Annotated in this window: 100 protein-coding genes (1 of these 100 cut by a window edge); 75 read left to right on the forward strand and 25 right to left on the reverse strand. The window is 68.1% G+C overall.

Annotated features, from left to right (window positions below):
- The 3 genes in view from AB4Y72_RS03925 to AB4Y72_RS03935 are tightly spaced (each overlapping or abutting the next) and all read left to right on the forward strand, a layout consistent with a single transcriptional unit that may run on beyond the window.
- Positions 1-215: the final stretch of a class I adenylate-forming enzyme family protein gene (locus AB4Y72_RS03925; RefSeq protein WP_441424848.1), read on the forward strand. Its footprint begins 1,456 nt before the window's first position; the window shows 215 of its 1,671 coding nt (coding positions 1,457-1,671); its start codon lies off the left edge, out of view; its stop codon occupies positions 213-215.
- On the forward strand, positions 212-901 hold the full coding sequence (locus tag AB4Y72_RS03930) for a TetR/AcrR family transcriptional regulator (RefSeq protein ID WP_441424849.1): 690 nt from the start codon (positions 212-214) through the stop codon (positions 899-901). The genes AB4Y72_RS03925 and AB4Y72_RS03930 overlap by 4 nt, the downstream gene beginning before the upstream one ends.
- On the forward strand, positions 898-1,800 hold the full coding sequence (locus AB4Y72_RS03935) for an alpha/beta hydrolase (RefSeq protein WP_441424850.1): 903 nt from the start codon (positions 898-900) through the stop codon (positions 1,798-1,800). Before AB4Y72_RS03930 ends, AB4Y72_RS03935 begins: the two co-directional genes overlap by 4 nt.
- Here the strand turns inward: AB4Y72_RS03935 and AB4Y72_RS03940 are convergent.
- Together AB4Y72_RS03940 and moaA are read right to left on the reverse strand one after the other, a co-directional pair.
- The gene (locus AB4Y72_RS03940; RefSeq protein WP_441424851.1) at positions 1,797-2,063 is read right to left on the reverse strand and encodes a MoaD/ThiS family protein; all 267 of its coding nucleotides are present in this window, start codon (positions 2,061-2,063) and stop codon (positions 1,797-1,799) included. The genes AB4Y72_RS03935 and AB4Y72_RS03940 overlap by 4 nt on opposite strands.
- Positions 2,064-2,070: 7 nt before the next feature.
- Positions 2,071-3,210 carry a GTP 3',8-cyclase MoaA gene (moaA, locus tag AB4Y72_RS03945; RefSeq protein ID WP_441424964.1) on the reverse strand — a complete coding sequence of 380 codons (1,140 nt, stop codon included), beginning with the start codon at positions 3,208-3,210 and terminating at the stop codon, positions 2,071-2,073.
- A 150-nt stretch (positions 3,211-3,360) separates the two neighbouring features.
- On the opposite strand from moaA, the gene AB4Y72_RS03950 reads away from it, so the two are divergent.
- From AB4Y72_RS03950 to AB4Y72_RS03990, 9 genes are all read left to right on the forward strand, one after another.
- Entirely contained in the window at positions 3,361-4,104 is a 744-nt protein-coding gene (locus AB4Y72_RS03950) for a response regulator transcription factor (RefSeq protein WP_441424852.1), read from the forward strand.
- Positions 4,091-5,395: a sensor histidine kinase gene (locus tag AB4Y72_RS03955; RefSeq protein ID WP_441424853.1), complete on the forward strand. Its 1,305-nt coding sequence runs from the start codon at positions 4,091-4,093 to the stop codon at positions 5,393-5,395. Before AB4Y72_RS03950 ends, AB4Y72_RS03955 begins: the two co-directional genes overlap by 14 nt.
- Positions 5,396-5,430: 35 nt before the next feature.
- Positions 5,431-7,101, forward strand: coding sequence for a molybdopterin-dependent oxidoreductase (locus tag AB4Y72_RS03960; protein WP_441424854.1), 1,671 nt, complete (start codon positions 5,431-5,433; stop codon positions 7,099-7,101).
- Positions 7,102-7,128: 27 nt separating this feature from the next.
- Positions 7,129-8,352: a molybdopterin molybdotransferase MoeA gene (locus tag AB4Y72_RS03965; RefSeq protein WP_441424855.1), complete on the forward strand. Its 1,224-nt coding sequence runs from the start codon at positions 7,129-7,131 to the stop codon at positions 8,350-8,352.
- The gene (gene moaC / locus AB4Y72_RS03970; RefSeq protein WP_441424856.1) at positions 8,340-8,846 is read left to right on the forward strand and encodes a cyclic pyranopterin monophosphate synthase MoaC; all 507 of its coding nucleotides are present in this window, start codon (positions 8,340-8,342) and stop codon (positions 8,844-8,846) included. Before AB4Y72_RS03965 ends, moaC begins: the two co-directional genes overlap by 13 nt.
- Positions 8,843-9,355 carry a MogA/MoaB family molybdenum cofactor biosynthesis protein gene (locus tag AB4Y72_RS03975; RefSeq protein ID WP_441424857.1) on the forward strand — a complete coding sequence of 171 codons (513 nt, stop codon included), beginning with the start codon at positions 8,843-8,845 and terminating at the stop codon, positions 9,353-9,355. Before moaC ends, AB4Y72_RS03975 begins: the two co-directional genes overlap by 4 nt.
- On the forward strand, positions 9,345-9,815 hold the full coding sequence (locus AB4Y72_RS03980; protein WP_441424858.1) for a molybdenum cofactor biosynthesis protein MoaE: 471 nt from the start codon (positions 9,345-9,347) through the stop codon (positions 9,813-9,815). The genes AB4Y72_RS03975 and AB4Y72_RS03980 overlap by 11 nt, the downstream gene beginning before the upstream one ends.
- Before the next feature lie 87 nt (positions 9,816-9,902).
- Positions 9,903-10,661, forward strand: coding sequence for a 4-hydroxy-tetrahydrodipicolinate reductase (gene dapB / locus AB4Y72_RS03985; protein ID WP_441424859.1), 759 nt, complete (start codon positions 9,903-9,905; stop codon positions 10,659-10,661).
- Between the two features lie 17 nt (positions 10,662-10,678).
- Positions 10,679-11,149: a hypothetical protein gene (locus AB4Y72_RS03990; RefSeq protein ID WP_441424860.1), complete on the forward strand. Its 471-nt coding sequence runs from the start codon at positions 10,679-10,681 to the stop codon at positions 11,147-11,149.
- Positions 11,150-11,155: 6 nt separating this feature from the next.
- Here AB4Y72_RS03990 and AB4Y72_RS03995 read toward each other — a convergent pair whose 3' ends face one another.
- On the reverse strand, positions 11,156-12,409 hold the full coding sequence (locus AB4Y72_RS03995; RefSeq protein WP_441424861.1) for a heparan-alpha-glucosaminide N-acetyltransferase domain-containing protein: 1,254 nt from the start codon (positions 12,407-12,409) through the stop codon (positions 11,156-11,158).
- 92 nt (positions 12,410-12,501) lie between these two features.
- Here AB4Y72_RS03995 and AB4Y72_RS04000 point away from each other — a divergent pair, with 92 nt between their 5' ends.
- The 7 genes from AB4Y72_RS04000 to AB4Y72_RS04030 all read left to right on the forward strand — a co-directional run bounded on the left by AB4Y72_RS04000 (position 12,502) and on the right by AB4Y72_RS04030 (position 20,814).
- Positions 12,502-12,882: a hypothetical protein gene (locus tag AB4Y72_RS04000; protein WP_441424862.1), complete on the forward strand. Its 381-nt coding sequence runs from the start codon at positions 12,502-12,504 to the stop codon at positions 12,880-12,882.
- Between the two features lie 232 nt (positions 12,883-13,114).
- Positions 13,115-14,023, forward strand: coding sequence for a 4-hydroxy-tetrahydrodipicolinate synthase (gene dapA / locus AB4Y72_RS04005; RefSeq protein WP_441424863.1), 909 nt, complete (start codon positions 13,115-13,117; stop codon positions 14,021-14,023).
- A gap of 59 nt (positions 14,024-14,082) precedes the next feature.
- Complete coding sequence (locus AB4Y72_RS04010) at positions 14,083-15,774, forward strand: ribonuclease J (protein WP_441424864.1); 1,692 nt, start codon at positions 14,083-14,085, stop codon at positions 15,772-15,774.
- Between the two features lie 271 nt (positions 15,775-16,045).
- On the forward strand, positions 16,046-19,006 hold the full coding sequence (locus AB4Y72_RS04015) for a DNA translocase FtsK (protein WP_441424865.1): 2,961 nt from the start codon (positions 16,046-16,048) through the stop codon (positions 19,004-19,006).
- Between the two features lie 92 nt (positions 19,007-19,098).
- Complete coding sequence (gene pgsA, locus AB4Y72_RS04020; protein WP_441424965.1) at positions 19,099-19,671, forward strand: CDP-diacylglycerol--glycerol-3-phosphate 3-phosphatidyltransferase; 573 nt, start codon at positions 19,099-19,101, stop codon at positions 19,669-19,671.
- On the forward strand, positions 19,668-20,222 hold the full coding sequence (locus AB4Y72_RS04025; protein WP_441424866.1) for a CinA family protein: 555 nt from the start codon (positions 19,668-19,670) through the stop codon (positions 20,220-20,222). Before pgsA ends, AB4Y72_RS04025 begins: the two co-directional genes overlap by 4 nt.
- Before the next feature lie 139 nt (positions 20,223-20,361).
- On the forward strand, positions 20,362-20,814 hold the full coding sequence (locus tag AB4Y72_RS04030; protein WP_441424867.1) for a helix-turn-helix domain-containing protein: 453 nt from the start codon (positions 20,362-20,364) through the stop codon (positions 20,812-20,814).
- Positions 20,815-20,891: 77 nt separating this feature from the next.
- Here the strand turns inward: AB4Y72_RS04030 and AB4Y72_RS04035 are convergent, their stop codons facing one another.
- A complete protein-coding gene (locus AB4Y72_RS04035) occupies positions 20,892-21,431 on the reverse strand; it encodes a MarR family winged helix-turn-helix transcriptional regulator (protein ID WP_441424868.1) in 540 nt (179 codons plus the stop codon).
- Between the two features lie 41 nt (positions 21,432-21,472).
- Here AB4Y72_RS04035 and AB4Y72_RS04040 point away from each other — a divergent pair, with 41 nt between their 5' ends.
- The 6 genes from AB4Y72_RS04040 (at position 21,473) to dapF (ending at position 27,285) form a co-directional block, all read left to right on the forward strand.
- Positions 21,473-21,709 (forward strand): DUF3046 domain-containing protein, encoded by a 237-nt coding sequence (locus tag AB4Y72_RS04040; RefSeq protein ID WP_441424869.1) that lies wholly within the window; start codon positions 21,473-21,475, stop codon positions 21,707-21,709.
- A 222-nt stretch (positions 21,710-21,931) separates the two neighbouring features.
- Entirely contained in the window at positions 21,932-22,984 is a 1,053-nt protein-coding gene (gene recA, locus AB4Y72_RS04045; protein ID WP_441424870.1) for a recombinase RecA, read from the forward strand.
- A gap of 199 nt (positions 22,985-23,183) precedes the next feature.
- The gene (locus AB4Y72_RS04050) at positions 23,184-23,669 is read left to right on the forward strand and encodes a regulatory protein RecX (RefSeq protein ID WP_441424871.1); all 486 of its coding nucleotides are present in this window, start codon (positions 23,184-23,186) and stop codon (positions 23,667-23,669) included.
- A gap of 45 nt (positions 23,670-23,714) precedes the next feature.
- A complete protein-coding gene (miaB, locus tag AB4Y72_RS04055; protein WP_441424872.1) occupies positions 23,715-25,325 on the forward strand; it encodes a tRNA (N6-isopentenyl adenosine(37)-C2)-methylthiotransferase MiaB in 1,611 nt (536 codons plus the stop codon).
- A 4-nt stretch (positions 25,326-25,329) separates the two neighbouring features.
- On the forward strand, positions 25,330-26,280 hold the full coding sequence (gene miaA / locus AB4Y72_RS04060; RefSeq protein ID WP_441424873.1) for a tRNA (adenosine(37)-N6)-dimethylallyltransferase MiaA: 951 nt from the start codon (positions 25,330-25,332) through the stop codon (positions 26,278-26,280).
- A gap of 51 nt (positions 26,281-26,331) precedes the next feature.
- A complete protein-coding gene (dapF, locus tag AB4Y72_RS04065) occupies positions 26,332-27,285 on the forward strand; it encodes a diaminopimelate epimerase (protein ID WP_441424874.1) in 954 nt (317 codons plus the stop codon).
- On the opposite strand, the gene AB4Y72_RS04070 is transcribed toward dapF, so the two are convergent.
- Positions 27,266-27,880, reverse strand: a complete 615-nt coding sequence (locus tag AB4Y72_RS04070; RefSeq protein ID WP_441424875.1) for a class I SAM-dependent methyltransferase — start codon at positions 27,878-27,880, stop codon at positions 27,266-27,268. The genes dapF and AB4Y72_RS04070 overlap by 20 nt on opposite strands.
- Positions 27,881-28,411: 531 nt before the next feature.
- On the opposite strand from AB4Y72_RS04070, the gene hflX reads away from it, so the two are divergent.
- Together hflX and AB4Y72_RS04080 are read left to right on the forward strand one after the other, a co-directional pair.
- On the forward strand, positions 28,412-30,016 hold the full coding sequence (gene hflX / locus AB4Y72_RS04075) for a GTPase HflX (protein ID WP_441424876.1): 1,605 nt from the start codon (positions 28,412-28,414) through the stop codon (positions 30,014-30,016).
- On the forward strand, positions 30,009-32,153 hold the full coding sequence (locus tag AB4Y72_RS04080; RefSeq protein WP_441424877.1) for an ATP-dependent DNA helicase: 2,145 nt from the start codon (positions 30,009-30,011) through the stop codon (positions 32,151-32,153). The genes hflX and AB4Y72_RS04080 overlap by 8 nt, the downstream gene beginning before the upstream one ends.
- Before the next feature lie 72 nt (positions 32,154-32,225).
- On the opposite strand, the gene lexA is transcribed toward AB4Y72_RS04080, so the two are convergent.
- Positions 32,226-32,975, reverse strand: coding sequence for a transcriptional repressor LexA (lexA, locus tag AB4Y72_RS04085; protein WP_441424878.1), 750 nt, complete (start codon positions 32,973-32,975; stop codon positions 32,226-32,228).
- 363 nt (positions 32,976-33,338) lie between these two features.
- Here lexA and AB4Y72_RS04090 point away from each other — a divergent pair, with 363 nt between their 5' ends.
- The 8 genes from AB4Y72_RS04090 to AB4Y72_RS04125 all read left to right on the forward strand — a co-directional run bounded on the left by AB4Y72_RS04090 (position 33,339) and on the right by AB4Y72_RS04125 (position 39,705).
- Positions 33,339-33,716: a LysM peptidoglycan-binding domain-containing protein gene (locus tag AB4Y72_RS04090; RefSeq protein ID WP_441424879.1), complete on the forward strand. Its 378-nt coding sequence runs from the start codon at positions 33,339-33,341 to the stop codon at positions 33,714-33,716.
- Positions 33,717-33,795: 79 nt separating this feature from the next.
- On the forward strand, positions 33,796-34,914 hold the full coding sequence (locus tag AB4Y72_RS04095; RefSeq protein WP_441424880.1) for a histidinol-phosphate transaminase: 1,119 nt from the start codon (positions 33,796-33,798) through the stop codon (positions 34,912-34,914).
- 71 nt (positions 34,915-34,985) lie between these two features.
- Positions 34,986-35,612: an imidazoleglycerol-phosphate dehydratase HisB gene (gene hisB, locus AB4Y72_RS04100; protein ID WP_091557762.1), complete on the forward strand. Its 627-nt coding sequence runs from the start codon at positions 34,986-34,988 to the stop codon at positions 35,610-35,612.
- Complete coding sequence (gene hisH / locus AB4Y72_RS04105) at positions 35,609-36,394, forward strand: imidazole glycerol phosphate synthase subunit HisH (protein WP_441424881.1); 786 nt, start codon at positions 35,609-35,611, stop codon at positions 36,392-36,394. The genes hisB and hisH overlap by 4 nt, the downstream gene beginning before the upstream one ends.
- Positions 36,395-36,553: a hypothetical protein gene (locus AB4Y72_RS04110; RefSeq protein WP_441424882.1), complete on the forward strand. Its 159-nt coding sequence runs from the start codon at positions 36,395-36,397 to the stop codon at positions 36,551-36,553.
- A gap of 48 nt (positions 36,554-36,601) precedes the next feature.
- Positions 36,602-37,348, forward strand: coding sequence for a bifunctional 1-(5-phosphoribosyl)-5-((5-phosphoribosylamino)methylideneamino)imidazole-4-carboxamide isomerase/phosphoribosylanthranilate isomerase PriA (gene priA / locus AB4Y72_RS04115; protein WP_441424883.1), 747 nt, complete (start codon positions 36,602-36,604; stop codon positions 37,346-37,348).
- Positions 37,349-37,361: 13 nt separating this feature from the next.
- Complete coding sequence (locus tag AB4Y72_RS04120) at positions 37,362-38,315, forward strand: SseB family protein (protein WP_441424884.1); 954 nt, start codon at positions 37,362-37,364, stop codon at positions 38,313-38,315.
- A gap of 61 nt (positions 38,316-38,376) precedes the next feature.
- Entirely contained in the window at positions 38,377-39,705 is a 1,329-nt protein-coding gene (locus tag AB4Y72_RS04125; protein ID WP_441424885.1) for an MFS transporter, read from the forward strand.
- Between the two features lie 144 nt (positions 39,706-39,849).
- On the opposite strand, the gene AB4Y72_RS04130 is transcribed toward AB4Y72_RS04125, so the two are convergent.
- Entirely contained in the window at positions 39,850-40,236 is a 387-nt protein-coding gene (locus tag AB4Y72_RS04130; RefSeq protein ID WP_120953982.1) for a DUF1844 domain-containing protein, read from the reverse strand.
- A 356-nt stretch (positions 40,237-40,592) separates the two neighbouring features.
- On the opposite strand from AB4Y72_RS04130, the gene infC reads away from it, so the two are divergent.
- From infC to AB4Y72_RS04150, 4 genes are all read left to right on the forward strand, one after another.
- Positions 40,593-41,795 carry a translation initiation factor IF-3 gene (infC, locus tag AB4Y72_RS04135; protein WP_441424886.1) on the forward strand — a complete coding sequence of 401 codons (1,203 nt, stop codon included), beginning with the start codon at positions 40,593-40,595 and terminating at the stop codon, positions 41,793-41,795.
- A 115-nt stretch (positions 41,796-41,910) separates the two neighbouring features.
- Positions 41,911-42,105, forward strand: coding sequence for a 50S ribosomal protein L35 (gene rpmI / locus AB4Y72_RS04140; protein ID WP_009358635.1), 195 nt, complete (start codon positions 41,911-41,913; stop codon positions 42,103-42,105).
- Between the two features lie 118 nt (positions 42,106-42,223).
- Positions 42,224-42,694, forward strand: a complete 471-nt coding sequence (gene rplT, locus AB4Y72_RS04145; RefSeq protein WP_441424887.1) for a 50S ribosomal protein L20 — start codon at positions 42,224-42,226, stop codon at positions 42,692-42,694.
- A gap of 65 nt (positions 42,695-42,759) precedes the next feature.
- Entirely contained in the window at positions 42,760-43,656 is an 897-nt protein-coding gene (locus AB4Y72_RS04150) for a TrmH family RNA methyltransferase (protein WP_441424888.1), read from the forward strand.
- A gap of 141 nt (positions 43,657-43,797) precedes the next feature.
- Here the strand turns inward: AB4Y72_RS04150 and AB4Y72_RS04155 are convergent, their stop codons facing one another.
- A complete protein-coding gene (locus AB4Y72_RS04155) occupies positions 43,798-44,067 on the reverse strand; it encodes a GlsB/YeaQ/YmgE family stress response membrane protein (protein WP_120953990.1) in 270 nt (89 codons plus the stop codon).
- A 228-nt stretch (positions 44,068-44,295) separates the two neighbouring features.
- Between AB4Y72_RS04155 and AB4Y72_RS04160 the strand changes: the two genes are divergently transcribed.
- Positions 44,296-45,216 (forward strand): cation diffusion facilitator family transporter, encoded by a 921-nt coding sequence (locus AB4Y72_RS04160; RefSeq protein WP_441424889.1) that lies wholly within the window; start codon positions 44,296-44,298, stop codon positions 45,214-45,216.
- A gap of 131 nt (positions 45,217-45,347) precedes the next feature.
- Here AB4Y72_RS04160 and AB4Y72_RS04165 read toward each other — a convergent pair whose 3' ends face one another.
- Positions 45,348-46,556, reverse strand: a complete 1,209-nt coding sequence (locus AB4Y72_RS04165) for an MFS transporter (RefSeq protein ID WP_441424890.1) — start codon at positions 46,554-46,556, stop codon at positions 45,348-45,350.
- 237 nt (positions 46,557-46,793) lie between these two features.
- Here AB4Y72_RS04165 and AB4Y72_RS04170 point away from each other — a divergent pair, with 237 nt between their 5' ends.
- The 4 genes from AB4Y72_RS04170 (at position 46,794) to AB4Y72_RS04185 (ending at position 50,244) form a co-directional block, all read left to right on the forward strand.
- A complete protein-coding gene (locus AB4Y72_RS04170; protein WP_441424891.1) occupies positions 46,794-47,258 on the forward strand; it encodes a (deoxy)nucleoside triphosphate pyrophosphohydrolase in 465 nt (154 codons plus the stop codon).
- A gap of 87 nt (positions 47,259-47,345) precedes the next feature.
- On the forward strand, positions 47,346-48,488 hold the full coding sequence (locus AB4Y72_RS04175) for a Re/Si-specific NAD(P)(+) transhydrogenase subunit alpha (protein ID WP_441424892.1): 1,143 nt from the start codon (positions 47,346-47,348) through the stop codon (positions 48,486-48,488).
- Positions 48,488-48,874 carry an NAD(P) transhydrogenase subunit alpha gene (locus tag AB4Y72_RS04180; protein WP_441424893.1) on the forward strand — a complete coding sequence of 129 codons (387 nt, stop codon included), beginning with the start codon at positions 48,488-48,490 and terminating at the stop codon, positions 48,872-48,874. Before AB4Y72_RS04175 ends, AB4Y72_RS04180 begins: the two co-directional genes overlap by 1 nt.
- Positions 48,871-50,244 carry an NAD(P)(+) transhydrogenase (Re/Si-specific) subunit beta gene (locus tag AB4Y72_RS04185; RefSeq protein ID WP_441424894.1) on the forward strand — a complete coding sequence of 458 codons (1,374 nt, stop codon included), beginning with the start codon at positions 48,871-48,873 and terminating at the stop codon, positions 50,242-50,244. The genes AB4Y72_RS04180 and AB4Y72_RS04185 overlap by 4 nt, the downstream gene beginning before the upstream one ends.
- 44 nt (positions 50,245-50,288) lie before the next feature.
- Here the strand turns inward: AB4Y72_RS04185 and AB4Y72_RS04190 are convergent, their stop codons facing one another.
- On the reverse strand, positions 50,289-51,518 hold the full coding sequence (locus tag AB4Y72_RS04190; RefSeq protein ID WP_441424895.1) for an Rv2578c family radical SAM protein: 1,230 nt from the start codon (positions 51,516-51,518) through the stop codon (positions 50,289-50,291).
- A gap of 168 nt (positions 51,519-51,686) precedes the next feature.
- On the opposite strand from AB4Y72_RS04190, the gene AB4Y72_RS04195 reads away from it, so the two are divergent.
- Entirely contained in the window at positions 51,687-52,079 is a 393-nt protein-coding gene (locus AB4Y72_RS04195; RefSeq protein WP_441424896.1) for a GntR family transcriptional regulator, read from the forward strand.
- Entirely contained in the window at positions 52,076-53,158 is a 1,083-nt protein-coding gene (locus AB4Y72_RS04200) for a DUF1648 domain-containing protein (protein WP_441424897.1), read from the forward strand. Before AB4Y72_RS04195 ends, AB4Y72_RS04200 begins: the two co-directional genes overlap by 4 nt.
- 69 nt (positions 53,159-53,227) lie before the next feature.
- On the opposite strand, the gene AB4Y72_RS04205 is transcribed toward AB4Y72_RS04200, so the two are convergent.
- Positions 53,228-53,608, reverse strand: a complete 381-nt coding sequence (locus AB4Y72_RS04205; RefSeq protein WP_441424898.1) for a MarR family transcriptional regulator — start codon at positions 53,606-53,608, stop codon at positions 53,228-53,230.
- Positions 53,609-53,949: 341 nt separating this feature from the next.
- On the opposite strand from AB4Y72_RS04205, the gene lgt reads away from it, so the two are divergent.
- From lgt to AB4Y72_RS04220, 3 genes are all read left to right on the forward strand, one after another.
- Positions 53,950-54,966 carry a prolipoprotein diacylglyceryl transferase gene (gene lgt / locus AB4Y72_RS04210; protein ID WP_441424899.1) on the forward strand — a complete coding sequence of 339 codons (1,017 nt, stop codon included), beginning with the start codon at positions 53,950-53,952 and terminating at the stop codon, positions 54,964-54,966.
- Positions 54,956-57,064, forward strand: a complete 2,109-nt coding sequence (locus AB4Y72_RS04215; RefSeq protein ID WP_441424900.1) for a transglycosylase domain-containing protein — start codon at positions 54,956-54,958, stop codon at positions 57,062-57,064. The genes lgt and AB4Y72_RS04215 overlap by 11 nt, the downstream gene beginning before the upstream one ends.
- A 111-nt stretch (positions 57,065-57,175) precedes the next feature.
- Positions 57,176-57,562 (forward strand): DsrE family protein, encoded by a 387-nt coding sequence (locus AB4Y72_RS04220; RefSeq protein WP_441424901.1) that lies wholly within the window; start codon positions 57,176-57,178, stop codon positions 57,560-57,562.
- Positions 57,563-57,573: 11 nt separating this feature from the next.
- Here AB4Y72_RS04220 and AB4Y72_RS04225 read toward each other — a convergent pair whose 3' ends face one another.
- The 4 genes from AB4Y72_RS04225 to trxA form a co-directional block, all read right to left on the reverse strand.
- Positions 57,574-58,098, reverse strand: coding sequence for a hypothetical protein (locus tag AB4Y72_RS04225; protein WP_441424902.1), 525 nt, complete (start codon positions 58,096-58,098; stop codon positions 57,574-57,576).
- Between the two features lie 109 nt (positions 58,099-58,207).
- The gene (locus tag AB4Y72_RS04230; RefSeq protein WP_441424903.1) at positions 58,208-58,588 is read right to left on the reverse strand and encodes a hypothetical protein; all 381 of its coding nucleotides are present in this window, start codon (positions 58,586-58,588) and stop codon (positions 58,208-58,210) included.
- A 205-nt stretch (positions 58,589-58,793) separates the two neighbouring features.
- On the reverse strand, positions 58,794-59,285 hold the full coding sequence (locus tag AB4Y72_RS04235) for an OsmC family protein (RefSeq protein WP_441424904.1): 492 nt from the start codon (positions 59,283-59,285) through the stop codon (positions 58,794-58,796).
- A gap of 70 nt (positions 59,286-59,355) precedes the next feature.
- Positions 59,356-59,721: a thioredoxin gene (gene trxA, locus AB4Y72_RS04240; RefSeq protein ID WP_441424905.1), complete on the reverse strand. Its 366-nt coding sequence runs from the start codon at positions 59,719-59,721 to the stop codon at positions 59,356-59,358.
- Between the two features lie 162 nt (positions 59,722-59,883).
- Between trxA and AB4Y72_RS04245 the strand changes: the two genes are divergently transcribed.
- From AB4Y72_RS04245 to AB4Y72_RS04255, 3 genes are all read left to right on the forward strand, one after another.
- Positions 59,884-60,186: a rhodanese-like domain-containing protein gene (locus tag AB4Y72_RS04245; RefSeq protein WP_441424906.1), complete on the forward strand. Its 303-nt coding sequence runs from the start codon at positions 59,884-59,886 to the stop codon at positions 60,184-60,186.
- Between the two features lie 157 nt (positions 60,187-60,343).
- Positions 60,344-60,949: a rhodanese-like domain-containing protein gene (locus AB4Y72_RS04250; protein ID WP_441424907.1), complete on the forward strand. Its 606-nt coding sequence runs from the start codon at positions 60,344-60,346 to the stop codon at positions 60,947-60,949.
- The gene (locus AB4Y72_RS04255) at positions 60,946-61,710 is read left to right on the forward strand and encodes a sulfite exporter TauE/SafE family protein (protein ID WP_441424908.1); all 765 of its coding nucleotides are present in this window, start codon (positions 60,946-60,948) and stop codon (positions 61,708-61,710) included. Before AB4Y72_RS04250 ends, AB4Y72_RS04255 begins: the two co-directional genes overlap by 4 nt.
- Positions 61,711-61,797: 87 nt before the next feature.
- Here AB4Y72_RS04255 and AB4Y72_RS04260 read toward each other — a convergent pair whose 3' ends face one another.
- Positions 61,798-61,965: a hypothetical protein gene (locus tag AB4Y72_RS04260; protein ID WP_441424909.1), complete on the reverse strand. Its 168-nt coding sequence runs from the start codon at positions 61,963-61,965 to the stop codon at positions 61,798-61,800.
- A 156-nt stretch (positions 61,966-62,121) separates the two neighbouring features.
- On the opposite strand from AB4Y72_RS04260, the gene AB4Y72_RS04265 reads away from it, so the two are divergent.
- Together AB4Y72_RS04265 and AB4Y72_RS04270 are read left to right on the forward strand one after the other, a co-directional pair.
- Entirely contained in the window at positions 62,122-62,517 is a 396-nt protein-coding gene (locus AB4Y72_RS04265; protein WP_441424910.1) for a DUF7793 family protein, read from the forward strand.
- 171 nt (positions 62,518-62,688) lie between these two features.
- A complete protein-coding gene (locus AB4Y72_RS04270) occupies positions 62,689-63,123 on the forward strand; it encodes a universal stress protein (RefSeq protein WP_441424911.1) in 435 nt (144 codons plus the stop codon).
- Positions 63,124-63,497: 374 nt separating this feature from the next.
- Here AB4Y72_RS04270 and AB4Y72_RS04275 read toward each other — a convergent pair whose 3' ends face one another.
- Entirely contained in the window at positions 63,498-64,907 is a 1,410-nt protein-coding gene (locus tag AB4Y72_RS04275) for an MBL fold metallo-hydrolase (RefSeq protein ID WP_441424912.1), read from the reverse strand.
- A gap of 194 nt (positions 64,908-65,101) precedes the next feature.
- On the opposite strand from AB4Y72_RS04275, the gene AB4Y72_RS04280 reads away from it, so the two are divergent.
- The 3 genes from AB4Y72_RS04280 to pcp all read left to right on the forward strand — a co-directional run bounded on the left by AB4Y72_RS04280 (position 65,102) and on the right by pcp (position 66,570).
- Positions 65,102-65,359 (forward strand): metal-sensitive transcriptional regulator, encoded by a 258-nt coding sequence (locus AB4Y72_RS04280; protein ID WP_441424913.1) that lies wholly within the window; start codon positions 65,102-65,104, stop codon positions 65,357-65,359.
- Between the two features lie 28 nt (positions 65,360-65,387).
- Entirely contained in the window at positions 65,388-65,813 is a 426-nt protein-coding gene (locus tag AB4Y72_RS04285; RefSeq protein ID WP_441424914.1) for a DUF302 domain-containing protein, read from the forward strand.
- 115 nt (positions 65,814-65,928) lie between these two features.
- A complete protein-coding gene (gene pcp, locus AB4Y72_RS04290) occupies positions 65,929-66,570 on the forward strand; it encodes a pyroglutamyl-peptidase I (RefSeq protein WP_441424915.1) in 642 nt (213 codons plus the stop codon).
- Between the two features lie 10 nt (positions 66,571-66,580).
- Here the strand turns inward: pcp and AB4Y72_RS04295 are convergent, their stop codons facing one another.
- Positions 66,581-67,219, reverse strand: a complete 639-nt coding sequence (locus tag AB4Y72_RS04295; protein WP_441424916.1) for an SIMPL domain-containing protein — start codon at positions 67,217-67,219, stop codon at positions 66,581-66,583.
- A gap of 1 nt (position 67,220) precedes the next feature.
- Positions 67,221-67,691 carry an eCIS core domain-containing protein gene (locus AB4Y72_RS04300; protein ID WP_441424917.1) on the reverse strand — a complete coding sequence of 157 codons (471 nt, stop codon included), beginning with the start codon at positions 67,689-67,691 and terminating at the stop codon, positions 67,221-67,223.
- 243 nt (positions 67,692-67,934) lie between these two features.
- Here AB4Y72_RS04300 and pheS point away from each other — a divergent pair, with 243 nt between their 5' ends.
- Genes pheS through AB4Y72_RS04315 form a run of 3 tightly spaced genes read left to right on the forward strand, consistent with a single transcriptional unit; the run spans position 67,935 to position 72,340 of the window.
- A complete protein-coding gene (gene pheS / locus AB4Y72_RS04305; protein WP_441424918.1) occupies positions 67,935-68,996 on the forward strand; it encodes a phenylalanine--tRNA ligase subunit alpha in 1,062 nt (353 codons plus the stop codon).
- A 2-nt stretch (positions 68,997-68,998) separates the two neighbouring features.
- Positions 68,999-71,542 (forward strand): phenylalanine--tRNA ligase subunit beta, encoded by a 2,544-nt coding sequence (pheT, locus tag AB4Y72_RS04310; RefSeq protein ID WP_441424919.1) that lies wholly within the window; start codon positions 68,999-69,001, stop codon positions 71,540-71,542.
- Positions 71,543-71,587: 45 nt separating this feature from the next.
- A complete protein-coding gene (locus tag AB4Y72_RS04315) occupies positions 71,588-72,340 on the forward strand; it encodes a 4'-phosphopantetheinyl transferase family protein (RefSeq protein WP_441424920.1) in 753 nt (250 codons plus the stop codon).
- A gap of 16 nt (positions 72,341-72,356) precedes the next feature.
- Here AB4Y72_RS04315 and AB4Y72_RS04320 read toward each other — a convergent pair whose 3' ends face one another.
- From AB4Y72_RS04320 to AB4Y72_RS04335, 4 genes are all read right to left on the reverse strand, one after another.
- Positions 72,357-73,751: a M1 family metallopeptidase gene (locus AB4Y72_RS04320; RefSeq protein ID WP_441424921.1), complete on the reverse strand. Its 1,395-nt coding sequence runs from the start codon at positions 73,749-73,751 to the stop codon at positions 72,357-72,359.
- Positions 73,752-73,799: 48 nt separating this feature from the next.
- Positions 73,800-77,732 carry a Pls/PosA family non-ribosomal peptide synthetase gene (locus AB4Y72_RS04325; RefSeq protein ID WP_441424966.1) on the reverse strand — a complete coding sequence of 1,311 codons (3,933 nt, stop codon included), beginning with the start codon at positions 77,730-77,732 and terminating at the stop codon, positions 73,800-73,802.
- Positions 77,733-77,841: 109 nt separating this feature from the next.
- The gene (locus tag AB4Y72_RS04330) at positions 77,842-78,807 is read right to left on the reverse strand and encodes a quinone oxidoreductase family protein (protein ID WP_441424922.1); all 966 of its coding nucleotides are present in this window, start codon (positions 78,805-78,807) and stop codon (positions 77,842-77,844) included.
- Between the two features lie 139 nt (positions 78,808-78,946).
- The gene (locus AB4Y72_RS04335; RefSeq protein ID WP_441424923.1) at positions 78,947-80,050 is read right to left on the reverse strand and encodes a fatty acid desaturase family protein; all 1,104 of its coding nucleotides are present in this window, start codon (positions 80,048-80,050) and stop codon (positions 78,947-78,949) included.
- 209 nt (positions 80,051-80,259) lie between these two features.
- Here AB4Y72_RS04335 and argC point away from each other — a divergent pair, with 209 nt between their 5' ends.
- The 10 genes from argC to AB4Y72_RS04385 all read left to right on the forward strand — a co-directional run bounded on the left by argC (position 80,260) and on the right by AB4Y72_RS04385 (position 90,618).
- On the forward strand, positions 80,260-81,291 hold the full coding sequence (argC, locus tag AB4Y72_RS04340; RefSeq protein ID WP_441424924.1) for an N-acetyl-gamma-glutamyl-phosphate reductase: 1,032 nt from the start codon (positions 80,260-80,262) through the stop codon (positions 81,289-81,291).
- The gene (gene argJ, locus AB4Y72_RS04345) at positions 81,288-82,454 is read left to right on the forward strand and encodes a bifunctional glutamate N-acetyltransferase/amino-acid acetyltransferase ArgJ (protein WP_441424925.1); all 1,167 of its coding nucleotides are present in this window, start codon (positions 81,288-81,290) and stop codon (positions 82,452-82,454) included. Before argC ends, argJ begins: the two co-directional genes overlap by 4 nt.
- Positions 82,455-82,512: 58 nt before the next feature.
- Positions 82,513-83,445, forward strand: coding sequence for an acetylglutamate kinase (gene argB / locus AB4Y72_RS04350; protein WP_441424926.1), 933 nt, complete (start codon positions 82,513-82,515; stop codon positions 83,443-83,445).
- Positions 83,446-83,537: 92 nt separating this feature from the next.
- On the forward strand, positions 83,538-84,779 hold the full coding sequence (locus tag AB4Y72_RS04355; RefSeq protein ID WP_441424967.1) for an acetylornithine transaminase: 1,242 nt from the start codon (positions 83,538-83,540) through the stop codon (positions 84,777-84,779).
- An 8-nt stretch (positions 84,780-84,787) separates the two neighbouring features.
- Positions 84,788-85,831 (forward strand): ornithine carbamoyltransferase, encoded by a 1,044-nt coding sequence (gene argF / locus AB4Y72_RS04360; RefSeq protein WP_441424968.1) that lies wholly within the window; start codon positions 84,788-84,790, stop codon positions 85,829-85,831.
- Complete coding sequence (locus AB4Y72_RS04365; protein ID WP_441424927.1) at positions 85,831-86,361, forward strand: arginine repressor; 531 nt, start codon at positions 85,831-85,833, stop codon at positions 86,359-86,361. Before argF ends, AB4Y72_RS04365 begins: the two co-directional genes overlap by 1 nt.
- Before the next feature lie 97 nt (positions 86,362-86,458).
- Complete coding sequence (locus AB4Y72_RS04370) at positions 86,459-87,664, forward strand: argininosuccinate synthase (RefSeq protein WP_441424928.1); 1,206 nt, start codon at positions 86,459-86,461, stop codon at positions 87,662-87,664.
- Positions 87,665-87,720: 56 nt separating this feature from the next.
- Positions 87,721-89,151 (forward strand): argininosuccinate lyase, encoded by a 1,431-nt coding sequence (argH, locus tag AB4Y72_RS04375; protein ID WP_441424929.1) that lies wholly within the window; start codon positions 87,721-87,723, stop codon positions 89,149-89,151.
- Between the two features lie 138 nt (positions 89,152-89,289).
- Positions 89,290-89,811, forward strand: a complete 522-nt coding sequence (locus AB4Y72_RS04380) for a pyridoxine/pyridoxamine 5'-phosphate oxidase (protein WP_441424930.1) — start codon at positions 89,290-89,292, stop codon at positions 89,809-89,811.
- 69 nt (positions 89,812-89,880) lie between these two features.
- Entirely contained in the window at positions 89,881-90,618 is a 738-nt protein-coding gene (locus tag AB4Y72_RS04385; protein WP_441424931.1) for a maleylpyruvate isomerase family mycothiol-dependent enzyme, read from the forward strand.
- On the opposite strand, the gene AB4Y72_RS04390 is transcribed toward AB4Y72_RS04385, so the two are convergent.
- Positions 90,615-91,130, reverse strand: coding sequence for a methylated-DNA--[protein]-cysteine S-methyltransferase (locus AB4Y72_RS04390; RefSeq protein ID WP_441424932.1), 516 nt, complete (start codon positions 91,128-91,130; stop codon positions 90,615-90,617). The genes AB4Y72_RS04385 and AB4Y72_RS04390 overlap by 4 nt on opposite strands.
- The gene (locus AB4Y72_RS04395; RefSeq protein ID WP_441424933.1) at positions 91,127-92,689 is read right to left on the reverse strand and encodes an AlkA N-terminal domain-containing protein; all 1,563 of its coding nucleotides are present in this window, start codon (positions 92,687-92,689) and stop codon (positions 91,127-91,129) included. The genes AB4Y72_RS04390 and AB4Y72_RS04395 overlap by 4 nt, the downstream gene beginning before the upstream one ends.
- A gap of 201 nt (positions 92,690-92,890) precedes the next feature.
- On the opposite strand from AB4Y72_RS04395, the gene AB4Y72_RS04400 reads away from it, so the two are divergent.
- The 5 genes from AB4Y72_RS04400 to tyrS all read left to right on the forward strand — a co-directional run bounded on the left by AB4Y72_RS04400 (position 92,891) and on the right by tyrS (position 98,703).
- Positions 92,891-93,541 carry a DNA-3-methyladenine glycosylase gene (locus AB4Y72_RS04400; protein WP_441424969.1) on the forward strand — a complete coding sequence of 217 codons (651 nt, stop codon included), beginning with the start codon at positions 92,891-92,893 and terminating at the stop codon, positions 93,539-93,541.
- Between the two features lie 49 nt (positions 93,542-93,590).
- Complete coding sequence (locus AB4Y72_RS04405) at positions 93,591-94,196, forward strand: hypothetical protein (protein ID WP_441424934.1); 606 nt, start codon at positions 93,591-93,593, stop codon at positions 94,194-94,196.
- Positions 94,197-94,322: 126 nt separating this feature from the next.
- Positions 94,323-94,880 (forward strand): adenine phosphoribosyltransferase, encoded by a 558-nt coding sequence (locus AB4Y72_RS04410; protein WP_441424935.1) that lies wholly within the window; start codon positions 94,323-94,325, stop codon positions 94,878-94,880.
- A 160-nt stretch (positions 94,881-95,040) separates the two neighbouring features.
- Positions 95,041-97,269: a HelD family protein gene (locus tag AB4Y72_RS04415; RefSeq protein WP_441424936.1), complete on the forward strand. Its 2,229-nt coding sequence runs from the start codon at positions 95,041-95,043 to the stop codon at positions 97,267-97,269.
- A 120-nt stretch (positions 97,270-97,389) separates the two neighbouring features.
- The gene (tyrS, locus tag AB4Y72_RS04420) at positions 97,390-98,703 is read left to right on the forward strand and encodes a tyrosine--tRNA ligase (RefSeq protein ID WP_441424937.1); all 1,314 of its coding nucleotides are present in this window, start codon (positions 97,390-97,392) and stop codon (positions 98,701-98,703) included.
- Positions 98,704-99,167: the final 464 nt, after the last annotated feature.

Consider the following 99,167-nt stretch of genomic DNA (forward strand, 5'->3'; position numbering starts at 1 on the left):
AGGTCCCCACCCGGATCGAAATGGTGGGCTCGCTGCCCCGGACGGCCCTGAACAAGGTGCTGCGGGCGCGGTTGCGGAGCGAACTGACGGGGGATCAAACGGCGGCGCCTCAACTGCCGGCGCAGCGGCCGGCCGGAACCGCCGCCGGCGCCCGCGCCGGAACCCCCGCCGGCGCCCGCGCCGGATCCACGACAGGGAAGGGAGACCGGGCATGAGTGCCGCGCCGCGCACCGCGAGGGGGACCCGCACCCGGGCCAAACTGCTGCAGGCGGCCGAGACCGTCTTCGCCTCGGTGGGCTACCACGAGGCCTCGATTGTCAAGATCACCGAGGAAGCGGGGGTCGGCCTGGGCACCTTCTATCTTTACTTCGACGGAAAACAGGCCATCTTCGACGAGGTCGTGGAGGACTTGAACCGGCGCGTCCGGCACGCCATGACCGACGCCGCCCGTGCCGCGGGAAGCCGGCTGGAGGCCGAACGGGCCGGCTTCCGGGCGTTCTTCAAGTTCACGGCCGAGCACCCGGCCCTGTACCGGATCATCCGGCAGGCCGAGTTCGTTTCGCCGGGAGCCCTCCGGCTGCACTACACCCGGATCGTCAACGGCTACATCGAAGGGCTCAAGGCGGCCCAGCTCAGCGGCGAGGTCCGGCAGATGGATCCCACCGTAGCGGCCTGGGCGCTCATGGGCATCGGCGAGCTCATCGGCATGCGGTGGGTCCTTTGGGACGAGGAGGGCGCCGAACCCGCCCCCGGCGCCCGGCCGGACGTTCCGGAAGAAGTCTTTGAAGAAATGATGCAGTTCATCGAGCGTGCCCTATCTCCCGCGCCCGGCACAGCCGCCGGCGCCACCGCCACCACCACCGCCAGCCCCACCCCGCCCCAGGAAGGAACAGCCCCATGACCTCAACAGCCAGCAAGGCAAGCTACCGCACCACGGACATCGCCGTCCGCGGCGGCACTCTCCACACCGCCGTGTGGGGACCCGACGACCCCGGGGCGCCGACGATCCTGGCGGTCCACGGTGTGACCGCCTCCCACAGGGCCTGGGCGTACCTCGCGGCAGCGCTTCCGGACGTGCGGATCATCGCCCCGGACTTGCGCGGGCGCGGCCGCAGCAATTCCCTGCCGGCCCCCTACGGCATGCCCGCCCACGCCGAAGACCTGGCGGCCGTGCTGGCGGAACTGACCACGGGCCCGGTGGTCGTGGTGGGGCACTCGATGGGAGCGTTCGCTTCCGTGGTCCTGGCAAACCTGTTCCCGGAACGGGTGCGGTCTCTCGTCCTGGTCGACGGCGGCCTGCCGCTGCAGGTCCCGGCAGGACTGTCGGACCAGGAGATCATCGCCGCGATCCTCGGCCCCGCCGCCGAAAGGCTCAACGCCACGTTCCCCAGCCGTGAGGTCTACCGCGCGTTCTGGCGGCAGCACCCGGCCTTCAGCGCGGACTGGAGTGCGTTCGTGGAGGAGTACGTGGACTACGACCTCACCGGCGAAGAGCCTGAGCTCAGGCCGGCGACGCGTTACCAGGCCATGGCGGACGACAGCGCCGAGCTGCACCGCGGCGCATCGCTGCTCAGGGCCCTGGACGAACTGGCCGTGGCCACCGAGGTGCTCCGGGCGCCGCGGGGCCTCCTCAACGAACCTGCCGGGCTCTATGCGCCGGGCTACCTGGACGCCTGGGCGGAAAAGCTCCCTGCGCTCACCGTTCGTGAGGTACCGGACGTCAATCACTACACGATCGTCATGGGCGAGCCCGGCGCCGCCGCGGTGGCTCAGAGCGTACGGGACGCGCTGGAGGCTTAGCCGCCGGCGAACGGCGGCAGCACGTCGACGACGTCGTCAGCCTTGAGCCCCGCCGCATGGTCACGCACGGCGACCTCGTTGAGCAGGAAACTGGAACGGGACAGGATGCGGGCCAGCGGCGGTGTGCCGGCCGGCGGTTCGGGGCGCTCGACGGCGAGGATCGCCTCCAACAGCGAGGCGAGGGTGTCGCCGTCGGCGAGTTCAAAGCGTTCTTCATCCACGCCGGCGGCAGCGCGCGCGGCAGCGAAGTAGCGTACGTTCACGAAAAAGTCAGCCTCCGATGGCGCTCATGCTGCGGTCCGGCTGGACAAAGTCGGGGGCGTCGAGTCCCACATGGTCCATGCCGTGGGCCTTGGGCTTGATCCACATGGCATCCTGCCAGCGTTCGGCGAGCTGTTCGTCGCTGGCGCCCTCCCGCAGCAGTCCCAGCAGGTCCACCTCCTCGCGGGAGAACAGGCAGCTCATGATCTTGCCCTCGGCCGTGATGCGCGTCCGGCGGCAGTCGGAGCAGAACGGCTCGGTGACCGAGGCGATGATGCCGACCGTGCCGAGCACGGGGCCGGTGGCCTCGCCGGTGCCGGGAACGCGGGCCCGGACTTCGAACCGTTCCGCCGGGGCGCCGTCGCGGTCCCGCGGATCGGAACTGAGCACGTAGTCGGTGGAGAGCAGCTCGCGGATCTCCGCGGCCGTGATCATGTTCCGGCGGGTCCAGCCGTGGTCCGCGTCCAGCGGCATTTGTTCGATGAAGCGCAGCTCGTAGCCGCGATCCAGCGCCCAGGCCAGCAGTGCCGGGGACTCGGCGTCGTTGATCCCGCGCATCAGCACGGCGTTGAGCTTGACCGGGCCCAGGCCTGCAGCCCAGGCGGCGTCGACGCCGGCGAGGACCTTGTTCAGGAAGGGGCGGCGGGTCAACTGGGTAAAGGTTTCTTCGTGCAGGGAATCCAGCGAGACGTTGATCCTGGACAGTCCGGCGGCTTTCAGCCCGGCGGCTTTCTTGTCCAGGCCGACGGCGTTGGTAGTCATCGAGATTGGCAGCTCGGGGTGCGCCTGGCGCAGGGCGGCGATGATATCGAGGAGGTCGGCCCGGACCAGCGGTTCGCCGCCGGTGAGCCGCAGCTCGCGCACACCCAGCATGTCGACGCCGATCCGCACGATCCGGACAATCTCCTCCGCGGACATCACCGCCTGCTTGGACAGCCACTCCAAGCCTTCGGCCGGCATGCAATAGGTGCAGCGCAGATTGCATTTGTCCGTCAGGGAGAGGCGCATGTCCGTGGCGCGGCGGCCGTAGCGATCCACGAGCCCGGCCGGTGTGCCTTCCGGGCGGCCGGACAGTGCGGTCGGACCGGACTGTGCGGCGGAAGAAGACAAGCCCGCTCCTGGACTGCCTGCCTCGCGGGGCTGGGGCATACCCAGTTGAACTGTCATAGAGTCAGGCTACGCCACCTCGCAGCAGACTTCACAGCCGCATGGCGGCAGGGATATTACGTCTTCGGGAACGATCTCCCGCAGGGCTGCCGATGACTGCCCGCGGACGGACCGCGAACCTATGCTGGAAGCGTGAACACGACCCAGCCGGCCCCCGACGCAACGGAGTACCGGCGCATCCTCGTTGTCGAAGACGAGCCGACCATCGCCGAAGTGGTCCGCGACTATCTCGTCCAGGCGGGATTCCAGGTGGTCCTCGCCGCCGACGGGTTCACGGCCCTGCGCCTCGCGGGCGAACAGCGCCCGGATCTGGTCCTGCTGGACCGGATGCTGCCGGGCCTCGACGGCGTGGAAGTGTGCCGCCGGCTCCGGGCGGCACATAGTGTCCCCGTCATCATGCTCACGGCCCTTGGAACCGAAGACGACCGGATCCTGGGACTGGAAGCCGGCGCGGACGACTACGTCACCAAACCCTTCTCGCCCCGGGAACTGGTCCTGCGGGTCCGCTCCGTCCTGCGCCGGAGCATCCCCGAATTCAGCCCCGAGCCCTCCGTCGAGCTGGGCGGCTTCGACCTCAGCCCGGCCGCACGCACGGTCTCCCGGCACGGCCGACCCCTGGCGCTGACGGCCAGGGAGTTCGACCTGCTGGCCTTCATGCTGCGCCGTCCCCGCCAGGTCTTCAGCCGCGAGGAACTCATGAAGGCCGTCTGGGGCTGGGACTACGGGGACCTCTCAACGGTGACGGTCCACGTGCGCAGGCTGCGGGAGAAGATCGAGGACGACCCCACCCGCCCCGCCATCCTGAAAACGGTCTGGGGCGTGGGCTACCGGCTGGACCCCAGTGACGAGGAAGAGCCCGCCGGTGCAGACCTCTGAACTCCTGACCATCATCGGCTGGGCAGTGGCCTGGGGCGCCCTGATCGGAGCCGCATCCCTGCTCGTGTTGAGGCCGCTGCGCAGGGCCTCCTTCACGGCCCAGATCTGCGTAGTGGTGCTCGCCGCCCTGGCAGTCCTGACCGCCGGAATGGTCAGCGCCTTCCACGCCATGTTTATCTCTGCCCGGGATCTCGAGGTCATGTGGTACGTCCTGGCGGTGGCTTCGGCGGTGGCTGTTGCCATCGCCCTGATCCTGGGATCGAGGGTGTCGCGGAACGCGAAGGCGCTGGTCGACGCCGCCCGGAACATCGGCCGCGGCGAGAGCCCGGGGATCCAGTCCCCGGTGATGAGCCACGAACTGGCCGCCCTCGCCGCCGAACTGGAATCCAGCAGCCGGATGCTGGAAGCATCCCGCCAGCGTGAAGCCGCCGTCGAAAGCGCACGCCGCGAACTCGTCAGTTGGATCTCCCACGACCTCCGCACCCCGCTGGCGAGCATGCGGGCCATGACCGAGGCCCTGGAAGACGGCATGGCGGCGGACGTTCCGGGCTATTACCGGAAAATCATCGCCCAGACCGACCTCATGGCGGGCATGGTCAACGACCTCCTGGAACTGTCGAAGATCCACGCCGGAACCCTCCGGCTCAAGGCCGAGCCGTTGGATCTGTACGACCTCGCCAGCGACGCCATCGCCGACCTCGCCGCGGTGGCGCAACGCCACGGCGTCACCCTCGACGGCGGCGGCCAGAGGGAGTGCATGGCCCTCGCCGACGGCCCGTCGATGGGGCGCGCCATCCGGAACGTCGTCCTCAACGCCATTGTCCACAGCCCGCCCGGCTCCCGGGTCACCGTGGAAGTCGGCCGCGAAGGCGACCGGGCAGTCGTCGCGGTCACCGACGGCTGCGGCGGCATCCCCGAAGAGGACCTGCCGCATCTGTTCGAGACCGGCTGGCAAAAAGACCCGGGCCGCCGGGCGGCCGGCCGCCAGCCCGGAGCCGACAACCACGCAGGGAGTCCCGGACCGGACGCAGCGGGAGGCACCCCGCGCTACAGCGGGGCGGGCCTTGGCCTGAGCATCGTCGCCGGAATCGTCAAGGCCCATGAGGGCGCCGTCACCGTGGAGAACGTCGACGGCGGGTGCCGTTTCTCCCTGTTGCTTCCCGGCCAGGAGGCCTCCGCCCGCGGGCACTCCGGGCCGGAGTCCCCGGACGGAGATTCCAGCGACGGAACGCCTGTCCCGGCTCCCGTGAAAGCCGCGGACCACCAACTTCAGGCAGGACCCCAACAGTGAACCGGGGCGCAGGCTCCGACGGGCAGGGAAACGACATGGACAAGGAACTCGGCCAGGAACTCGGCCAGGATCAGCCTCGAGGCGGAACGCAGGTGCAGCAAGGACGGCCCCGGCCGCCGGGAGCCCAGCCCCCGGCGGCCACGCAGGCCAGGCAACGGCGGGTACGGGACCTGTGGGCCGCCGGGGCCGGGCTGGTGGCGGTCGGGACAGCCGTTGTCCTCGGCGAACTCACCGCCAGCCTGGTGAGCCCCACAGTGTCTCCCGTGACGGCCGTGGGCGGGGCCGTGATCGATGCCGTCCCCCCGGGCGTCAAGGAATGGGTCATCTCCGTCTTTGGTACCGCGGACAAGGTGGCACTCCTGGGCGGCATGTCACTGATCATCGCCGCGCTCGCCGCCTTGTCCGGGGTCCTGGAAGTACGGCGCCGGTTCGCCGGGGTCACCATCATCGCGGTGTTCGGCGCGGTGGGCCTGGTGGCCGTCCTGAGCCGGGCCGACCTGACCGCGAACGCCATCCCCGTCCCGGTACTCGTGGCCCTCGTGGGGATCGCCCTGCTGCGCTGGCTCATCCGAAAACTCGAGGCGTGGCTGCCCTCTACGGACGGGGCCACAGAACCACCGGCCGCCGGAACCGGGCCCGCCCGCCGCCGCTTCCTGCTGGCGCTGGGCGGGACCACCGCGGTTGCCGCCATCGCCGGGGTGCTCGCGTCCACGCTCAGGGGAGCGGCCGCCGTCGTCAGTGACGTGCGCAGCAAACTGGCCCTCCCGGCGGCCGCCTCACCGGCGCCACCCATCCCCGCGGGGGCGGAGATCCACCTGGACGGCCTGGGCCCGCTCGTGACGCCCAACAAGGATTTCTACCGGATCGACACCGCCTTGCGCGTCCCGCTGGTGGGCCCGGACACGTGGACCCTGAAGGTCACGGGCCTGGTGGAGCGAGAGGTCGAGATCGACTTCGCCGCCCTCCTGGCCAAGCCCCTGACGGAACGCCACGTGACCATCGCCTGCGTCTCCAACGAGGTGGGCGGCGACCTGATCGGCAACGCCAAGTGGCTCGGCTGGCCGGTCCGGGAACTGCTCGCCATGGCCGGACCCAAGCCCGAAGCGGACATGGTGCTGTCCCGCAGCGAGGACGGCTGGACGGCCGGGACTCCGCTGGAGGCCCTCACCGACGGCCGCGACGCGCTGCTGGCCGTCGGAATGAACGGCGAACCGCTCCCGCTGGAGCACGGCTTCCCGGTCCGGCTGATCGTCCCGGGCCTGTACGGCTACGTCTCGGCCACCAAGTGGGTCACCGAGTTGAAGGTGACCCGCTACGCGGACGACGTCGCCTACTGGACACCCCGCGGCTGGAGCGAGCGCGGGCCCATCAAGACCTCGTCCCGCATCGACGTGCCGCAGGACGGGGCCAACGTGACGGCCGGGACAATCGTGTTCGGCGGCGTCGCGTGGGACCAGCACACGGGCATCGGCAAGGTGGAGCTGCGGGTCAACCGCGGCGACTGGCAGCAGGCCGAGCTGGCCCCGGGCATCTCCAAGGACACGTGGTACCAGTGGAAGCTGCCGCTTGTGCTGACGCCGGGACGCTACGAGGTCCAGGTCCGGGCCACGGCCCTCGACGGCGTGCCCCAGGTGGAGGAGTCAGCCCCCGTCGCGCCCAGCGGGGCCACCGGGTACCACACGGTTAGAGTGGACGTGAAGTCCTAGCGAGCCGAGAAAAGGTCAGGAAAACGCATGCACCGCACCGAGACAAGGCACGTCAGCGTGGCAGCGCATCGGGACAAGGTGCGTGCCCTGTTGGCCCCGCTGCGCACCGGGGCGCGGGCGGAACGGCTCCCGCTGCTCGAGGCGTTGGGCCGGGGGCTGGCCGCCGACATCCTGGCGTCGCTGGATCTTCCCCCTTTTGCCAATTCACAGATGGACGGCTTCGCGGTCCGTAGCGCCGACATCCCCGACGGCGGCACGGAACTGCGCGTCGTCGCGCCCGTCCCGGCCGGCGCCGCACCGGCGGAACTGGCCGCCGGCACGGCCGCCCCGATCATGACCGGTGCGATGATGCCGGCCGGGGCCGACGCCGTCGTCCCCATTGAACACGCGGTGCCCGATTCGTTTCCGCTGCCAGGGGAGCCCGCGACGGTGCGCCTGCCGGCCACGGCTGCCGGGACGTTTGTGCGCGAAACCGGCAGCGACATCCGCTCCGGCGAGCTCGCCCTTGGCACGGGGACGTGCCTCGGCCCCGGGCAGCTGGGGCTCCTGGCGGCACTGGGCTTCACCGAGGTGCCTGTCCGCCCCCGCCTGCGGGTCCTGCTGGTCACCACCGGCGACGAAGTCGTGGAACCGGGCGCCCCGCTGGGACCGGGCAAGATTTTCGACTCCAACGGCACGCTGCTCGAGGCCTCCATGCGCCAGGCCGGACTGCAGGTCACCCGGACAGGCATTTCCACGGACCGGCCGGAGGAGCTTGCCGGGCTGCTGCGCCGGCATGCCCCAACAGTGGACCTCATCGTCACCACGGGCGGAGTCAGCAAGGGGGCCTATGAGGTGGTCCGGCAGGCCATGGCGGGACACGACGTCGAGTTCGGCGCGGTGGCGATGCAACCGGGCGGCCCGCAGGGGATCGGCAGCTTCGACGGCGTCCCCGTGCTGGGGTTTCCCGGCAACCCGGTGAGCTGCCTCGTGTCCTTTGAAATGTTCCTGCGCCCGGTCCTCACCGCGCTCTTCGGCGCTCCGGCGCCCCGCCCCGTCGTCCGGGCGCGGCTGGCCGAGGCGCTGACCTCCCCGCCCGGCAAGCACCAGGTCCGGCGCGGCACGCTGGATTCGGACGGCACGGTCCGGTTGGAGGGCGGCGCCGGCTCGCACCTGGTCCATGCCCTGGCCCTGTCCAATGCCCTGGTCCATGTTCCCGAGGGGACAGCGGCGCTCGCCGCGGGCGATGAAGTGGAAGTATGGATCCTGTGAATGAAGCAGATACCCCCGCAGCGGACAGCAGCCGCCTGACCCACCTCCGCCACGACGGCACGGCCCAGATGGTGGATGTGTCCAACAAAGCCCAGTCCACCCGGGAGGCCACGGCCACCGCGACTGTCCGCAGCACCGCCGAGGTCCTTGCCCTCCTCGGCGGCGGCGAGCTGCCGAAGGGGGACGCCCTGGCCGTGGCCCGGGTCGCCGGGATCATGGCGGCCAAGAAGACACCGGACCTGATCCCGCTGTGCCACCCGCTGCCGATTGCCAAGGTCACCATCGACTTTGAACTCGACGTCGACTCCGTGACGGTGTTCGCCACGGTCAAGACCCGCGGTGTCACCGGTGTCGAGATGGAAGCACTGACCGCAGCGTCGGTCGCGGCCCTGAGTGTGTACGACATGATCAAGGCCGTGGACAAGCACGCGGTCCTGACCGACATCAAAGTGCTCGCCAAAAGCGGCGGCAAGAGCGGGGACTGGACCATATGAGCATGCCTGAACCGCACCGCCACGGCGAAGCCACGGGCCGGAAGGCCGGCGTCGTCATCGCCTCCACCCGCGCGGCCGCCGGTGTCTACGACGACCTCACCGGTCCGGTAATCATCGATTGGCTCACCGAACACGGCTTTGAGCCGTTTCCTGCCCTGGTGGTGCCGGACGGGGCTCCGGTGGGAGCCGCGCTCCGGGCTCTGCTGACCCAGCAGCCGGCCGTCATCATTACCAGCGGCGGCACCGGCCTGAGCCCCACCGACGCGACCCCCGAGCAGACCCTGCCCCTGCTGGACCGGGAGATCCCGGGCATCATGGAGGGCATCAGGAGCGCCGGGGCGGCCAAGACACCCATGGCCATGCTCAGCCGGGGCCACGCCGGCGCGGCCGGCCAGACGTTTATCGTCAACCTGCCCGGATCACCCAAGGGTGTGATGGACGGGCTGAGCGTGCTGGATCCTATCCTTGGACATCTTTGCGACCAGCTGGAAGGCAGCCATGGGCACTGAAACTGGATTTGAAATCGTGCACGCCGTCCTGAGCGCTGAGCCCATTTCGGTCGAGCAGGCCATCGCGGCCGTCGAATCGGACACCGCCGGCGCGGTGGTCAGTTTCAGCGGCGTCGTCCGGAACCACGACGGCGGCAAGCAGGTTTCCCGGCTTAGCTACAGCGCCCACCCAACGGCGCACCAAGTGATGGCCGACGTCGTCGCCGCGCTTGTGGCGGAGCATTCCGTCCCGGCGGGCGGCGCGGACCAGCAGCAGCCGGTGCGGATCTGGGCGGCCCACAGGATCGGCATGCTTGAGATCGGCGACCCCGCCCTGGTCTGCGCGGTCTCCGCCGCCCACCGCGGCCAGGCCTTCGCGGTCTGTGCCGAACTCGTGGACCGGATCAAGGCCCAGGTGCCCATCTGGAAAGAGCAGTTCTTTGCCGACGGCACTGTCGAATGGGTCGGGGCAGGGGAGTAGGCAAGCGGCGGGACTTCGTTGGCCTGCGCCCGTCATCCAAGGCCGCCGGTTCCGGGAGGCGACGGGCCCGGCGGTAGGGTTGATGGCATGACCGAACAACTCTCAGTCGCCGTGCTGGGCGCCAGCGGGCGCATGGGCGCCGAGGCCGTGAAGGCCGTCGAGGCCGCCGCGGACCTGACACTCGTCGCCGCGCTTGGCCGCAATGACTCCCTGGACACGCTCGTCAGCTCCGGCGCGCAGGTCGTGGTGGACCTGACCGTCCCCGAAACCACCGAGGCGAACGTGCGGTTTGCGGTCGAGCACGGCATGCACGCGGTGGTCGGCACCACCGGCTGGAATGCCGACAGGCTCGCCGCCCTGGAGGAGCTCCTCGCCACCCGGCCCGGCGTCGGCGTCCTCATTGCGCCCAACTTCGCCCTCGGCTCGGTCCTGGCCTCAGCCTTCGCCGCCAAGGCCTCCCGGTACTTCGAATCCGTTGAAATCATCGAGCTGCACCACCCCGACAAGGTGGATGCCCCCTCCGGCACGGCCATGCGCACCGCGCAGCTGATCGCGGCGGAGCGCAGCGCCGCAGGGGTGCCGTCCAGTCCGGACGCCACCACCACCGAGCTCGCGGGCGCCCGCGGCAGCGAGGTCGACGGCGTCCGGGTTCACAGTGTCCGGCTCAGCGGCCTCGTCGCGCATCAGGAGGTCCTGCTGGGCGGCCCGGGGGAGCAGCTGACCATCCGCCACGACTCCTTCGACCGGGCCTCTTTCATGCCTGGTGTCCTGCTCGGCGTCCGCAACGTCGCCGCCCACCCCGGTCTCACCGTCGGACTCGACGGCTACCTGGACCTGGGGCTCTGAGCCCGGTGTCCGCTGCCATGACTGCCCTGAAAGCCAACCGCACCAAGATCTGGGTGGGCGCCGTCACCCTGCTGCTCGTGTTCTACCTGGTGGTGTCCCTGCAGCGCTCCCTGCTCCTGATGTCGGACCCCAACCTCGTGGCGAAGGCCATTGGCGTCGCCTATCTGGTGCTGCCGGTCATCGGGGCCTGGGCCCTGGTCCGGGAGCTGCTGTTCGGCGCCCGCACCGAGCGTTTGGCGAAGATCCTCGAAGCCGAGGGGGGCCTGCCGGAGGACACGCTGCCGCGCACGCCCGCCGGCCGGATCGTTCGCGAAGCTGCAGACCTGGAGTTTGAGAAGTACCGCGCCGAGGCCGAGGCTGCGCCCGCGGACTGGCGCTCCTGGTTCCGGCTCAGCTGTGCCTACGACGCCGCCGGCGACCGCAAGCGGGCCCGCGCCTCGATGCGCGACGCCGTGCGGATGTACCGCACCGGGGCGCAGACGCCGTAGCGGAAGTTAGCGGGACCGGGCAGGCTGGCGTCCCCGGGACGGCTGAAGCCTGCCTACCCGGTTGGCGGCGTGGGTCACCCATTCCAGCGGCCCGCGCCAAGCCAGCGCCGCGAAGACGCCGCCGAGCACCAGCATGCCGGCTGCCTGCGCCACGTAAATGCCCTCCACGGTCCAGCCGGGAGCCAAGGGCTGACCGTGCAGGGCCGCCATGATGCACACGTGAGCCGTGTAGAGGCTCAGCGTCATGGCACCGATTCCGCGGAGCGGGAGCAGCAGATCAAGTTCCAGCCAGGTGCCTAGCCGTCCCAGCAAGAGGCACGCGCCGATCACCGCGGCGGCGACCCCCGAGGTATGCAGCAGATCAAGCGTGGTGCCCGAGTGCGGTGAACTGGTGGCCAGCCACCACACCGAGCCGGACTGGTCGACGCCGGCAAGGCTGACCTGCAGCAGGCTCCCCAGCGGGTAGCCGGGCCGGCCGATGTGCGCCTCCAGTGCGCGCCTGCCGCCCCAGTCCTCCATCAGGACCATCCCCAGCCACTTGGCGAAGACAGCCGCCACGGTTCCGGCAGCGAGCAGCAGGAACGGCGCGGCAGTTTTCGCCAGCGCCATCCGGCCGATCGCGAGCCCCACCAGGAGGTACGCGATCCACTGCAGGACAGGGTAGTAGCCCGTGAGGAAGAGGTCGCCGAGGAGCCGCGCCGGCGTGGCCAGGTCATCCCAGCCGGGGTTGTGGCCCAGCTTCAAGGGCGGATCTGTGGACAGCAGCCACGGCCGGAGCAAGTACGCCAGGGCTGGCGCCGCCAACATCCAGGTGGCGGCGAAGACCAGCAGGCGTTTTACCCCGAGCCCGACAAACGGCAGCACGCAGAGGAACAGGAACGCGTAGTGGACCAAAATGATGGCGATGTTGACGTCCAGGCCCCCCAGGCAGAGCCCGACGGCGCCCACCACGAGCGCCCTGAGTCCGATACCCCGGCGGGCCGCCCAGAGTTCGGGGCCCTGAAGCGGCTGCTGCTTCCCGGTGGACAAGGCCAGGCCGACGCCGGCCAGCACGGCGAACAGCGCAGAAGCCCGGCCGGAAAACGCCAGGCCTATCCACGTGGGTGTGAGCTGCGCGTCCGACTCGAAGATCGCCAATACGTGGGTGGCCATCATCGCCAGCAACGCCAGCCCGCGTGCGGCGTCGATGCCGGCGAGCCGGGCCCCGGCGGACGTGCCGGTGACGGTCCGGGAAGCAGTGGTCATTCCGCGCGCGGTCATCGACTGATCGTCTCACGGCAGCCCGGTCCGAGGCTCCGCTGAACCACTGGCAAAGCCTTGTATTCGAATATATGTTCGAATACGATGGGCGCATGAACAACGCCTCAGAGCCAGCATTCCTGAATCCCGAATATCCCGGCCGGGACCGTCGTGAGCCGGGGGCTGGAGTCCTCAAGGCCATGAGCCCGGGTGTTGTCGACTTCCTCTTTCGGCGGCTGGTCGCCGGAGAGCCTGCCGAGGATCTCCAATGGGGCGAGGAAGGTATGGCGCTGGAGGTGCAGCCGCCGGGAGCGGAACTGGCCCGGCGGCTGTCCGAGACGGATCTGGATGCCCTCACGCCCGCCGAGTTGTTCCACTATGTGCGCGCCGCCCAGCGTCTCGCGGCCTGGGCGGAGTCCCTGCGCGAGGCGGCTGTCGGGCGTTACTGCTCGGCTCCGCCGACGCCCCCGGGCGGAGCTGCCGCTCAAGCCTGAGTCCCCGAGCCGGAATTCCCCGCCCTGAGTTCTCGGGCCTGTGTTCTCCGGCCTGAGTGCTCCGCCCTGGCCCACATGGCCGGTGCCGCACCGCGAGCACGCTGCCGGTCCCGATTCGGCGGTTTTGGCGCCGGCCGGGCGGTGGAATCGTGACGTCCGGTGCGGTACGTTTGACGTTCGTCACACTGCCGCCATTGTCCTAACATGCCGGAGACAAGGTAACGTTTTTCATATGGCTGACTCTGATATTCGCTCTTACACGTTCGGGACCCTCGTGACTGCCATGGTCACGCCTTTCACCGCGGACGGTGAGGTCGACTACAGGCTGTCGGCGGAACTGGCGAGCAAGCTCGTCGACGACGGCAACGACGCCCTCGTCATCTCGGGCACCACGGGGGAAACCTCCACTCTCGAGGACGACGAAAAAGAGAAGCTCTTCCGTGTCATCGTCGAGGCCGTGGGCGACCGCGCCAAGGTGATCGCCGGGACCGGCACCAACCACACCTCGCACTCGATCGAGATGGCCAAGCGCGCCGCCAAGGCCGGAGCCCACGGCCAGCTGATCGTGACCCCGTACTACAACAAGCCCAGCCAGGCCGGCATTCAGGCGCACGTTGAGGCCGTCGCCGACGCCGCGGACCTCCCCGTCATGGTCTACGACATCCCCGGCCGTGCCGGCGTGCCCATCCTGCCCGAGACCATGATCCGGCTCTCGGATCACCCCAAGATCGTTGCGCTCAAGGATGCGAAGGCCGATTTTGCCGCCGTCACCCAGGTCCTGGCGAACACCGACCTTGACGTCTACTCCGGCGATGACGGGCTGACGCTGCCGTGGATGGCTGCCGGCGCCGTCGGGCTCGTCAGCGTTACCGCGCACGTCGCGACGCGGCAGTTCCGCGCGCTGATCGATGCCGCACTTGCCGGCGATTTTGCTACCGCCCGCACCCTACATTTCGAACTGGACCCCGTGGTCCGCGCAGTGATGACCCACATTCAGGGTGCTGTCGCTGCCAAGCAGGTTCTTAAGTGGCAGGGAGTCCTGCCCAACTCGGTTGTCCGTTTGCCCCTCGTGGAGCCGGACGAGGCCGAGATCGCAATCATCCGCGAGGATTTGGCGGAAGCTGGCATGGTCTTTTCCTGATCGGGAGCAAATCCTGATCGTTGAATACCAGACCGGCTTCCCCTGGAAAGTAGTGCACTATGACCCAAACCGCCCTTCCCGGCCTTGTCACGCCTCCCCGCCTTCCGAACGACACCCTGCGGATCGTACCGCTCGGCGGAATCGGGGAAATCGGCCGCAACATGACTGTTTTCGAGATCGGGGGCAAGCTCCTCATCGTTGACTGCGGCGTGCTCTTCCCCGAGGAGACCCAGCCCGGCGTCGACCTCATCCTGCCGGATTTCTCCTACATCGAGAACCGTCTCCAGGACATCGTCGCGGTTGTCCTGACCCATGGCCACGAAGACCACATCGGCGCCGTCCCGTACCTGCTGCGCCTGCGCGCCGACATCCCCATCGTTGGTTCCCAGCTCACGCTGGCCCTCATCGAGGCCAAGCTGCAGGAACACCGGATCAAGCCCAACACGAAGACTGTTGTCGAGGGGCAGGTCGAGAAGTACGGGCCCTTCGAGTGCGAGTTCATCGCCGTCAACCACTCCATCCCGGACGCGCTGGCCGTGTTCATCCGCACCGCAGGCGGTACCGTCCTGCACACCGGTGACTTCAAGATGGACCAGCTGCCGCTGGACGGCCGCATCACCGACCTCCGGCACTTCGCCAAGCTGGGCGAAGAAGGCGTGGACCTGTTCATGTCGGATTCCACCAATGCCGACGTTCCCGGCTTCACCACCGCCGAGAAGGAAATCGGACCCACCTTGGACCGTCTGTTCGGCCAGGCCTCAAAGCGCATCATCGTCGCTTCCTTCTCCTCGCACGTGCACCGCGTCCAGCAGGTCCTCGACGCCGCCGCCAACCACAACCGCAAGGTTGCCTTCGTCGGCCGCTCCATGGTCCGGAACATGGCCATCGCCGCGAAGCTTGGCTACCTTGAAGTGCCCGCGGGCATCCTGGTCGACATCAAGAACATCGACAACCTGCCGGACAACCGCGTGGTGCTCATGTCCACCGGATCCCAGGGCGAGCCGATGGCTGCCCTGTCCCGCATGGCGAACGGTGACCACCGCGTCGTCGTCGGCCAGGGCGACACCGTCATCCTCGCCTCGAGCCTGATTCCGGGCAACGAGAACGCGGTGTTCCGCATCATCAACGGCCTGCTCAAGCTGGGCGCGGACGTCATCCACAAGGGCAATGCCAAGGTGCACGTCTCCGGCCACGCCGCCGCCGGCGAGCTCCTGTACTGCTACAACATCCTGGAGCCGCTAAACGCGATGCCGGTACACGGCGAAACCCGCCACCTGATCGCCAACGGCAAGATCGCCCTCGAATCCGGCGTGCCGGAGGAGAGCATCCTGCTCGCGGACAACGGCACGGTGATCGATCTGCGCGATCACCAGGCCGACATCGTCGGCCAGGTCGAGGTTGGATTCGTCTACGTCGACGGCTCCAGCGTGGGCGAAGTCACCGAGGCTGACCTCAAGGACCGCCAGACCCTCGGCGATGAGGGCTTCATCTCCATCATCACCGTCATCCACCGTGCCACCGGCAAGGTGGTCTCCGGCCCGGAAATCCACGCCCGCGGCGTGGCCGAGGACGATTCGGTCTTCGACGAGATCATCCCCAAGATCAACGAGGCCCTCGAGGAAGCCGTGCAGAACCGCACGGACCACACGACGCACCAGCTCCAGCAGGTGGTCCGCCGGGTCGTTGGCACGTGGGTCAACCGCAAGCTGCGCCGCAAGCCCATGATCATCCCGGTGGTTCTTGAGGCGTAAGCCTCAGGTGGTTCACCGGGCGTAAGCCTCAGGTGGTTCACCGGGCGTAAGCCTCAGGTGGTTCACCGGGCGTAAGCCTCAGGTGGTTCACCGGGCGTAAGCCCTCTATCCGCGCGGGCGCTTGCCCGGCAAACGGCCTCCCCGGCCAGCTCGCAGCCTCAGGGCCGCGGCAGGCGGGGGAGGCCGTTTGGCGTTGCGGCCGCGGGCAACATGATGCCGGACGGCCCGGAAATTCGGGGCTTTTGGCCCGGTGTCCGGTACCGTGGCGGGTATGGCGACTCGTACTTCTTCCGCGCCTAGAGGAAACTCAAGCGGCAAATCAGGCAGTTCTCCCGGCCGGGGGTCCAGTCCCGCCGCATCCAAATCCGCCCGGCCGCGGGGAACCAGCGGCGGCACCGCAGGTCGAACCGCAGCCACCGCGCGGACCCGGCAGCTGGCCGCCGTCGAGCCGCACCAGCCCTGGGTTGTGCGGGTGCTGGCCGGCGCCTGGCTCGGCATCGCCCACGTCCTCGGCGCCGGCATCCGCCGGGTCGGCCATGACGTCAGCGACCTTGACCCCGGGGACCGCCGCGACGGCGCCGCGCTGTTCAATCTGGCCTTGGGGGTCTTCGTCGCCACGTTCGCGTGGTGGGGTTTCCACGGCTGGCTTCCCGATCTCGTGTTCGCGATCGTTAACGGCACGTTCGGCTGGATGGCCCTGCTGCTTCCGCTCATGCTGTTCGTCTGTGCCTTCCGCCTGTTCCGCCAGCCCGACGACGGCCGCGGCAACAACCGCATCGGCATCGGCTTCCTCATCATGACCTTCGCCGGTTCCGGACTGGCCCACATCATTGGCGGCCAGCCGACCGTGGCCGACGGCTTCGACGGACTGCGCAGGGCCGGCGGCATGCTCGGGTACCTCGCCGCCGCCCCGCTGGCCGCACTCCACCCGGCAGTTCCCGTCGTGGTCTACGGGCTGCTGGCCTTCACCTCGCTGCTGATCGTCACCGCGACCCCCTTCGGCGCCATCCCCGGACGCCTGCGGGACGGGTACGAGCACCTGATGGGCCTCGACCTGCAGGACGACGACGGCGACCGCCATGACCGCAGCTACCTGTATGAGAACGACGCCCCGGCCGCGCCCAGGAAGAAGCGCAAACGCCTGTTCGGCAAGGACCACGAGGACGACGCCGGACTCGAAGCCTACGTCGGCGACGAAGCCTTCGAGCGCGCACTCATCGCAGATCAAGAGGCAGCCGACCACGACGCTCCGCCTGCCAAGGGCAGGAAGGGCGCCAAGGCGCTCTCTGGCGCCGCGGCCGACGTCGCGCCCGGCGTCCGGCGTCCTACCCAGGCCGAGATCGCCGTCGAAAAAATCAAGGCGGCCCAGGGCCTCGGCGCGGCCGCAACCGCGGGGTCCGTTGGCGAGGACGCCACCGAGGCCATCCCGCTGGTGACTCCAGGGATGGTGGCGGCAGGGTCGCTGAAGCCCGCAGTGGCGGCCCCGAAGGTGCCGGCCAACCCGGTGGCGCCGGCACCCCTGCCTACCCCGATCCCGCAGCGCACCGAACAGCTCTCCCTGGCCGGCGACGTCACCTATACCCTGCCGGCGTCGGACATGCTGACGCCCGGTTCCATCCCCAAGGAACGCACCGAGGCCAACGACGCGATCGTCGCCTCGCTCACCGAGACCCTCAACCAGTTCAACGTCGATGCGCAGGTGACCGGCTTCAGCCGCGGCCCCACCGTGACCCGCTATGAAATCGAACTGTCCCCGGGCACGAAGGTGGAGCGGGTCACGGCCCTGTCCAAGAACATCTCCTATGCGGTCGCCAGCTCGGACGTGCGGATCCTGAGCCCCATCCCGGGCAAGTCCGCCATCGGCATCGAAATCCCCAACACGGACCGTGAAACCGTGTCCCTGGGCGACGTGCTCCGCAGCCAGAACGCCCGCCGCACGGACCACCCGATGGTCATGGGCGTCGGCAAGGACGTCGAGGGCGGCTACGTCGTGGCCAACCTCGCCAAGATGCCGCACCTGCTGGTGGCCGGGGCCACCGGTGCCGGTAAGTCCTCGTTCGTGAACTCGATGATCACCTCGATCCTCATGCGGGCCACCCCGGACGAGGTCCGTATGGTCATGGTGGACCCCAAGCGCGTGGAACTCACGGCGTACGAGGGCGTCCCGCACCTGATCACCCCGATCATCACCAACCCGAAGAAAGCCGCCGAGGCACTGCAGTGGGTGGTCCGGGAAATGGACGCCCGCTACGACGACCTCGCCAACTACGGGTTCAAGCACATCGATGACTTCAACAAGGCCGTCCGGGCCGGCAAGGTCCACCCGCCCGTGGACTCCAAGCGCGTCATCAAGCCCTATCCGTACCTGCTGGTGATCGTGGACGAACTCGCCGACCTCATGATGGTGGCCCCGCGCGACGTCGAAGACTCGATCGTCCGCATCACCCAGCTGGCGCGTGCGGCCGGCATCCACCTGGTCCTGGCCACCCAGCGTCCCTCCGTCGACGTGGTGACCGGCCTGATCAAGGCGAACGTGCCCTCCCGCATGGCCTTCGCCACATCCTCCGTCACCGATTCCCGGGTGGTCCTGGACCAGCCGGGCGCCGAAAAACTCATCGGCCAGGGGGACGCCCTCTTCCTGCCGATGGGTGCGTCCAAGGCGATGCGCGTCCAGGGCGCCTGGGTCACCGAGTCCGAAATCCACAAGGTGGTCGAGCACGTCAAGGGCCAGCTCAAGGCCGTCTACCGCGACGACGTCGCGCCCGAGGCGCAGAAGAAGCAGATCGACGACGACATCGGAGACGACCTCGAGGTCCTGCTCCAGGCCACCGAGCTCGTGGTCACCACGCAGTTCGGCTCCACCTCGATGCTGCAGCGCAAGCTCCGTGTCGGCTTCGCGAAAGCCGGCCGGCTCATGGACCTGCTCGAGTCCAGGGGAGTGGTGGGCCCCTCCGAGGGTTCCAAGGCCCGCGACGTGCTGGTCAAGCCGGATGACCTCGCCGCGGTGCTCGCGGCGATGAAGGGGCTCGAGGCGCCTGCCGCGGCCGATGCCCAGACGGCGGCGCTGAGCGATAACGCCAACGCGAACATCGCCCAAGGCGGTTACGCGGAGGACCTCGTGGCCGCCGACCTGGCCAACCGCACCCAGGCTACCGAGTACTACGACGGCGCCGACGGCGGTTCCGATGACGAGGACGGCTCAGAGGACGCCTGGTCGCTCACCGGACGCTAGCATGCGAAGACGGGTAGCCTAGGAAGGTGAATAGCGCCGAAGCCAATGCCGGATCCGCCTCGCGGATCTGGAACCTGCCGAATATCCTGACGATGCTGCGGATAGTGCTGGTGCCATTCTTCGTCTGGTTCCTCATCCTCGATGCCCCCGGGTGGCAGGCCCAGAACGGCGTCTGGCGCTGGGCGGCCGCAGTCGTTTTTGCCGTCGCCATCTACACGGACAAACTCGACGGCGACATCGCCCGGTCCCGCGGACTCGTCACCGATTTCGGCAAGATCGCCGACCCGATCGCCGACAAGCTCCTGATCGGCTCCGCGCTGGTCATGCTCTCGCTGCTTCAGGAACTGCCCTGGTGGGTCACCATCCTGATCCTTGTCCGGGAATGGGGCATTACCGCGCTGCGGTTCTTCGTCATCCGCTACGGCGTCATACCGGCCTCGCGCGGCGGGAAGCTCAAGACGGTGGTCCAGACCCTGGCGATATTCCTCTACATTCTTCCGCTGACGGCCATCGCCCCGTGGCTTGGCATCGTGGCGTTCGTCGTCATGATGGCCGCCCTGGCGATCACCCTGTGGACCGGCGGTGAGTACGTGGTCGAGGCCCTCAAGCTCCGGGCCTCCGGCATCAGGGCAGAGAAGGAACGGACAAGGGAGAACAAGCCATGAGTGATCCGAACTCCAGTCTTCACGCCGCCCCCCACGCCGCCCCCCACCCCACACTGCACCCCAACCTGCACCGCCTGGCGGAGCAGGCCGTGACCGGTGCCATCGGCCGCGGGATGACCGCCGCCACCGCTGAATCCCTCACCGCCGGAATGGTCGCCGCCGTGCTGGCCGACACGCCCGGCGCCTCCGGCATGCTGCAGGGCGGCGTCATTTCCTACGCCAACTCGGTCAAGGCCGATGTCCTGGGCGTCCCCGGCGAGCTGCTCGCCGCCGCCGGCTCCGTGGACGGGCAGGTCGCCGCCGCCATGGCCGACGGCGCCCGCCGCATCTGCGGTGCCGACATCGGTGTGTCCACCACCGGCGTGGCCGGGCCGGAACCGCATGACGGCAAGGCGGTGGGCACGGTCTTCATCGGCGTCGCCACCGCGGAGGCTTCGACGTCGTACCCGTATTCCTTTGAGGGAAGCCGGGCCGAAATCCGCGCACTCGCGTGCGGCGCGGCCTTGGAGCGCCTGCTCGAGGCCCTATCTTCGGAAGGCTACCCGGCGTAAAGTTGCCGGGAACAAAAGTTGATTCCGAATAGTTGTTACATTGTGTCGCTTCCAAATATGGGAGGCGCCTAGGATGAAATCATCAGCAGAGTCCGCCCCCACCGGCGGAATCGACAGTACGAGGAGCAAGGCGATACAGATGGTAAAGCAGCCCGTATCCATAAACGGCGTTGTCCGCTGGAAGGATGTGGGCCTCGCCGATCAGGCAAAGAGCGAACAGAAGGAGCGCAAGATGGTAGTACTTCGTCACGAAATCGGTGATGTCCTGCGCGATGTCCGCCAGCGCCAAGGCCGTACCCTCCGCGAAGTCTCGCACAGTGCCCGTGTTTCCCTGGGCTACTTGAGCGAAGTGGAGCGCGGTCAGAAGGAAGCCTCCTCGGAGTTGCTGTCCTCGATCTGCTCGGCCCTCGATGTTCCGCTCTCGAGCATGCTCCGCGAAGTCAGCGACCGCGTCGCGGTCGCTGAGGGTGTCGCAGTTCCGGACACGGTCCCGCAGGAGTTCGCGCAGCGCTACGGCCGCGACCTTGACCGAGAGCTCAACACCGACCTTAACGACGAGCTGGCGAAGGGCCTCCTTTCCGGAGCCCGCTAAACGCCGACTCACCACGACTCACGAAAAGGACCCCCGGCCACGGCCGGGGGTCCTTTGACGTGCATGTCGCGGTTGCCTCAGGCGTGCTCGTCCCGGGGAAAACCATCGCGTTCGTAGGTGGCATTGAGCTTCGCCATGTACATGGCCAGGGCCTGCAGATCCTGGGCGGGCCACTCGGCCAGACGTTCGCGGAACACCTCCCGCCGGGCATCCTGGACCTGGTGCATCCGTTCCTCGCCCTCGGGCGTCAGCCGGATGGACTGCGCCCTGCCGTCGAGGGGATCGGCCTCCTTCGCCACCAGGCCGAGGTTCTCGAGGAACGCAACCTGCCGACTCACCGAGGGCTTCCCGACCCCGATGGAAGACGCCAGTTCGGTTAGCCGGATGGGGCCCTGCTTGCGGATCACGCTGAGCAGCCCGTAGGCCGCCGGTTCCATGTCCGGGTGGACCTGGCGTGAGAGCTGGTGGGAAATGGAGCGTCCCCGGCGCCAGAGGAGGCTCAGCTGGACTTCGACGGCGTTAAGGGCCGCGTCGGCATCGGCACCGGTCGTTCCGCGGGCGTCGGCGCCGGCGTCTCCGGGGAGGGAAGCTCCGGCGGGCTCGGTGGGGTTGCTCATGGCAACCATTCTAGAGGCCCGGGCCGTGAGAGACTTGGTTGGTGCGAATGAGTGACTTTTGGCGGCTAATGGACGACGAGTTCGGATCGGGCTACTCGCGCGTCCTGAGCAGTTCGCTGGTCTTGGCAGGGGTTGGCGGACGCACCGCGGACCAGGCCCTCAGCGCCGGCGTCCCCCCCCGCCAGGTCTGGCTGGCCCTGTGCGATGTCCAGGACGTGCCGCAGGAACGCCGCCTCGGCAGGGACGTCAAGCCCCGCGACAACCCCGCAGCCCGCTGACGCTTTGCGCGCGGACGGCGCCGCCGCCGCAGGCCCGCCTGACCTGACACGCCGCCCGATTGTTCGAATATCTGTTCGGATAGGGATATGCTTTTTATGAGCGTTTTCCACATGGGTGGCTCTCCCGGCAACTTTTGTCGGAGGGTGCCGGTAGCGTCAGTGATGACAGACGAAGGGCCTACACGGCCACTCCACAGCGAGAAAGTATTAGAGGTGTGAACCATGGCCGCAGCCCCGGATCGCCAGAAGGCGCTCGACGCAGCGCTTGCCCAGATTGACAAGCAGTTCGGCAAAGGCTCGGTCATGCGCTTGGGCGATGAAGTCCGTGCGCCCATCGAAGTTATCCCGACCGGCTCCATCGCCTTGGACGTCGCCCTGGGAATCGGCGGCCTGCCCCGCGGCCGCGTCGTGGAAATCTACGGGCCTGAATCTTCCGGTAAGACGACGGTCGCCCTGCACGCGGTAGCCAACGCCCAGCGCCAGGGCGGCATCGCCGCATTCATCGACGCCGAGCACGCCCTCGATCCCGAATACGCCGCCAAGCTGGGCGTCGACACGGATGCACTCCTGGTCTCCCAGCCGGACACCGGCGAGCAGGCCCTGGAAATCATGGATATGCTCATCGGCTCCGGCTCCCTTGACGTCATCGTCATCGACTCCGTCGCCGCCCTCGTTCCGCGTGCGGAAATTGAAGGCGACATGGGCGACAGCCACGTGGGCCTGCAGGCCCGATTGATGAGCCAGGCCCTCCGGAAGATCACCGGCCGCCTGAGCCAGACCAAGACCACGGCTATCTTCATCAACCAGTTGCGTGAAAAGATCGGCGTCTTCTTCGGCTCCCCGGAAACCACCACGGGTGGTAAGGCCCTGAAGTTCTACGCCTCGATCCGCATTGACGTCCGCCGCATCCAGACCCTCAAGGAGGGTGCGGACTCGGTCGGCAACCGCACCAAGGCCAAGATCGTCAAGAACAAGATGGCCCCGCCTTTCAAGATCGCCGAGTTCGACATTATTTACGGCCAGGGCATTTCCCGCGAGGGCGGCATTATCGACATGGGTGTCGAGCATGGGCTGATCAAGAAGTCAGGCTCCTGGTTCACCTACGATGGCGACCAGTTGGGCCAGGGCATGGAGAATTCCCGCCGGTTCCTGCGCGACAACCCGGAATTGGCGGCCGAACTCGAACGCCTGATCAAGGAAAAGCTCGGCGTCGGCGTCAAGGCCCCGGCAGAGGCCGAGGAGTCACCGAAGCTGAAGGCCGTTGACGGCTTCTAACGCCGGAGCAGACGCTGGGTCAGGCGCCCGGGCAGGCACCGGGTCAGGGTTCCGTCAGTGGGGCCCTGACCCCGAAGGTGCCGACGCGTATGCCGAGGGCCCGGACCCGCGGGCGGGCGCTTCCGGGCGCGGTTCACGGGGCTCCCGTGGCCGGAAGGGACCGTCCCCGGAACTGGATCCGGACGCGGACCCCGCGGCGGTGGCCCGTGCCATCGTGCTGCGGCAGCTGACGAATTCACCCAAAAGCCGGCTGCAGCTCGCGCGCAAGCTGGCCGAACGCAACATTCCCGAGGACGTGGCCGAGGCAGTACTCGACCGCTTCGAGGAAGTACGGCTGGTTGACGACGCAGAGTTCGCCGACATGTGGGTCCGCAGCAGGTCCCAAACGCGCAAACTCGCCAAAGGGGCCCTCCGGCGTGAACTCGCGGACAAGGGCATCGACCCCGAGACCGCTGCGGGTGCGCTGGACCAACTCAGCGATACCGACGAGGAAGCGGCAGCGCGTGAGCTTGTGGAGCGCAAGCTGCGGGGGTTCACCGGCGGTGAAGACCGGGCGGAGCGCGAGAAGATCACCCGCCGCCTTGCTTCGATGCTCGCCCGCAAGGGATACCAGCCGTCGCTCGCGTTCCGGATTGTGGGCGACGTGCTCGATTCCGTCGCCGGACGGGCCGGGGCCGGGGACTAGCGCTGCCCGCCACTGCGTGCCAGCCTGACCCGTTACCCTTAACACGTGAGTTTTACCATTCCCTCCCCAGCGGCCGGCACCCCTTCTTCAGCTGCGTCTCCGGCTGTGCCGCCAGCAGCCAGCGCAGACGCATCAGCTCCGGAGCGCGATTCCGGGCAGGCCCAGCCCCGCACCTACCAGGTGCGGACCTTCGGCTGCCAGATGAACGTGCATGATTCCGAGCGCATGGCCGGCATGCTGGAGGCCGCAGGCTACGTCCCTTCCGCCGGCGAGCTGGCCGACGTCGTGGTGTTCAACACCTGCGCGGTGCGGGAGAACGCGGACAACAAGCTGTATGGCAACCTCGGCATCCTGGCCCCCGTCAAGGCCGCCAACCCCGGTATGCAGATCGCCGTCGGCGGTTGCCTCGCGCAGAAAGACCGGGAGACCATCCTCAAGAAGGCGCCGTGGGTGGACGCGGTGTTCGGCACCCACAACGTCGGTGCCCTGCCGGCGCTGCTGGACCGGGCCCGCCACAACAACGAGGCCCAGCTGGAAATCCTCGAATCGCTGGATGTCTTCCCCTCGACCCTCCCGACCAAGCGCGACTCCGTCTATTCCGGCTGGGTGTCCATCTCGGTCGGCTGCAACAACACGTGCACGTTCTGCATCGTCCCTGCCTTGCGGGGCAAGGAAAAGGACCGACGCCCCGGGGAAATCCTGGCCGAAATCCAGGCGCTCGTGGACGACGGCGCCATCGAAGTGACGCTGCTGGGGCAGAACGTGAATTCCTATGGCGTGGAGTTCGGCGACCGGCAGGCGTTTTCGAAACTCCTGCGGGCATGCGGGCAGATCCCGGGCCTCGAACGGGTGCGTTTCACCAGCCCCCACCCGGCGGCCTTCACCGACGACGTCATCGACGCGATGGCCGAGACCCCGAACGTCATGCCGCAACTGCACATGCCGCTGCAGTCCGGCTCGGACAAGGTCCTCAAGGACATGAAGCGGTCCTACCGCTCCACCAAGTTCCTCGGCATCCTGGACAAGGTCCGGGAGAAGATCCCGCACGCGGCAATTTCCACCGACATCATTGTCGGGTTCCCCGGCGAGACGGAGGAAGACTTCCAGGCCACGCTCGACGTCGTGGAGAAGTCCCGGTTCGCCACCGCCTTCACCTTCCAGTACTCCAAGCGGCCCGGCACCCCGGCCGCGGAGCTTCCGGAGCAGCTCCCCAAAGCCGTGGTCCAGGAGCGCTTCGAGCGCCTCACGGCCTTGCAGGACCGGATTGCGGCGGAGGAAAACGCCCGCCAGCTCGGCCGCCGCGTCGAGGTCATGGTCACCGCCCATTCGGGCCGCAAGGCAGAGGAAACCCACCGGCTCTCCGGCCGGTCCCAGGACCAGCGGCTGGTACACTTCTCTGTACCCGAGGGCGCCGAGGCACCCCGCCCCGGTGACCTGGTGACCGTCACCATTACGGAGGCGGCCGCGTTCCACCTCATCGCGGACCCCGCAACGGCGGAGGACTACAGCCTGCGCCGGTCCCGGGCCGGTGACGCCTGGGACCGGTCCCAGGCAGATTCCTGCGGCGTCCCCGCCAGCCCTGCGGGCACCGCCGGAGCGCCCGGCAAAAGCGGTGTGTCGCTGGGCATGCCCAGCCTCCCGGTCCGCGGCCGTTAGCGCCGTGGCAGGGGCCCAGGGCAGCGATCCGACGGGGGAGGCGCCGCCGGTGATCGCCGTCGTCGGCCCCACCGGTTCGGGGAAATCCGATCTCGCCGTCTCGCTCGCGCTGGAGCTCGACGGCGAAGTCATCAACGCCGATTCCATGCAGTTCTACCGCGGCATGGACATCGGCACCGCCAAGATCACCGACGCCGAACGCCGGGGGGTGCGGCATCACCTCCTGGACATCCTGGACGTGACAGAGGAAGCGAGCGTCTCGGCCTTCCAGCACCAGGCGCGCGCTGTGGTCGCCGACATCCACAGCAGGGGGAAAAGGGCCATCGTGGCCGGTGGCTCCGGACTGTACGTCCGCGCCGCGCTTGATGTCCTGGAGTTTCCGGGCACCGACCCGGACATCCGCCGCCGGCTGGAGGCCGAACTGGAGGCGGCGGGCCCCGCGCCGCTGCGGGAACGGCTGGAAGCGGCGGACCCCGTATCGGCGGCCAGACTCGGCGATGCCCGCCGGATCATCCGCGCCCTGGAGGTCTTCGAACTCACCGGCCGGCCGTTCAGCTCCTTCATGCCAGAGCGCAAATACTTCCAGCCTGCCGTCCAGATAGGACTCGAGGTCGACCGGGAACTGCTCCGGGAGCGCCTGGCCCAGCGGGTCCACGCGATGGTGGAGCGGGGGCTTCTTGAGGAAGTCCGCCGGCTGGATGCCGCAGGACTCCGCCACGGCAAGACAGCGTCCCGGGCCCTGGGCTACGCCCAGTTCCTCCGGGTGCTCGACGGCGTTTCCAGCGTGGCGCAGGCGACGGACGAAACAATCCTGGCCACCCGGCAGTTCGCACGCCGCCAGCTGACCTGGTTCCGGGCAGACCCCCGGGTCCACTGGCTCGACTGGCGGGATTCTGACCTGATGAACAAGGCCGCGGCACTGTGCGGGACGCCGCCCGATCCGCCCTTGGCGTAGCGGGCCGGTCCCGGTTCCGGAGCGGCGGGGGCGGAACGGTAACCTTGGAGCATGGACCACACCCAATCCGTAGCAGCTGAGCGTACCGCCGGCGACACCGCAGCCCTCAGCGGCCTGAAGTTTTCCAAAGGCCACGGAACGGGCAACGACTTTGTCCTGGTCGCAGACCCGAACGGCGCCCTTTCGCTCAGCCCCGAGCAGGTGGCTGCCCTCTGCGACCGGCACCGCGGTATTGGCGGGGACGGCCTGATCCGCGCTGTGCCCTCCAGGCTCATGGCCGAGGGCCAGGAATTGCTGGCTGCGAACCCCGATGCCGAGTGGTTCATGGACTACCGCAACGGCGACGGGTCACTGTCGGAGATGTGCGGCAACGGCGTCCGCGTATTTGTGCACTTCCTCGTCGCGGAAGGCCTGGTGGACCTTCCGGCCGGCGAGTCCCTCATCATCGGCACCCGCGCCGGGGCCAAAACGATCGTCCGGACAGCTGCCGGCTACGCCGTTGACATGGGTCCGTGGGAGTTCATTTTCCCCGGCGAGGCAACGGCACGGGCGATGGATTCGCTGGTCAGCGCCGAGGGTCTCGAAGTGGCCAGGCCCGCGCTGTCCGTCAGCATGGGCAATCCGCACACGGTCGTGGCCCTGGCCGAAATGGCGGAACTCGAGGCCACCCAGCTGTTCACGGCGCCCAGCGTGGACCCCACCCCGCCGCACGGCACCAACGTTGAATTTGTTGTGCCGGCCGAACCCCTGGTCCACGAAGGCATGGGGACCATGACCATGCGGGTCCACGAACGCGGCGTGGGGGAGACCCAGTCGTGCGGCACCGGCGCGTGCGCCGCCGCCGTCGCCATCCGCCATTGGGCCGGCCAGGGCGCACCGGACGCGTGGAACGTCCATGTTCCCGGCGGTGTTGTCGGTGTGAAATTCTTCGTCGGTCCGGACGGGCACGAACACGTCGAGCTCAGTGGCCCGGCCGTGATCGTCGCTAGTGGGACGCTTTCCTGACCCGAAGGATGCGGAATGACTTCGAGGTGCTCTCCCGGGTCACGGTGAAGCTCGCGTCGAGTTCCGCCGCCAGCCAACGCTGCAGCGAGTCGGAGCCGAGGTTTTTCTGGACCACGAGCCATGCCGATCCGCCCGGCGCCAGCCGGGGAATCCAGAGCCGCAGGAGGGCATGAAGCTCGTCCTTGCCGATCCGGATCGGCGGGTTGGACCAGATGGTGTCAAAACGCAGGTCGGGATCCACGGTGTCCGGCGTGCCGGCAGTGACGTTGTCCAACCCCAACAGCGCGGCGTTTTCGTTGGTCAGCGTCACGCAGCGCTCGTTGACATCCACCGCGTAGACCCGCGCATGCGGTGCCCGCAGCGCCATGGTCAGCGCGATCGGGCCCCAGCCGCAGCCGATATCCAGCAAATTGCCTTGCGGAGCCGGTGCCGGGACATCGGCGAGCAGCACGGCCGTTCCTTTGTCGATCCCGTCCGGGCTGAAGATCCCTGAGGACGTCTGCAGCCGCCGCGTCTCACCGGCAAGGTCCACGGTGAGCCGCTTGCGGGTGAAGGGCCCGGCGGGCTGGGCGCTGAAATAGTGTGCAGACTCCATAATGGGCCAGATTAGTTGGCGCCGCGCCCGAATGGGAAACCAGGGAGGGGAGCATCGGTGTCTGCTAGGCTGAGCGGCATGATCTTGATCTCCAAGTAGCCGGCACGGGTCTTTTCCCGTTCCCGCAGCGACGCAGGTAAAACGCCTTCCGCTCAGTGCGCCATCGCAAGCGTGAGTCCTCTCACCGCCGGCGCCTGCATCACTTGGAACCCAGCCTTTCTTTCGGCACCGTGTGTGCCGGACGGCGCGTGTCCTTAGACCGGTTGTCCTTGACAACGTGTCTCATCGACAGGTCCCGGCCGGGCTTGGCGGACGGCACCTGCCTCACTGCGTTCCCCGCAGCCGGGCGCATTGCGGCGCCCCTCCCCAGTACTCAGCCACCGCTCCACCGGAGCCCACCCTGCCCACGCACCGCTGCCGCGGGCAATCCAGGAGGCCTGCATGACCCCCCGCCGTCAGCCCAGCGCGAATACCGCCCCACAGAGCACCAATCGGCACTATTCTGAAAGAGCCGAACCCCTAAAGGAGACCATGACCACCCAGCCCAACACCGGACCCGATTCAGCCGCCCAGGACATGAGTCCTGAGGAGATTCAGGCTGTTATCGACCGGATTCTCTCCAAGGACACCCCTGCCCCGAGCGCAGGCCGTAACTCCGGAACCAGTGCCAGCGCCGCAGCGGGTGAGGGCACCAGCGGCCCGGCATCGGTGCTCGGCAAGGCACAGGCCATCTCGCGCCTCGATGAGGTGTACACCAACTTCGACGGCGACCAGCAGGATCTCGAGGAGCGCCACGCGCTGCGCCGCAAGGCCGGCCTGTCCACCGAGCTCGAAGACGTCACCGAGGTCGAATACCGGCAGTTGCGCCTTGAGCGCGTCGTGTTGGCCGGACTGTGGAGCGAAGGAACCCTCGCTGACGCCGAGAATTCGCTGCGCGAACTGGCGGCCCTCGCCGAGACAGCCGGCTCCGAGGTCCTGGACGGACTCGTCCAGCGGCGGGCCAAGCCTGATCCCGGAACCTTCCTGGGCTCCGGCAAGGCGCAGGAACTCAAAGCAATTGTGGTGTCCACGGGCGCCGACACCGTGGTGGTCGATGCCGAACTGGCCCCGTCGCAGCGGCGCGGCCTGGAGGACATCGTCAAGGTCAAAGTCATTGACCGCACGGCGCTGATCCTGGACATCTTCGCGCAGCACGCGAAGAGCCGGGAGGGCAAGGCACAGGTTGAACTGGCCCAGCTGGAATACCTGCTTCCCCGCCTGCGCGGCTGGGGCGAGTCGATGTCCCGCCAGGCCGGTGGCCAGGTGGGCGGCGCCGGAGCCGGCATGGGTTCGCGTGGTCCTGGTGAAACGAAAATCGAACTGGACCGTCGCCGGATCCGCACCCGCATGGCCAAACTGCGGCGGGAAATCGCCGCCATGAAGCCGGCCCGGGAAACGAAGCGTGCCAACCGCCGTCGTAATGCGGTGCCGTCGGTGGCGATCGCCGGGTACACCAACGCCGGGAAATCCTCCCTGCTGAACCGCCTGACCGACGCCGGCGTTCTCGTGGAGAACGCGCTGTTCGCCACCCTGGATCCCACCGTCCGCAAGGCCGAAACCGCCGACGGGCTGGGCTACACCCTCGCGGACACCGTGGGATTTGTCCGCTCGCTGCCCACTCAGCTCGTCGAAGCGTTCCGCTCCACCTTGGAAGAGGTTGCCGACTCGGACCTGATCCTGCACGTCGTGGACGCTTCGCACCCTGATCCGGAGGGCCAGATCGCCGCAGTCCGGGCGGTCTTCAGCGACGTCGACGCCCGCAAGGTCCCCGAGATCATTGTCCTGAACAAGGCCGATGCCGCCGACCCGTTCGTGCTCGAACGGCTCAAGCAGCGCGAACCGCGGCACGTGGTGGTCTCGGCCCGCACGGGCGAAGGCATCCCGGAACTGCTCAAGGCCATCAGCGACGGCATTCCGCGGCCGGGCGTGAAGCTTGAACTGCTGATCCCGTACAACCGCGGGGATCTGCTCAACAAGCTCCACGAGACCGACGCCGAGATCCTCAGCCTGGACCACGAGGAAACCGGGACGCGTGCCGTGGTGAAGGTGCGCGAAGGACTCGCCGCTGAACTGGATCCCTTCATCAGCAATGACTGAGGCCGCTCTGAACCAGGCTGACGCCGGATCTGATCGTGACGAACCGGCCGACGCCGCGGCCGCTGATGCTGCCGACTCCGCCGACGCGGCGGGTCGGGGCGCGGCCGGCGAGGAGTTCGTGGTTGAACTGCTCGACCGTGCCGTGTCCGGCATGGGCGGCCAGAGCCGCGACGGCCAGCACGAAATGGCCCGGCAGGTGGCGCGCGCAATCGACAGCGGCGACCACCTGCTGGTCCAGGCCGGCACCGGCACCGGCAAGTCATTGGCGTACCTGATTCCGCTGATCGCCCATTCGCTGACCAGCGACAAGCCCACCCTCGTCTCCACCGCCACCCTGGCCCTGCAGACACAGATCGTCGGCCGGGACCTGCCCAGGCTGCTGAAGACCATCACCCCCGCCTTGGAACGGCCCGTCAAGGTTGCCCTGGTGAAGGGCCGCGCCAATTATGTGTGCCGGCACAAACTCGAGGGCGGGTTCCCGTCCGAGGAGCCGTCCGAGGGGCAGCTGTTTTCCCTTGGCGAGGACACGTCCGTGCCGCACTTCGCTGCCGCCCTGGGCGGCCCGTCCTCCCAGCTCGGCAAGGAAGTGGTCCGCCTGCGTGAGTGGGCCGAGGAGACGGCGACGGGGGACCGCGACGAGCTCATGCCCGGTGTCACCGACCGCGCCTGGCGCCAGGTCTCGGTAACGTCCATGGAGTGCCTCGGCGCCCAGAAATGCCCGCTCGCCGCCGAATGCTTCAGCGAGCTGGCACGGCAAAACGCCGCGGACGCCGACGTCGTCGTCACTAACCACGCCATGCTCGCCGTCAGCGCCTTCGAGGGCCTGGCGGTCCTGCCCGAATACGACGTGGTGGTGGTGGACGAGGCGCACGAACTTCAGGACCGGGTCACGGGCGCGGTGTCCGGTCAGCTCTCGGTGGCAATGGTGCACGCTGCCGCTTCGGGGGCCCGGAAGCACACGGGTATCACCGTGGACGCGCTGAACAATGCCGCGTCCCATCTGGAACTGGCCATCGATGGCGTGCCCAGCGGGTTGATGCCCAACGGCCTGAACAGTGAGCAGCTGGATTGCGTCGACCAGCTGCGGGACGCCTGCCGTGCCGCGCTGTCCGATTCCAAGGGGGACAGCTCGACGCCGGCCGACGGCGGTCGCCAGCTGGCCCGGTCACGCCTGATGGTCATCCTGGAACTCTGCGAACGGCTCCTGGCCGCACGCGAAAACCGCGAAGTCGTCTGGTTTTCCCGCAACAGCAGCTTTGACCCGGCCCAGGGCTACTCCCAGCCGGACGAGAGCGCGCCGGCGTTGATCAATGTTGCCCCGTTGAGCGTTGCGGGGCGTCTGCGTGAGGGACTGTTCGCGGATCACACCGTGATCCTGACCTCGGCCACACTGGCCATCGGGGCAGCGTTCGAGCCGGCCGCCGGAGGCCTCGGCCTCGTGGGCAACGGCGCCCCGAGCTGGACCGGCGTCGACGTCGGGTCACCTTTCGACTATCCGAAACAGGGCATCCTCTACGTCGCCCGGCATCTGCCCAAGCCCGGCCGGGGGACTTCTCCCGAGGCCCTGGACGAACTCGAGAAGCTGATCCGGGCGTCCGGCGGCGGTGCCCTGTGCCTGTTCTCGTCGCGGCGTGCTGCCGAGGAGGCGGCCGAGGCCATGCGGCCCCGGCTGGACGTCAGCATCCTCTGCCAAGGGGAATCGAGTATGACGGCGCTGGTGCGGCAGTTTGCCGATGAGCCGGACACGTGTCTGTTTGGCACCATGTCCCTCTGGCAGGGTGTGGACGTACCGGGCGTGTCCTGCCGGCTGGTGGTCATTGACCGGATTCCGTTCCCGCGGCCGGACGACCCGCTGATGACGGCGCGATCCCGGGCCGTGGCCCAGGCCGGCGGCAACGGCTTCATGTCAGTTTCGGCGACGCACGCCGCGATCCGGCTCGCCCAGGGGGCCGGGCGGCTGATTCGTTCGACCTCGGACAAGGGTGTGGTGGCAGTGCTGGACTCGAGGCTGTCCACGGAGCGCTACGGCGGGTTCCTGCGCGCCGCGCTTCCCCCGTTCTGGCCCACCACCGATCCTTCGATTGCCCTCGCGGCGCTGGAGCGGCTTGCCATGGACCCCGGACAGCCGGCCAAGTAGGCCGCTGGGAGTTTGAGTGCGGGGCCCCGTCCGACTCCGGACGGGGCCCTCACGCGCTGTTGCTGGCGGGAGTCAGAGGGAGCGGAGCACCGACACGACTTTGCCCATGATGACGGCGTGATCGCCGAGGATGGGCTCGTATTGGGTGTTTTGCGGCAGCAGCCAGGTGTGCCCGTCCCGTTGCCGGAACGTCTTGACGGTGGCTTCGTCGTCCAGCAGTGCGGCCACAATGTCGCCATTCACGGCGTCACCCTGGCGACGGACAACCACCCAGTCGCCGTCGCAGATGGCGGCATCAATCATCGAGTCGCCCGCCACTTTGAGCATGAACAGCTCGCCATGGCCCACAAGCTGGCGCGGCAGGGGCATGACGTCTTCGACCACTTGGTCGGCGAGAATCGGGCCGCCAGCCGCGATCCGTCCGACGAACGGCACCATTGCCGTGTCGGTGGCGCTGGCGAGTTCAGTCACGGACAGGCCGCCGACGGCGCGCAGGCCGCTGGACTTCTCGACGCCCGAAATGGGCGTGGTCCCTTCGTCCAAAGTCAGTGGCATGAGCACTTCCATCGCCCGCGGACGTTTCGGGTCCCGCCGCAGGTAACCGAGTTTTTCCAGCTGGGAGAGCTGATGGGTCACGCTGGACAAGCTGGCGAGTCCGACCGTGTCGCCGATCTCCCGCATGGAGGGCGGATAGCCGTTGTCCGTGACGGAGCGCTGGATGGTCTCCAGGATTTTCTTCTGCCGGACGGTGAGGCTCTTGGGGGCCCGTGCGGGCTGGGCGCTCCGTGAGCTGGCCCTGCCGCCGGTGGCTTGTGCTGCCATGTTCGCCAACGCCTTTCCGATCCACCCGGCCGCCGTGGCTGCTGTCACCGGGAACTTCCGGCCTGAATTGTCAGACCCTCCTGATCAACTACCGATGAACGAGTTCACGAGTGGTTGTTCTTTCCCTCAAAAGTAGGCCAGCCGCAGAACTTTTTCAAACATTTGTTCTAGCGAGTCTCGACATCGTTCGTCACTAAGTGCTAAAACAGAACAAGCATTATTCGAATATGTGTTCGATAAGTTGATTCGAGCTTCCAAAGCTTCGAGAACACTGTTCGGTTCTATGTTCGAAGGTTCGGCCGGTTGGCGGCGCGTATGTGGAGCACGCCGGGCGGCACCGTATGGTCCAGGAGGGCTCAATTCATGTCAGCAGCAAGCGCGATTCATGGCACATTCGTTCACAACGCCCCGGACCACCGGCCCAAGCAGGCGCCGCTGCGGCTCACCCGGCGCGGCCGGTTCGTCTTCTTCGGCGTCCCGCTGATCCTGCTGGCCGCGCTGCTTCTCTCGCTCGGCGGATTTCTCAACGCGCCCGCGAAGGCTGCCGATTCCGCCGGACAGCTCTCGGTGACGCCGACCGTTTCCGTGACGGTGCAGCCGGGGGAGTCGCTCTGGGCCATTGCGGGGTCCGTGGCGCCGGAGCGTGATCCCCGTGACGTCGTCGCCGATATCGTCCAGCTGAACAACCTGGACGCTGCACGCGTGATGCCGGGCCAGCGTCTGTTCGTCCCGTCCAAGTAACGCCCCGCCAGTACCGTGTCAGTACCGGCGGTGGCGTCACGGTTTCGGTGCCAGCGGCGCAACCACTTAAACTGGTCACGTGACTGACCAGCTTGAGCGCCTCAACCGACTGCCCCTCCGAACCAATCTGCGCGGCCTGCGTCCGTATGGCGCGCCCCAGTTGGACGTCCCCATCCTGCTCAACGTCAATGAGAACACCCACGGTGTCCCGGCCGACGTACGCGCGGCCATCACCGAAGCCGTGAGCACCGCCGCCGCCGGGCTGAACCGCTACCCGGACCGGGAGTTCACGGAATTGCGTGAGGCCCTCGCCGAATACCTTGGCCACGGCCTCACCGCGGAGCACATCTGGGCCGCGAACGGTTCCAACGAAGTCCTCCAGCAGATTCTCCAGGCGTTCGGCGGCCCCGGCCGGACCGCGCTCGGCTTCCCTCCCACGTATTCGATGTACCCGCTGCTGGCAGCGGGTACCGATACGCAGTACATCGTCGGTGCCCGAGAGGCGGACTACGGCCTCAGCGCGGAATCGGCTGCCCGGCAGGTCCGGGAACTTCAGCCCAACATCGTCTTCCTCTGCTCGCCGAACAATCCCACCGGCACGGGGCTGGGGCTTGATGTGGTCGAGGCGGTTTACGACGCCGGCGAGGCCAGCCAGACCGTCGTGATCGTCGACGAGGCTTACCACGAGTTCGCCCACGACGGCACGCCCAGCGCCCTCACACTCCTGCCCGGCCGGGAGCGGCTCATCGTCTCGCGGACCATGAGCAAGGCGTTCGCCCTCGCCGGGGCGCGTCTGGGCTATATGGCCGCGGCTCCGGAAGTTGCCGATGCCCTCCGCCTGGTCCGCCTCCCGTACCACCTCTCCGCCATCACCCAGGCAACGGCCCTGGCTGCCCTGAGCCACCGGGCGGCGCTCATGGCGGACGTCGAGGACATCAAACGCCAGCGCGACCGGATCGTGGCTGAACTGATCCGGCTCGGACTCAAGCCGGCCGCCTCTGATTCCAACTACGTGTTCTTCGGCGGACTGGAGAATCCGCACGACGTCTGGCAAGGCCTGCTGGACGCCGGTGTTCTCATCCGCGACGTTGGCATCCCGGGGCACCTTCGGGTGACCGCCGGCACTGAGACGGAAACCACAGCCTTCCTTGACAGTCTCGAACGCATCCTGACCAGCCAGGCAAAGCCGCAGGCCTAGACTTGTTGGGGAGCCAGAGCGCCCCGCCAGACTGCCCAGCACGCTGCCTTCTTTCCAAAGGACACACCTAGATGAGCAACACCGGATCCACCGCCGCCGAGGGCCGGACCGCACGCATGGAACGGACCACCAGTGAGTCCTCGGTCCTGGTCGAGATCAACCTGGACGGCACCGGGGTCTCGGACATCAGCACATCGGTCCCCTTCTACGACCACATGCTGACGGCACTGAGCAAGCACTCGCTGATCGACATGACCGTCAAGGCCACCGGAGACACCCACATCGATGTCCACCACACCGTCGAGGACGTGGCCATCACCTTCGGCGAAGTTCTGCGGACCGCCCTTGGCAACAAAGCCGGCATACGCCGCTTTGGCGAGGCGACCGTTCCCCTGGATGAGGCCCTTGCCCAGGCCGTCGTTGACGTCTCGGGCCGGCCCTACCTGGTTCACGCCGGGGAGCCGGCAGGCCAGGAATACCACCTTATCGGCGGCCACTTCACGGGCTCCCTGACCCGGCACGTCTTCGAAGCGATCACGCTGCACGCCGGAATCTGCCTGCACATGAACGTCACCGCCGGACGCGATCCGCATCACATCGTCGAGGCCCAGTTCAAGGCCTTTGCCCGGGCGCTGCGCGCGGCCGTGGAACCGGATCCCCGCGTCGAAGGCATTCCGTCCACCAAGGGCGCCTTGTGACCGGCCCGCTACTCCGCGACGGGGCCATCATCGATCCTGTTGCCGGGACTAAGCCGGCCTCTCCTGAGGGCAAGCCCACGGTGACGGTACTGGACTACGGTTCGGGAAATGTCCGGTCGGCCGTGCGTGCGCTGGAGCGGGCCGGCGCTGAAGTCATCCTCAGCTCCAAACCGGCTGACGTCCTGAACGCCGACGGCCTCGTCGTCCCGGGCGTCGGCGCCTTCGAGACCGTCATGCGCGAACTGAAGGCCGTGGACGCCGTCCGCATGATCGGCCGCCGTGTTGCCGGAGGCCGCCCCGTGCTGGCCATATGCGTGGGGCTCCAGGTGCTCTTCGAGGCCGGCGTCGAACACGGCACAGAAGCCGAGGGCATGGGGGAGTGGCCCGGCAAGGTCGAGCTGCTGCCCGCCGACGTCGTCCCGCACATGGGTTGGAACACCGTCTCCGTTCCGGCTGGGTCCAAACTGTTCGCGGGCGTGGAGGACGAGCGTTTCTACTTTGTGCACTCGTACGGTGTCCAGCACTGGGACTTCGACGTCATCCAGCCCCGGATGGCTGCACCCCTGGTGACGTGGTCCGAGCACGGCGCCCCGTTCATCGCGGCCGTGGAAAACGGTCCCCTGTGCGCCACGCAGTTCCATCCCGAGAAGTCCGGCGATGCAGGCGCCCGGCTGCTGCGCAACTGGGTGGAGGGCCTGCGCCCGGCAGCCCCCGGCGCCGCAACCCCGAGCGCCGCAGGCTCCGCAACCGCAGAGTCCACAATCCCGGAACAGACCGCCTAGATGTGGTCCCTGTTGCTCATGGGCCTCGCCGGTCTGTTGGTTGGCGGTGCGATCTCCTTCCGGCAGCAGAAAAGCCCGCGCTGGCTGCAGATCGTTTTCTACGTCCTGGCGGGCATGTCGCTGCTTGCCGCCTACCTGCTGACCCTGCCGGCCTCCTGACACCGCCGCGGCCTTCCAACCATCCATTCCCAAGCTGAGGACTCCACGATGACCACCGAATCCCCTCTGCCCGTACTCGAGCTGCTGCCCGCCGTCGACGTCGTCAACGGCCAGGCCGTCCGGCTCGTGCAGGGCGAAGCCGGCAGCGAGACGAGTTACGGCACCCCGCTGGAGGCCGCGCTCAACTGGCAGCAGCAGGGGGCTGAGTGGGTGCATCTGGTCGACCTTGACGCCGCCTTCGGACGCGGCTCGAACGCCGAGTTGCTTCGCGAGGTCGTGGGGCGGCTCGACATCAAGGTTGAGCTCTCCGGCGGCCTGCGTGACGACGAATCCCTGGAGAAAGCGCTGGACCTCGGCGTCGCCCGCGTCAACCTGGGCACCGCGGCACTGGAGAACCCGGAGTGGACCCGCCGGGTGATCGAACGCTTCGGCGACAAGATCGCCGTCGGCCTGGATGTCCGCGGCACCACCCTCGCCGGCCGCGGCTGGACGAAGGAGGGCGGGGATCTCTGGGAGGTGCTGGGCCGCCTCGAGGACGCCGGCTGCGCCCGGTACGTCGTCACCGATGTGACCAAGGACGGCACGCTCCAGGGTCCCAACGTCGAACTCCTGCGCCAGATGGTCGAGAAGACCGGCAAGCCCGTCGTCGCCTCCGGCGGCATTTCCAGCCTCGACGACCTCAAAGTCCTGCGGTCCCTGGTGCCGCTGGGCGTCGAGGGCGCCATCATCGGCAAGGCCCTCTACAACGGCAACTTCACGCTGCCGGAGGCCCTCGACGTCGCCGGCCGCCGTTAGCCGGCCGGCGGTCATGTCGCACACCCCCGAACCCGACGACGGTGCGCAGGCCGGCACCGGCCCGGCTCCGGTCCGGCACCTGCCCGGACACATCGCCGCGGCCCTTGCCGGCGCCGGCGGGGCCACGGACTCTGCCGGGCAGCCCTGGGCGGGCCGCAGCCTGTCCGGCGATGACGCAACGATCCACAATTTTGAGGACGATGACGGCACCGCCGACGCCGGCTACCTGGCAGCCGTGGCCGACCTCGCCGCGGGCACGGGCGATGAAGCGGCCGTGGTGACCGCGCTGGCCACCGCCCGCGTATTCGTGCCCATCGTCGCCCAGCTTGCCGAAGAGGGCGAAGCCGCAACGCCCGTGCACGGGGACGGGCTGCACGGGGACGACACTCACGGGGACGGGCTGCGCTCGGACAAGCAAGCCGACATGGCCCTCGTGACGCTCAAAGCGCCGGACGGGCGGACGGCTATGCCCGTGTTCACCTCGGCGGCGTCGCTTCAGGCCTGGCATCCGGAGGCCCGGCCGGTCGCCGTGTACGCGGCCCGGGCCGCGCTGTCCGCCGTCGCGGAAGGCGCCGAGCTGCTCGTGCTCGATCCCGGCTCCGAGCTGACCTTCGTGGTGCGCCGGCCGGCGGTTTGGGCCCTTGCCCAGCAGCAGACCTGGACGCCTTCCTACGCCGATCCGGAAGTGGCCGGTGCCCTCGGGAACAGCACGGTTGGCTTTCCTGCCGTCCGACGTGTTGAAATTCATCCGGGGGGTGGGGTTGCCTCGGCAACGGCCGATGGCAGGCGGCTCCCCGGCGGAGGCGCCGGCCCGGAGCTCCGTGTGGTCCTCTACCTGGAGGACGGGCTCGACGCCGCCGGCGTGCAGTCCCTCGTTGCCGGCCTCAACCAGGCCTGGGCCAGGAATGAAATTTTTGCCGAGCGGGTTGACTCGATCGAGGTCAAGCTGCAGCGCGCAGCACCATAGCTGACGGCCCAACGCGGGACATCGCGGTGCTGCCGTGGGCAGTACTAGAAGGATGTAGTCCGTGAATTTCGCGCTTTACCGGCAGCTGCTTGCAGTCCGGCCCATCCGGCGGCTCCTGCTGGTCGGAATGATTGCCCGCATACCGCACTCCGCTGCCGGCGTCCTGCTGACCCTGCACATCGTCCTGACACTGGGCCAGGGCTACGCGGCCGCCGGCGCGGCGGCCGCCGTCATGACGATCGGAATCGCTGTCGGGGCGCCGTGGCGCGGACGCCGGGTCGACACCGTGGGGCTGCGCAAGGCGCTCATCCCGTCCGTCATCTCCGAGACCGTGATCTGGTCCATCGTCCCGCACGTCTCCTACGAACTCCTGCTGCCCCTGGTCTTCGTCGGCGGCCTGCTCACGCTGCCCATCTTCAGCGTCGTGCGCCAGTCGCTGGGCGTTCTGGCCACTGGCGAGCAGCGCCGCACGGCCTTCGCCCTGGACGCCATCGCCACCGAGCTGGTCTTCATGATCGGCCCCGCCGTCGGTGCAGTCATTGCCACGTCCGGACAGTCCGTCCTGGGCCTGACGGTGGTGGGAGTGGCCACCTCGGTGTCCGGACTCTTCCTCATGTGGTTCAACCCGCCCACCCGGAGCGCTTCCCCCGACGCGGGGCTGGAGGCGGAGGGGCTGGAGGCGGAAGAACGGGAGTCCGCGGAAGCCGCCGTCGTGGCCGCCGCGCCGGCACACGTGCAGGAGGCCGCGGCGGAACTGGCGCCGCTGGCAGCCGCCGCCCAAGAACGGAGGCAGCGCCGCTCCGGCCTGCGGCACCGGGTTGTCCATAACTTCAGCTGGTTCACCTCCGCCGTAGCCGCCGTCTTCGCTGTGGCCGCCGGTGCCGGCATGGTCCTCAGCGGTACCGACGTCGGCATCGTTGCCGCCCTCCAGACCGGCGGCCATCAGGCCGAGATCGGGATTGTCTTCCTCTTCTGGTGCGCGGCCTCGGTGGTGGGCGGGATCCTTTACGGCGCGATGCACCGGCCCGTCTCGCCGATCCTGCTGCTGCTGGGAATGTCGGCCCTCACCGTCCCGATGGCCTTCGCGACCGACGTCTGGACGCTTAGCCTGCTCTCTCTGCTGCCCGGCCTTCTGTGCGCGCCGGTACTGTCCGCCGCCTCTGAAAAGGTGGCGGAGCTCGTCGACGAGAGCCGGCGCGGCGAGGCAATGGGCTGGTACGGGTCCTCGCTCACCGGCGGCGTGGCCCTGGGAGCGCCGCTGGCCGGGCTGTTCATCGACGTGATCGGCCCGTCGGCAGGCTTCGTCGCCGTGGGGCTGGCCGGCGTCGGCCTCTGCCTTGTGGGACTCGCCCTGCAGCGGGTGCGGCGCCGCCGCCTCGCCCATACCTAACCGGCCCACGCCTGACCGGCCCGCGCCTGCCCGGCCCTCCGGGGGAGCATACGCAGTGCTCGGTTGAGCCGCTCCGGGGTTAACGACGCCGGCGGGCGGACCTGGGTGGTCCGCCCGCCGGCGCGTTGTCGCTGATGAAAGTCCTTAGTTGACCGGGCCTGTGTACTTCTCGCCCGGGCCCTTGCCCGGGGCGTCCGGGATGATCGATTCTTCGCGGAAGGCGAGTTGGAGCGAACGCAGTCCGTCGCGCAAGGGCCCGGCGTGCTGGGAGCCGATTTCCGGTGCCGCCGCGGTCACCAAGCCGGCAAGGGCGGTGATCAGCTTGCGGGCCTCGTCCAGGTCCTTGAGTTCCTGGGCGTTTTCCTCGGCGGCGAGGCCGAGCTTCACCGCGGCGGCGCTCATCAGGTGCACGGCCGCCGTGGTGATGACCTCGATCGCGGGGACCTCCGAGATGTCGCGGATCTGCTGCGAGACGTCGGCCTGGGCGGCTGCGGGCTCGAAGACGTGGGAATTACTGTCTGAAGTGCTCATGCTGGTAAGCTTGTCACAGACCGACTGAATGTCGTTATTCTCAGGCTTTTAGAGAATGCAGCTTTTATAGAATGCAGTGTTTCTTGCACGCGGTACTCGTTACCGCGATGGACGCCCGGCGACGCACATGTGCGTTGAGCGGGATTCTTTCTGTAGAATCGACATTCAGTTTGCAAGCGGAGTTCTCTCCCACCCGCGTCAGCCGCGAAACTTCCTTCGGGAAGCCCCTCCTTCGCAGGAGTCAAGGTTGCCGGGTACCTGGTCGGGCACAACCTCGGACTCCGGTCCGGAGAATGTGCATGTCGCCTCACTGAGGGCGGCAGCTCCGATCTCGAGGCCTTCGATTGCTCCGGCAATTGGGGGCCTTCTCTTTTTGCCGGTGGAATACCCCTCACGAACACAGGAGCTTTAACATTAGCGAGCCAAGAATCAATGAGCGTATCCGCGTCCCCGAGGTGCGGCTGGTCGGCCCTGCAGGCGAGCAAGTAGGCGTTGTCCGTATTGAGGATGCCCTGCGTTTGGCTGCCGAGTCCGATCTTGATCTCGTTGAAGTTGCACCGCAGGCCAAGCCTCCGGTGTGCAAGCTGATGGACTTCGGCAAGTACAAGTACGAAGCCGCCGTCAAGGCACGCGAGGCCCGGAAGAACCAGACCAACACGGTCCTGAAGGAAATCCGCTTCCGCCTGAAGATCGATACGCATGACTACGAGACGAAGCGCGGCCACGCCCTCCGCTTCCTCGGTGCCGGTGACAAGGTCAAGGCCATGATCCAGTTCCGCGGCCGTGAGCAGCAGCGCCCCGAGATGGGCATCCGCCTGCTCCAGCGTTTCGCGGACGACGTCGCCGAAGTTGGCGTCGTGGAGTCCAGCCCGCGGATCGATGGCCGCAACATGGTCATGGTGGTGGGTCCCCTGAAGAACAAGGCCGAAGCCAAGGCTGAGGCCCGGCGCGCAACGCAGCGGGCGGAAGCCAAGGCGGAGAACGAAGCCAAGGCTTCGGGTGGAGGCCGCGTTGATACGTCCGCTCCCGAGGCGCCCTTGACGCAGTCGCTCGCCGACCTGCTGCCGGAAGGCTACCAGGTCCGGACTGAGGCACCGGCGACCAAGGCTGAGGCTCCGGCAACGGAAGCCCCCGTCGGCGAAGAAGCCAAGGCCGAAGAGACCACGCAGGCCCCGGTCGAGGAGACCAAGGCCGACGAGGCTCCGGTCCAGGAAGCGCCCAAGCAGGCTGCCCCCAAGGCGGCCGAAAAGCCGGCAGCCGCCAAGGCTCCGGCGGCTCCGAAGGCTGAAAAGCCCGTGGCCGCCAAGGCAGCCGAGGCTCCGAAGGCGCCCCAGAAGCCGGCAGCCGCTAAGGCTCCCGCGGCTCCGAAGGCCGCCCCGGCGCCTGCGGCCAAGGCTCCTGAGGAAAAGACTGCGGATTCCGCTCCGGCGACTCCGGCGGCGGCACCGAAGCCGGTTGCTGCTCCGAAGCCGGTTCCGCGGCCCGCAGCTCCGAAGCCTGCCGCACGGCCGGCCGCCCCCCGGGCAGCCGCCAAGCCTGGCACCAAGAAGACCAACTAGTTCACGGCTGACGGGCAGCAATGCCCGGCAGCAAGCAACCAGCATGCCGCCCGCAGGGGCGGCTGCACGAAAGAACTGCAGACCTGTCTGCGGATACGTAAGGAGATCGGTTCCCATGCCGAAGATGAAGACCCACAGCGGTGCTAAGAAGCGCTTCAAGCTGACCGGTAGCGGCAAGCTGCGCCGCCAGCAGGCCAACCGCCGTCACTACCTCGAGCACAAGTCCTCGCGGCTGACCCGCCGCCTTGCCGGCGACAAGATCGTCTTCAAGGGCGACGCGAAGGTCATCCGGAAGATGCTCGGCATCTAAGTTCCAAGTTCTCTGACTGATTGCCACCTGGCACCAGTCAACTACCACAATGGCTTCTCAGGCCCGCCGGGACTTCCGGCAGTAGATGCTTGGGATCAGATTTTGAAGGAGTACGCACGTGGCACGTGTGAAGAGGGCGGTCAACGCCCACAAGAAGCGCCGGGTTATCCTTGAACGCGCAAAGGGCTACCGTGGACAGCGTTCACGCCTGTACCGCAAGGCCAAAGAGCAGCTGCTGCACTCGTTCGTGTACAGCTACGGCGACCGCAAGAAGAAGAAGGGCGATTTCCGCCGTCTTTGGATCCAGCGCATCAACGCTGCATCCCGCGCCAACGGCCTGACTTACAACCGCCTGATCCAGGGCCTGAAGGCCGCTGAGGTTGAGGTTGACCGCCGCATGCTGGCCGAGCTGGCCGTTTCCGACGCCAACGCCTTCGCTGCGCTGGTCAAGGTCGCCAAGGACTCGCTGCCCGCCGACACGTCCGCTCCGGCCGTCCAGGCCGAGGCCGCTCCGGCTCCGAAGGCTGCCAAGAAGGCTCCCGCGAAGAAGCCTGCTGCCAAGAAGGTTGACGCCGAGGCTGCAAAGTAGTCCCTTCCGCCGTCGAAAGACAGCGTCGTTCAAGAACCGGCTGGCACAGCCACTAAGGTTCTTATATGAACGAAACCGGGCGCCCGCAAGACTATCCACTCTCCAACCCACGAGCTGATCGGGTGAGGAAGGTGGCACAGCTTGCCGGGCGCCCGGCGCGTTTAAAGCGCAGCGAGTTCCTGGCCGAAGGCCCGCAGGCGGTCCGTGAGGCCCTGGTGCTGCACGGGAAGAGGATTGCCGCGGGGGAGCGCGGGATCGTCTACGAGGTCTACGCCACCGAGGCCTGCCTGGACCGCCACCCCGAGTTGGAGGAGCTGGCCGAGGGAACCAGCGCCCACCTGGCCACGGACGAAGTGATCGCGGCGATGGCGGACACCGTCACCCCGCAGGGCATCGTCGCCGTCTGCGGTTTCGTGGACGTCAGCCTTGAACAGGTGCTCGACGCCGGCCCGCGCCTGATTGCCATCCTGTGCCAGGTCCGCGACCCCGGCAACGCCGGAACCGTGCTACGCGCGGCCGACGCGGCAGGTGCCGACGCCGTCATCCTGACCGGCTCAAGCGTGGACATCTATAACCCCAAAGCGGTGCGGTCGACCGCCGGCTCCCTCTTCCACCTGCCGATCGTCCTCGGCGCGGACGCCACGGAGGTGGCGGCCCGGTGCAAGGAGCGGGGGATCGGTGTGCTGGCCGCTGACGGTTACGGCGACCTGAACCTGGACCGCCTCCAGGACGAGAATGCCGGCCGTCGCTCGGGGGCGTCCGCAGCCGAATCGGTCTACGCGCTGGAAGAGCCCACTGCCTGGCTTTTCGGCAATGAGGCCCAGGGCCTGGCCGAGGATGAAATCGCGCTGGCCGACCACCGGGTGGCCGTGCCCGTCTACGGGAGCGCGGAGAGCCTGAACCTCGGCACCGCCGCCACCGTGTGCCTCTACGCCAGCGCGCGCGCCCAGCAGGCCTCCTAGGGGTCCTGCCTGGGGTCTCTTACCCGGGGCCGCACATGCAAACGGCGGGGCCCACCGAGAGGTGGGGCCCCGCCGTCGTGCTGTTCCTAGAGCTTGCTGTTCCCAAGGCCGCACGCGAAGTGCGCGGTCAGCTGTGCAGAATTATGTGGTGGTCTTGTTGCGTCCTGTGATGGCGCCGTAGACAAGGGCAACCACCAGGCCGCCGACAATCGCCAAGAGCCAGGAACCGAGATTCCAGAATTCCATCTTGCCGCCGCCGAACAGAAGATCTCCGATCCAGCCGCCGACTATAGCTCCGACGACGCCGAGCACGAGGCTGGTAACCCAGCCTCCGCCGACCCTGCCGGGCATGACTGCCTTGACAATTGCACCTACTATGAGTCCGAGAATGATCCAGCCAAGAAAGCCCATGTCTCCTCCTACATATTCGTCGGCATTCAAATTGTGAATCCCGAATATGGCTTCAAGCTAACATAGGCCGGATTGCTTGTCAGCAGGGGACTACCCAATCGTTACGTGGCCGCGTCGGTCCCTGCCGCAGTTCGTCGGCCGCACGGAACCGGGTACGGTATTCCTTGCGGGCGCAGGCGTCTTGCCGTCCTGCGTGTACATCCCAAAGAACCCCCAGGAGAAGTTGACGTGGCTGCACATGGCGGTACCAAGGCGATAATCGCGGCGCTGGCCGCCAACCTGAGCATCGCCGTTTTGAAGTTCGTCGCCTACTTCCTGACGCTGTCCTCGTCCATGCTGGCCGAGGCGATTCACTCGCTGGCGGACTCCGGCAACCAGCTGCTCCTTCTGGTTGGCGGCAAGCGCGCCCAGCGCGAGGCCAGCACGGAACACCCGTTCGGCTACGGCCGTGAGCGCTACATCTACGCGTTCATCGTCTCCATAGTGCTGTTCAGTGTCGGCGGCCTGTTCGCCCTGTACGAGGCCTGGGGGAAAATCCAGCACCCGCACGGCATTGAAGGGGACTTCTGGTGGGTGCCGCTGGCCGTGCTGTTCGGCGCGATCATTGCCGAGTCCTTCTCCTTCCGCACGGCGATCGCCGAGTCCAACCCGCTCCGTGGGAAGCAGAGCTGGGTCAAATTCATCCGCAATGCCAAGCAGCCCGAACTTCCGGTGATCCTGCTGGAGGACTTCGGAGCCCTGGTAGGCCTGGTGTTCGCGCTCTTCGGCGTGGGCCTGACGCTCATTACCGGGAACGGCATCTGGGACGCCCTGGGCACGGCCATGATCGGCCTGCTGCTCGTCGCGATCGCCGTGGTGCTGGCCCTGGAAACGAAGTCCCTGCTGCTCGGCGAGTCGGCCACGCGCGACGACGTCGCCAAGATCCGCGCCGCGATCGAGGCCGGCGGAACGACCATCATTCACCTGAAGACGATGCACCTTGGACCCGAGGAGCTGTTGGTGGCGGCGAAGATCAGCATCGGCCGCACGGACTCCGGCCAGGACATCGCGAAGGCGATTGACGACGCCGAGGCCCGGGTCCGCGAGGCCGTCCCGATTGCCAGGGTCATCTATCTGGAACCCGACGTGCAGCGCGTCAGCGCCTCCTAGGCGGCGGATGCCGCCAACCAGTGCAGTAGACACCCCGGTTAGACGGCAGTAAACAAGAACGGCAGCCCGGTCCAGTACGTCACTGGACCGGGCTGCCGTTCTTTGTAGGCGGTTACGCGCCTTGTAGGCGGTTACGCGGCCAGCGGCCGCCTGCGCTCCACAGCGCCGCTGATGGCCGCGACTCCGAGTCCCAGGACGGCAAGGACCGCGCCCACGAGCGCGGGGGCGACATAGCCCCAGCCCCAGGCGATCACGAGCCCGCCGAGGAACGCGCCCAGCGCGTTCGCGACGTTGAGCGCCGCATGGTTCAGCGAGGAGGCCAGCGATGGCGCGTCGGGGGAAGCGTCCAGGAGCCTGGTTTGCAGGGCTGGAACCAGCATGGACCCGGCTGCGCCGACCACGAAGACCATGACCAGCGCGGACCACGCCCAGTGGGCCGCTACGGCATAGAGCACGAGGGCCACGGCCGTGGCGGGCAGCACCCAGTAGATCGTGCCCATGACCGACTTGTCGGCGATCCGGCCGCCAACGATGTTGCCCACCACCATGCCCACTCCGTACAGCGCCACCACAAGCGGCAGCCAGGGAGCAGGGATGCCGGCCACCGACGTCATGGTGTGCGAAATGTAGGTGTAGGTCGCGAAGAAGCCGCCGAATCCGACGATGCCGACCAGGAGGGCGAGCCACACCTGAAGCCGTTTGAGCGCGCCGAGCTCGCGGCGGAAGCTGGCATCGGCGTGCGGCTTCTGGAACGGGACGAACTTCCACAGCATGGCGAGCGTGATGATGCCGATCAGGCCGACTAACAGGAACAGGATCCGCCATCCGTAGCTCTGGCCGAGCCAGGTGGCGAAGGGGACGCCGATGACGTTGGACACTGTCAGCCCGGCCATGACCATCGAAATTGCCCAGCCGCGCTTGGTCGGGGCCACGAGGGAAGCGGCGATCACGGCGGCCACCCCGAAGAAGGCGCCGTGGGGCAGTCCGGCGGCGAACCGGGACACCAGCATGGAGCCGTAGTCCGGGGCGAGAAAGGAACTGAGGTTGGCGATGCTGAAGAAGAGCATGAGCCCAAGAGCCAGGTATTTGCGCGGGAGCTTGGCGCCGACGGCGGCCAGCACCGGCGCGCCGATGACGACGCCGAGGGCATAGGCCGATATGAGGTGGCCGGCCTCGGGCGTGCTGATGTTCAGGCCCTGTTCGATCTCCTTGAGCAGGCCCATCATGGTGAATTCCGTCGTGCCGATGCCGAAGCCGCCCATGGCCAGGGCAATGATGGCGAGGGCAACGTGGCGGGTGCCGGTCTTGGACGACGCCGGGGCGTATGTGGTGGTTGTCATTCGTCTTTTCGTCGGTGGTTGCCGGGAGATGCCGGAGGAGTCGGCCAGATAAGTCTGTTTTTAGAACGGGGAGGGGGCGCCGGATATTCCGCTGTCCCGTCGGACCCGGTCCGGGCGGCCGCCCTCACCATTGTCCCCTACCCGGCCGCCTCCGGACTGCGCCGGTGCGCGCCGTCACTCCCAGCCGCCGGCCGCGGGGTCCGTGCCGGGCCGGCCGCCCGCCTTAGACTTGAGGGCGTGACTGGACTCATTGGCGTCGTCGGCGGCGCAGTAGTGGACTCCCTGGCGGAACCCCGGATGCTGCTGGTGGCGCGGCGCACGGCGCCGCCGCAGTTTGCCGGAATGTGGGAATTCCCGGGCGGCAAGGTGGAACCGGGCGAGACCGCCGAAGGCGCCCTCCACCGCGAGCTCCGTGAAGAACTGGGCGTGCTGGTGCGCCTCGGAGCCGAGCTGGCCGCCGAAGCCCCCACGGGCTGGCCGCTCAACGAGAAGGCGGCCATGAGGGTCTGGTTCGCCGAGCTCGCCGACGGTGCCCCCCGGCCGCTGGAGGATCACGACGAGCTCCGGTGGCTCGACCTGCGAACCCCCGAGGACGTCCTCAGCCTGGCATGGATTCCGGCGGACTTCCCCATCGTGGAGGCCCTCCTGGCGGCAGTGCAGGCCACCGGGCCGTACGGAGTGGCGGCCGGGCCGCACCGCTGACCGGACGCGCCGCCGGGCGTCGGAGCCCGCCTCTCGCCAAACCGTCAGGCATGTGCCTACTCTGAACCCAGTCGAGAGGAGTGGCCCGTGCAGGTCGGTGTCGGACGAGAGCAGCGAGCCGGAGAACGCCGCGTCGCCGCCACCCCGGAGACGGTCCGGCAGCTGACAGCCCTCGGGCTCCATCTTCTGGTGGAAAGCGGCGCCGGATCCGACGCGGGCTTTGCGGACGCCGCGTTCAAGGAAGCCGGCGCGACCGTGATTTCCGAGCTCCCGTTCGAGGCCCTGGATGTTCTGCTGCATGTCCGCCCGCTCACCCCGGAGACCGCGGCCCGGCTGCGGCCCGGCGCGGTCACCATCGGACTGGGGTCGCCGGCCTCGGAACTGCCGACTGTCCGGGCACTCGCCGCCGCGGGGATCACCTCGTTCGCCCTGGAACTGCTTCCGCGGATCTCCCGGGCACAGTCCATGGACGCGCTCAGCTCGCAGTCCCTCGTCTCCGGCTACCGCGCCGTGCTGGAAGCCGCCGTCCGCTACCCGCGGTTCTTCCCGCTCTACATGACCGCCGCCGGGACCATCCCGCCGGCGAGGGTGCTGGTCCTGGGAGCAGGTGTCGCCGGGCTGCAGGCGATCGGCACGGCGAAGCGGCTTGGCGCCCGTGTGTCGGCCAACGACATCCGGGCCGCCTCCGCCGAGGAGGTCGCCTCCATGGGTGGCACTTTCATCAATCTGGACATCGATGCGGCCGCGGAAGGAACCGGAGGCTACGCCCGTGCCCTCGGCGAGGACCGGGCCCAACGCCAGCGCAGCCTCCTGGCCCCGCACGTCGCGGCAGCGGACGTCTTGATCACGACGGCGGCCATCCCCGGCCGGGCCGCTCCTTTGCTGGTGACCACCGCCATGGTGGCCAGCATGCGGGCCGGGTCGGTCGTCGTCGACCTCGCTGCGGAGTCCGGAGGCAACGTCGAAGGGGTGGTCGCGGGGCAGGACCTCCAGGTGCCGGTCGACGGCGGATCGGTCACGCTCGTGGGCCTGCAGGACGCGGCATCCGCCATGCCCTCGGATGCGTCCCGGCTTTTTGCCCGGAACGTCAGCAACTTCCTCGCTCTCATGACCGACGGCGGCTCGGTTTCCCCGGACTTCGACGACGACGTGGTCGCCGGAACGTGCTTGACCCGCGGCGGCATAGTACGGCATGCCCCCACCGCGGAAGCATTGGAAGGGGAGGCGTGATGAGCCCGGTCGCGTTGCTGACAGTGGTGGTGCTCGCGGTGTTCGTGGGCTTCGAAGTCGTCTCCAAGGTCACCAGCAAGCTGCACACGCCCCTGATGTCCGGCGCCAACGCCATTCACGGGATCATCTTGGTCGGCGCCATCATCGTGGCCGGGCAAGCCAGTGATCCGTGGGTGCTCGGCATCGCGCTCCTCGCCGTCGTCCTGGCGACGGTCAACCTGGTGGGCGGCTTCGTGGTCACGGACCGGATGCTGGAGATGTTCAGCGGACACCGGCGGACGCGAAAACCGGCGCAAACCGGGGCTGCGAAAGCCGGCGGAACCCCGGGCGCAGGCGCCGCCGGCGGCGGGAGTGCCGCCGGGGGCGCGGCGGGGGAGTCCCTGTGAGCCTCCTCAGCGCCGAGTGGACAGCCCTGCTCTATCTCGTGGCCGCCGTCTGCTTCATCCTGGCGCTGGAAGGCCTCAGTTCGCCGAAGACCGCGCGCCGCGGCAACGCGATCGGCGCCGCCGGGGCGCTGGTCGCCGTCGTCACTGTGTTCTTGTCAGCGCGGCTGGACAACATTCCGCTCATCCTCGCCGCCATCGCTGTGGGCACCGCGATCGCCGTTCCTGTGGCCCGTCGGGTGCAGATGACCCAGATGCCCCAACTCGTGGCGCTCTTCAACGGCGTCGGAGGCGGTGCCGCCGCGCTCGTCGCGGTGGTGGAACTTGGCCATACGGAGGATCCCTGGGTCCGCGTGGCAGTCGTCTTCACCATGCTGGTGGGCGCGGTGTCCTTTGCTGGCTCCGCGGTGACCGTCGGCAAGCTGCAGGAGCTCATCAGCACCCGGCCGCTGCTGTTTCCCGGCATGCCGTGGGTCATGGGGGCCGTCCTGCTGGGGGCGGTGGTCTCCGGGGCGCTGGTGGTCCTGACCGGGTCGCTTGGCTGGTCGCTCGCGCTGCTGGGTCTGGGCCTTGCGGCCGGGCTGCTCCTGGTGCTGCCCGTCGGCGGGGCGGACGTGCCGATCGTGATCTCGCTGCTGAATGCCTTCACCGGACTGGCGGTGGCGGCGTCCGGCGTGGTCCTGGGCAACGTCCTGCTGCTGGTCGCCGGGACGCTGGTGGGCGCGAGCGGCACCATCCTGACCAAGGTCATGGCCTCGGCCATGGGGCGCGGCGTCGCCGGCATCATGTTCGGGGCGTTCAAGGGCGGCTCGACGGCGGGATCCACCGCTGTCAGCGACCGGCCGGTCCGCTCGGCGTCGCCCGAGGACGTGGCCGTCCAGCTCGGCTATGCCCAGCGCGTGGTGATCGTTCCCGGCTACGGGCTCGCCGTGGCGCAGGGCCAGCACACCGTGGCGGAGCTTGCCACGGCCCTGGGCGCCCGCGGCGTGGACGTCGTGTTCGCCATCCACCCGGTGGCCGGCCGCATGCCGGGCCACATGAACGTGCTGCTGGCCGAGGCTAACGTGCCGTACGAGTCGCTCCGGGAGCTGGCGGAAGTCAATCCCGAGTTCGCGACCACGGATATCGTGCTGGTGGTCGGCGCCAACGACGTCGTCAACCCGGCAGCCAAGTCTTCCCCGGGCTCGCCGATCTACGGAATGCCGATCCTGGAGGTGGTGCAGGCCCAGCAGGTGGTGTTCCTGAAGCGGTCGATGCGCCCCGGGTTCGCCGGCATCGAAAACGAGCTCCTGCACGACCCCAAGACAACGCTCCTGTTCGGCGATGCCAAGGATTCGCTGGCCAGGGTGCTCGGCGCGGTCAAGGCGCTCTAGGCTCGCGACACTGCAGGGTCTCGGCGATTCAGGGTCCCGGCGCTTCAGAACAGGGTGGGCTGCGCCGCTGCCGGATAGTTGGCGTTTGAATGGCTGCCGTTTGCGTGTTCGCGGCTTGGGCGGCCGGCATGCCGGAAGTTTGCGTGCCCTGCCGTGTCCGGGATGCTTCCGGCCGGGTACTGGGCCTCTTCCTCGCGGGCATCGTCGTTGTGGCTGGCGTTGTGGCCGGCGTTGTGGTCCCCACCTGGATCGGCACTGTGAGCTTTGTTGCCGTTCAGATCCTGGTGGCTGAAGCCCTGCGACCCGGAGAGCCCGTGCAGATCCTTGAAATACCGGACCCGCCCGGCCAGCCACGCCCGGTATTCCTTGGAAGCGTAGGACCCGCCGCCGTAGAGCCGCCGGTACTTCCCGGCCAGCTGCGGATGTTCGCGGGCGATCCACTGCATGAACCATTCGCGGGTTCCCGGCTTCAGGTACAGCGCGCCGGCCGTGACCCCCGTTGCACCGGCCGCCGCCAGGGCGCCGAATAGGGAGTCGAGGGCCTCGTCGCTGTCGGAGAGCCACGGGAGGATGGGCATGGCCATGACACCGCAGGGAAGACCAGCCTCCCGCAGACGGGAGATGAGCTTCAGCCGCGCCCGCGGCCCCGGAGTGCCCGGTTCCACCGCTTCGGAGAGCTGCTCGTTCGTCATGGCCAGCGAGATGCCCACTCCGACCGGCACCTGCGCCGCGGCGTGCTTGAGGAGCGGAATGTCCCGGGCCAGCAGTGTGCCCTTGGTGAGGATGGACAGGGGAGTGCCGGAATCCGCGAGGGCGCCGATGATGCCGGGCATGAGCTGATAGCGGCCCTCGGCACGCTGGTACGGGTCCGTGTTGGTGCCGAGGGCCACGTGCTCGTGCTGCCAGGAAGGCTTGGCCAGTTCCCTGCGCAGGACCTCGGCGGCGTTGATCTTAACCACCACCTGGCTGTCGAAGTCCAGACCGGCGTCGAAGTCCAGATAGGTGTGGCTCTTGCGCGCAAAGCAGTAAACGCAGGCATGGCTGCAGCCGCGATAGGGGTTGATGGTCCAGTCGAACGGCATCCGCGAACCGGCAACCACCTTGTTGAGCACCGATTTGGCGGTGACCTCATGGAAGGTGATCCCGGCGAACTCCGGGGTGGACACAGAGCGCACCAGCCCGGCCAGCGGCAGCAGGGCAGTGGCAGCGGGCGAATCGGCGGACGAGGCGTCAGGGGCGTCGCCGCGCTCAAGTGCTTGTGCGTCCCATCTCATGACTATATTCGAATATATGTTCGACTGAATGTCAAGGATTCCACCGTTCGCCACCCACTGCATCTGCTGGAGGACCGCTGTGCATAAGACCGCTCCAGCAGAAGTCTCGGCGTCGCCCTATCGGTATTTGTTCTATAACTTATAGAATTAAGGCCGGAGGTGGGAGTGATGATCCTCAACGTCGACCTGGCCAGCGAGGCGCCGATCTACCAGCAGCTTCGGGACCGGATCGTTGAGGCGATCGCCGAGGGCGTGCTGACCGAGGGCAGCTCGTTGCCGGCAACCAGGACGCTCGCTGCGGACTTCGGCATCAATTTCCACACCGTGAACAAAGCGTACGACCTCCTGCGCCAGCAGGGCCTGATCCGGCTCAACCGTAAGTCCGGCGCGGTGGTCACCGCGACGGTCGCGGACCCGGCGTTCCCCGCGGAGTGGACCGCGAGGGCACGGACCCTGTTGGCCGAGGCCGTGGCCCGAGGATTGCCTCCGGACGAGGTTCTCAAGACCTGTCGGTCCGTGCTCGACTCATTCGGCACCACACAGCCAGAGGACCTGCCATGACCCTAGCCATCGTCCTAAGCTCCGTGTTGTCAGCACTGGTGCTCACGATCGCCCTGGTACTTCCCTCGATCAACAGTCCGACCGTGCCCTTCGGGGTTCGGGTACCGGCGCAGCATGCCGGAGACCCGGAAGTGGTCCGGCAGACCCGCATCTACCGATGGCGGGTACTCGCCGGTGGGATCATCGCCGCCGGGCTCGGAACCGTCCTTTACGGCGTGACCGGTGCAACGTTGCTGCTGCCCCTGTCGGTGCTGGCGCTCGCCGGCGTCTTCTACGGCTGCTTCTTCCTGGCCAACCACGAAATCCGAGCCACCAAGGCAGCCGGGGGCTGGTATGAGGGCCTGCATCAAGGCATCGCGGTGGACACAGGACTGCGGACCGATCCACCGCGGTTTCCCTGGCTCTGGCTGGCCCCTGCAGTGATCGTCACCGTCACCACAGTGGTGATCGGCGTGATCAGCTACCCGTCAATGCCCGAGACGCTCGCGGTGCACTACGGCGCGAACGGCGCTCCCAATCGGGTGGCCGCCAAATCGGTCGGCACTGCCTTCTCGCTGGTGTTCGTGCAGATCGGCGTGACCGCGCTGCTGGCGGGTATTGCGGCGGCCATCTTCCACAGCCGGCCCGACCTCGACCCGGCACATCCGGTAGGCTCCGCGCGTTGGTACCGCCACTACATGTCCCTGGGCGCCAAGGCGCTGCTCGGGCTGGTCGCGATGATCGACGCGGGGATGCTGGGGTCATCCCTGCTGATGTGGACCGGCACCGTTACGCCGTGGGCGCCGCTGGTGGTCGTGCTCCCGATCCTGGCCGCCGTCGTGGTTGCCGTCGTGGTTCTGGCCGGGAGCAACCGCGAGCGGGACGTCGGGGAGAAGGACACCGGACTGACCCACCGGGACGACGACAAGTACTGGCGCGGCGGCCTGTTCTATTTCAATCGCGAGGACCACGCGCTGATGGTCCCGCGCCGGTTCGGTCTGGGATGGACGCTCAATTTCGGCAATCCCCTGTCTGCGATATTCCTGGCCGGCGTGGTCGCACTGATCGGCCTGCTGGTCACCCTCCGTCTTGGCGGCTGACCCCGACCAGCAGCGTCGCGAGGGCCACCGCAAACTACCTCCAGAGCAAGCCGGGTCAGGGCTGGGCCGTTACGGTGCCGGCTCTGTTCCTGTGCGGCCGTCCCGGATCTGATCATCTGATTCCAGCAGGGCGGCGAGGGCGGCCAGGGCGGGAACGGCTTGTTCGATGGCCTTCTGGGACGCCTTGGGTAGGCGGTGCAGCGCTTGTCCCAGGCGGCGGTCGTTCGCCGCCTGCCACGCGCTGAGCACCTCGGTTCCCTTGTCCGTCAGGCTGAGGCTTACGGACCGCCGGTCGCCGGGACGGGTCAGGCGTTCCACGAGTCCGGAGGTCACCATCTGCTGGATCAGGTTGCTCACTGTGTTGACGGCCAGGCGCTGACGCACAGCGAGTCCGCTGACGCCCAGGCCCGGCTCATCGGCAAGACGCTGCAGCACCTCAACCTGAGCCATGGGCAGTGATTCCCAAGGAAACTCCTGCCGCACGCTTGAGCGTAAAACCCGGCGCAGGCGTGTGATCGCCCCGGTCAAAGACCACGTGTCGGGGAGCGCCTGGGCGCTCGCGGTTTCCAGCACGGATTCGTCGGCCGAGTTCATGACCTCAGCCTATCCCGATACAACCACCTATAGAATAGTTCTGTGGCAGAACCAATTCTTTTGCATGTGCGGCCTATCGGGGCCGAGAAACGGCGGCTCCCGGGCCGGGTAGGGCAAGGTGGCCGGTCCGGCCCGCACCGGGGTCCGCAAGGGCACAGTCGCGCCACAACACTTTTCAGACAGGATCCCTCCCCGCTATGACTGCCAGTGATTCCTATATTCCGTCCCCGACGGTCAGCGCCTTCCATGTGGGGCCGCTGACGATCCATTTCTATGCCCTCTGCATCATGGCCGGCATTGCGGTTGCTGTCTGGCTGGGATCCCGGCGCTGGACGGCCCGCAGCGGCCACCCCGGACAAGTGCTGGACATCTGCCTGTGGGCGATCCCGGCCGGGATTATCGGCGGCCGGATCTATCACGTCATCACCGACCCGGAGCTGTACTTCGTGCCTGGCGCGAACCCCTGGAATGCGTTCGCCATCTGGGACGGCGGCCTGGGCATCTGGGGCGCCATCGCCTTGGGGTGTGTGGGGGCGTGGATCGGCTGCCGCCGGGCCGGCGTCTCACTCGTTGCCTTCCTTGACGTGGTGGCCCCCGGCGTCCTCTTTGCCCAGGCCCTGGGCAGGTGGGGGAACTGGTTCAACAACGAGCTCTACGGGGACTCGACCACGCTGCCGTGGAAACTTCAGATCCACCAGATGGACACCGCCACAGGATCTGCGCTCACCGACGCCTCCGGCGCCCCGGCGGTGCTCGGCTATTTCCAGCCCACCTTCCTCTACGAGTCTCTCTGGTGCGTGGCGCTCGGCTTCCTGATCCTCTTCCTGGATCGGAGATTCAGCCTCGGAGCCGGAAGCGTTTTCGCTCTCTACGTCGCGGGCTACACCGCCGGGCGGTTTGCCTTTGAATTGATGCGCTCGGACTACGCCAACCTGATCCTGGGTCTCAGGGTGAACACCTGGGTGGCGGCACTGATCTTCCTGGCAGGGGCCGCCGGATTTGTCCTGCTCTTCCGCCGCGGGCGCTCGGTCGCCATCCCGGCCGGCACCGGTTTCGACGTCGACGCCGGCACTGACGCCGCCGCCGGTTTCGACGTCGACGCCGGCACTGACGCCGCCGCCGGTTTCGACGTCGACGCCGCCCAGCAACCGCCGTCGTCGGGCCTGCGGCCGCAACTGGAGAGCGCACCGAGGGAACACACTGATGCTAAGTAAGGACTCGCGATGGGGGAAGATCCTGTCCTTCGTTGCTGCCGGCGCACTCTGCGGAGTGCTCGTGGCGGGACTGTTCCTGCCGGCAACCGCGGTGGCAGGAACGGCCGTCAGCTCTTCCATCGGCATGTTTAACCAGCTGCCCGATGACCTGGACATGAGTGCCCCTCCTGCCGCCTCGAGGGTGCTCGCCAGCGACGGGTCCGTGATTGCCACCTTCTACGCGGAGAACCGCAGACCCGTGCCCCTGGTCAAGATGTCCCCGTTCATCCGGGACGGGATCGTCTCGATCGAGGACGCGCGCTTCTACCAGCACGGGGGAATCGACACCACAGGGATCCTCCGGGCGCTGGTGGCGACCGCGCAGGGCGGACGCCAGGGCGCCTCCACCATCACGCAGCAGTACGTGAACAACATGATCATCGAATCCCTCGTCGCCCGGGGCAAGGGCGATGAGGTCAAGCTTGGCTACGCCAAGACGATCGGCGACAAGCTGCGGGAAATGAAGCTCGCCATTGCCCTGGAGACGAAATACTCCAAGGACCAGATCCTGCAGGGCTACCTGAACATCGTCTATTTCGGCAACGGCGCCTACGGCATCGACGCCGCCGCCCGGGAATACTTCAACGTGCCCGCCAGCGCCCTGGCTCTGCCCGAGGCCGCGGCCCTGGCCGGCGTCGTGAACAGCCCGGTCTACTACGACCCGCTCACCGAACCTGCCCACGTGGTGGCCCGCAGGAACGAAGTCCTGGACAAAATGCTCCAGCAAGGACATATCACCGCAGCGGAACACGACGCCGCCGTGAAAGCGCCTATCGGCCTGGCCGTCCACCCCAGTAGCCAGGGCTGCTTCGGCGCCACCACGGCCCCGTATTTCTGCGACTACGTCCAGCGACTGATCCTCAACGACCCCGCCTTCGGGGCCGATGAAGCGGCCCGCAAGAAGCTCCTGTATCTGGGCGGGCTCACCATCCACACGACATTGGACCCGAAACTCCAAAAAGTAGCCCAGGACGAAGTCAGCGCCTCCATGGCCGCAGCCGATCCCCTGCAGCGCGGGTCCGTGCTGGTCAGCATCCAACCCGGAACCGGCAAGGTTCTGACCATGGCGCAGAACACTGTCTACAACCCTGCCACGGCACCGGGGAACTACATGGGCAACTTCGCCCTGCCCGAGAAGGACGTCAACGGCCGGCCGCTCGACGGTGCCGGCGGGTTCCAGATCGGCTCCACGATGAAGCCGTTCATTTTCGCTGAATGGCTCAACTCCGGAAAATCGATGGCCACCCAGCTGGACGGATCGGTCCGCGTTTACAGGGCCGGATACCCCTGGAAGAACTCCTGCGGGGTCACCACTGGATCCTACGACCCGGCCCTGGGCCAGACCCCGCTGCCGAACGACGATCCCGACCATTACTTCCGGATGAGCGTCCTGCGGGGCCTGTACCAGTCGATCAACACCATCACCTTCCAGTCCGCCGCCCAGCTGGATTTCTGCAACATCCAGAAAATGGCGACGGCGGCAGGGGTCACGAACGGGCACACGAACCAGCCTTACGACCTGTCCAGCATCGCCAGCCTGATCGGGACCCAGGATGTCGCTCCGCTGTCCATGGCCAACGCCTATGCCACGTTCGCCGCCAGGGGAGTGCACTGCGACCCGATTGCCCTGGACGCGGTCACCGGCCCGCATGGACGGAACTACCCTGTGCCCGGAGCGGACTGCCGGCAAACCATCGACCCCGATGTCGCTGCGGGCGTCACCTACGCGCTCAAGAACGTGCTGACCCGGGGCTCCGGCTACAACATTCCGGTGAACAAGAGCCACGACATCTTCGCCAAAACCGGCACCACCGACGGAAACACCATGACCTGGACCGTCGGTGCGACCTCCGGTATCTCTACGGCTTCATGGTTCGGCAGCTACCAGGGCATCGGTCCGCGCTGGGTCAACCAGGACATCACGATCAACGGACGATACTATGCCGCCGTCGACGGCGCCGATATCGCCGGCGGCCAGTGGGGGCGCCTGATGGACGCAGCGGCGCAGCACTATCCTGCCGCGCCGTTTGCCCTGCCACCGCCCTCCATGCTGGGGTGATGAGGCTATCGGCCCGGACCTGTCCGTCTCTGGCATAGCAGTCGATGGGACAGCGACCGCAGATTTTTCCGTGGGCCCCATATTGGCCCGACCAATGTTGAAGGAGCCCTCATGCCGGACACCGAATCTCAGAACGTTAGCCCGGGAGAAGGTGCCTCGCCGGGGCTGGTTGTCCATGTCGCCGGACCGGCCGAGAGCGCCGGGCTCGCTGCAGCCCTGCGAAGTGCGGATAACGCTGTGGCAGCCCTTGCTGCGGGTGTCCCTGTCGAGGTCGTCGTCCAGGGGCCCGGGGTTGTTCTGTTGGCCACAGGTTCAACGCTGGGGGAGGCCATTGGCGAAGCTGTTGGCCGGGGCATCCGGATCCACGCATGCGGGAACAGCCTGCGTTCGGTGGAACTGATCCCGGGGCAGCTTCTTCCCGGGGTCGGATCCGTCCCGGCGGCCATATCCTATCTCGCGACGCGGCAGTGGGAAGGTTGGGCGTATATCCGCTTGTGAGACCGCTGCAGTCAGGCGGAGGGGCCGCCCGCTGATCCCGGCCGGCTGGGAAACAGCGGCCGGCAGGCAGTACACACATCGCCACTATCCCCGTCGGGGGAAGGCGAAACGGCCCTCCGCTCGAGTTCGAGGCGCTCCCGCAACGCCCAGCGCAACAGGGCAACGGAGAGGAGCGCGAAGGCAGGTTGGATCAGGCCGGCCAGCACTGCGGGGGCGGCGCCGACGAAGAGGTGGGCCGAGAGGCTGCCCTGGCCGGTGGACGTTGCGACCGCCAGTCCGGTGAGGCCAAGGACGGGCCATCGGAGGTCGCAGAGGGTGGTCTCGGCTCCGATGGGGGCCCCGATGTAACTGCCTGCCACCAGGCCGGTCAGGAGTGACCCCGCCGCGAGGACCACAAAAGACCACCAGGTGGCAGCCGTTTCTGTCATCATGCCGTTCGTGGCAACGACAACAGTCGCAGCGGCGGCAGCGGCGACGGCTGCCACCGCCACACGTGACGCCTGCCAGCGGCGAACCTGGCCCCAGTCACGGCTCATGGACCACGGTGTATGCACCCTTCCACGGTGATCGTCGCCCGGGATTTCTTGTTCGATCCGGCGGTCCGCATCCATGACTCTTCCTAACTGTGCTCTGGTTGTGGGTGCGCTATAGCGGCGCGGGAGTGCAGCCCAGTCCAGATGACCACAACACCCACGAGGTCATCGCGACAAAACTGAGGCCGGAGTAGCCCATCGAGGCCAAAACCGGCCCGGCCAGGGCCCCGCCGAGCGCGCCAGCGGCATTCATGCTCAGATCCGAGACGCCCTGGATGGCGGCCCGGTCTTGAATATGGACGGACTCGGCCACCATCGCCGAGCCGGCCACTACGGAGGCTGACCATCCGAGCCCAAGCAGATTGAGGCTGACCGTGACTCCGGTGCGGGAGTCGGCAGCCACGCCGGCGATCAGCAGCGACGCCAGCAGCATGGTCTGGCCCAGCAGCACGACGCGCAGCCTTCCTGCCTTGTCCGCCAGGCACCCGAACATGGGGAGAGGGCATACATCCCGGCGATGTGCAGACTAAAGGTGAAGCCCACGATTGTCAGGCTTGCGCCATGATCGCGCAGGTGAACCGGGGTCATGGACATAAGCCCCACCATCGTGGCGTGGCTGAGTGCGACGGCGGCGAGGGGGCAGTCAAAGGACAGGTGGCGATCCGCACGGTGCATTCCAAGCCGTGGCTTGCTGGAACCTAGGGGTTTGCGTTCAGCCGTCCGGGGTCGAGGGCGAAGTTCACCGAGATCTCAGGGACTGATGTCAGTGAGTTGTGCACGGTGCAGTGGGACGCGACGGCGAGCAGAGCCTCGCGGCGTTCGGCGGGCACGCCTGCGGGGATGGTGAGGCGCACCTCGATCCGGGCGACGCGTGCGGGGCGTGAGCCCATGCTGAAGTCCGCTTCCACGGCCAGGCCTTCGGTGGGCAGCTTGTGCCGGCTGAGGTAGCGGCGGGCGTAGAACGCGACGCAGCCTGCGAGGCTCGCAATGAACAGCTCGGTGGGGGTGGGGCCGGTGTCTTCCCCGCCGTCGCCGGCCGGCTGGTCGGTCCGGATGACGTGACCGCGGACGTTAATGTCGAAGCGGTCACCGCCCCGGTGTACGATGTGTACCGGCTGGCTGTCGCCGGACGCGGGGCCAGGGGCTGGCTTTGTGCTGCCGGGGGCTGTGATGACTGGTTCGCTGCTCATGCGCGCTTCTCGATCCGTAGGTGGGCGTGCCCCAGAGGCCCCCGGTCGGGGCCGTGGACCAGGTGGCTTCCTAGGATGCCGGGGCGGCTGCCACTTTCGCCCGGACCTCGTCCATGTCCAGCTCCTTGATGCCCTTGATGAGCTGTTCCAGTCCGGTTGCGTTCATCGCCCCCGGCTGGGAGAAGACGAGGATCCCGTCCCGGAAGGCCATCAGGGTGGGGATGGAGGTGATGCGGGCGGCGGCGGAGAGGCCGGGCTCGGCCTCCGTGTCCACCTTCGCGAAGACGACATCCGCGTGGTTCTCGGAGGCCTTACTGAAGGTGGGGGCGAACATCCGGCAGGGCCCGCACCAGGCTGCCCAGAAGTCCACAAGCACGATTCCGTTGCCGGTGACGGTGTCGTTGAAAGTCTTTTCGGAAATGTCGATGGTTGCCATGGGTCAATAATATACCCCCAGGGGTATTGCCGCAAGGGCGGCGTCGGTTTGCATTTATACCCCTGGGGGTATCATTATGGAAGAAGGGAGATGCCCGCCGGGAGCCGCCGGGGTCCTCAGTTTTCGCAGCAGCACAGTCCGCCCTATCGAAAGGTCCAGCACATGGAAATCACCCCCCAGCAGCTCGCTGAACAGCTCAAGAGCGGCAGCGATGCCCAGATCGTGGATGTCCGCGAATCAGTCGAAGTCGCCGAAGGCATGATCCCCGGCGCAAAGCATATAGCCCTGGGCGAACTGGCCGGGCGCCTCGGCGAGCTGGACAACGCCCGTCCGGTCATCGCCGTGTGCCGCAGCGGACGCCGGAGTGCGGCAGCCGCGGACCAGCTGGCGGCCGCAGGGTACACGGCCTACACCGTCCCCGGCGGAATGCTTGATTGGACGGCTGCGGGCCTCCCGACCGCCTGATCCCACCAGACCGCCCGGACGGCGCGCCCCCAAGCGCCGTCCGGGCTTCCACCTGTCCGGACCGTGTCCCTGACATGGCGGACCGGGCGGTGGACGGCGGCTACCCGCAAGCGCAGGGCCGCCATAAGAAATGCTCCAAGATATACCGAAAGAGATCATGACTTCCTTAAAGACCACCCCTGTCGAGTCCGCCCCCAAGTCCATCGATGCCTCGACCCTGAAGGCTTGGGAAGACAACCACGATGATCTGATGATCATCGACGTGCGCAGCGGCGCAGAGTTCGACGCCATGCACATTAACGGTTCGTACCATGTGCCGCTGGCCATGCTTAGTGAACACACGGAAGAGTTCGCGGCCAAAATGGGCACCCGCGTGGTCCTCGTCTGCCAGTCCGGCAACCGCGCCGAGCAGGCCCGCAAGCACCTGGACTCCGTCGGCCTGGCCAGTGCCAGTGTCCTGACCGGCGGGATCCCCGCCTACGCAGCGGCCGGCGGCAACGTTGTCCGCGGCCGGGGCCCCTGGGCCCTGGAACGCCAGGTCCGGATGACCGCCGGCTCCCTTGTCCTGGCCGGGATGCTCGGCAGCAAGTTCATCTCGCCCAAACTCGGCCTGATTGCCGCCGGCATCGGTGCCGGCCTGACGTTCTCCGCGGCCACCAACAGCTGTGCCATGGGTCAGATGCTCTCCAAGATGCCGTGGAACCGCTCCGCGAACGAGCCCACCGCGCACCAGGCCCTGAAGAACCTGGACGCCCGGGCATGATCATCTCCGCGGCGGCCTTCGGGCTGATCGTCGGCGGCCTGCTGGGCCTGGTCGGAGGCGGCGGATCCATCCTCGCCGTGCCCGCCCTGGTCTACGGGGTCGGTCTGCCGCTCGCCGCGGCGATCCCGACGTCGCTGGTCGTCGTCGGCGCTTCCTCCGCCGTCGCGGTGCTGCCCCGACTGCGGCACGGGGTGAACTGGAGGCTGGCGCTGATCATCGGGGCCGCAGGGACCGTGACCGCCTACCTCGGCGCGGCGGTAAACCGGCTCCTGGACCCGAAGATTCTGCTGCTGGCCTTTGCGGCGATCATGGTCTTCGCCGGCATCCGGATGCTGATGCCGTCCACCTCTGTCGGCGGTGCCTGCGCACTGCCCGGCGGCGGCGTCAACTGGCGCAGCTGCCTCCCCAAGGCAATTGCCACCGGCGCCGTCGTCGGGTTCCTGACCGGCCTGCTGGGCGTGGGCGGCGGCTTCCTGATCGTCCCGGCGCTCACCCTGATTCTCGGACTCCCGATGGCATTGACCGTCGGGACCTCACTGGTGATCATCGTGATCAACTCGGCCGCAGGCTTCGCCGCCCACCTGGGCGATCTGCAAATCAACTGGGCCGTCACGGCAGCCTTCGCGGCCACCGCGATGGCCGCGTCGCTCGCGGCCGGGCGGATCGGCACCGGCATCCCGGACAGGGTCCTTAAACGCGGCTTCGGAATCCTGGTCCTGATGGTCGCCGCCTACGTCGCCGCACAGGCACTCCTCTCCTGAGGACGCCGGAGCGGGCATAGGGAAGCGCCGGAGGACATATCCTCCGGCGCTTCCCTATGCCCCAACGCCTGTCCCGGGCGCGCCGGCCTATCGTCCGAGCAGCTTCGCGAAGAAGCCCTTGCCGGCCGACTTCTCCTGCTCGTGCCCGCGGCAACGCTGGGAGGCCGGGACCCCGCGCATGACCTGGTCAACGTGCTGGCCGCAGCCGGCCCACGTCGTCTTCTGGCATTTCTTGCATGTCACTGCACGGCACATCTGTTGCTCCCTTTACCTGGCTGGACCGTCCCATCGGTATACCCCGTGGGGTATTTTGATGAGGGAATACTTCGCCTTGAAGATGGAGCGGCAGTCCGGCGTGCCGGGGCGGCTGCAGCCTTCGAAAGAGTAGCGTGTCGTGCCTAGGGGGATGTCGTGGAAGAAATTCTGATTGCAGGCGGGAAAGGGCGGCTCGGTGTCAGCGGGGCAGGGTTTCTTCACCTGTTCTGGACGCCCGGTTCACAGGTCGACCTTGACGACGCCGTGATGTCCATCGAGACGATGCAGGGCCTGAGCGCCGGCCGGGCACTGCCCCTCGTCGTCGAAATCTCTGACGTGACCATAAATGCCGCGGCGAGAGGCGCCTATGAACGCGCCAGAGCCGTCTCCGCCGTGGCTATGGTCGGTTCCACCGTGGTCGACAAGGTTGTGGCGGCCGCCCTGGGACGGCACGGCTTCTGTCCGCACGCCTACTTCACCTCGCGCGCGGAGGCACTTGAATGGCTGGATGGTCTCGCCTCGTCACAGGGCCGCGGGTTGCGCCAGGGATAGCGTCTCCGCTCTCTGATGTGCCAGAGGGGTGCGAGGCGTCATCACTACGGCCGCTTCCGGCAGGAAAATCCTCTTGATTCGACTGCGGATCGGGAGGATTGTTGGCCCTGCGGGACGACGTAGTGCCGCGAAGACGCTGTTTCCGTAGCGGGAGGCACGATGGCGGCAGGCATGAGTTTCCGGATTGTGGTCGGGGTCGACGGGTCGGACTCTTCACTGGCAGCTCTTGAGTGGGCTCTTGAAGAGGCCCGGCTGCGGTCAGGGCAGGTTCACGTTGTCACAGCTTGGCACTACCCCGTCATTGGTGACGCGGCCGGCAAAGCTGAGGACCATGATTCATTCGGAGACAATGCCCGGCATGCACATGCTGATGCGGTGCGGCGCGCATCAGAAACAGGCCTCACGGTCACCGGTGAGGTGACGGAGGGGCACCCCGCCGACGTGCTCCTGAAGGCTGCGGCCGGGGCGGACCTGCTGGTGGTCGGATCGCGGGGTCATGGCGGCTTCGCCGGAATGCTTCTGGGCTCGGTATCGAGCCACGCGGTGCACCATGCCCAGTGCCCTGTGCTGGTCGTCCGTACCGGCGCCGAAACGGTTCAAGGCTGAGGGCAGGTGCCGGAGCCTCAAGGGCTTTCATCCGCGCACGCAACCCGGCCTCTGGAGAGCATCGGCCCCAACGCGGTCCCCCTGCAGCGGACCCGGCTCGCGGTCCGGCTCCCTGGGAAGCTCGGGGCGCCCATGCCCTGGATGCTAGAAGCAGCAACTGTCTTTGAATTCGCACTGGCAAAATGGCTGGACGCGCCCATCATCCTCCCGCGCGCGTCGTGCGTTTTCCCGCCTGGCTCCGAGGTCCTGCGGTGAAGGGGCAATACCGGGCGTCATCTGGTTACTTCACTTATCCGCGGCAGATGTTGGCGGCGGCCCGGTATTACCGGACCGCCGCCAACGCTGTCAATCAATTAGTTCAATTATTGCCAGGATCAGTTGCTGGAAACGGATTCCCGCGCCTGTTGCCAGGCGGCCCATCCGGCGTAGCTGCCATCGAGTTCGACGACGTCGTACCCGGCACGGCGCAGCGCGCTGGCCGCGACGGAGTTCCGGACCCCGCTCTGGCAGTAGGACACGATGGTGCCCTCTGCGGGGAGCTCGTCCAGGTGCCACATCACGCGGCCGCCGCTGAGCTGGTAGGAGCCGGGGATGTGTCCGGCCGCGTGCTCGGTCTTGTTGCGGACGTCAAGCACCATCGCGGCGTCGAAGCCCTCAAGCTCCTCAGGCTGGATCAGCTTCGGGACGGAGATCGGCAGACCGTCGAGGCTGGTGACGTAGCCGGCGACCTTGTCGATGCCGACGCGAACGAGGTGGTCCCACATTTCCTGCGCGTCAGCCTGGCTGGAAGCGAGGAGCACCAGCGGGGTCACGTCGGTTTCCGGGTTCACGACCCAGGCGCCGAAGCTGGCGGTGGACTTGCCGGCCGGGACGTTGACCGAGCCGGTGACAGTGCCTTCGTGGACCTGGCCGTTGGAGCGGGTATCCACGAAGATGACCTTGTCCGCGGCCAGGTCGGCGGCGACGTCGGCGGTGGCCAGCTCGGCCAGGGGTGCACGTTCGCCCATGACGGCGGGGCCTTCACGGTTTTCGCGCTTCATCCGGGCGAAGTAGGCGTGGGCGTCGGGCTGGCCGTCGAGCAGTTCGTTGATGAAGCCCTGCTCGTCGTTGGCGGCCAGGTAGGGGCCCCACCAGGCGTAGAGGCGTTCGTAACCGACGGTGGAGGACGGGATGGCGCCGAGGGCCTTGCCGCAGGCGCTGCCGGCGCCGTGGCCGGGGTGCACCTGGACGTGGTCCGGCAGGGTCAGGAACTTGTCCCGCAGGCTGGCGAAGAGCTGCTTGGCGCCGGCGAAGCGGGTGTCGATGCCGCCGGCGGCCTCGTCGAGCAGGTCCGGCCGGCCGAGGTCGCCGGAGAAGACGAAGTCACCGGAGAGCAGGTACCCGGGGGTGTCGGCGAACGCGCCGTCGGTGATCAGGAACGACAGGTGCTCCGGCGTGTGTCCCGGGGTGTGCAGGGCCTTGACGGTGATGTTGCCCAAGGTGACCGAGTCGCCGTCGTTCAGCCGTTCGGCGTCGAACCCGTATTGCCAGTCCGCGCCGCCCTCGCCGGAAACGTACGCGGTGGCGCCGGTCGCGGCAGCCAGTTCACGGGTGCCGGACAGGAAGTCCGCGTGGATGTGGGTCTCCGTGACGGCAACGATCTTCATCCCGTTGGCCGCCGCAAGATCCCGGTAGACCGTGATGTCACGGCGGGGATCAACGACCAGCGCTTCACCCTTGGCCTGGCAGCCAATGAAGTAGCTGGCCTGGGCGAGGTCTTCGTCGTAAATACGCTCGATAAGCATTGGGACTCTCTTTCGTTGGACGGTCGGGGAGTCTCCGTATGGGGATCCTCCGGTGGTCTACACACAACAATAATACCCCCCGGGGTATCTTGCAAGCGGCCTGCAGTGGAGTGAATTCCGGATTCCCGCCGCTAGCTGTTATACCCTCCGGGGTATAGAATTAGCAAAGCACCCACCCATCTTTGGAGCCCGCCATGGAACTTGATTCGACAGAACTCACCCCGATCATCAACCGGCTCAAGCGCGCCCAGGGCCAGCTCGCCGGCGTGACGCGCATGCTGGAGGAGGGGAAGGACTGCAAGGACGTCGTCACCCAGCTCGCCGCTGTCTCGAAGGCCCTGGACCGTGCCGGTTTCGCCATCATCGCGAGCGGCCTCGAACAGTGCCTTGTCCGCGGGGATGCGAGCATGGACACCAAGGACCTGGAAAAGCTATTCCTCTCTCTCGCCTGAGGCCCCGACTATCCCTGCAGGAGCAGCCATGAGCTATACGCATACCGTTACTGTGCCTCTGGGCTGGGAAGAGGCAGTGCAGTACACCCGCGATGCCCTCGCCGGGCAGGGATTCGGCATTCTGTCCGAGATCGATGTCCGAGCCACTTTTGAGGCCAAGCTCGGCACGGATGCCGCCGAGGAGCTCGGCGACTACGTGATCCTGGGCGCCTGCAACCCGGCCCTGGCCAGCCGGGCCCTCTCCGCAGAACCGGATATGGGCGCGTTGCTGCCCTGCAACGTCGTCGTCCGCCGGGGCAGGGGCGCCGCCGAGACGACCATCCAGGCCATCGACCCGCAGACCATGGTGAAGCAAAGCAGCAGCCCGGCCGTCCGCGACGTCGCCGACGACGCCGACACCCGGCTGCGCGCCGCCCTGGCTTCCCTCAGCGGTGCTGGATCTCCGGGGCGCTGAAGAACTTCACCCCCGGATTGATGATCCGTCCTAGCCTTTGCCCATCACGGACGTTGCCCATCACGGACGTCGCCCGGCCGCGGCAGTGTTCGCGGCGCATTGCTACGCTGGGGCGATGATTCTCCTCACCGGATTCGAGCCCTTCGGCGGCGAAACGGTCAACCCGTCCTGGACCGCGGCCCGTTCGGCGGCGCGGCTGCTCCAATCTGAAGGGCTGGATGTCCAGGCCCTCGAACTGCCATGCGTGTTCGGCGAGTCGGCCGCGCTGCTGCAGGAGGCCCTGGAACGATTCCGGCCGGAGCTTGTGGTGTGCGCCGGCCAGGCCGGCGGGAGGCCACGGATCTCCCTGGAGCGGGTGGCCATCAACTGTGATGACGCCCGGATTCCGGACAACGCCGGCAACCGGCCCGTGGACGAACCCGTGGTCCAGGGCGGCCCGGCAGCCTATTTCACGTCGCTGCCTGTCAAGGCGGCGCTCGCGGCGTTGACCGCCCAGAACATCCCGGCCGAGGTCTCCCAGACCGCCGGGACCTACGTCTGCAACCACGTCTTCTACGCGCTCATGCACGCCTTGCGGTTGCGTCCGGGCACGAGGGGAGGCTTCGTCCACGTCCCCTATGAGGACAGCCAGCTCCCGGCCGGGAGCGGCACGCCGTCGCTGCCGGCACAGCAGATGGCGGCGGCGCTCGCCGTCGTGGTCCGGACCGCGCTGGTGACGACGGCGGATCTCAAGCTCGCTGCCGGCGCAACGCACTAACCCACAACGGTCACCCGAGCAGTTCCCAGACGACGCCGACTGTTGCCGTGACGCTGGACTCGCCGGCTTCGACGCTGAGCGACTCCGCCGACGCCGCCCGCTGCAGCTTCGCGACCGGGACCGGTGCCTGGAAGCCGGTGTGTTGAGTCAGGGAAACAACCTGGCCCAAAGCCGCACCGGAGAGGGCCGCGTAGTGTTCGGCAGTGGTCCGGGCATCCGTCCAGGCGGCCTCCCGGGCCCGGGCCTCGACGGCGGAGGCATCCGCGAAGCCGAGCGTCAGCCCGTTCAGCCGGACATCGTCCCCGCCGGCCGCAACGGCCGCGGCGAGGATCTGCGAGGACGCGGACAGCTCCCGGATCCGGATCGTCAGCGTGCTCGATGCCAGGTAGCCGGTCACGGTCTGGCCGCGGCCCTCCTGCCAGTTCACCTCGGCCCGGACGTTCAGCCCGGAGGTGGCCATGTCGGCGTTGTCCACCCCGTGCTGCCGCAGGGCCGCGGTGACCGCGGCCGATCTGGCACCTGCATCGCTGTAAGCTTCGGCAACGGTTTCCCGGCGGCATTCGACGCCGACGGACAACGTGAGGAGGTCCGGCGCCGCCTCCGCACTGCCCGTTCCGGTCACCGCGATACTTCTGGGGGTCTCTGTCATGTCAGGCCTCATAACGGTTGGGGGCAGTCACGCCCGTGCTTCGGTGATTTCGCGGACGGGTCCCCGGGCGGCGGAGCAGGGGGTAGCCGCCCGCTGCCAACCCGGCGTGTTGCTCGAAGACGTTGCCGCTGCCCGGGTTGCCCGTCCGCCAGAGCGACCAGGCCGCGGCGATGAAATACAGCGGAAGGAACGGCAGCCCCAGGCACCAGGCGTACTGGGTGCTGTGGCGCTCCTCGTGCCCCAACAGGGCAGGATTAGCGCGGGCGGATTCGGGCCCGGCACGGAACAGGATCACGTTGCCCACGGTGAAGGCCGCGGCGGAGGGAAGCCGCCAGCGGTAGCGGCAAGCGATCAGCAGCCCGCGCGGACCGGGGCGGATGGTAGTCCGGGCGCAGGCTGCCAGCAGCAGGCCCAGGAGGGTGGACCCGTTGAGCATGTTGGCGATCTGCCGCAGCCGTTGTCCGGACGTCATGGGGCCATGCTAACCGGGGGCGTGCCCGGCGGTCAGGGGTCCGCGGTGTGTGTGGTCGGCCGTCAGCGGTCCGGCGGGACCGCGGCGTCACGAACGCCTGGCGTTTGACGGCGATTGACTGGCGGTAGACGGCCGTCTACTAGACTGGGGTCAGTGACCATAAGCCTTGCCGAGAACCCGCGCCGAGCCCTGTGCCCGGCCGCGTGCTCTCGGCATGATCCGACTCGTAGCTAAGAACAGTAGATGACTGAAACTTTGCCGGGCGCAGCCGTCCCGAATCCTCTGGATGAAGCTGCCATTACCGCTGCCGTAGACCAGGCCGTTGCCGCCATCGCCACCGCCGCCACCCTCGATGAACTCAAGGCCGTGCGCCTCGCGCACACCGGCGAGAAGTCCTCGCTAAGTCTCGCCAACCGCGAGATCGGCGCGCTGCCCAAGGACCAGAAGCCCGCCGCCGGCAAACTCATGGGAGCCTCCCGGGGGCGCGTCAACAAGGCGCTCGCGGACCGCACGGTGGAGCTCGAAGCCGAGAACGACGCGCGGATCCTCGTCGAAGAGACCGTGGACGTCACGGCGGCCCCCCGCCGGCGCCGGGCCGGTGCACGCCACCCGCTCTCTACGCTGCAGGACCGGGTCGCGGACATCTTCGTCGGCATGGGCTGGGAGATCGCCGAGGGCCCCGAGGTCGAGTCCGAATGGTTCAACTTCGATGCCCTGAACTTCAAGCCGGACCACCCGGCCCGCGAAATGCAGGACACGTTCTTCGTGGAGCCGCCGGAGGCCCACCTCGTGATGCGCACCCACACGTCGCCGGTTCAGGTCCGTTCCATGCTGGAACGCGACCTGCCCATCTACGTGCTGTGCCCGGGCAAGGTGTTCCGCACGGACGAGCTCGACGCCACGCACACCCCGGTCTTCCACCAGTTCGAGGGCCTGGCCATCGACAAGAATCTCAGCATGGCCGACCTCCTGGGTACCCTGGAGCACTTCACCCGGCAGATGTTCGGGGACGACGCCCAGATCCGGCTGCGACCCAACTACTTCCCGTTCACCGAGCCCTCCGCGGAGCTGGACATCTGGCACCCGGGCGCCAAGGGCGGCCCCCGCTGGATCGAATGGGGCGGCTGCGGCATGGTCAACCCCAACGTGCTCCGCGCCGCCGGCATCGATCCGGACATCTATTCAGGTTTTGCTTTCGGCATGGGCATTGAGCGTGCCCTCATGTTCCGCAACGAGGTCGGCGACATGCGCGACATGATCGAAGGCGACGTACGTTTCAGCGAGCACTTCGGGATGGAGATCTAACAGTGCGTATCCCACTTTCCTGGCTGCGTGAATTCGCGCAGGTACCGGCCGGAGCCACGGCCGAAGACGTTATGGCCGAGCTCGTCAAGGTCGGTTTTGAAGAAGAAGCAGTCCACAGGCCGACAGAGACCCTGCAGGGCCCCATCGTGGTGGGCCAGGTCCTGAGCATCGTCAAGGAACCGCAGACCAACGGCAAAACGATCAACTGGTGCCAGGTCCGCGTGGTCCCCGAGGGTCAGCAGCAGAGCCTCACCGGCGAGGGCATCGATCCCTCGGGCGTGCAGGGCATCATCTGCGGCGCCCACAACTTCGTGGAGGGCGACAAAGTGGTGGTCACGCTGCCCGGCGCCGTCCTCCCGGGCGACTTCAGGATCTCCGCGCGCAAGACGTACGGTCACCTCTCCGCGGGCATGATCGCCTCCGTGCGCGAGCTCGGCATCGGCGAGGACCACGACGGCATCCTGGTGCTGTCGAGGATTGGGCTGGACCCGGAAATCGGCGCCGACGCCATGGAACTGCTCGGGCTGTACGATGAGGCCGCCGAAATCAACGTCACCCCGGACCGCGGGTATGCATTCTCGATCCGCGGCGTGGCCCGGGAGTACGCCCACGCGACCGGCACCTCCTTCACCGACCCGGCGTCCAGGGTCCAGGCCCCCGCAGCACTGTCCGGCGGCTACGGCGTCAAGCTCAACGACGACGCCCCGGTCTACGGCAAGCCCGGCTGCGACCGCTTCGTGGCCCGCACCGTCCGCGGCGTCGACGCCACCAAGCCGACGCCGCCGTGGATGACTTCCCGGCTGCGCCTCGCCGGCATCCGGTCCATCTCCCTGCCGGTGGATATCTCCAACTACGTCATGCTGGAGCTCGGACAGCCCACGCACTGCTACGACCTGGACAAGCTGTCCGGCGACATCGTGGTCCGCCGTGCCGTGGCCGGGGAAAAGATCACCACCCTGGACGAGAAGGTCCGCGCGCTCGACGTCGAGGACCTGCTCATCACCGACGATTCCGGCGCGATCGGCATCGCCGGTGTCATGGGCGGCGCCGCCACCGAGGTCTCCGACTCCACCACGGGCATCCTCGTGGAGGCGGCGCACTTCGACGAGGTGTCCATCGGGCGCTCCCGCCGCCGCCACAAGCTGCCGTCCGAAGCCTCCAAACGCTTCGAACGCGGCGTGGACTGGCAGGTGGCCGGCATTGCCGCCCAGCGCGTCGTTGATCTCCTCGTCGAACTCGCCGGCGGCATCGCCGACGAAGCGGGGACCGACGTCGGAACCGCGCCGGATGCCGTCACGATCGAACTGCCGGCAGGGTACCCCTCAACCCGCATCGGGATCGACTTCACCGACGAACACATCGTGACCGCCCTCGAAGACCTGGGCGCCGTCGTGGTGAAGAACGGTGCCGGCTACACGGTGACCGCGCCAAGCTGGCGCAACGACCTCGAAACCAAGGACGACCTCACCGAGGAAATCGCGCGGCTGGTCGGCTACGACAAGATTCCGGCGACCCTGCCGGTGGCGCCCCCGGGCCGCGGCCTGACCCGCGTGCAGCAGCAGCGCCGCCGCCTGGTCCAGGCCCTGGCCGCCGCGGGCCTCACCGAGGTGATCGCCTACCCGTTCGTTTCCAAGGCCGCCAATGACACCTTCGGCGTGGCCACGGAGGGCACGCCGCACAAGTCGCTCAAGCTGGCCAACCCGATCAGCGAGGAGCACGGCTTCCTGCGGACCTCGATCCTGCCGGGCCTGATCGAGGTGGCCAAGCGCAACCATTCGCGCGGCTTCCGCGACCTCGCCCTCTTCGAGGCAGGGCTCGTGTTCCTGCCCGGCGAGCAGCTCGGCACCGCATCGATTCCGCCGCTCGGCGCCAAGCCCGGCGACGAGGTGCTCGACGCCCTGTACGACGGCGTCCCGGACCAGCCGCTGCATCTCGCGGCAGTGCTCACGGGGCACGATTCGCCCGCCGCACCGGCGCACACCCCCCGGGCGTGGGACTGGGCGGACGCGGTGGACATCGCCCGCACCGCCGGTGACGTGCTGGGCGTCGACCTCGTCGTCACGCAGGGCCGGCACCAGGCCTTCCACCCGGGCCGCGCGGCGCAAATTGCGCTGCGCACCGGCGACGTGGTGGGGTACGCGGGCGAACTGCACCCCAAGCTGCTGGCAGCCTATGACATGCCGGCCCGCTCCGTGGCGCTGGAACTGAACGCCGATGCCCTCTTCGAGGCTGCCGCCGACGTGATCGTGGCGCGGCACATTTCGACCTACCCGGTCGCTACCCAGGACGTGGCGCTCGTGGTGGCGCAGGACGTCCCCGCGGGAGACGTGCTGGCGGCCCTCCGCGAAGGCGCCGGCGAACTGCTTGAGGACGTCGCACTGTTCGACGTCTACGCGGGCAAGGGTATCGAGGACGGCAAGAAGTCGCTGGCGTTCAGCCTGCGCTTCCGCGCCGATGACCGCACCCTGACGGCCGACGAGGCCTCGGCGGCGCGTGAGGGTGCCGTCGCCGCAGCCCACGAGCGCTTCGGAGCGGTGCAGCGCTGAGAACTGCGCTGGTGACAGCGCTGACTTTTCTGGAAGGGGCGGGTCATGGCAGCACACCTGGTTGTGCGTGCCTGCCCGCCCTTTGGCGTTCCCGGAGTGTCCGGGGTCCATCGGGACCCTGGCCACTCCGCCGCAGCTGATGCAGCAGCGGCGGCAGAGCTGGAACGCGACACGCGTTCCCTGTTGGACGCCGCCGAGCTAGGCCGGGCTGGCGCAATGACCCCGCGGACCCGGGCAGACTTCCTCGCCGGGCGGGTCGCGCAGCGGCGGTTCGCCGCCGAGCTCCTCGGCGTGCCGGCGTCGGACCTCACCGCCTGGTACAGCTGTCCCCGGTGCGGCACCGGCGCGGACATCTCCCACGGCCGGCCGGGTTACCTGCTCCGCGGGGAAGCCGCGCCGCTGCTGCTGAGCTTGTCCCGCGCGGCGGGCTGGACACTGCTGGCCGGCGTGGCGCACCCGGATCCCGGACTGCGCCTGGGCATCGACGCCGAGGATCCGGCCCGGGCGGACTTCGACGGTTTCGACGACGTCGTGCTGACCCCCGCGGAACAGCGGCACCTCGCCGGGCTGCGCGGCATCGCCCTGCTGCGCGGCCGCGCGCGGCTGTGGGCGCGCAAGGAGGCGTGGCTCAAGATGCTGGGCACGGGCCTGCAGACGGCTCCGGACACTCTCGAGGTGCTGGATGACGCCCAGCAGACCGGCGTGAACGGCTGGGCCGGGCTCCGGGACCTGCCGGCGGCAGAGACGGGCCTGCCCGCGGAGCTCGTGGCCGCCGTCGCCCTCGCGGTCCTTCCTTAGAGAACTTCGGCGGCAGTCAGAACTTCGGCGGCGCCGGCTGCGGGAGCGGCGGAAGCGCGTCCTCGAACAGCCACGGGTGCAGCAGGGCCTCTGCGTCCAGGCCCGTCGTGTGGGCGGCCGCGAGGATGAAGTCGGCGGTGGTCACGGTGCCGTGGCGGAAACGCTCCGTCCAGTCGTGCAGCAGGGCAAAGAACGCCAGGTCCCCGCAGCGTACCCGTACCGCGTGCAGGGCCAGGGCTCCGCGCTTGTAGACCCGGTCATCGAACATCAACTCCGGGCCGGGATCGCCCACCATCAGGTCCTGCGGGGAGGCGGACAGCTTGCGCCAGGCGGCGCGGGCGCGGGCCGCCACCGACATGATGCCGGCCTCTTCGGACCAGATCCATTCCGCGTAGCAGGCAAAGCCCTCATGCAGCCAGATGTCTTTCCAGGTGGCCGTGGTGAGCGAGTTCCCGAACCACTGGTGGGCGAGTTCGTGGGCGATCATCCGCTGCGACTCCCAGTCCGGCCGCAAGTGGTTGGGCCCGAGAATGGACAGCGTTTGCGCTTCCAGCGGGATTTCCAGGACGTCCTCGGTGACTACCACGGTGTACTCCGGGAACGGATATGGCCCAAAGCAATTGGTGAAGGTCCGCATCATGTCGGGCTGGCGGGCCAGGGCGGCCCGGGCGTTGACAGCCAGCGACGCCGGTACGGCAGCATACTGCGGAACGTGCCCCGACGGCCGCTCGGCATTGAGCGTCAGGAGCTCGTAGCGACCGATCTGGACCGTCGCCAGGTAGGTGGACATGGGTTCGGCCTGTTCAAACACCCAGGTCTCGCGGCTGGCCCTGCTGGTGCGGGAGAGCAGCACGCCGTTGCACACGGCGCGGTAGTTCGCGTCGGTGGTCACCGTGATGAGGTAGCTCGCCTTGTCCCGCGGGTGGTCATTGCACGGGAACCAGGAGGCGGCGCCGTTGGGCTGGCCGGCGACCAGCACACCGTCGGAGAGCTCTTCCCAGCCCACTTCGCCCCACACGCCGCGGCGCGGCGCGGGGTAGCCCTCGTAGCGGACGTCCAGGATGAAGGCCTCATTGGCCAGCAGCGGGACCTCGGGGTAGACGACGAGCTGCTCGGCCCGCTGAGTGAACCGGCGCACCCTGCGGCCGTCGAGCTGGATCTTCGTGGCCCGCAAGCCGGTCAGGTCCAGGACGATTGCCGACGTCGGGAGCTGCGTGACGGCGTGCAGGACCGCGTGGCCGACGAGGCGGTTGCTGCTGACCCGGTAGTCGAGGTCGAGTTCGTACCGGGTGACACGGTAGGCGTTGGTCCCGTGGCCCGGCATGTAGGGGTCCGGTGCGCCGGCCTCCAGGCCGGCCCCGCGGGCAGCTCCCGGGCTGGTTTCGCTGCTGCTTGGTGCGCTGGTGCTCAATGGACGAACCTTCGGTTTGTGGTGCTGGTGGACGGGCGCGGGCCGGGCCTAGCGGGGCCTGGCGGGCGGCGTCGGCCCGCCCCACGGGCTGACCGGGTTGCCCATCCAGTACGTCCCGGCGGGGACGGTTTCGCCCCGCATGACGAGGGACGCCGGCCCCACCGTGGCGCCGCTGCCGATCCTGGCCTGCGGCAGGATAACGCCGTGCGGTCCCATGGTGGCTCCGTCATCGAGCGTAACAGTGTCAATGCTCATGACCCGGTCATGGAACAGATGGGTCTGCACCACGCATCCGCGGTTGACGGTCGAATTCCTGCCCAGAGTGACGAGGTCCGCCTCGGGCAGCCAGTAGCTTTCGCACCAGGTGCCGGTGCCGATTTTCGCGCCGAGTCCCCGCAACCACCAGACCATGGCCGGGGTCCCCGTGGCCGCACGCGCGAACCACGGGGCGCTGACCATCTCTATGAAGGTGTCCACCACTTCGTTCCGCCAGATGAAGGAGCTCCAGAGCGGGTGCTCGCCGGAACGGATCCGGCCCACCAGCAGCCACTTGGCTGCCACCGCACTGGCGGCGGCGGTGACGCCGGCCACCAGGACCACCAACCCGCCCAGGACCGCGGCGACCCCGTAATTGAGGGTGGCCGCCAACGCGTCAAACGCCACCATCACCCCGACGGCGATTGCCACCGTCAGCATGACCGGGACGAACCGGCACAGCTCCCACAGGGCGCGCGCCACCTTCAGCCTTCTGGGTGGCTGGTAGGTCCGGGTGTCATCGGAGGCAATGGCGGTGCGCCGCAGCCGCACGGGCGGGCTGCCGAGCCACGACGTCCCGGCCTTCGCCTTGGCCGGAGTCGCGGAAAGCACGGCCACGAGGGAGTTCTTGGGCACATTGCGCCCGGCTCCCGTCATGCCGGAATTGCCCAGGAAGGACCGTTTGCCGATCTTGGCCGGGGCAATGTGCATCCAGCCGCCGTCCAGTTCGTAGGACGCCACCATGGTGTCGTCGGCCAAAAATGCGCCTTCGCCCACGGTGGTCATCCGGGGGATCAGCAGCACTGTCGAGGCCTCCACGTTGCGGCCGACCTTCGCGCCGAGAAGCCGCAGCCAGACCGGGGTAAAGAGGCTTGCATAGATCGGGAACAGCAGGTCCCTGGCCAGATCCAGCACCCGCTCGGTCGCCCAGACCTGCCATCCGATCCGGCTCCGGACCCGGTAGTAGCCCTCTGCGAGGCCGATGCTGAGGAGCCGGGTGGTGGCCAGGACCAGGAGCAGGTTGGTCAGGAACCACACGAGCGCCGCCAGGGGAACGGACAGGGCCAGGCCGGGCAGGGCCGCGGTCAGGGACATGCTGCCCCGGATGAACGCGAAGATGACGGCGGCTGCCGCGGCAGCGGAGACGTAGGGGATGAGCGCCAGCCCGGCCGATGCCGCGGCGAACCCGGCGAACCACAGCCGGCCGGCCAGCCGGTGTTCGGTGGGGGAGTCCGGCCATGAGTGCCGGGCCTTCCCGCGGCGTTCCGCCGGTGACCCGGCCACCAATTGCCCGGCTTTGACCTTGCCGATGACCGCCGATCCCGGCTCCACCTGTGCACCGGCACCCACGATAGCTCCCGGCATGAGCGTGCTGCGGGCCCCGACGCTTGCGCCGGCGCCAATGCGGATGGCCCCGATGTGCACGCGGTCGCCGTCGATCCACCAGCCGGACAGGTCCACCTCGGGCTCGATGTTGGAGCCGGCGCCAAGTGAGAGCAGCCCGGTGACGGGCGGCAGCGAGTGCAGCTGGACGTCGTCGCCGATCTTGGCCCCCAGGGCTTTCGCGTAGTAGGGCACCCAGGGCGCACTGGCCAGGCTGACAGCGCTGGCGAGGTCCTGGATCTGTTCCGCGAGCCAGAGCCGGATGTGCACCCGCCCGGACCGCGGATATGTGCCGGGCACAACATTGCGCAGCAGAATTCGGGCGGCGGCAACGGAGAGCATCATCCGCCCGGCGGGGCTGACGAAGACGAGCCAGGAAGCGCCGACCCACCACCACGAGATGGTGGGTGCGGCGCTGAAGCCCGCGAAGGCCGCCAGAAGATTGTTGGCGGCCATCAGGTAGGTCAGCCAGCGCATGCCGACGAGGATGTGCAAGGGCACGCCCATGAGCATCTGGAAGGCCTGGGATTTCCGGGCGGTGGGACGCACGGTGCGCTCCTGCGCGGGGACTGCGCCGCCCTCGGGCAGCGACTGACGGGCCGTGTCCACCAGGGCGCCCACCCGGGGTGTCGCGTAAATGTCGGCCACGGTGATGGTGGGGTAGCGGACGCGCAGGGCGGACACGAGCTGCGCGGCGGCCAGCGAACCGCCACCGTAGGCGAAGAAATCCGCGTCGAGGCTCGTGACCGGGCTCCCCAGCACGGCGCTCCATTGCTCCACGATCCACTGCGCGTCCTCCGGCACGTTCAGCGGGGCGCCCTCGGCCTCGGCTGCACCGGTTCCGCTCAGCGGCCACGGCAGGGCGTGGCGGTCCACCTTGCCGCTGGTCTTGGTCGGCAGCGACTCAACGAGCGTCAGCAGCGGGATGAGGGGGGCTGGCAGGTTCTCGCCCAGCAGTTCGCGCGCGGCGGCAAGATCGATGTCGCGGCCGGACACGGCGGCCAGGTAGCCGACCAGGATTTGGTTGCCGGCAGCGGTGGTTTGCACGGCGGCGGCGGCGCCGGCGACGTCCGGCAGCGACTGCAGCGCGGCGTCGATTTCGCCCAGTTCGATCCGGCGGCCGCCGAGCTTGACCTGCTCATCGGCGCGGCCCTGGAAGATGAGGCCCTCGGGCTCGTATTTGACGAGATCGCCGGAGCGGTAGGCCCGCGCCCAGCCCAGGGACGGCATGGGGGCATATTTTTCGGCGTCCTTCACCGGGTCAAGGTACCGGGCCAGGCCCACGCCGCCAATGATTAGCTCGCCCACCGCGCCGTCGGCGACCGGCACCGAGTCGGCGTCCACGACGGCGAGATCCCAGCCGTCCAGCGGCAGGCCGATCCGAATGGGGCCGGGTGCACCCAGCCTGGCGGCGCACGCCACAACGGTGGCTTCGGTCGGACCGTAGGTGTTCCACACCTCCCGGCCTTCGACGGCAAGCCGTTCGGCAAGGTCCGGCGGGCAGGCCTCCCCGCCGAAGATGAGCAGCCGGACGCTTTCGAGCGACTCGACAGGCCAGAGCGCGGCGAGCGTGGGGACGGTGGAGACCACCGTGATGCCATGGCTGATGAGCCAGGGGCCCAGATCCATGCCGGTGCGGACCAGAGCCCGGGGCGCCGGGACGAGGCAGGCGCCGTGACGCCACGCCAGCCACATTTCCTCGCAGGAGGCGTCGAAGGCAACGGACAGGCCGGCCAGCACCCGGTCCTGCGGGCCCACCGGGTCATCCTGCAGGAACATGCGCGCTTCTGCGTCCACGAACGCGGCCGCAGAGCGGTGCTGGACGGCAACGCCCTTCGGCGTCCCGGTGGAGCCGGAAGTGAAGATCACCCACGCGTCGTCATCGGGGCCGGGCGGCCGGGGTGCGGGGAAGGGGCGCGGATGTTTGCTGTCCGTGACGATCTTCCCGCCGGCGCGCAGGATGCCGGCAACCCTGGCCTCGCCGAAAACCAGTTTGGCCCGCTCATCCGGATCGTCGGCGTCGACTGGGACATAGGCCGCACCGACCAGCAGCACCGCCAGGATCGAGACGTAGAGCTCGTTGGTGCCGGACGGGATCCTGACACCGATCTTGTCGCCGGCGCCGAGCCCGGCCACGTGCAGTTTCCGCGCCGTTGCCCGGACTTCGTGCATGAGCTGGGCGTAGCTGAGCGAGCGATGGCCGTCGTCGAGGGCGGAAGCATCCGGGAACCGGGCGGCGGTGTCACGGATGATGTCAATCAGCGTCCGTTCCGGCGGGGCCGAGAGCGCGCCCGGCAACTGCGGCGCGTGGACGCGGGCGCCGTTTACCTGAAGACTCTGCACCGTGCCGGTGCCGGGTGCTTCACTCTGGGTCAGTCGTTGCTCGGTCACTGGCGCATTGTCCCTGCAGGAGATGAACGGATGATGTTGCCGCGGCGTGGGGACCGCGGGCTTAGGGGATCAGGATGACCTTGCCGGTGGTGCGGCGCTGTTCGAGGTCATTGTGGGCCTGGGCTGCCTCGGCAAGGGAGTAGCGGGCGCCGATCCTGACCTTGAGGCTGCCCGCGGCAGCGGCGGCGAAGACGTCGTCGGAGCGCCAGCGGCGTTCCCGGGCATCGCGAAGGTAGTGGCCCATGGTCGGCCGGGTGAGGTACAGGGAGCCGCCGGCGTTGAGCCGCTGCGGGTCGAACGGCGGGACCGGGCCGGATGCTCCGCCGAAGAGCACCAGCATGCCGCGGACGCGCAGCGACGCCAGGGAAGAGTCGAAGGTGTCTTTCCCGACGCCGTCGTACACCACGTCCGCGCCGGTGCCGTTCGTCAGGTCCCGGACCCGCTCCGCGAAACCGTCGTAGCGCAGCACGTGGTCCGCTCCGGCCTCGCGGGCCAGCTGCTCCTTCTCATCCGTGGAAACGGTGGTGATGACATGGGCGCCCTTGGCCTTGAGCATCTGGATCATGAGCAGGCCCACGCCGCCGGCGCCGGCATGGAGCAGTACCGTGTGCCCTGGCTCCACCTTGAACGTCGAATTGATCAGGTAGTGGGCGGTCACGCCCTGAAGCGGCAGGGCCGCGGCGGTGAAATCGTCCAGGCCGTCGGGAACGGGCAGCGCCTTGTCCTCATCGATGAGGGCGTAGCCGGCGTAGCAGTTGATGCCTTCGGCGGTCGCCACCCGGTCGCCGGGAGTGAACCCCGTGACGCCCTCTCCGACTTCCTCAATGGTGCCGGAGGCCTCGGAGCCGGGCGTGAAGGGATAGCTGACCTTGTAGACGCCGCTGCGCTTGTAGGTGTCGATGAAGTTCACGCCCACCGCAGCGACCCTGATCAGCAACTGGCCCGGGCCGGGAACGGGCCGGGCAGTTTCGCCGAGCTCCAGGACCTCCGGGCCGCCGGCCCGGCGGGCGAGAATTGCGTGCATCATATGGCTCCTTCTCCGGGCGGGAAATTCTGTCCCGTTCCCTGGGACCATCCTAGGGACACCGGCGGCAACCATGAAGGGGCCGTCCGTAACCAGCCGTCACGTGATGGCCGCTACCCAGGGCCGGGGGAGTTTCGTCCGGCTAGTAGCGGCGGGTGACGGTCGCCATGGGGCATTCGAAGTGGCGGCCCGCGGCGAGCCCGACGTCGTTGAGGTAGCGGACAATAATGCCGTAGGACTGCATCAGCGTGGTTTCCGTGTACGGGACCTGGTGCTTGGCGCAGTATTCGCGAACAATCTTGGCGGCCTTGTCCAGCTGCGGGCGGGCCATGTCCGGGAAAAGGTGGTGCTCCGCCTGGCGGTTGAGGCCGCCGAGCAGGATGTCCATGAAGCGGCCGCCCGAGATATTCCGGGACGTCAGCACCTGGCGGCTGAAGAAGTCCACGCGGCTGTCCGCCGGCAGTACCGGCATGCCCTTGTGGTTCGGCGCGAACGAGGCACCCATGTAGAAGCCGAACACGGCCAGCTGGACGCCGATGAAGGCGAACGCCATGCCCAGCGGCAGGAAAGAGAACGCGAGGACCGGAAGCAGGCTGAGCCGGACCGCGAGAATCGGGATCTCGACCCAGCGGTGCGTGACCTTGGCCCGGCGGACGATGAATTTCACGGAATCGATCTGCAGTCCCAGGCCCACCAGGAAAAGGAGCGGGAAGAAGAACCAGCCCTGCTTGCGCGTCAGGAACGCGAGGCGTCCCTGGCGGTCGGCCACGGCTTCGGGGTAGAAGGCGACGGGGCCGGGCGCGATGTCCGGGTCCTTGGAAATGACGTTGGGGTGGTTGTGGTGCGCGCCGTGCTTCTGCTCCCACCACGAGTAGCTGATGCCGGCCACGGACGTGGCGAGCAGCCGTGCGGCCCAGTCGTTGGCGCGGCGGGACGCGAAGATCTGGCGGTGCCCGGCTTCATGGGCCAGAAAACTGAGTTGGGTGCACAGGATGCCCAGGGCGGCGGCGATCAGGAGCTGGAACCAGCTGTCACCAATCAGCGCGAAACCGAACCAGGTGGCGGCCATCAGCAGCACGAGGCTGGCGAAGACGGTGATGTAGAAACCCACACGCCGTTCCAAGAGGCCGGCCGTCTTGACGCTTTTCAGGAGTTCCGAATAGCTCAGGACCACGGCGTTGGGCTGGCGGACCCGGGAGGGCGGTCGCGCCGGCGTTTGGGCGGGAAGGGTTGAAGTGGCGGTCATAGAGCGCTGGCCTCGTCACTGTTACGGGCAACGCTGCAAACTGACATTCGCAGCTGCACGGTCTGGATCACCCTTTACCAAGCATACGCCCCGGGGTTTAGCCGAAGCTTCGATCCCCGGCGGATCCTCTGGCGGCGGAATTCCGGACGCGGCCGCAGGGATGCATAAATATCGGCATCTATGCATACTCTTGCTGTATAGTCGTGCTTATGACTATTTCTGTTGCCGTCTCCGGGGCGAGCGGTTATGCCGGTGGCGAGGTCCTGCGGCTCCTCGCCGGTCATCCCGACGTCACCATCGGTGCCATCACGGCCCACAGCAACGCCGGTTCCAGACTAGGGGAATTGCAGCCGCATCTCCATGGTTTGGCGGACCGGATCCTTGAAGACACCACGGTGGCCAACCTGGCCGGGCACGACGTCGTGTTCCTCGCGCTTCCGCACGGGGCGTCCGCGGAGATCGCGGCCCAGCTGCCCGCCGGGACGGTCGTGATCGACGCCGGGGCGGACCACCGCCTCGAGGACCCGGAAGCCTGGCAGAAGTTCTACGGTTCCGCGCACGCCGGGACCTGGCCCTACGGTCTCCCGGAACTTCCCGGCCAGCGCGACGCCCTCCGCGGCGCCACCCGGATCGCCGTCCCGGGCTGCTACCCGACGTCGGCCCTCCTGGCGCTCACCCCCGGCTTCAGCAATCACCTGCTCGAAGGCGACGACGTCGTGATCGTTTCCGCGTCCGGAACCTCGGGGGCCGGCAAGGCCGCCAAGGTGAACCTGATCGGCGCCGAGGTCATGGGGTCCATGAGCCCTTACGGGGTGGGCGGCGGGCACCGGCACACCCCGGAGATCGAACAGGGACTGTCCAAGGCCCTGAATGCCCCGGTCACCGTGTCCTTCACGCCCACGCTCGCCCCTATGAGCCGGGGCATCCTCACGACGGCGACCGCGAAGGTCCGGCGGGGTGTCACCGCCGAGGAGCTACGCCGCGCCTGGAGCGAGGCCTATGACGACGAACCGTTCGTCCACCTGCTCCCCGAGGGCCAGTGGCCCTCCACCAAGTCGGTCCAGGGCTCGAACCACACGGTCATGCAGCTCGCCTTCGATCAGCGCGCCGGCCGCGTGATCGTGTGCTGCGCCATCGACAACCTGACTAAGGGGACGGCCGGCGGGGCCGTGCAGTCCATGAATATTGCCCTCGGCCTGGCGGAAACCGCCGGCCTCAACCTCCAGGGAGTCGCACCGTGAGCATCACCGCACCGATTGGGTTCCGCGCCGCCGGCGTCACTGCCGGCCTCAAGGCCTCCGGCAAACCGGACCTGGCCCTGGTGGTCAACGACGGCCCGTCCAAGGCCGCCGCGGCCGTCTTCACGTCCAACCGGGTCGCGGCAGCTCCCGTGCACTGGTCCCGCGAGGTCCTCAAGGACGGCCGCGTGGACGCCGTCATCCTCAATTCCGGCGGAGCCAACGCGTGCACCGGGCCCCAGGGCTTCCAGAACACGCACACCACCGCGGAGAAGACCGCCGAAGCGCTGGGTGTCTCCGCCACCGACGTCGTCGTCTGTTCCACCGGACTGATCGGCGAGCAGCTGCCCATGGACAAGATCCTGGCCGGAATCGGATCAGCCACGGCCGCCCTGGCCGCCGACGGCGGCCCCGAGGCGGCCACCGCCATCATGACCACGGACTCCGTGCCCAAGCAGGCCGTCTTCACCGGCACGGACGCCGAAGGCACGCCGTTCACCATCGGCGGCATGGCCAAGGGCGCCGGCATGCTGGCCCCGGGCCTGGCCACCATGCTGGTGGTCCTCACGACGGACGCCGACGTCCAGCCGGAAATGCTCGACGTCGTCCTCCGCGACGCCACCCGGGTCACCTTCGACCGCGCGGACTCGGACGGCTGCATGTCCACCAACGACACCGTGGTCCTCCTGGCCTCGGCCGCCTCCGGCGCCGTGCCCTCCGCCGCCGCATTCGGCGCCGGACTGACCGACGTCTGCGCCGAACTGGCACGCAAGCTGATCGGCGACGCCGAGGGCGCCAGCCACGACATTGCAATCCGGACGTTCAACGCGGCGAACGAGAGGGACGCCGAAACCGTCAGCCGCGCTGTCGCCCGCTCCAACCTGTTCAAGACCGCGATCTTCGGCAAGGACCCCAACTGGGGCCGCGTGCTCTCTGCCGTCGGCACCACCGACGCGGCGTTCGAGCCGGACCAGCTGAATGTCTCCATGAACGGCGTGCAGATCTGCCGCAACGGCAGCATCGGCGACGACCGCGGCCTAGTGGACCTGGAGCCGCGCGAGGTCCTCGTCGAAATCGACCTGCAGGCCGGCGAGGCCGAGGCCACGATCCTGACGAACGACCTCACCCACGATTACGTCCACGAAAACAGCGCCTACTCCAGCTGACCTCCCCGGGGAACAGCTAAGGACGAACGGGCAGGACGAACAGGAAGGACGAACGCCCATGAACACCCAGACACGCGAGACCACCTCCCAGTCCGACGCCCGGGACAAGGCCGCCACGCTGATCGAGGCACTGCCCTGGATCCAGCGCTTTGCCGGCACCACCATGGTGATCAAGTACGGCGGCAACGCCATGGTCAACGACGGCCTGCGCCGCGCGTTCGCCGAGGACGTCGTGTTCCTGCACCACGTCGGCATCCACCCCGTGGTGGTCCACGGCGGGGGGCCGCAGATCAACGCCATGCTTGGCCGGCTCGGGATCGAATCCGAGTTCAAGGGCGGCCTGCGCGTGACCACGCCCGAGGCCATGGACGTGGTCCGGATGGTCCTCACCGGCCAGGTGGGCCGCGAACTCGTAGGCCTGATCAACTCCCACGGCCCGTACGCCGTCGGCATGTCCGGTGAAGACGGCGGCCTGCTCCGCGCCGTGCGCACCGGCACCGTGGTGGACGGCGAGGAAGTGGACCTGGGCCTTGTGGGCGAGGTTGTCGGGGTAAACCCGGAAGGGATCGTGGACATTCTCGCGGCCGGCAGGATCCCGGTGATCTCCACTGTTGCCCCGGAAATCCACGACGACGGGTCCACCACCGGGCAGGTGCTTAACGTCAACGCGGACACGGCGGCGGCGGCGGTCGCGTCAGCCCTGGGTGCATCCAAGCTGGTCATCCTGACCGATGTCGAAGGCCTCTACGCCAACTGGCCGGACAGGTCATCGCTCATCTCCTCGCTGACGGCTTCGGAGCTGCGCGAGATGCTGCCGCGCCTTGAGTCCGGCATGATCCCGAAGATGGCGGCCTGCCTGAAAGCGATTGACGACGGCGTCGAGCGCGCCCACATCGTGGACGGCCGGCTGCCGCACTCGATGCTTCTGGAAACCTTTACCACCGCCGGCATCGGCACCCAGGTGGTCCCGGACGAGGAAGTGAACGCATAGTGAGCAGCACTGAACTGAGCCATTCCGCTGAAGGCCGCAGCAGCGATGGGGGGCCGGGTGTGGTCGGGCACCGCGAAGCGGGCGGGGCCCCCATCGCTGCGGACGCCGCCGCAACCGCGCTCGTCGGTCAAACCAGTGGCGCGCAGTGGCTGTCCCGCTACTCCTCCTCCTTGCTGGGCGTCTTTGGCACCCCGCAGCGGGTCTTGGTCCGCGGCGCCGGCTGCCTCGTCTGGGACGCCGATGGCAAGGAGTACCTGGACCTGCTCGGCGGGATCGCGGTGAACGCCCTCGGCCACGCCCACCCCTTTGTCACCTCGGTAATCTCCAGCCAGCTCGCCACCCTGGGCCATGTCTCCAACTTCTTCACGAGCCCCACCCAGATCGCCCTGGCCGAGAAGCTGCTGGAACTGTCCAAGGCCCCGGCCGGCTCCAAGGTGTTCTTCGCGAACTCCGGCACCGAGGCCGTCGAGGCGGCCTTCAAGCTGGCGCGCCGCAACACCGGATCAGACTCCGCCCCGCGCACCAAAATCATCGCGCTCGAGGGCGCCTTCCACGGCCGCACCATGGGCGCCCTCGCGCTCACCGCGAAAGAGGCGTACCGGGCGCCGTTCGCTCCGCTGCCCGGCGGCGTCGTGCACGTTCCGTTCGGTGACATCGAGGCCCTCCGCGCCGCGGTGGACGACACCACGGCCGCCGTTTTCCTCGAACCGATCCAGGGCGAGGCCGGGGTCCGGCCGCTGCCCGCCGGCTACCTCAAGGCGGCCCGCGAGGCCACGAGCGCGGCCGGTGCCCTCCTGATCCTCGACGAGGTCCAGACCGGCATCGGCCGAACCGGCAAGTGGCTGGCCAGCGAGGACGCCGGGATTGTGCCCGACGCCGTCACGCTCGCCAAGGGCCTCGGCGGCGGCTTCCCGATCGGCGCCCTCGTGACGTACGGCCCGGAGACGTCCGCCCTGCTGACCGCCGGACAGCACGGCACCACGTTCGGCGGGAACCCGGTGGCCACGGCCGCCGCCCTCGCCACGTTGCACGTCCTGGAAAGCCAGGACGTCCTGGCCCACGTCCGCACGGTGGGGGAGCACCTGCGTGCCGGCCTGGCCGGCATTGACGGCGTGACCGAGGTCCGCGGCGAGGGGCTGCTGATCGGCTTCGACCTCGACGCCGACGTCGCCGCCGGAGTCGTTGCCGCCGGCCTTGACGCCGGGTTCATCGTCAACAGCCCGGGGCCGAAGACCATCCGGCTGGCGCCGCCGCTGATCCTGACCACTGACCAGGCCGACAGCTTTCTGGCCGCGCTGCCCGCACTCCTCATGACCGCAAAGGACGCCAAGTGACCGCCCCGATGACCGCATCTGGAATTTCGACAAGACCCGTCCGCCACTTCCTCAAGGACACGGACCTGAGCCCGGCCGAACAGGCCGAGGTCCTCGAACTCGCCGTCCGGATGAAGGCCGCGCCCTACAGCGTGCAGCCCTTCGCCGCAGCGGGCAGCGGCCGCCAGACGGTGGCTGTCATCTTCGACAAGACCTCCACCCGGACCCGCGTGTCCTTCGCCACCGGGATCGCGGACATGGGCGGCAACGCGCTCATCATCAACCCGGGCGAGGCGCAGATCGGCCACAAGGAGTCGGTCGAGGACACCGCCAAGGTGCTCGAGCGCATGGTGTCCACCATTGTGTGGCGCACCGGCGCGCACGCCGGGCTGGTCGCGATGGCCGCGAACTCACGCGTGCCGGTCATCAACGCCCTGTGCGATGACTACCACCCGTGCCAGCTCCTGGCCGACCTGCTGACCATCAAGGAGCACAAGGGCGCCCTCAACGGCCTGACCATGGCCTATCTGGGGGATTCCGCCAACAACATGGCCAACTCCTACCTGCTGGCCGGCGTCACCGCGGGCATGAACGTCCGCATCGCCGGCCCGGAGGGGTACCTGCCGTCACCCGAGATCATCGCGGCCGCCGAGGACCGCGCCGCGGAGACCGGCGGCTCGGTACTGGTCACGATCGACGCCGCCGAGGCCCTGCTGGGCGCCGATGTCGTCGCGACGGACACCTGGGTGTCCATGGGCCAGGAAGCGGAAAAGGAAGCGCGGATGGAACTGTTCCGCAACTATTCCGTGGACTCCGCAGCGATGAAGCTCGCGGCGCCTGACGCCGTCGTGCTCCACTGCCTTCCTGCCTACCGGGGCTACGAAATCGCCGCGGACGTCATTGACGGCCCGCAGTCGGTGGTCTGGGACGAGGCCGAAAACCGGCTTCACGCCCAGAAGGCGCTCATGGCCTGGCTCATGCACCGCTCCGGCCTGGCAGTGGTTGATGGGCTCGCGCCGGTCGATGGGCTCGCGCCGGTCGATGGCCTCGCGCCGGTGGACGGCTTGGCCTGATGTCCGTCCAGCCAGCCTCGCCGGGGGCCAGCCCGGCCACCAAGACAGCCCGGCAGGCAAGGATCACGGCCATCCTGACGGGCGAATCGGTCCGTTCGCAGGCCGAACTCGCGGCCCTGCTCGCGGACGACGGTGTGCAGGTCACCCAGGCCACGCTGTCCCGGGACCTCGTGGAACTCGGCGCGGTCCGGGTCCGGGGCAAGGACGGGGTCCTCGTCTACGCCGTCCCGGGCGAGGGCGGCGAACGGGCAGCCAAGAGCGGCGTCACGCAGGAAATCCTGGACGCCCGGCTGACCCGGCTGTGCGGGGAACTGCTCGTCACCGCCGAAGCCTCGGCCAACCTCGTGGTGCTCAGGACCCCGCCGGGTGCCGCGAACTTCCTGGCCCTCGCGATCGACCACTCCGTGATGCCCTCGATCCTGGGCACCATCGCGGGGGACGACACCGTCCTCCTCGTCACCCGGGACCCGCTGGGCGGCGCGGACGTCGCCGCACGGTTCCTGCAGTTCGCCGAGGAAGCCGGCCAATAAGCCGCGCAACACCCCGGGCGCCCCGGGCTTGTGACAGGCTTGCAACAGAGATTTTCCACGACTGACAGCATCACCAAACAACTAAGGAGCATTTGACGTGACTGAGCGTATTGTTCTGGCCTACTCCGGTGGCCTGGATACTTCCGTAGCCATCGGCTGGATCGGGGAAGCCACCGGCGCCGAGGTCATCGCCGTGGCGGTCGACGTCGGACAGGGCGGCGAATCGCTGGAGACCATCCGCCAGCGCGCGCTGGGCTGCGGCGCCGTCGAAGCCTATGTGGCCGACGCGTCCGATGAGTTCGCCAACGAGTACTGCGTGCCCACGCTGAAGGCCAACGCCCTCTACCAGGGCCACTACCCGCTGGTCTCGGCCATCTCCCGCCCGGTGATCGTCAAGCACCTGGTCAAGGCCGCCCGCGAATTCGGCGCCACCACCGTCGCCCACGGCTGCACCGGCAAGGGCAACGACCAGGTCCGCTTCGAGGTCGGCATCCAGACCCTCGGCCCGGACCTGAAGTGCATCGCCCCGGTCCGCGACCTCGCCCTGACCCGCGACAAGGCCATCGCCTTCGCCGAGGACAAGGGACTGCCGATCGAGACCACCAAGAAGAACCCGTACTCGATTGACCAGAACGTCTGGGGCCGCGCCGTCGAGACGGGCTACCTCGAGGACATCTGGAACGCCCCCACCAAGGACATCTACGACTACACCGCCACCCCGGAATTCCCGCCGGCGCCGGATGAAGTCACCATCTCCTTCGAGGCCGGCGTGCCGGTTGCCATCGACGGCGTGAAGGTCACCCCGCTGCAGGCCATCAAGGAACTCAACCGCCGAGCCGGTGCCCAGGGCGTCGGCCGGATCGACGTCGTCGAGGACCGCCTCGTCGGCATCAAGTCCCGCGAAATCTACGAGGCCCCCGGCGCCATGGCGCTCATCACGGCGCACAAACACCTCGAGGACATCACGATCGAGCGCGAGCAGGCCCGCTTCAAGGCCACCGTCGGCCAGCGCTGGGCCGAGCTGGTCTACGACGGCCAGTGGTTCTCCCCGCTCAAGCGCTCCCTCGACGCGTTCATCGAGGACACCCAGAAGTACGTCTCCGGCGACATCCGCATGGTGCTGCACGGCGGCCAGGCGGTCGTCAACGGACGCCGCTCCGAGACCTCGCTCTACGACTTCGACCTCGCCACGTACGACACCGGCGACACCTTCGACCAGTCGATGGCGCGCGGCTTCATCGAGCTGTGGGGCATGTCCGCCAAGGTTGCCTCCGGCCGCGACATCCGCGTCGCCGGAAAGTGAGTCAGCAGCAGGGCCCACGGGCGCAGGGGTCCCCGGCCGAGCGAAGCGAGGCTGGGGTGCGCCCGGGGACGAAGTCCGAAGCTACCAACACCGGTGCGCTGTGGGGCGGCCGGTTCGCCGGCGGCCCCGCCGACGCCCTCGCGGCGCTGAGCAAGTCCACGCACTTTGACTGGCGGCTGGCCCGCTACGACATCGCCGGGTCCAAGGCGCACGCCCGCGTGCTGCACAAGGCCGGGCTGCTGGACGACGTCGAGCTGGAGGGCATGCTTGCCGCCCTGACGCAGCTGGACGAGGATGTCGCCTCCGGCGCCTACCTTCCGGCGGAGTCCGATGAGGACGTGCACGGTTCTCTGGAGCGCGGACTGATCGAGCGTGCCGGCACCCAGCTCGGCGGCAAGCTCCGGGCCGGCCGGTCCCGCAACGACCAGGTGGCCACGCTGGGCCGGATGTTCCTGCGCGACCACGCCCGGATCATCGCCCGCGGCGTGCTCGCCACGATCGACGCGCTGGTGGACCAGGCCAAGGCCCACCAGGGCGTGGCCATGCCGGGCCGCACCCACCTCCAGCACGCCCAGCCGGTGCTGCTCAGCCACCACCTTCTGGCCCACGCCTGGGCGCTGCTGCGCGATGTGCAGCGGCTGGCCGACTGGGACAAGCGTGCCGGGGTTTCGCCCTACGGCTCGGGCGCACTGGCGGGCTCCTCGCTCGGGCTGGACCCGGAGGCCGTGGCCGCAGAACTGGGCTTCTTCTCGGCCACGCACAACTCGATCGACGGCACCGCCTCGCGCGATGTCTTCGCCGAGTTCGCCTGGATCACGGCCATGATCGGCGTGGACCTGTCCCGGGTCTCGGAGGAAGTGATCCTGTGGGCCACGAAGGAGTTCTCCTTCGTCACCCTGCACGATTCCTATTCCACCGGGTCCTCGATCATGCCGCAGAAGAAAAACCCCGACGTTGCCGAGCTCGCGCGCGGCAAAGCGGGCCGGCTGATCGGCAACCTGACCGGGCTCCTGGCCACGCTGAAGGGCCTGCCGCTCGCGTACAACCGCGACCTGCAGGAGGACAAGGAACCGGTCTTCGACGCCGCCGACACCCTGGAAGTGCTGCTTCCGGCCGTCTCCGGCATGATCGCGACCCTGACGTTCAACACCGAACGGATGGAATCCTTGGCACCCCAGGGCTTCGCGCTGGCCACGGACATTGCCGAATGGCTGGTCCGGCAGGGTGTTCCGTTCCGCGAGGCGCACGAGCTCTCCGGGGCCGCGGTCAAGCAGGCCGAAAGCCGCGGCGTCGAGCTCTGGGACCTGACGGACCAGGAATACGCCGCCATCTCGGCGCACCTGACACCGGAGGTCCGCACCGTCCTGTCCACCGAGGGTTCGCTCAACAGCCGCAACTCCCAGGGCGGCACTGCACCGGCCGCCGTCGAACGCCAGCTGCTGGCGCTCGAAGGCGAGCTCGCCGCCGTCCGCGGGTACGCAGGCTAGTCAGCCGACGCTCCCTCACTTCCGGCAGCGTTTCCGCCGACGCTCCTGCACTGCCTGCAGGAGCGTCGGCGGATTTCCTGCCAAAAGTGAGGGAGCGTTGTGCGTTTGCCGCCGGAAACTCCCCGCTAGCATTGCCGCATGAGCGAATCGTTCCGCCAGATGCTGCGTGCCCTGCCCGATTTCCCCGAGCGGCTCCCGGACTTTGACCCGGCTGCCGCCCCCGCGGACCCTGCCGAACTCTTCCGGCTTTGGCTTGCCGAAGCCCTCACCGCGGGGGTGCCGCAGCCGAACGCCTGCAGCCTGGCCACAGCCGACGAGCGCGGCAGGCCGTCGTCGCGGATGCTGATCCTCAAGGACATCGACGCCGACGGCTGGCACTTCGCCACCTTCCGGGAATCCCGCAAGGGGCGAGAACTCAGCGCCAACCCGCACGCGGCGCTGAACTTCTTCTGGCAGCTGCAGGGCCGCCAGGTGCGGGTGGCCGGGGACGTGGTCGAACTGTCCGCCGAGGCCTCAGCCGCGGACTGGCACGCCCGGCCCGGCGCGGACGGCACTGAGAACCCCAACTGGCAGCTCTACGCGGTGCGGCCCCGCGAGGTTGAATTCTGGCAGGCACGGCACGACCGGCGGCACATTCGGCACCGTTACCCGATCCGCTGAGCGGCCTGCGCCCAGTTAGTCCGCCCAGTTAACCGGCGTTAATCCGGTGGCTCCGTTAGGATGGGCGCCATGACCTCAATCACCCCACAAAACCTGCTGGAGGAACTCCGCCGCGCCGCCGACGTCGTGACCGGAATCGCCGCGAAACTGGGCGACCACGACGTCCAGGCCCCCTCGGAACTCCCGGGCTGGACCCGCGGGCACGTCCTGGCGCACATCTGCGGGATCGCCAACGCAATGGCCCGCCAGCTCGACTACGCCGCCCGCGGCGAGAGCATCGAACTCTACGACGGCGGCTTCGAAGGGCGCACCCGCGCCATCGAGATGGCGGCGGGCCACAGCCTCGCGGAACACCGGGCAGACCTCGAAGCTGCCCTGGACCGGGCCCTGCGCGCCTTCGGCGCCCTCGACGAGCCCGGCTGGCGCGCGCCCATCACCTACCGCGGTGGAGTCGTGTTCGACGGCGGCCTGGCCCTGTGGCGCGAACTCGTCATCCATGCCGCCGACCTGGGGACCGGCCGCGGACCGGAAACCTGGAGCCGGCCCTTCTGCGAGCACCTTTTCGATTTCCTCTCCGCCCGCGTGCCCGACGGCCAGCGCTTCGTACTGCAGCCCCTCGGCCTGCCAGACCGGGCCATTGGCAGCGGGGGGAAAACCACCGTCATCAGCGGCATGCTCACCGATATCGCCGCCTGGCTCGCCGGCCGCACGCCCACCCTCGGGAGCCTGCGCGCCACGGCCGCGGCCGACGGCGTCGACCTCCCGGAGCTGCTGCCCTGGCCCGCCGGGGTGCCCGTAACGAACTAGGCCTGCACCGCCAGGGCCAGTTGCCGCTCGCGGTCCAGCAGGCGGCCCTTGACGGCCAGCCCCCAGCGGAAGCCCCCCAGCGTGCCGTCGGTGCGGATTACCCGGTGGCAGGGAACGAACAGGGCCGCCGCGTTGAACGCGCAGGCACTGGCCGCTGCGCGGACGGCCTTGGCATTGCCGGAGAGTTCCGCATACTCGGTGTAGGTCACGGGGCGCCCCGGCGCGACCGTGCGGAGCACCTCCCACGCGTGGCTGCGGAAGGGGGCGGACTTCTGCAGCACGGGCACTTCCATGGCCAGGTCCGGGTCACCGGAGTAGAACGCCTCCACGGCGTCGGAGATGGAACCGAGCCCGGTGACGGTCTCGAACTCGGCCGGCAGCAGGTCTGCGTGGATTTGCCCCGTCAGTTCGCCGGGCTCGGCGGTCCAGCCGGCGGACAGGACGGCGCCGTCGCGGGCAATGATGGTGAAGGGACCGTCCGGGGTGGACATGGTCAACAACTGGGCTTTCATGGTTTCGCTTTCTTCGGAGCCTGCGCAGGAGTCTGTGGTGGTGTTGGCGTCTGCTTGGGAGTCTGTGTTGGAGTCTTTGACCCTGTCCGCGCCGCCTGGGCGACCGCCGCCGCGCGCCAGAGATGCATCGTGGCGTACGAGCGCCAGGGACTGACTTCACGGAAATCGGCGGCCGGGGCGGCGCCGGAGGCTCCGTCGGCGCTGGCCGGATCGAGCGAGCGGATGCCGTTGCGGACCGCGGCGTCGTTGGCCAGGAACACGTCCGGGGCCCCGATAACCCGCATCGCGGCGTAGCCCACGGTCCAGGGCCCGACGCCGGCCAGCGGCAGGAGCTTGGCCTCCAGGCCACGCAGGTCGTCGCCATAGCCGAAGTCCAGGTCCCCTGAAGCCATCGCCGCCGCCGCGCCGCGCACGGCATCAATTCGCCGCTGCGGGCCGCGGATCAGTTCGAAGCCGTTCTCCGCGATCTGGGCGGCGGTCGGGAACAGCCGGTGGAGGCCGTCGGCTGGGACCAAGCTTTCGCTGCCGGCGGCGGACAGCAGAACCAGGGCGGTCCGCGCCGCAGCCACCGTGATCTGCTGGCCGATCATGGCCCGGATCAGCAGCTCCTGGGGGTCAACGGCGCCGGGCATCCGCATGCCCGGCGTGCGTGCCACCGCGGCGGCCAGCCGGGGGTCAGCCGCGAGGGCGGCATCGATGGCGACGGGGTCGGCGTCGAGGTCCAGCAGGCGCCGGACCCTGCTCAGCAGGGAGGCCAGATCCCTCAAGTCCACGGCGCCGATGGTCAGCACCAGCGGACGCCCGGCCGCGCCGGCGTCGTAATCCACGCGAAACCGGGCATCGCCGTGGGCCAGCCGCAGGGTCCGGGCATATGAATGGGAGGTGCCTTCCTCGATCCCGGGGATGGCGCGGACGGCCAGGAAGTCGAACACGCCGGGATCGAACGGTTCCCGGTACGGAAGGTTGAGCGTGAGCGCCGTGCTGGCCGCGGGGGCGCGGTGGTGGCGGGCCGTGGCCCGGAGCGCGGAGGGCGTCATGGCAAAGACTTCGCCGATTGTCTCGTTGAACTGGCGCACGCTGCTGAATCCGGCCGCGAACGCAATGTCGGAGACCTTCATTGCGGTGGAGACCAGCAGGGTGCGTGCGGTCTGCGCGCGGCTCGCCCGCGCCAGGGACAGCGGTCCCGCACCGAGTTCGTGGCTGAGGATCCGGTTGAGCTGGCGCGAGGAGTAGCCCAGCCGGGCGGCCAGCCCCTCGACCCCGTCGCGGTTCATCACGCCGTCGTTGATGAGCCGCATGGCGCGGCCGGCGATGTCCGAGCGGACGTTCCAGGCCGGCGTGCCGGGCACGGCCTCCGGCAGGCAGCGCTTGCAGGCCCGGTAGCCGGCGTCATGCGCAGCGGCGGAGGTTTCATAGAAGGTGACGTTGGCCGCCTTGGGCGTCCGGGCGGGGCATGAGGGCCGGCAGTAAATGCCGGTGGTCCGAACAGCGGTGTAGAACTGCCCGTCGAAACGTGTGTCCCTGGCATCGATTGCCCGGTAGCGCTGCCAGAAGTCCATGACCCCATCCTGCCAGCTTCGCCGACCACCTGCTAGCGGGATTCGGACACGGCCACAGGCCACCCTGCGGCAATTTGTTAAAGTCTGAACATGACCTCCAGCCCGCTCCCCGCACCTCCAAGCACCCGGCCCGGCACAGGGGGAGACGCAGCGCCTGCCCCGGAATCCGGCGCTGAAACGGGCGCAGGGCCGGCCGCTGCCATGCCGCTCCGGGAGCTGCTCTCGGCAGATGCCCGGCACGTGGCGCCGCTGCTGCTCGGCGCCGTCCTGACGCACGACGGCGGCAACGGCCTTGTTTCAGTGCGGATCACCGAAGTGGAGGCATACCTGGGCCCGCACGATTCGCTGCATCCTGATCCCGGCTCCCACACCTTCCGCGGCCAGACCGCCCGCAACGCGCCGATGTTCGGTCCGGCCGGCCACCTGTACGTATATTTCACCTACGGGATGCACCACTGCGCCAACATTGTCTGCGGACCCGAGGGCGTGGCGTCGGCGGTGCTGCTGCGGGCCGGCGAAGTGGTCGCGGGACAGGATCTGGCCAGGTCCAGGCGTCCTGCCTCGAAATCGGACAACGACCTGGCCAGCGGTCCGGCCCGGCTCGCCACCGCGCTGGGGCTGACGACGGCGGACAGCGGACGGGATGCCCTCGTGGCGCCGTTCCGGCTGGAACTGCCCGCGAACCCGCTGGGCGCATCCGCGGACATCAGCTCGGGTCCGCGCGTCGGCGTTTCCGGCGCCGGCGGCAGCCACGACTACCCCTGGCGGTTCTGGCTCAGCGGCGACCCCAGCGTCTCCCGCTACAAGGCGGCCAAAGCCGGCAAAGCGCCAGGCACCCGGGGCGTGTCCTAGGGGCATGCCCGTGATGACCGGCGCCGGCGGCGGAGGGAACTGAAGCATTATGGGTGAGGGGAAACGCGGGAAACCAGGCACGGAGCTGGAAAGGCTCCGGATCTTTGCGGAGCTGGCCACGGAGTACTTCCGCATGGTTGATCTGTTCGCCCCTGGCGGCGAGCCGGTCCCGGGGAATTCCGTCGAGGGGGAGCGCAGGCGCTGGGTCGGGCTTTTCCGGGCGGTCCTGTTGCGCAAGTTCATCGTTCCGGATGAACATGTTTCGCTCAAACTCGTGGTGCGGGCCCTGCGCCTGTGCAACTACTCCGCGGATCCGCGGTTGACCGAGGGGACGGAAGAAGCGGCCGCGCTATTCACCAACGACATGATCCGGGGCCGCCCGGCGCTGCTGGCAGGTCTCGCCGACAACCTCGCTGACAGTCTCGCTGGAGATGATGATCATGACCTGTTCGAGGACGTCCTCTACGGGCGGCTCCTGCACGGCGACGCGGACAGGTTTCGCCGGTCCGGGTGGGCGGAGGATCATGCCCGGCTGGGTGCCGTGGCGGCCGGCCGGTTCGAGGCGGAGCACGCGCTCAGCAGGGCGCTCGAGGTTGTCTCCTACGGGTTTGCGCATGACCTCCTGCGGTCGCCGGAACCGGGCGGCGAAGTTTGACGGCCCCCGGATATGTCGGCCCCCGGATTTCCCTTGCCCGCAGATATCGCGGCCGCAGGGCGTCCGGGGCGGCTGCCGGCACATCGGCCCACAAGACGAAGGGCTACCAGCCAGTAAGGTGGATGGGTGAATCAAAGCGAGCAGAAGCAGCCCAAGACAGCCCAACCGGTGGATGAACTGATCAGCAGCCTGTGCGCCACCATCCCGGACTACCCCAAACCCGGAATCAGCTTCAAGGATCTGACCCCGGTATTCGCCGACGGATCGGCGCTAACGGCCGTGGTCAACGCCCTCATTGAACCGTTCGAGGGCCAGTTCGACGCCATCGCCGGGGTGGAAGCCCGCGGCTTCCTTCTCGCGGCCGCTGCCGCCTACGCCTCCGGCACCGGCGTCATTACCGTCCGGAAGGCCGGCAAGCTGCCACGCGCCGTCGTCTCCGAGGACTATGCCCTGGAGTACGGCACCGCCACCCTTGAACTGCACACCACCGACCTTGCGCCGGGGAGCCGCGTGCTGATCCTCGACGACGTACTGGCCACCGGCGGCACGCTCGGCGCCGCGGCACGCCTGTTCGAGCGGTGCGGCATTCACGTGGCCGGCGTCGGGGTGGTCATGGAACTGGACGATCTGGGCGGCCGTGCGGCACTGGCCAGCCATAACGTCCGCTCCCTCCTGCGGCTGTAATTGCGTCGCTGACGGGCGCCGCGGGCTGGACCATGAGGACCTTGTCGGTAGAATTCCCTGACGAAGACTGCCTTGGCATTGTTCCGGAGACACATAACAGCTGCGTCCGCGGAATGGCTGTAGAATGGTGGGTCTGTCTTTTTCGATAGGGGAACGTTCGATGCACGACGCTGATTTGGCCCATGAACGCGACTATGTGGCCGGACTTTACGCCCGGCTAGATGAGCTGCGGGCAGAGAAGCGCGCCCAACTGGCCCAGGTGCGCCGTGCCGGCGCGGTGGGCACCATGCAGAACGTCTCTGAACGCGATGCCTTCGCGGCCCTGTACGAGGACCGCCTCGCCCAGCTCGACGCCGTCGATGACCGCCTCGTGTTTGGCCGCCTGGACCTGGACTCGGGCGAAGCCCAGTACATCGGCCGCATCGGCCTCACCACCGAGGACCTGCAGCGGCTCATGGTGGACTGGCGGGCGCCCGAAGCCGGCCACTTCTACCAGGCCACGGCGTTTGACCGGCAGGGCGTCCGCCGCCGCCGTCACCTGATCCTGCAGGGCCGCGAGGTCAAGGCGATCGAGGACGACGTGCTCGACGCCGACCTGCTCGCCGACAACGATTCGCTCCAGGGCGAAGGTGCGCTGCTCGCTGCCCTGAACTCCAAGCGGACGGGCCGGATGTCCGACATCGTCGGAACCATCCAGTCGGAGCAGGACCGGATCATCCGCTCCTCCATCTCGGGCGCTCTCGTCGTTCAGGGCGGACCGGGCACCGGCAAGACCGCCGTCGCACTGCACCGCGCGGCGTATTTGCTGTACACCCACCGGGACCGGCTCAAGAGCGCCGGCGTCCTGCTGGTAGGACCGACGTCGTCCTTCATGAAATACATCGAACGCGTGCTGCCCTCCCTCGGCGAGACCGGCGTCGTGATGGCGAGCCTGGGCCGGCTCATGCCCGGCATCACCGCCGTCGCCGAGCCGGACTCCGCCGTCGCCGCCATCAAGGGCCGGCTGGACATGGCCGGGGTGGTGGCCAACGCCGTGGCCAACCGGCAGCGCATCCCGCCCGCGAACCGGATCCTGGAAGTTGACGGCCGCAAGCTGGTCCTCACGCCGCGCCAGGTCCGCCGCGCCAAGGAGCGGGCGCGCGCCACGGGCAAGCCGCACAACGAGGCCCGCGTGTCCTTCGTCAAGATCCTGCTCCGCGAACTGACTGAGCAGATGACGGAGCTTGTGGAAGCCGGGAACATCGGTAACAACGCCGACCGGTCCTACCTGGCGGAGGACGTCCGTTCGGCCCGCGATGTCCGGATCGCCCTGAACCTGTGCTGGATGCCGATGACCCCGGAGAAGCTCGTGGGGGAGCTGCTGAGCAAACCCGCCATCCTCGAGGCGTGCACTCCGAACCTCAGCCCGGAGGAACGCGCCTTGCTGCTCCGTCCCGCTGGCTCGCCGTGGACCGAGTCTGACGTTCCGCTGCTCGATGAAGCCGCCGAGTTGCTCGGCGAGCTCGATGCCGCCGCGGGCCGGGGACTGGCGCAGCAGGAGCAGGACCGGGCCCGCGACCTGGCCAACGCCAAGCAGACCCTGGTCAACATGGAAACCGCCGGCGTGGACGTCCTCGTCTCGGCCGAAGACCTGGTGGACCAGAACCAGGAGCGGGAGACGCGGCTGACCGCCGCGGAGCGCGCCACCACGGACCGCACCTGGGCGTTCGGGCACATCGTGGTGGATGAAGCGCAGGAGCTCTCACCCATGCAGTGGCGGCTGCTGGTCCGGCGCTGCCCGCTGAAGTCGTTTACGATAGTCGGCGACATCGCCCAGACGAGTTCTGTCGCCGGGGCCAACTCCTGGCACGGCGCGCTCGGCCCCATGTTCGGCGACCGCTGGCAGCTCGAGGAACTGACCGTCAACTACCGCACGCCGTCCCAGATCGCCGAGGCCGCCGCGCGGATGGCCAACGCGGCCGGGCTGGTGGTGTCGGCACCCAAGGCGGTCAGGGAAGGCCGCTGGTCGCCCGTCATCGACCGCGTCGCAAACGGAAAGATCGTCAGCAAGCTCGTCGAGGTGCTCCCGGAGGAGCTGGACGCCATTGAGGGCGGCCTCCTGGCGGTCATCGCCGACGGCGATCTTCTCCCCGAGGCCAACGCGGCGCTGCGGGCGGTCTACGGCCACCGGGTCGGGACCGGCGCGGGCAGCTACGCGCAGGACATTGTGGTGATCAGCCCCCGCGAGGCAAAGGGACTGGAGTTCGACGGCGTCGTGGTCCTGGAACCGACGGCCATGCTCAACCACGAGCACGGCCGGGTGGGGGACTTGTACGTTGCCATGACCAGGCCCACGCAGCGCCTGCGGCTCATCGCCGCCGCCGGGGTCCCGGCCGGCATCGAGGAATAGGCCCGGTCCTGCTACAGCCCGGTCGTCGCTGTGCGGCTACGGGCTCTCGCGGCTGTGCGGCCGCCTGCTGCGCAGGTCACCTGCGATGCGGGTGACGTTGATCCTGCTAACTTAGATTCCGTGTCCCAGCTAAATATTCTCGATGCCCAGCAGAACGATCCCAGCTTTGCCAATATCTGGCAGGAGCTGAAATGGCGCGGCCTTGTCCACGTCTCCACGGATGAGGCGGAGCTCGAAAAGCTCCTCGCCGGCGACCCCGTGACGTACTACTGCGGCTTCGATCCGACCGCGCCGAGCCTGCACCTGGGCAACCTGGTGCAGCTGCTCCTGATGCGGCGGCTCCAGCTGGCCGGCCACAAGCCGCTCGGACTGGTGGGCGGCTCGACGGGCCTGATCGGCGATCCGCGTCCGACGGCGGAACGCACCCTCAACACCAAGGACACCGTCTCCGAGTGGGTGGGCTACCTGCAGGCACAGGTCCGGCGTTTCCTGAGCTTCGAAGGCGACAACGCCGCCCGGATGGTCAACAACCTGGATTGGACGGCGCCGCTCAGCGCCATCGACTTCCTGCGCGAGATCGGCAAGCACTACCGTGTCGGCACCATGCTCCGCAAGGACGCCGTTGCGTCCCGCCTCAGTTCCGACGAAGGCATCAGCTACACGGAGTTCAGCTACCAGATCCTGCAGGGCATGGACTACCTGCAGTTGTTCCGCGACCACGGCTGCATGCTGCAGACCGGCGGCTCGGATCAGTGGGGCAACCTCACCAGCGGCACCGAGCTCATCCGCAAAGTGGAGGGCAAGCACGTCCATGCCCTGGGGACGCCGCTCATCACCAACTCCGACGGCACCAAGTTCGGCAAGAGCGAGGGCAACGCGGTCTGGCTGGATCCGGCCATGTGCAGCCCGTACGCCTTCTACCAGTTCTGGCTCAATACGGCCGACGCCGATGTCGCGGACCGCCTCAAAGTTTTCACATTCCTGAGCCGGGCCGAGATTGAGGCACTGGAACTCTCCATCGCCGAACGGCCCTTCGCCCGCGAAGGGCAGCGGAAACTGGCCTACGAGGTGACCTCGCTGGTCCACGGCGTGGACGCCACGGACAAGGTCATTGCTGCATCCGCCGCGGTGTTCGGCAATGGCGATCTCTCCGTCCTGGACGAAGCGACCTTGAAGGCGGCGACCTCCGAGCTGCCGTCTGCCACCGTTGACGCCGGCGCCCTGGGCATCATCGAACTGCTGGTCGCCTCCGGTCTGTCCGAAAGCAAGTCCGCCGCACGGCGTACTGTCGGGGAAGGCGGGGCCTACGTCAACAATGCGAAGGTGTCCGACCCCGACGCCGTCATTGCGGCCACCGAGTTGCTGCACGGGCGCTACCTGCTCCTGCGCCGGGGCAAGAAGAACCTGGCAACTGTGGAAGTCGCCGCTTCCTGACGCGTTCCCAAAACGTCGTGTGCACGCTCCTTCCCGGCCGATTTGCGCGGCCGGGGAGGGGCGTGTATTGTTTTCTGAGTCGCCGCCGGTGAGTGGTGACAACCCCCAACAAATGAGAAGCAATTCTTCATGCGCTCGGCGCAGATAATGAAAATTGCTTCGATTATGCTGGGCGGATTCGCTCCACAAGGTGAAATTCGGATGAAAATCGCGAATTTGCAAAGTGGAAATGAATGAAATAAGCTGTAAACATCGCAGCGAAGAAAAGCGAAATAAAAAATTCAGTGAAATGAATTGTTTCGAAAAGTATTCGAATGTGTCTGTTGTTTGAGAACTCAATAGTGTGCCAAGTTTGTTGATACCAATTTATTGTATTGAATTGGTTGATTGTGCCGGGCCCGCCACCCCGTGGTGTGGTCTGGTGTTTTTAGCTGGTTTCAAATTTTGTGCATTGTGTGCATCCC

The organism is Arthrobacter sp. YAF34, from assembly GCF_052113245.1.
Classification (GTDB): Bacteria; Actinomycetota; Actinomycetes; order Actinomycetales; family Micrococcaceae; genus Arthrobacter.

Bases quoted from the DNA above. Each gene is read 5' to 3' on its own strand.
- AB4Y72_RS04225 (WP_441424902.1), bottom strand. From the start codon at position 58,098: ATGAGCCGTGACTGGGGCCAGGTTCGCCGCTGGCAGGCGTCACGTGTG.
- AB4Y72_RS04025 (WP_441424866.1), top strand. From the start codon at position 19,668: ATGAGTGATCCGAACTCCAGTCTTCACGCCGCCCCCCACGCCGCCCCC.
- AB4Y72_RS04015 (WP_441424865.1), top strand. From the start codon at position 16,046: ATGGCGACTCGTACTTCTTCCGCGCCTAGAGGAAACTCAAGCGGCAAA.
- AB4Y72_RS04385 (WP_441424931.1), top strand. From the start codon at position 89,881: ATGACCTCAATCACCCCACAAAACCTGCTGGAGGAACTCCGCCGCGCC.
- AB4Y72_RS04000 (WP_441424862.1), top strand. From the start codon at position 12,502: ATGAACAACGCCTCAGAGCCAGCATTCCTGAATCCCGAATATCCCGGC.
- AB4Y72_RS03930 (WP_441424849.1), top strand. From the start codon at position 212: ATGAGTGCCGCGCCGCGCACCGCGAGGGGGACCCGCACCCGGGCCAAA.
- AB4Y72_RS03995 (WP_441424861.1), bottom strand. From the start codon at position 12,409: ATGACCGCGCGCGGAATGACCACTGCTTCCCGGACCGTCACCGGCACG.
- AB4Y72_RS03965 (WP_441424855.1), top strand. From the start codon at position 7,129: ATGCACCGCACCGAGACAAGGCACGTCAGCGTGGCAGCGCATCGGGAC.
- AB4Y72_RS04255 (WP_441424908.1), top strand. From the start codon at position 60,946: ATGATCATCTCCGCGGCGGCCTTCGGGCTGATCGTCGGCGGCCTGCTG.
- AB4Y72_RS04205 (WP_441424898.1), bottom strand. From the start codon at position 53,608: ATGGCTCAGGTTGAGGTGCTGCAGCGTCTTGCCGATGAGCCGGGCCTG.
- AB4Y72_RS04250 (WP_441424907.1), top strand. From the start codon at position 60,344: ATGACTTCCTTAAAGACCACCCCTGTCGAGTCCGCCCCCAAGTCCATC.
- argC (WP_441424924.1), top strand. From the start codon at position 80,260: ATGACTATTTCTGTTGCCGTCTCCGGGGCGAGCGGTTATGCCGGTGGC.
- AB4Y72_RS04295 (WP_441424916.1), bottom strand. From the start codon at position 67,219: ATGACAGAGACCCCCAGAAGTATCGCGGTGACCGGAACGGGCAGTGCG.
- AB4Y72_RS04280 (WP_441424913.1), top strand. From the start codon at position 65,102: ATGGAACTTGATTCGACAGAACTCACCCCGATCATCAACCGGCTCAAG.
- AB4Y72_RS03960 (WP_441424854.1), top strand. From the start codon at position 5,431: ATGGACAAGGAACTCGGCCAGGAACTCGGCCAGGATCAGCCTCGAGGC.
- AB4Y72_RS03980 (WP_441424858.1), top strand. From the start codon at position 9,345: ATGGGCACTGAAACTGGATTTGAAATCGTGCACGCCGTCCTGAGCGCT.
- dapF (WP_441424874.1), top strand. From the start codon at position 26,332: ATGGACCACACCCAATCCGTAGCAGCTGAGCGTACCGCCGGCGACACC.
- AB4Y72_RS04030 (WP_441424867.1), top strand. From the start codon at position 20,362: ATGGTAAAGCAGCCCGTATCCATAAACGGCGTTGTCCGCTGGAAGGAT.
- AB4Y72_RS04245 (WP_441424906.1), top strand. From the start codon at position 59,884: ATGGAAATCACCCCCCAGCAGCTCGCTGAACAGCTCAAGAGCGGCAGC.
- trxA (WP_441424905.1), bottom strand. From the start codon at position 59,721: ATGGCAACCATCGACATTTCCGAAAAGACTTTCAACGACACCGTCACC.
- moaA (WP_441424964.1), bottom strand. From the start codon at position 3,210: ATGCCCCAGCCCCGCGAGGCAGGCAGTCCAGGAGCGGGCTTGTCTTCT.
- AB4Y72_RS04080 (WP_441424877.1), top strand. From the start codon at position 30,009: ATGACTGAGGCCGCTCTGAACCAGGCTGACGCCGGATCTGATCGTGAC.
- AB4Y72_RS04405 (WP_441424934.1), top strand. From the start codon at position 93,591: ATGGGTGAGGGGAAACGCGGGAAACCAGGCACGGAGCTGGAAAGGCTC.
- AB4Y72_RS04235 (WP_441424904.1), bottom strand. From the start codon at position 59,285: ATGAGCAGCGAACCAGTCATCACAGCCCCCGGCAGCACAAAGCCAGCC.
- AB4Y72_RS04035 (WP_441424868.1), bottom strand. From the start codon at position 21,431: ATGAGCAACCCCACCGAGCCCGCCGGAGCTTCCCTCCCCGGAGACGCC.
- AB4Y72_RS04330 (WP_441424922.1), bottom strand. From the start codon at position 78,807: ATGATGCACGCAATTCTCGCCCGCCGGGCCGGCGGCCCGGAGGTCCTG.
- AB4Y72_RS04275 (WP_441424912.1), bottom strand. From the start codon at position 64,907: ATGCTTATCGAGCGTATTTACGACGAAGACCTCGCCCAGGCCAGCTAC.
- hisB (WP_091557762.1), top strand. From the start codon at position 34,986: ATGAGCAACACCGGATCCACCGCCGCCGAGGGCCGGACCGCACGCATG.
- AB4Y72_RS04195 (WP_441424896.1), top strand. From the start codon at position 51,687: ATGATCCTCAACGTCGACCTGGCCAGCGAGGCGCCGATCTACCAGCAG.
- AB4Y72_RS04400 (WP_441424969.1), top strand. From the start codon at position 92,891: ATGCCGCTCCGGGAGCTGCTCTCGGCAGATGCCCGGCACGTGGCGCCG.
- AB4Y72_RS04395 (WP_441424933.1), bottom strand. From the start codon at position 92,689: ATGGACTTCTGGCAGCGCTACCGGGCAATCGATGCCAGGGACACACGT.
- AB4Y72_RS04315 (WP_441424920.1), top strand. From the start codon at position 71,588: ATGGCAGCACACCTGGTTGTGCGTGCCTGCCCGCCCTTTGGCGTTCCC.
- pcp (WP_441424915.1), top strand. From the start codon at position 65,929: ATGATTCTCCTCACCGGATTCGAGCCCTTCGGCGGCGAAACGGTCAAC.
- AB4Y72_RS04120 (WP_441424884.1), top strand. From the start codon at position 37,362: ATGTCGCACACCCCCGAACCCGACGACGGTGCGCAGGCCGGCACCGGC.
- argF (WP_441424968.1), top strand. From the start codon at position 84,788: ATGACCGCATCTGGAATTTCGACAAGACCCGTCCGCCACTTCCTCAAG.
- AB4Y72_RS04270 (WP_441424911.1), top strand. From the start codon at position 62,689: ATGAGTTTCCGGATTGTGGTCGGGGTCGACGGGTCGGACTCTTCACTG.
- AB4Y72_RS04215 (WP_441424900.1), top strand. From the start codon at position 54,956: ATGCTAAGTAAGGACTCGCGATGGGGGAAGATCCTGTCCTTCGTTGCT.
- AB4Y72_RS04220 (WP_441424901.1), top strand. From the start codon at position 57,176: ATGCCGGACACCGAATCTCAGAACGTTAGCCCGGGAGAAGGTGCCTCG.
- AB4Y72_RS04300 (WP_441424917.1), bottom strand. From the start codon at position 67,691: ATGACGTCCGGACAACGGCTGCGGCAGATCGCCAACATGCTCAACGGG.
- AB4Y72_RS04190 (WP_441424895.1), bottom strand. From the start codon at position 51,518: ATGAGATGGGACGCACAAGCACTTGAGCGCGGCGACGCCCCTGACGCC.
- AB4Y72_RS03975 (WP_441424857.1), top strand. From the start codon at position 8,843: ATGAGCATGCCTGAACCGCACCGCCACGGCGAAGCCACGGGCCGGAAG.
- AB4Y72_RS03935 (WP_441424850.1), top strand. From the start codon at position 898: ATGACCTCAACAGCCAGCAAGGCAAGCTACCGCACCACGGACATCGCC.
- AB4Y72_RS04180 (WP_441424893.1), top strand. From the start codon at position 48,488: ATGAGCCCGGTCGCGTTGCTGACAGTGGTGGTGCTCGCGGTGTTCGTG.
- AB4Y72_RS04070 (WP_441424875.1), bottom strand. From the start codon at position 27,880: ATGGAGTCTGCACACTATTTCAGCGCCCAGCCCGCCGGGCCCTTCACC.
- AB4Y72_RS04230 (WP_441424903.1), bottom strand. From the start codon at position 58,588: ATGTTCGGGTGCCTGGCGGACAAGGCAGGAAGGCTGCGCGTCGTGCTG.
- rpmI (WP_009358635.1), top strand. From the start codon at position 41,911: ATGCCGAAGATGAAGACCCACAGCGGTGCTAAGAAGCGCTTCAAGCTG.
- AB4Y72_RS04090 (WP_441424879.1), top strand. From the start codon at position 33,339: ATGTCAGCAGCAAGCGCGATTCATGGCACATTCGTTCACAACGCCCCG.
- recA (WP_441424870.1), top strand. From the start codon at position 21,932: ATGGCCGCAGCCCCGGATCGCCAGAAGGCGCTCGACGCAGCGCTTGCC.
- pgsA (WP_441424965.1), top strand. From the start codon at position 19,099: ATGCTGCGGATAGTGCTGGTGCCATTCTTCGTCTGGTTCCTCATCCTC.
- AB4Y72_RS04165 (WP_441424890.1), bottom strand. From the start codon at position 46,556: ATGACAACCACCACATACGCCCCGGCGTCGTCCAAGACCGGCACCCGC.
- AB4Y72_RS04285 (WP_441424914.1), top strand. From the start codon at position 65,388: ATGAGCTATACGCATACCGTTACTGTGCCTCTGGGCTGGGAAGAGGCA.
- dapB (WP_441424859.1), top strand. From the start codon at position 9,903: ATGACCGAACAACTCTCAGTCGCCGTGCTGGGCGCCAGCGGGCGCATG.
- AB4Y72_RS03990 (WP_441424860.1), top strand. From the start codon at position 10,679: ATGACTGCCCTGAAAGCCAACCGCACCAAGATCTGGGTGGGCGCCGTC.
- AB4Y72_RS04365 (WP_441424927.1), top strand. From the start codon at position 85,831: ATGTCCGTCCAGCCAGCCTCGCCGGGGGCCAGCCCGGCCACCAAGACA.
- AB4Y72_RS04150 (WP_441424888.1), top strand. From the start codon at position 42,760: ATGAACGAAACCGGGCGCCCGCAAGACTATCCACTCTCCAACCCACGA.
- AB4Y72_RS04335 (WP_441424923.1), bottom strand. From the start codon at position 80,050: ATGACCGCCACTTCAACCCTTCCCGCCCAAACGCCGGCGCGACCGCCC.
- moaC (WP_441424856.1), top strand. From the start codon at position 8,340: ATGGATCCTGTGAATGAAGCAGATACCCCCGCAGCGGACAGCAGCCGC.
- dapA (WP_441424863.1), top strand. From the start codon at position 13,115: ATGGCTGACTCTGATATTCGCTCTTACACGTTCGGGACCCTCGTGACT.
- hflX (WP_441424876.1), top strand. From the start codon at position 28,412: ATGACCACCCAGCCCAACACCGGACCCGATTCAGCCGCCCAGGACATG.
- AB4Y72_RS04010 (WP_441424864.1), top strand. From the start codon at position 14,083: ATGACCCAAACCGCCCTTCCCGGCCTTGTCACGCCTCCCCGCCTTCCG.
- argB (WP_441424926.1), top strand. From the start codon at position 82,513: ATGAACACCCAGACACGCGAGACCACCTCCCAGTCCGACGCCCGGGAC.
- AB4Y72_RS04380 (WP_441424930.1), top strand. From the start codon at position 89,290: ATGAGCGAATCGTTCCGCCAGATGCTGCGTGCCCTGCCCGATTTCCCC.
- lgt (WP_441424899.1), top strand. From the start codon at position 53,950: ATGACTGCCAGTGATTCCTATATTCCGTCCCCGACGGTCAGCGCCTTC.
- priA (WP_441424883.1), top strand. From the start codon at position 36,602: ATGACCACCGAATCCCCTCTGCCCGTACTCGAGCTGCTGCCCGCCGTC.
- lexA (WP_441424878.1), bottom strand. From the start codon at position 32,975: ATGGCAGCACAAGCCACCGGCGGCAGGGCCAGCTCACGGAGCGCCCAG.
- AB4Y72_RS04130 (WP_120953982.1), bottom strand. From the start codon at position 40,236: ATGAGCACTTCAGACAGTAATTCCCACGTCTTCGAGCCCGCAGCCGCC.
- AB4Y72_RS04415 (WP_441424936.1), top strand. From the start codon at position 95,041: ATGCACGACGCTGATTTGGCCCATGAACGCGACTATGTGGCCGGACTT.
- AB4Y72_RS04260 (WP_441424909.1), bottom strand. From the start codon at position 61,965: ATGTGCCGTGCAGTGACATGCAAGAAATGCCAGAAGACGACGTGGGCC.
- AB4Y72_RS04110 (WP_441424882.1), top strand. From the start codon at position 36,395: ATGTGGTCCCTGTTGCTCATGGGCCTCGCCGGTCTGTTGGTTGGCGGT.
- AB4Y72_RS04200 (WP_441424897.1), top strand. From the start codon at position 52,076: ATGACCCTAGCCATCGTCCTAAGCTCCGTGTTGTCAGCACTGGTGCTC.
- pheS (WP_441424918.1), top strand. From the start codon at position 67,935: ATGACTGAAACTTTGCCGGGCGCAGCCGTCCCGAATCCTCTGGATGAA.
- AB4Y72_RS04155 (WP_120953990.1), bottom strand. From the start codon at position 44,067: ATGGGCTTTCTTGGCTGGATCATTCTCGGACTCATAGTAGGTGCAATT.
- AB4Y72_RS04390 (WP_441424932.1), bottom strand. From the start codon at position 91,130: ATGAAAGCCCAGTTGTTGACCATGTCCACCCCGGACGGTCCCTTCACC.